The sequence below is a fragment of the Saccharothrix longispora genome, from assembly GCF_030852425.1.
Lineage (GTDB): Bacteria > Actinomycetota > Actinomycetes > Mycobacteriales > Pseudonocardiaceae > Actinosynnema > Actinosynnema longispora.
Window position 1 is genome coordinate 124,338 of the sequence record NZ_NSDM01000005.1, and the last position, 115,343, is coordinate 239,680.

At 74.2% G+C, this 115,343-nt stretch carries 105 protein-coding genes and 3 pseudogenes (1 of these 108 only partly in view); 53 read left to right on the forward strand and 55 right to left on the reverse strand.

What is annotated here, in order from left to right; translation table 11 throughout:
* A pseudogene (locus CKY47_RS13710) lies at positions 1-687 on the reverse strand (serine/threonine-protein phosphatase); the annotation flags it as partial.
* Positions 688-1,071: 384 nt separating this feature from the next.
* On the opposite strand from CKY47_RS13710, the gene CKY47_RS13715 reads away from it, so the two are divergent.
* Complete coding sequence (locus CKY47_RS13715) at positions 1,072-2,292, forward strand: glycosyltransferase (protein ID WP_306746144.1); 1,221 nt, start codon at positions 1,072-1,074, stop codon at positions 2,290-2,292.
* 11 nt (positions 2,293-2,303) lie between these two features.
* Here CKY47_RS13715 and CKY47_RS13720 read toward each other — a convergent pair whose 3' ends face one another.
* Positions 2,304-2,579 (reverse strand): DUF3040 domain-containing protein, encoded by a 276-nt coding sequence (locus CKY47_RS13720; RefSeq protein ID WP_306746145.1) that lies wholly within the window; start codon positions 2,577-2,579, stop codon positions 2,304-2,306.
* 157 nt (positions 2,580-2,736) lie between these two features.
* On the opposite strand from CKY47_RS13720, the gene CKY47_RS13725 reads away from it, so the two are divergent.
* On the forward strand, positions 2,737-3,474 hold the full coding sequence (locus tag CKY47_RS13725; RefSeq protein WP_306746146.1) for a GAF and ANTAR domain-containing protein: 738 nt from the start codon (positions 2,737-2,739) through the stop codon (positions 3,472-3,474).
* Between the two features lie 16 nt (positions 3,475-3,490).
* Here the strand turns inward: CKY47_RS13725 and CKY47_RS13730 are convergent, their stop codons facing one another.
* A complete protein-coding gene (locus CKY47_RS13730; protein WP_306746147.1) occupies positions 3,491-4,171 on the reverse strand; it encodes a GntR family transcriptional regulator in 681 nt (226 codons plus the stop codon).
* Between the two features lie 71 nt (positions 4,172-4,242).
* On the opposite strand from CKY47_RS13730, the gene CKY47_RS13735 reads away from it, so the two are divergent.
* On the forward strand, positions 4,243-4,665 hold the full coding sequence (locus CKY47_RS13735; protein ID WP_306746148.1) for a VOC family protein: 423 nt from the start codon (positions 4,243-4,245) through the stop codon (positions 4,663-4,665).
* On the forward strand, positions 4,662-5,423 hold the full coding sequence (locus CKY47_RS13740; RefSeq protein WP_306746149.1) for an SDR family NAD(P)-dependent oxidoreductase: 762 nt from the start codon (positions 4,662-4,664) through the stop codon (positions 5,421-5,423). The genes CKY47_RS13735 and CKY47_RS13740 overlap by 4 nt, the downstream gene beginning before the upstream one ends.
* 195 nt (positions 5,424-5,618) lie before the next feature.
* Here CKY47_RS13740 and CKY47_RS13745 read toward each other — a convergent pair whose 3' ends face one another.
* From CKY47_RS13745 to CKY47_RS13770, 6 genes are all read right to left on the reverse strand, one after another.
* On the reverse strand, positions 5,619-7,991 hold the full coding sequence (locus tag CKY47_RS13745) for a SpoIIE family protein phosphatase (protein WP_306746150.1): 2,373 nt from the start codon (positions 7,989-7,991) through the stop codon (positions 5,619-5,621).
* Between the two features lie 53 nt (positions 7,992-8,044).
* Positions 8,045-12,619 (reverse strand): HAMP domain-containing protein, encoded by a 4,575-nt coding sequence (locus tag CKY47_RS13750; RefSeq protein ID WP_306746151.1) that lies wholly within the window; start codon positions 12,617-12,619, stop codon positions 8,045-8,047.
* A gap of 150 nt (positions 12,620-12,769) precedes the next feature.
* Complete coding sequence (locus tag CKY47_RS13755) at positions 12,770-13,237, reverse strand: alpha/beta fold hydrolase (RefSeq protein WP_306746152.1); 468 nt, start codon at positions 13,235-13,237, stop codon at positions 12,770-12,772.
* 342 nt (positions 13,238-13,579) lie between these two features.
* Complete coding sequence (locus tag CKY47_RS13760) at positions 13,580-14,797, reverse strand: MFS transporter (RefSeq protein WP_306746153.1); 1,218 nt, start codon at positions 14,795-14,797, stop codon at positions 13,580-13,582.
* On the reverse strand, positions 14,794-16,569 hold the full coding sequence (locus CKY47_RS13765) for an ABC transporter permease subunit (RefSeq protein ID WP_306746154.1): 1,776 nt from the start codon (positions 16,567-16,569) through the stop codon (positions 14,794-14,796). Before CKY47_RS13765 ends, CKY47_RS13760 begins: the two co-directional genes overlap by 4 nt.
* A complete protein-coding gene (locus CKY47_RS13770; protein WP_306746155.1) occupies positions 16,566-18,062 on the reverse strand; it encodes an ABC transporter substrate-binding protein in 1,497 nt (498 codons plus the stop codon). Before CKY47_RS13770 ends, CKY47_RS13765 begins: the two co-directional genes overlap by 4 nt.
* A gap of 174 nt (positions 18,063-18,236) precedes the next feature.
* Between CKY47_RS13770 and CKY47_RS13775 the strand changes: the two genes are divergently transcribed.
* A complete protein-coding gene (locus CKY47_RS13775; protein WP_306746156.1) occupies positions 18,237-18,647 on the forward strand; it encodes a hypothetical protein in 411 nt (136 codons plus the stop codon).
* Positions 18,648-18,698: 51 nt separating this feature from the next.
* Here CKY47_RS13775 and CKY47_RS13780 read toward each other — a convergent pair whose 3' ends face one another.
* Together CKY47_RS13780 and CKY47_RS13785 are read right to left on the reverse strand one after the other, a co-directional pair.
* Positions 18,699-20,222, reverse strand: a complete 1,524-nt coding sequence (locus CKY47_RS13780; RefSeq protein ID WP_306746157.1) for an outer membrane protein assembly factor BamB family protein — start codon at positions 20,220-20,222, stop codon at positions 18,699-18,701.
* Positions 20,223-20,284: 62 nt separating this feature from the next.
* Positions 20,285-20,701, reverse strand: coding sequence for a PGPGW domain-containing protein (locus CKY47_RS13785; RefSeq protein ID WP_306746158.1), 417 nt, complete (start codon positions 20,699-20,701; stop codon positions 20,285-20,287).
* Positions 20,702-20,843: 142 nt separating this feature from the next.
* On the opposite strand from CKY47_RS13785, the gene CKY47_RS13790 reads away from it, so the two are divergent.
* The 5 genes from CKY47_RS13790 to CKY47_RS13810 all read left to right on the forward strand — a co-directional run bounded on the left by CKY47_RS13790 (position 20,844) and on the right by CKY47_RS13810 (position 26,391).
* Positions 20,844-21,437: a TetR/AcrR family transcriptional regulator gene (locus tag CKY47_RS13790; protein WP_306746159.1), complete on the forward strand. Its 594-nt coding sequence runs from the start codon at positions 20,844-20,846 to the stop codon at positions 21,435-21,437.
* 6 nt (positions 21,438-21,443) lie between these two features.
* Complete coding sequence (locus tag CKY47_RS13795; protein WP_306746160.1) at positions 21,444-23,618, forward strand: MMPL family transporter; 2,175 nt, start codon at positions 21,444-21,446, stop codon at positions 23,616-23,618.
* A 222-nt stretch (positions 23,619-23,840) separates the two neighbouring features.
* The gene (locus CKY47_RS13800; RefSeq protein WP_306746161.1) at positions 23,841-24,755 is read left to right on the forward strand and encodes a metal ABC transporter substrate-binding protein; all 915 of its coding nucleotides are present in this window, start codon (positions 23,841-23,843) and stop codon (positions 24,753-24,755) included.
* Positions 24,752-25,528: a metal ABC transporter ATP-binding protein gene (locus CKY47_RS13805; protein ID WP_306746162.1), complete on the forward strand. Its 777-nt coding sequence runs from the start codon at positions 24,752-24,754 to the stop codon at positions 25,526-25,528. Before CKY47_RS13800 ends, CKY47_RS13805 begins: the two co-directional genes overlap by 4 nt.
* Positions 25,525-26,391 carry a metal ABC transporter permease gene (locus tag CKY47_RS13810; protein WP_306746163.1) on the forward strand — a complete coding sequence of 289 codons (867 nt, stop codon included), beginning with the start codon at positions 25,525-25,527 and terminating at the stop codon, positions 26,389-26,391. Before CKY47_RS13805 ends, CKY47_RS13810 begins: the two co-directional genes overlap by 4 nt.
* Before the next feature lie 6 nt (positions 26,392-26,397).
* Here CKY47_RS13810 and CKY47_RS13815 read toward each other — a convergent pair whose 3' ends face one another.
* Positions 26,398-27,327 (reverse strand): alpha/beta hydrolase, encoded by a 930-nt coding sequence (locus CKY47_RS13815; protein WP_306746164.1) that lies wholly within the window; start codon positions 27,325-27,327, stop codon positions 26,398-26,400.
* A 262-nt stretch (positions 27,328-27,589) separates the two neighbouring features.
* Here CKY47_RS13815 and CKY47_RS13820 point away from each other — a divergent pair, with 262 nt between their 5' ends.
* Positions 27,590-28,000 (forward strand): MarR family winged helix-turn-helix transcriptional regulator, encoded by a 411-nt coding sequence (locus CKY47_RS13820; RefSeq protein ID WP_306746165.1) that lies wholly within the window; start codon positions 27,590-27,592, stop codon positions 27,998-28,000.
* A 67-nt stretch (positions 28,001-28,067) separates the two neighbouring features.
* Here CKY47_RS13820 and CKY47_RS13825 read toward each other — a convergent pair whose 3' ends face one another.
* On the reverse strand, positions 28,068-28,310 hold the full coding sequence (locus tag CKY47_RS13825; protein WP_306746166.1) for a hypothetical protein: 243 nt from the start codon (positions 28,308-28,310) through the stop codon (positions 28,068-28,070).
* Positions 28,311-28,842: 532 nt separating this feature from the next.
* Here CKY47_RS13825 and CKY47_RS13830 point away from each other — a divergent pair.
* The 4 genes from CKY47_RS13830 to CKY47_RS13845 are packed head-to-tail and all read left to right on the forward strand — an operon-like array spanning position 28,843 to position 36,493.
* Complete coding sequence (locus CKY47_RS13830; RefSeq protein WP_306746167.1) at positions 28,843-29,895, forward strand: multicopper oxidase domain-containing protein; 1,053 nt, start codon at positions 28,843-28,845, stop codon at positions 29,893-29,895.
* Positions 29,896-29,928: 33 nt separating this feature from the next.
* Positions 29,929-33,897 carry a ThuA domain-containing protein gene (locus tag CKY47_RS13835; protein WP_306746168.1) on the forward strand — a complete coding sequence of 1,323 codons (3,969 nt, stop codon included), beginning with the start codon at positions 29,929-29,931 and terminating at the stop codon, positions 33,895-33,897.
* 20 nt (positions 33,898-33,917) lie between these two features.
* The gene (locus CKY47_RS13840; RefSeq protein ID WP_306746169.1) at positions 33,918-35,555 is read left to right on the forward strand and encodes an OmpL47-type beta-barrel domain-containing protein; all 1,638 of its coding nucleotides are present in this window, start codon (positions 33,918-33,920) and stop codon (positions 35,553-35,555) included.
* A complete protein-coding gene (locus CKY47_RS13845; protein WP_306746170.1) occupies positions 35,519-36,493 on the forward strand; it encodes a hypothetical protein in 975 nt (324 codons plus the stop codon). The genes CKY47_RS13840 and CKY47_RS13845 overlap by 37 nt, the downstream gene beginning before the upstream one ends.
* Before the next feature lie 38 nt (positions 36,494-36,531).
* On the opposite strand, the gene CKY47_RS13850 is transcribed toward CKY47_RS13845, so the two are convergent.
* The 3 genes from CKY47_RS13850 to CKY47_RS13860 form a co-directional block, all read right to left on the reverse strand.
* Positions 36,532-37,167: a DUF6518 family protein gene (locus tag CKY47_RS13850; protein ID WP_306746171.1), complete on the reverse strand. Its 636-nt coding sequence runs from the start codon at positions 37,165-37,167 to the stop codon at positions 36,532-36,534.
* Positions 37,168-37,228: 61 nt separating this feature from the next.
* Positions 37,229-38,398, reverse strand: coding sequence for an ROK family transcriptional regulator (locus CKY47_RS13855; RefSeq protein WP_306746172.1), 1,170 nt, complete (start codon positions 38,396-38,398; stop codon positions 37,229-37,231).
* Positions 38,399-38,764: 366 nt separating this feature from the next.
* On the reverse strand, positions 38,765-38,938 hold the full coding sequence (locus CKY47_RS13860; protein WP_306746173.1) for a hypothetical protein: 174 nt from the start codon (positions 38,936-38,938) through the stop codon (positions 38,765-38,767).
* A 57-nt stretch (positions 38,939-38,995) separates the two neighbouring features.
* Here CKY47_RS13860 and CKY47_RS13865 point away from each other — a divergent pair, with 57 nt between their 5' ends.
* Positions 38,996-39,208, forward strand: coding sequence for a uracil-DNA glycosylase family protein (locus CKY47_RS13865; protein WP_306746174.1), 213 nt, complete (start codon positions 38,996-38,998; stop codon positions 39,206-39,208).
* A gap of 22 nt (positions 39,209-39,230) precedes the next feature.
* Here CKY47_RS13865 and CKY47_RS13870 read toward each other — a convergent pair whose 3' ends face one another.
* A complete protein-coding gene (locus CKY47_RS13870; RefSeq protein ID WP_306746175.1) occupies positions 39,231-41,459 on the reverse strand; it encodes a glycoside hydrolase family 3 C-terminal domain-containing protein in 2,229 nt (742 codons plus the stop codon).
* A 94-nt stretch (positions 41,460-41,553) separates the two neighbouring features.
* Here CKY47_RS13870 and CKY47_RS13875 point away from each other — a divergent pair, with 94 nt between their 5' ends.
* Entirely contained in the window at positions 41,554-42,159 is a 606-nt protein-coding gene (locus tag CKY47_RS13875; protein WP_306746176.1) for a TetR/AcrR family transcriptional regulator, read from the forward strand.
* On the opposite strand, the gene CKY47_RS13880 is transcribed toward CKY47_RS13875, so the two are convergent.
* Positions 42,156-42,833: a TetR/AcrR family transcriptional regulator gene (locus tag CKY47_RS13880; RefSeq protein WP_306746177.1), complete on the reverse strand. Its 678-nt coding sequence runs from the start codon at positions 42,831-42,833 to the stop codon at positions 42,156-42,158. The two genes, CKY47_RS13875 and CKY47_RS13880, sit on opposite strands and share 4 nt — an antisense overlap.
* Before the next feature lie 325 nt (positions 42,834-43,158).
* Here CKY47_RS13880 and CKY47_RS13885 point away from each other — a divergent pair.
* The 6 genes and pseudogenes from CKY47_RS13885 to CKY47_RS13910 all read left to right on the forward strand — a co-directional run bounded on the left by CKY47_RS13885 (position 43,159) and on the right by CKY47_RS13910 (position 49,661).
* Positions 43,159-44,618: pseudogene (locus CKY47_RS13885) on the forward strand (alpha/beta-hydrolase family protein).
* 129 nt (positions 44,619-44,747) lie between these two features.
* Positions 44,748-46,142 carry a family 43 glycosylhydrolase gene (locus CKY47_RS13890; RefSeq protein ID WP_306746178.1) on the forward strand — a complete coding sequence of 465 codons (1,395 nt, stop codon included), beginning with the start codon at positions 44,748-44,750 and terminating at the stop codon, positions 46,140-46,142.
* A 16-nt stretch (positions 46,143-46,158) separates the two neighbouring features.
* Positions 46,159-47,610: a glycoside hydrolase family 43 protein gene (locus CKY47_RS13895; protein ID WP_306746179.1), complete on the forward strand. Its 1,452-nt coding sequence runs from the start codon at positions 46,159-46,161 to the stop codon at positions 47,608-47,610.
* A gap of 100 nt (positions 47,611-47,710) precedes the next feature.
* Positions 47,711-47,872 carry a hypothetical protein gene (locus CKY47_RS13900; protein ID WP_306746180.1) on the forward strand — a complete coding sequence of 54 codons (162 nt, stop codon included), beginning with the start codon at positions 47,711-47,713 and terminating at the stop codon, positions 47,870-47,872.
* 128 nt (positions 47,873-48,000) lie between these two features.
* A complete protein-coding gene (locus CKY47_RS13905; RefSeq protein WP_306746181.1) occupies positions 48,001-49,233 on the forward strand; it encodes a cytochrome P450 in 1,233 nt (410 codons plus the stop codon).
* 182 nt (positions 49,234-49,415) lie between these two features.
* Positions 49,416-49,661 (forward strand): hypothetical protein, encoded by a 246-nt coding sequence (locus CKY47_RS13910; RefSeq protein WP_306746182.1) that lies wholly within the window; start codon positions 49,416-49,418, stop codon positions 49,659-49,661.
* Between the two features lie 12 nt (positions 49,662-49,673).
* Here the strand turns inward: CKY47_RS13910 and CKY47_RS13915 are convergent, their stop codons facing one another.
* Entirely contained in the window at positions 49,674-51,293 is a 1,620-nt protein-coding gene (locus CKY47_RS13915) for an MFS transporter (protein WP_306746184.1), read from the reverse strand.
* Between the two features lie 45 nt (positions 51,294-51,338).
* Positions 51,339-52,841: a class I adenylate-forming enzyme family protein gene (locus tag CKY47_RS13920; RefSeq protein WP_306746185.1), complete on the reverse strand. Its 1,503-nt coding sequence runs from the start codon at positions 52,839-52,841 to the stop codon at positions 51,339-51,341.
* A 229-nt stretch (positions 52,842-53,070) separates the two neighbouring features.
* On the opposite strand from CKY47_RS13920, the gene CKY47_RS13925 reads away from it, so the two are divergent.
* From CKY47_RS13925 to CKY47_RS13940, 4 genes are read left to right on the forward strand one after another with little or no spacing between them, the layout of a single operon-like run.
* Positions 53,071-54,714 carry an NAD(P)-binding domain-containing protein gene (locus CKY47_RS13925; RefSeq protein WP_306746186.1) on the forward strand — a complete coding sequence of 548 codons (1,644 nt, stop codon included), beginning with the start codon at positions 53,071-53,073 and terminating at the stop codon, positions 54,712-54,714.
* Entirely contained in the window at positions 54,711-55,787 is a 1,077-nt protein-coding gene (locus CKY47_RS13930; protein WP_306746187.1) for an alpha-hydroxy acid oxidase, read from the forward strand. Before CKY47_RS13925 ends, CKY47_RS13930 begins: the two co-directional genes overlap by 4 nt.
* Positions 55,784-57,211 carry a cytochrome P450 gene (locus tag CKY47_RS13935; protein WP_306746188.1) on the forward strand — a complete coding sequence of 476 codons (1,428 nt, stop codon included), beginning with the start codon at positions 55,784-55,786 and terminating at the stop codon, positions 57,209-57,211. The genes CKY47_RS13930 and CKY47_RS13935 overlap by 4 nt, the downstream gene beginning before the upstream one ends.
* 13 nt (positions 57,212-57,224) lie before the next feature.
* Positions 57,225-58,496, forward strand: a complete 1,272-nt coding sequence (locus CKY47_RS13940; protein ID WP_306746189.1) for a cation:proton antiporter — start codon at positions 57,225-57,227, stop codon at positions 58,494-58,496.
* 25 nt (positions 58,497-58,521) lie between these two features.
* On the opposite strand, the gene CKY47_RS13945 is transcribed toward CKY47_RS13940, so the two are convergent.
* From CKY47_RS13945 to CKY47_RS13955, 3 genes are all read right to left on the reverse strand, one after another.
* Positions 58,522-58,773, reverse strand: coding sequence for a hypothetical protein (locus CKY47_RS13945; RefSeq protein ID WP_306746190.1), 252 nt, complete (start codon positions 58,771-58,773; stop codon positions 58,522-58,524).
* An 80-nt stretch (positions 58,774-58,853) separates the two neighbouring features.
* The gene (locus tag CKY47_RS13950) at positions 58,854-60,374 is read right to left on the reverse strand and encodes an FAD-dependent oxidoreductase (RefSeq protein ID WP_306746191.1); all 1,521 of its coding nucleotides are present in this window, start codon (positions 60,372-60,374) and stop codon (positions 58,854-58,856) included.
* A gap of 6 nt (positions 60,375-60,380) precedes the next feature.
* On the reverse strand, positions 60,381-61,298 hold the full coding sequence (locus tag CKY47_RS13955; RefSeq protein WP_306746192.1) for an AurF N-oxygenase family protein: 918 nt from the start codon (positions 61,296-61,298) through the stop codon (positions 60,381-60,383).
* 92 nt (positions 61,299-61,390) lie between these two features.
* Here CKY47_RS13955 and CKY47_RS13960 point away from each other — a divergent pair, with 92 nt between their 5' ends.
* Both CKY47_RS13960 and CKY47_RS13965 read left to right on the forward strand, forming a co-directional pair.
* Positions 61,391-61,750, forward strand: coding sequence for a class I SAM-dependent methyltransferase (locus tag CKY47_RS13960; RefSeq protein WP_306746193.1), 360 nt, complete (start codon positions 61,391-61,393; stop codon positions 61,748-61,750).
* Entirely contained in the window at positions 61,751-62,059 is a 309-nt protein-coding gene (locus CKY47_RS13965) for a hypothetical protein (protein ID WP_306746194.1), read from the forward strand.
* Between the two features lie 57 nt (positions 62,060-62,116).
* Here the strand turns inward: CKY47_RS13965 and CKY47_RS13970 are convergent, their stop codons facing one another.
* From CKY47_RS13970 to CKY47_RS13995, 6 genes are all read right to left on the reverse strand, one after another.
* Complete coding sequence (locus tag CKY47_RS13970; RefSeq protein WP_306746195.1) at positions 62,117-62,641, reverse strand: GNAT family N-acetyltransferase; 525 nt, start codon at positions 62,639-62,641, stop codon at positions 62,117-62,119.
* 31 nt (positions 62,642-62,672) lie between these two features.
* Positions 62,673-63,224: a glyoxalase superfamily protein gene (locus tag CKY47_RS13975; protein WP_306746196.1), complete on the reverse strand. Its 552-nt coding sequence runs from the start codon at positions 63,222-63,224 to the stop codon at positions 62,673-62,675.
* Between the two features lie 270 nt (positions 63,225-63,494).
* Positions 63,495-63,929 carry an SMI1/KNR4 family protein gene (locus tag CKY47_RS13980; RefSeq protein ID WP_306746197.1) on the reverse strand — a complete coding sequence of 145 codons (435 nt, stop codon included), beginning with the start codon at positions 63,927-63,929 and terminating at the stop codon, positions 63,495-63,497.
* Positions 63,930-64,010: 81 nt separating this feature from the next.
* Positions 64,011-64,193 (reverse strand): hypothetical protein, encoded by a 183-nt coding sequence (locus tag CKY47_RS13985; RefSeq protein WP_306746198.1) that lies wholly within the window; start codon positions 64,191-64,193, stop codon positions 64,011-64,013.
* Positions 64,194-64,374: 181 nt separating this feature from the next.
* Positions 64,375-65,799 (reverse strand): glycosyl hydrolase, encoded by a 1,425-nt coding sequence (locus CKY47_RS13990; protein WP_306746199.1) that lies wholly within the window; start codon positions 65,797-65,799, stop codon positions 64,375-64,377.
* Positions 65,800-65,986: 187 nt separating this feature from the next.
* Positions 65,987-67,024: a LacI family DNA-binding transcriptional regulator gene (locus tag CKY47_RS13995; protein WP_306746200.1), complete on the reverse strand. Its 1,038-nt coding sequence runs from the start codon at positions 67,022-67,024 to the stop codon at positions 65,987-65,989.
* Between the two features lie 134 nt (positions 67,025-67,158).
* Here CKY47_RS13995 and CKY47_RS14000 point away from each other — a divergent pair, with 134 nt between their 5' ends.
* The 9 genes from CKY47_RS14000 to CKY47_RS14040 all read left to right on the forward strand — a co-directional run bounded on the left by CKY47_RS14000 (position 67,159) and on the right by CKY47_RS14040 (position 74,825).
* Positions 67,159-68,052 (forward strand): LysR family transcriptional regulator, encoded by an 894-nt coding sequence (locus tag CKY47_RS14000; RefSeq protein ID WP_306746201.1) that lies wholly within the window; start codon positions 67,159-67,161, stop codon positions 68,050-68,052.
* Positions 68,053-68,192: 140 nt separating this feature from the next.
* Positions 68,193-69,107, forward strand: a complete 915-nt coding sequence (gene kdgD / locus CKY47_RS14005) for a 5-dehydro-4-deoxyglucarate dehydratase (RefSeq protein ID WP_306746202.1) — start codon at positions 68,193-68,195, stop codon at positions 69,105-69,107.
* A gap of 1 nt (position 69,108) precedes the next feature.
* Positions 69,109-70,257 carry an L-talarate/galactarate dehydratase gene (locus tag CKY47_RS14010; RefSeq protein WP_306746203.1) on the forward strand — a complete coding sequence of 383 codons (1,149 nt, stop codon included), beginning with the start codon at positions 69,109-69,111 and terminating at the stop codon, positions 70,255-70,257.
* A gap of 43 nt (positions 70,258-70,300) precedes the next feature.
* Entirely contained in the window at positions 70,301-71,221 is a 921-nt protein-coding gene (locus tag CKY47_RS14015; RefSeq protein ID WP_306746204.1) for an AEC family transporter, read from the forward strand.
* A 93-nt stretch (positions 71,222-71,314) separates the two neighbouring features.
* Positions 71,315-71,767, forward strand: a complete 453-nt coding sequence (locus CKY47_RS14020; RefSeq protein ID WP_306746205.1) for a MarR family winged helix-turn-helix transcriptional regulator — start codon at positions 71,315-71,317, stop codon at positions 71,765-71,767.
* Positions 71,768-71,853: 86 nt separating this feature from the next.
* Positions 71,854-73,446: an MFS transporter gene (locus CKY47_RS14025; RefSeq protein ID WP_306746206.1), complete on the forward strand. Its 1,593-nt coding sequence runs from the start codon at positions 71,854-71,856 to the stop codon at positions 73,444-73,446.
* A 79-nt stretch (positions 73,447-73,525) separates the two neighbouring features.
* Positions 73,526-73,867 (forward strand): hypothetical protein, encoded by a 342-nt coding sequence (locus tag CKY47_RS14030; RefSeq protein WP_306746207.1) that lies wholly within the window; start codon positions 73,526-73,528, stop codon positions 73,865-73,867.
* A 142-nt stretch (positions 73,868-74,009) separates the two neighbouring features.
* Complete coding sequence (locus tag CKY47_RS14035) at positions 74,010-74,384, forward strand: STAS domain-containing protein (RefSeq protein ID WP_306746208.1); 375 nt, start codon at positions 74,010-74,012, stop codon at positions 74,382-74,384.
* A 12-nt stretch (positions 74,385-74,396) separates the two neighbouring features.
* Positions 74,397-74,825: an ATP-binding protein gene (locus CKY47_RS14040; RefSeq protein WP_306746209.1), complete on the forward strand. Its 429-nt coding sequence runs from the start codon at positions 74,397-74,399 to the stop codon at positions 74,823-74,825.
* A gap of 105 nt (positions 74,826-74,930) precedes the next feature.
* Here the strand turns inward: CKY47_RS14040 and CKY47_RS14045 are convergent, their stop codons facing one another.
* Positions 74,931-76,913 (reverse strand): family 43 glycosylhydrolase, encoded by a 1,983-nt coding sequence (locus CKY47_RS14045; RefSeq protein WP_306746210.1) that lies wholly within the window; start codon positions 76,911-76,913, stop codon positions 74,931-74,933.
* Between the two features lie 188 nt (positions 76,914-77,101).
* On the opposite strand from CKY47_RS14045, the gene CKY47_RS14050 reads away from it, so the two are divergent.
* Together CKY47_RS14050 and lexA are read left to right on the forward strand one after the other, a co-directional pair.
* Entirely contained in the window at positions 77,102-77,332 is a 231-nt protein-coding gene (locus tag CKY47_RS14050) for a hypothetical protein (RefSeq protein ID WP_306746211.1), read from the forward strand.
* A gap of 33 nt (positions 77,333-77,365) precedes the next feature.
* On the forward strand, positions 77,366-78,025 hold the full coding sequence (lexA, locus tag CKY47_RS14055) for a transcriptional repressor LexA (RefSeq protein ID WP_306746212.1): 660 nt from the start codon (positions 77,366-77,368) through the stop codon (positions 78,023-78,025).
* A 19-nt stretch (positions 78,026-78,044) separates the two neighbouring features.
* On the opposite strand, the gene CKY47_RS14060 is transcribed toward lexA, so the two are convergent.
* Both CKY47_RS14060 and CKY47_RS14065 read right to left on the reverse strand, forming a co-directional pair.
* Entirely contained in the window at positions 78,045-79,061 is a 1,017-nt protein-coding gene (locus CKY47_RS14060; protein ID WP_306746213.1) for an NAD(P)/FAD-dependent oxidoreductase, read from the reverse strand.
* 119 nt (positions 79,062-79,180) lie between these two features.
* Positions 79,181-80,032: a glycosyltransferase gene (locus tag CKY47_RS14065; RefSeq protein ID WP_306746214.1), complete on the reverse strand. Its 852-nt coding sequence runs from the start codon at positions 80,030-80,032 to the stop codon at positions 79,181-79,183.
* Positions 80,033-80,209: 177 nt separating this feature from the next.
* On the opposite strand from CKY47_RS14065, the gene wrbA reads away from it, so the two are divergent.
* Together wrbA and CKY47_RS14075 are read left to right on the forward strand one after the other, a co-directional pair.
* On the forward strand, positions 80,210-80,827 hold the full coding sequence (gene wrbA, locus CKY47_RS14070; protein WP_306746215.1) for an NAD(P)H:quinone oxidoreductase: 618 nt from the start codon (positions 80,210-80,212) through the stop codon (positions 80,825-80,827).
* 104 nt (positions 80,828-80,931) lie between these two features.
* Positions 80,932-82,953, forward strand: a complete 2,022-nt coding sequence (locus tag CKY47_RS14075) for a cellulose binding domain-containing protein (protein ID WP_306746216.1) — start codon at positions 80,932-80,934, stop codon at positions 82,951-82,953.
* 33 nt (positions 82,954-82,986) lie between these two features.
* Here the strand turns inward: CKY47_RS14075 and CKY47_RS14080 are convergent, their stop codons facing one another.
* The 6 genes from CKY47_RS14080 to CKY47_RS14105 form a co-directional block, all read right to left on the reverse strand.
* Complete coding sequence (locus CKY47_RS14080; protein WP_306746217.1) at positions 82,987-84,210, reverse strand: cytochrome P450; 1,224 nt, start codon at positions 84,208-84,210, stop codon at positions 82,987-82,989.
* Positions 84,207-85,472, reverse strand: a complete 1,266-nt coding sequence (locus CKY47_RS14085) for an NAD(P)/FAD-dependent oxidoreductase (RefSeq protein ID WP_306746219.1) — start codon at positions 85,470-85,472, stop codon at positions 84,207-84,209. Before CKY47_RS14085 ends, CKY47_RS14080 begins: the two co-directional genes overlap by 4 nt.
* A complete protein-coding gene (locus CKY47_RS14090; RefSeq protein WP_306746220.1) occupies positions 85,469-85,669 on the reverse strand; it encodes a ferredoxin in 201 nt (66 codons plus the stop codon). The genes CKY47_RS14085 and CKY47_RS14090 overlap by 4 nt, the downstream gene beginning before the upstream one ends.
* 37 nt (positions 85,670-85,706) lie before the next feature.
* Complete coding sequence (locus CKY47_RS14095; RefSeq protein ID WP_306746221.1) at positions 85,707-86,351, reverse strand: TetR/AcrR family transcriptional regulator; 645 nt, start codon at positions 86,349-86,351, stop codon at positions 85,707-85,709.
* A 113-nt stretch (positions 86,352-86,464) separates the two neighbouring features.
* Positions 86,465-87,145, reverse strand: coding sequence for a TetR/AcrR family transcriptional regulator (locus tag CKY47_RS14100; RefSeq protein WP_371320664.1), 681 nt, complete (start codon positions 87,143-87,145; stop codon positions 86,465-86,467).
* 333 nt (positions 87,146-87,478) lie between these two features.
* Positions 87,479-88,036, reverse strand: a complete 558-nt coding sequence (locus tag CKY47_RS14105; protein ID WP_306746223.1) for an NADPH-dependent FMN reductase — start codon at positions 88,034-88,036, stop codon at positions 87,479-87,481.
* Positions 88,037-88,130: 94 nt separating this feature from the next.
* Between CKY47_RS14105 and CKY47_RS14110 the strand changes: the two genes are divergently transcribed.
* The 3 genes from CKY47_RS14110 (at position 88,131) to CKY47_RS14120 (ending at position 90,461) form a co-directional block, all read left to right on the forward strand.
* The gene (locus CKY47_RS14110) at positions 88,131-88,754 is read left to right on the forward strand and encodes a TetR/AcrR family transcriptional regulator (protein WP_306746224.1); all 624 of its coding nucleotides are present in this window, start codon (positions 88,131-88,133) and stop codon (positions 88,752-88,754) included.
* Between the two features lie 124 nt (positions 88,755-88,878).
* Positions 88,879-90,108 carry a PP2C family protein-serine/threonine phosphatase gene (locus tag CKY47_RS14115; RefSeq protein WP_306746225.1) on the forward strand — a complete coding sequence of 410 codons (1,230 nt, stop codon included), beginning with the start codon at positions 88,879-88,881 and terminating at the stop codon, positions 90,106-90,108.
* Complete coding sequence (locus CKY47_RS14120) at positions 90,105-90,461, forward strand: STAS domain-containing protein (protein WP_306746226.1); 357 nt, start codon at positions 90,105-90,107, stop codon at positions 90,459-90,461. The genes CKY47_RS14115 and CKY47_RS14120 overlap by 4 nt, the downstream gene beginning before the upstream one ends.
* A gap of 38 nt (positions 90,462-90,499) precedes the next feature.
* Here CKY47_RS14120 and CKY47_RS14125 read toward each other — a convergent pair whose 3' ends face one another.
* From CKY47_RS14125 to CKY47_RS14135, 3 genes are all read right to left on the reverse strand, one after another.
* Positions 90,500-90,958 (reverse strand): hypothetical protein, encoded by a 459-nt coding sequence (locus CKY47_RS14125; protein ID WP_306746227.1) that lies wholly within the window; start codon positions 90,956-90,958, stop codon positions 90,500-90,502.
* 102 nt (positions 90,959-91,060) lie between these two features.
* Positions 91,061-92,020 carry an LLM class flavin-dependent oxidoreductase gene (locus tag CKY47_RS14130; RefSeq protein WP_306746228.1) on the reverse strand — a complete coding sequence of 320 codons (960 nt, stop codon included), beginning with the start codon at positions 92,018-92,020 and terminating at the stop codon, positions 91,061-91,063.
* 52 nt (positions 92,021-92,072) lie between these two features.
* Positions 92,073-92,681: an SGNH/GDSL hydrolase family protein gene (locus tag CKY47_RS14135; RefSeq protein WP_306746229.1), complete on the reverse strand. Its 609-nt coding sequence runs from the start codon at positions 92,679-92,681 to the stop codon at positions 92,073-92,075.
* A 300-nt stretch (positions 92,682-92,981) separates the two neighbouring features.
* Between CKY47_RS14135 and CKY47_RS14140 the strand changes: the two genes are divergently transcribed.
* The 3 genes from CKY47_RS14140 to CKY47_RS14150 are packed head-to-tail and all read left to right on the forward strand — an operon-like array spanning position 92,982 to position 95,382.
* Positions 92,982-93,797 (forward strand): alpha/beta fold hydrolase, encoded by an 816-nt coding sequence (locus CKY47_RS14140; RefSeq protein WP_306746230.1) that lies wholly within the window; start codon positions 92,982-92,984, stop codon positions 93,795-93,797.
* 20 nt (positions 93,798-93,817) lie between these two features.
* Positions 93,818-95,062, forward strand: a complete 1,245-nt coding sequence (locus CKY47_RS14145) for a PP2C family protein-serine/threonine phosphatase (protein ID WP_306746231.1) — start codon at positions 93,818-93,820, stop codon at positions 95,060-95,062.
* Positions 95,050-95,382, forward strand: a complete 333-nt coding sequence (locus CKY47_RS14150; RefSeq protein WP_306746232.1) for an STAS domain-containing protein — start codon at positions 95,050-95,052, stop codon at positions 95,380-95,382. Before CKY47_RS14145 ends, CKY47_RS14150 begins: the two co-directional genes overlap by 13 nt.
* A 92-nt stretch (positions 95,383-95,474) precedes the next feature.
* On the opposite strand, the gene argG is transcribed toward CKY47_RS14150, so the two are convergent.
* Positions 95,475-96,920 (reverse strand): argininosuccinate synthase, encoded by a 1,446-nt coding sequence (argG, locus tag CKY47_RS14155; RefSeq protein ID WP_306746233.1) that lies wholly within the window; start codon positions 96,918-96,920, stop codon positions 95,475-95,477.
* A gap of 574 nt (positions 96,921-97,494) precedes the next feature.
* Here argG and CKY47_RS36905 point away from each other — a divergent pair.
* From CKY47_RS36905 to CKY47_RS14180, 5 genes are all read left to right on the forward strand, one after another.
* Entirely contained in the window at positions 97,495-99,222 is a 1,728-nt protein-coding gene (locus tag CKY47_RS36905) for an ATP-binding protein (RefSeq protein ID WP_371320665.1), read from the forward strand.
* Between the two features lie 115 nt (positions 99,223-99,337).
* Positions 99,338-99,757, forward strand: a complete 420-nt coding sequence (locus tag CKY47_RS14165; RefSeq protein WP_306746234.1) for a roadblock/LC7 domain-containing protein — start codon at positions 99,338-99,340, stop codon at positions 99,755-99,757.
* On the forward strand, positions 99,754-100,110 hold the full coding sequence (locus tag CKY47_RS14170; RefSeq protein WP_306746235.1) for a DUF742 domain-containing protein: 357 nt from the start codon (positions 99,754-99,756) through the stop codon (positions 100,108-100,110). The genes CKY47_RS14165 and CKY47_RS14170 overlap by 4 nt, the downstream gene beginning before the upstream one ends.
* Complete coding sequence (locus CKY47_RS14175; RefSeq protein ID WP_306746236.1) at positions 100,091-100,699, forward strand: GTP-binding protein; 609 nt, start codon at positions 100,091-100,093, stop codon at positions 100,697-100,699. The genes CKY47_RS14170 and CKY47_RS14175 overlap by 20 nt, the downstream gene beginning before the upstream one ends.
* An 83-nt stretch (positions 100,700-100,782) precedes the next feature.
* The gene (locus CKY47_RS14180) at positions 100,783-101,976 is read left to right on the forward strand and encodes a cytochrome P450 (protein ID WP_306746443.1); all 1,194 of its coding nucleotides are present in this window, start codon (positions 100,783-100,785) and stop codon (positions 101,974-101,976) included.
* Between the two features lie 84 nt (positions 101,977-102,060).
* On the opposite strand, the gene CKY47_RS14185 is transcribed toward CKY47_RS14180, so the two are convergent.
* The 13 genes and pseudogenes from CKY47_RS14185 to CKY47_RS14245 all read right to left on the reverse strand — a co-directional run.
* Positions 102,061-103,278 carry a cytochrome P450 gene (locus CKY47_RS14185; RefSeq protein ID WP_306746237.1) on the reverse strand — a complete coding sequence of 406 codons (1,218 nt, stop codon included), beginning with the start codon at positions 103,276-103,278 and terminating at the stop codon, positions 102,061-102,063.
* Positions 103,279-103,447: 169 nt separating this feature from the next.
* Positions 103,448-103,957 carry a hypothetical protein gene (locus CKY47_RS14190; protein WP_306746238.1) on the reverse strand — a complete coding sequence of 170 codons (510 nt, stop codon included), beginning with the start codon at positions 103,955-103,957 and terminating at the stop codon, positions 103,448-103,450.
* Positions 103,954-104,502 carry an HD domain-containing protein gene (locus CKY47_RS14195; protein ID WP_306746239.1) on the reverse strand — a complete coding sequence of 183 codons (549 nt, stop codon included), beginning with the start codon at positions 104,500-104,502 and terminating at the stop codon, positions 103,954-103,956. The genes CKY47_RS14190 and CKY47_RS14195 overlap by 4 nt, the downstream gene beginning before the upstream one ends.
* Entirely contained in the window at positions 104,499-104,849 is a 351-nt protein-coding gene (locus tag CKY47_RS14200) for a PRC-barrel domain-containing protein (RefSeq protein ID WP_306746240.1), read from the reverse strand. Before CKY47_RS14200 ends, CKY47_RS14195 begins: the two co-directional genes overlap by 4 nt.
* A gap of 64 nt (positions 104,850-104,913) precedes the next feature.
* Entirely contained in the window at positions 104,914-107,739 is a 2,826-nt protein-coding gene (locus tag CKY47_RS14205) for a discoidin domain-containing protein (RefSeq protein ID WP_306746241.1), read from the reverse strand.
* Positions 107,736-109,160, reverse strand: a complete 1,425-nt coding sequence (locus CKY47_RS14210) for a glycoside hydrolase family 43 protein (protein WP_306746242.1) — start codon at positions 109,158-109,160, stop codon at positions 107,736-107,738. Before CKY47_RS14210 ends, CKY47_RS14205 begins: the two co-directional genes overlap by 4 nt.
* 33 nt (positions 109,161-109,193) lie before the next feature.
* Complete coding sequence (locus tag CKY47_RS14215; RefSeq protein WP_306746243.1) at positions 109,194-109,595, reverse strand: LamG domain-containing protein; 402 nt, start codon at positions 109,593-109,595, stop codon at positions 109,194-109,196.
* Between the two features lie 97 nt (positions 109,596-109,692).
* Positions 109,693-110,295, reverse strand: a complete 603-nt coding sequence (locus CKY47_RS14220) for a beta-L-arabinofuranosidase domain-containing protein (RefSeq protein WP_306746444.1) — start codon at positions 110,293-110,295, stop codon at positions 109,693-109,695.
* 100 nt (positions 110,296-110,395) lie between these two features.
* Positions 110,396-111,697: pseudogene (locus CKY47_RS14225) on the reverse strand (beta-L-arabinofuranosidase domain-containing protein); the annotation flags it as partial.
* 83 nt (positions 111,698-111,780) lie between these two features.
* Positions 111,781-112,629, reverse strand: a complete 849-nt coding sequence (locus CKY47_RS14230) for a hypothetical protein (protein WP_306746244.1) — start codon at positions 112,627-112,629, stop codon at positions 111,781-111,783.
* A gap of 35 nt (positions 112,630-112,664) precedes the next feature.
* A complete protein-coding gene (locus CKY47_RS14235; RefSeq protein WP_306746245.1) occupies positions 112,665-113,462 on the reverse strand; it encodes a carbohydrate ABC transporter permease in 798 nt (265 codons plus the stop codon).
* Positions 113,463-113,472: 10 nt separating this feature from the next.
* Positions 113,473-114,417 (reverse strand): carbohydrate ABC transporter permease, encoded by a 945-nt coding sequence (locus CKY47_RS14240; protein ID WP_306746246.1) that lies wholly within the window; start codon positions 114,415-114,417, stop codon positions 113,473-113,475.
* A gap of 5 nt (positions 114,418-114,422) precedes the next feature.
* Positions 114,423-115,343: the 3' portion of an ABC transporter substrate-binding protein gene (locus tag CKY47_RS14245; RefSeq protein WP_306746247.1), read on the reverse strand. Its footprint extends 348 nt past the window's final position; 921 of the gene's 1,269 nt are visible here — the last part of the coding sequence; its start codon lies beyond the right edge, outside the window; the stop codon is at positions 114,423-114,425.

Genomic DNA, 115,343 nt, shown 5'->3' on the forward strand with positions numbered 1-115,343 from the left:
CGCCGTGCCACCGCTCCGGTCCAGCGCGACGACGATGCGGCCGAGCAGCCGCGACACCCACCCGCACTGGGTGCGCAGGCCCGGGTCGTCCAGGTCCTCCTCGCCGCACGCGACCTCCAGCACCCCCAGCCGCGCCACGCCGTCCAGCAGCGGCACCCACAGCCGCGGCCCCGCCTCGCCGCGCGAGGGCACCGGCCGGCCGGTGCGGTAGGCCCGACCGGCGGGCGTCGTGCGCACGTCCAGCGCCGGACCGCCGTCCGCCGGCCCGCGCAGGCGGCGCTGCCCGCGGTCGACCAGGTGCACGGTGATCCCCACGCCGAGGACCCGGCCCGCCACGTCGGCGAGGGCGTCGACCCGGTCGGGGGACGCGGTCTCGGCGGCGTGGAGGAGGGAGACCAGGGCGGCCAGGGGCCTGCTGCGCGGCTCGGGGTCGCGCACCTCGCGGCTGTAGGGCACCTGGTTGACCCGGGCGAGTTCGTCGAGCCGCTCGTTGACGACGTGCGCCAGGACGTCCCGCTCGACGGCGGGCAGGTTCATCAGGCCGCTGAGGTACGCCTCGACCTCGGTGATCCCGATGTCGCCGCCCAGCGAGAAGTACCGCATCCACAGGTCTTCCAGCGGCATCTCGGCACGCCGCACCGCACGGGCGAGCGCCTGGCGCTGGTGGTCGTGCCGGTCGGAGAGCACGCGGCGCTCAGCCCCCCGCCCACGGCAGGGCTGCCCGCGCGGGAACATCCCGCGCGGGGGCCGCGGTCTCGCGGGGAGGGCCGGTCACCGCAGCGGGCACCGCGCCCGGCCTTCCCCGCTGGAACAGGTCGTGCGGCACTGCATCACCTCGCGCTCACCGGTTCGGTGGTTCCCGATGCGCGTCGATCCCAAACCTCCCAGCGTGGTGGGGTTCCGGTGGCGCTGGTGGAGTGGTGTGACTACGGTGAGAGACGTGGGTTGAGAGCACAGCCTGCTCCGAGAGGGCCTTCGGGCCTCGCAGGAGAGGTTGTGTCGACACGTGAGTCGTCCTTGTCCCCAGGAACCAGTGCAGCGCGCCCGGTCATCGCGAGGGGTGCGGACGCCGTGAGGATCGCGATGGTGTCGATCGACGCCAACCCGCTCTCCACCGCCGCAGCCGGCCCCGTCGAGGATTCGGCCGTGCGCGTCGCCGACCTGTCGGCCGCGCTGACCGCACTCGGCCACGACGTCGTGGTGCACGCGCGGCGGGACTCCGCCGACGCGCCCGAGCTGGTGCCGACCCGGTACGGCTACACGGTGTTCCAGGTGCACGCCGGGCCACCGGACGCCGCCGCCGACCTCGACGCGTTCACCCGTGCCCTGCACGCCCGCTGGTCGGTCGACCGGCCGGACGTCGTGCACGCCCACGGGTGGACCGCGGGCCTGGCCTCAGTACTGGCCGCCAGGCGCCTCGACGTGCCCGTGGTGCAGAGCTTCCACGGCCTGGGCGTCCTCCGGCAACGCCTGGGCGCGCCGGTCGAGAGCCGTCGCGTCAGCACCGAGCGCCTGGTCGCCCGCGAGGTCGCGGGGGTGCTGGCCGCGCACACCGACGAGCTGGAGGACCTGGTGCACGCGGGCGTGCCCAGGCCCCGGGTGACCGTCGTGCCCCACGGCGTGGACGTCGAGAGGTTCGCCCCGGAGGGACCGGCCGCGGGCAGGCGGCTGCCCCGGCGCGTGCTGTCGGTGGCCGACCTGCGCCCCGGCGACGGGGTCGACGACGTGATCACCGCGCTGCGCGGGATGCCGGACACCGAACTCGTCGTCGTGGGCCGCTCCATCGGCAGCCGCGCGGACCTGGCGGCACGGGTCGAGCAGGTGCGGGCGCACGCGGCCCGGTGCGGCGCGGCCGACCGCGTGCGCCTGGTCGGCCCGGTGCCCCGCGCCGCGTTCCCGGCGCTGCTGCGCTCGGCGGACGTGCTGGCCACCGTGCCGGACGAGGCGACCGGCACCGGCGTCGCGCTGGAGGCGATGACGTGCGGTGTGCCGGTCGTCGCCACCCCCGGCGGTGGCCTGGCCGACGTGGTCGTGGACGGCGTCACGGGTCTGCTCGTCCCGCACGCCGACACCAGGGCGCTCGCCCACGCCCTGCGCCCGCTGCTGGCCGACCACGCCCGCCGGGACGCCTACGGGACGGCGGGCGCGGACCGCGTCGCGTCCCGCTACGCCATGGCCCGCGTCGCGCAGGACACCGAGCGCGCCTACCTGCGGGTCACCGGCGGGGACGAGGTCGTGCCGCACCCGGAGGAGGGCGTGGACGCGCCCGCGTCCCAGCAGCTCCAGGCCTAGGACGGTCCCGCTCACCCGTCGCGCCCGCGGTCGGCGCGACGGGTGACGTGCAGGCAGGCGCCGACCATGAGCAGCAGCAGGCCCGCGAACACCAGCGGCAGCGCCAGCAGCAGCCCCAGGACCACGAACTCCACGCCCAGGCACACCAGGCCCGCGAGGAAGCACCGTCGGTGCGTCAGCGGCACCCGGACCGGGCGGCCCGCCAGCAGCGCGGCCAACCGCGGGTCGCTCCTCTCCAGGCGTCGCTCGATCCCGCGGAGCTGCCCCTGCACGTAGCGCGCGTCCACACCGACCTCCCGATGGCCTCCGGTCTCGCCTACCCGTTCCGGCGACTCCGATGCCGGGCCTCACCCGTCGGTGTCCGCCCGGAGCGGCGCCGGGGACTGGCTTGGGCGACGTGGCGAGCGGGTAGTCCCTGATTCACCCGAGTGCGGAGGCGACGACATGACCGGAGCCGAGTCGCAGGGCGACCGGCCTGCGGACCTGGTGGGAACGCGGCACGACCTGGCGGTGCGCCTGAGCGAGGTGGCCCAGGTGCTCCAGACGCAGCGCGGCTCGCAGGAGACGCTGGACGAGATCGTGCGCGCCGCGATCGACACCATCCCGGGCGCGTGGCACGCCGGGGTGATGACCGTCGTCGGCAAGCGGGAGATCAGGACGGTGTCGGGCACCGGCGACGTCGTGTTCGACGTGGACCGCATCCAGTACGAGACCGGCGAGGGACCGTGCCTGACCGCCTTGTTCCAGGAGAAGGTGGTCAGCGTGCCGGACCTCGGCGACGAGTCGCGCTGGCCGGTCTTCGGGTCCCGCGCCGAGGCGCTCGGCGTGTCCAGCATGCTGTCGTTCCAGCTGTACGTGCACGACGACGACCTGGGTGCCCTCAACCTCTACTCCCCCGACGTGCGGGGTTTCGACGAGGAGTCGTGGCACGTCGGCGTGCTGTTCGCCAGCCACGCCGCCGTGGCGCTGGCCGATGCGCGCCGGGAGGACCACCTGACCGAGGCCGTCCACACCCGCGACCTGATCGGGCAGGCCAAGGGAATCCTGATGGAGCGCCACAAGCTGAGCGCCGACCAGGCGTTCTCCGTGCTCGTGCGGGTCAGCCAGCAGGGCAACACCAAGCTGCGCGACCTGGCTCAGCACCTGGTGGAGACCGGCCGGCTGACGCCCACGCCCTCGTAGGCCGGGCCCCGCGGGGTCAGCCGCCCACTCGGGACAGGTGCGCGAGGAGGCCGCGGCGCGCGGAGTCGACGTGCTCCTCCGCGACGCGGGCGAGCGTCTCCGCGTCGCCGGCGCGCAGCAGGGCCACCAGCTCGCGGTGCTCGGCGACGACCCGTGCGCGGTAGTGCGCGTGACCGAGGGCGATCCGGCGGAGCTGGAACAGGCGCACCTGGGAGCGGACGGCGTGCCACGCCCGGGTGAGCCTGCGGTTGCCCGCGGCGGCGTAGACCGCGTCGTGGAACGCGATGTCCAGGGCGAGCAGGCGCGGGCCGTCACCGCCGTCGGCGAGTTCGTCCGCCATGGCGTCGACCAGCCGGTCGAGCGCCGCCAGTTCGTCCGCGGTCGCCCGGCGCAGCGCGGTCGTCGCGGCGAGCCGGTCGAGCGCGGCGCGCACCGTGTAGACCTCCTCGACGTCCTCGGCGGTCACCTCGACCACCGTGGTGCCGCGGTGCCACGCGCTGCGCACCAGTCCCTCGCGCTCCAGCAGGGCCAGCCCTTCCCGCACCGAACCGCGGCTGACCTCCAGCGACGCGGCCAGCTCGACCTCGCGCAGCGGCGCGCCCGGCGGGAAGTGGCCGGCGAAGATGGCGTCCCGGATGCGGTCGGCGGACTCCTCCGCGAGGCCGCGCCGGGCCGCCCTGGGCAACGGGTTGCTCATGGTGCAATGTTGACATTCGGACATCGTTCGGTCCACCGTGGGGTGCACACCCGCCTCCCAAGGAGTTGTCGATGACCACCCGTCCCGCCTTCCACCTGGCCATCCCCGTCGACGACCTCGACCGGGCACGCGCGTTCTACGGCGGCGTGCTCGGCCTCGCCGAGGGGCGCTCGGCCGACGCCTGGGTCGACTGGGACTTCCACGGGCACCAGGTCGTGACCCACGTCGTGCCCGGTGGGCGCGCGCCTCGGGCCCACAACCCGGTCGACGGCCACGACGTGCCGGTGCCGCACTTCGGCCTGCTGCTCACCGTCGACGGCTTCCACGAACTCGCCGACCGGTTGCGCGCGGCGCGCACGGAGTTCGTGATCGAGCCCTACCTGCGGTTCGCGGGCGAGCCGGGCGAGCAGTGGACGATGTTCCTGCTCGACCCGGCGGGCAACGCGCTGGAGTTCAAGGCGTTCCGGGACGAGTCGCAGGTGTTCGCCCAGTGAGGGGCGTGCTGGTCACCGGGGCGTCACGGGGCATCGGCCGGGCGACGGCCGCCGCGTTCGCCCGGCGGGGCGACCGCGTGGCCGTGCACTTCGCCCACGACCGCGCCGCCGCCGAGGAGACCCTGGCCTCGCTGCCCGGGGAGGGGCACGTGCTGGTCCCCGGCGACCTCGCCGACCCCGCCGAGGCCCAGCGGGTCGCCGAGGTCGCCGGGCGTGCGTTGGGCGGCGTCGACGTGCTGGTGAACAACGCCGGGGTGGCCCCGTCCGCGGAGACCGCGCACCCCGTCACGTCGGTGTCCTACGAGCACTGGCAGCGGGTGTGGCGGCGGACGCTGGACGTGAACCTGCTGGGTGCGGCCAACCTGACCTACTGGGTGGCCAACCACCTCGTCGGCCGCGGCGTGCCGGGCCGCATCGTCAACGTGGGCTCGCGCGGTGCGTTCCGCGGTGAACCGGACGACCCGGCGTACGGGGCGAGCAAGGCGGCGCTGCACTCGTTCGGCCAGTCCCTCGCGCTCGCCCTGGCGCCGCACGGCATCTCGGTCGCCTCGGTCGCGCCGGGCTTCATCGCCACCGACCGCCAGGCGCACAAGCTCAGCGGTGCGACGGGAGACCTGACCCGCGCGCAGAGCCCGTTCAACCGGGTGGGCACCCCCGACGAGGTGGCCGCCGCCATCCTCTACCTGGCGTCCCCCGAGGCGACCTGGGCCTCGGGCACCATCCTCGACCTGAACGGCGCCTCCCACCTCCGCACCTGACCGCGAGAGTCCACCCCCCAGGTCGCGCGAGTCGTACGTCCAGGTCGCGCGAGTCGTACGTCCAGGCCCTCTGAGTTCTACGTTCAGGACCTGTGTTCTTTACTCGCGAGTGAAGAACACACAGGTCCTGAACGTTGGACTCTCGCGACCTGGACGTACGACTCGCGCGACCTCAACGTACGACTCGCGGGTGGGTCAGGTCAGTTGGATGCCCACCACGCAGGTGTCGTCGTCGGTGTCGGCGCGGCTGTGGGCCAGCAGGTGGTCCAGGCGGTCGTCCAGGGAGGCGACCTCGGCGGCGCAGTCGGTCAGCAGGTGGTCCAGGCACTCGTCGAGGTCGGTGTCGCGCCGCTCGATCAGGCCGTCGGTGTAGAGCAGCAGGGTGTCCTCGGACCGCAGCACCAGCTCGCCCTCCTCGTACTCGGCCTCCGAGATGGCACCGAGCATGATCCCCCGCAACGTCGACAGCGCGAACGGCTGCCCGTCGCGGATCAGCACGGGTGGCGGGTGGCCGGCACGGGCCCAGCGCAGCACGCGGGTGTCCGGTTCGTACAGCGCGCACACCGCCGTCGCGAAGATGTGGTCGGTGAGGTGGTGGGCCACCAGGTTCAGCCAGCCCAGCAGCTGCGCCGGGCCCGCGCCGGTGGCCGCGAGACCGCGCAACGCGTTGCGCAGCACCACCATGCCGGTCGCGCCCTTGATGCCGTGCCCCGTGATGTCCCCCACCGACACCAGCACCTGCTTGGACGGCAGCACGACCGCGTCGTACCAGTCGCCGCCGACGAGGTGCTCCTGCTCGGCCGGGCGGTAGCGCACGGCGACGCGCAGGTCGAACGCGTCGAACGACGGCGCGGTCAGCGGCATGATCGCCCGCTGGAGCTGGAGCGCCAACCTGCTCTGCTCGGCCGCGTGCTGCTCGGTGTGCGCCAACCGGTCGCGGGTGGCCGACAGCGCCACCTCGGTCCAGTGCTGCGCCGACACGTCCTGGTACGCGCCGCGCACCGCGAGCAGCCGGTCCCCGAGGTCGTCGACCACCGGTTCGGCGATGACCCTGATGTGGCGCACGATCCCGTCGTGCCGCTGGAACCGGAACGCCGCCGAGCCGGGCCGCCGGTAGTGCAGCACGGTGCGCAGGAACCGCGTGATGGTCGCGGTGTCGTCGGGGTGGCAGTGGTCGGGCAGCGCGGACAGCGGCACCGGGTCGTCGGCCGGTTCCAGGCCGTAGAGGGCGAACAGCTGGCTGTTCCACGTGATCCGCCCGCCGACCTCCTCCTCGAACCCGCCGATCCGGCCGAGGCGCTGGGCGTGGTGCAGCAGGTCGGCCAGCCGGGTGGTCTCGTCCTCGACCCGCCACACGACGAGCACCCGGTCGCCGTGCCGCGTGATGCCGATCTCGGCGACCGCGGTGAGCGGCACCTGGTCGACGAGGGCGGTGAGCGCCATGCGCTCGGCGCGGAACGGCTCGCCGGTGGCGTGCACCCGCTCGACCTTGTCGAACAGCGCGCCCTCCCCGGCGGCCAGCGGGTACGCCTCCAGCAGCAGCATCCCGGTCACCGCGCCGCGCGGCCGGCCGGCGAGGTCCACGAACCGGGTGTTGGCGTGGTGGATGCGGAAGTCGGCCAGTTCGCCGGTCGGCGACAGGTGCGGTCGCAGCACGAACGCCGCGTCGAGCAGGGTGTCGGCGAGGTCGACCAGCTCGTCCGCGACCGGCTCGCCGTACTCGGCGGGCGGTGTGGTGTCCAGGGTGTGCGCGCACAGCTCGGCCAGCGCCTCCACCTGCCGCCGGATCTGCGGCGGCTGCGGCGGCAGGGGGCGCGGCCAGCAGATCTCCAGCACGCCGACGACCCGGCCGCCGGACTCGGCGGGGGCGGTGACCCGCGCGCCGGTCAGGTCGCGGCCGCCGATCGACGGCAGGCCGGACTCGCCCAGGTCCGCCAGCCACACCGCCGACCGCTCGTTCAGCGCGCGGCGCGCGGGCGTGGCGACGCCGGGCGGCACGTGGTGCCAGCGCCTGGCCTCGTCGGGCGCGAACCCGGCCGAGCCCCTCAGGGTCAGCGACGCGTCCATCGCGACCGACCAGACCGCGATGGCCGTCGCCCCCAGCGGCGCCAGGGCGTGCTCGAACAGCGATTCCGCCACGGCCTGCGTGTCGCCCGCCGCCAGCGCGCCGCTCTCCGCCGTGCGCAGGCGGACGGCGGCCGACCGCGCCGGTTCCCGCGCCCCGCCCACGTCCACCCGGTCGCCGAGCAGGTCGTCGGCGGCCTCGGTGAGCCGGTCGCGCGCCGCCTGGTTGACCACTTCGGCGGCGAACTCCAGCAGCTCGGTGCCGGACTGCTCCGCCAGCAGCGACAGCTGTCGCGACGCCTCGGCGGGGCCGCACCCCAGCCGCTCCAGCAGGACGCCCTTGGCCATCTCCATGAGCGCGCGCCCGTCGGCCACGGCGTGCGCCTCCCGCACCTCGCGGGACAGGCGCTCGACGGTGGCCGCCAACCTGGTCAGGCCGGCGCCGTGACCGGTGGGCGGCGTGATGACCGGTGGTCCGCCGTCGGGCAGTCGGGGTGTGTGCACGCATGGTCTCCTGTGGGCGTGGGCGGTGGTGGGCCGGAGCGCTGCTCGGGCGGCTAGCGGTCCAGCCAGCGCCGCACGCACGTGACGAGGTCGTCGGAGTCGACCGGCTTGGTGACGTAGTCGTTGGCCCCCGAGTCGAGGCTCTTCTCCCGATCGCCGGGCATCGCCTTCGCGGTGACCGCGATGATCGGCAGGTCGGTGTGCCGGGGCATGGCGCGGATGGCGGCGGTGGCGGCGTAGCCGTCCATCTCCGGCATCATCACGTCCATCAGGATGAGGTCGATCTCGGGGTGCGAGGTCAGCACCTCGATGGCCTCGCGCCCGTTCTCCGCGTGCAGCACGCCGATGCCGTGCAGTTCGAGGATGCTGCTCAGCGCGAACAGGTTGCGCGCGTCGTCGTCGGCGATGAGCACCGTGCGGCCGGTCAGCCCGCTGTCGAACGCCCGCGGTTCCGGCGCCCGCGCGTCCTCGTGGCGGACCAGCGGCAGGACGTCGCCGGGCACCTCGGCGGTCAGGTGCAGCGCGATCCGCTCCCGCAGCTCGTCCAGGCTCGACAGCAGTTCCAGCGGCCGGTCCCCCGCGCCCGACTGGAGCCTCCTCTCCTGGTCCGAGGTCAGCCGCCGGGTGTTGTGCGCGAGGACCGGCACGGTGCGCGCCCCGGCGTCGCCGTCCCGGGCCTCCAGGAACACCAGCGCCTCGTCACCGGGCATGTCCAGCTCCAGCACCACGCAGTGGCACGGTTCGGCGGCCAGCACCGCGGCGGCCTCGCGGGCGTCCACGGCGGTGATCACCTCGACCGGTCCGCGCGGGTCGTTGCGGTCGGCGAGGTCGGTGACCGCGCTCTGCGCGACCAGCGACAGCAGCCCCTGGGGCCGTTCCTCGATGACCAGCAGCCGGCGCTTGTGCGCCTGTGCGCCGCTGCCGGGCTCCACCGGGGCCGGGTCCGGCGCGGCGGGCAGCACGGCCGCTTGCCCGGTGCGCTCCAGGGCTGGCAGCTCCTGGAACTCCGGTCGGGCGACCGGCAGGTACAGGGTGAACGTGCTGCCCTTGCCCAGCTCGCTCTGCGCGGTGACCACGCCGCCCAGCAGGTAGGCGATCTCGCGGCTGATGGACAGGCCCAGGCCCGTGCCGCCGTACTTGCGCGACGTCGTGCCGTCGGCCTGCTGGAACGCGCCGAAGATCGACTCCAGCTGCTGCTCGGCGATGCCGATGCCGGTGTCGACGACGCGGAACGCCACGGCCTGGCCGTGCCGCCGCACCGACGACGGCAGTTCGGCGGCGTCGGCCGGCTGGATGTGCAGCTCGACGCCGCCCGCCTCGGTGAACTTCACCGCGTTGGACAGCAGGTTGCGCAGCACCTGCCGCAGCCGCGAGTCGTCCGTGAGCAGCTCGGCGGGCACGCCGCTCGCGGTGGTGATGCGGAACCCGAGGCTCTTCTGCGTGGTCATCGGCCGGAACGTGGCCTCGACGTAGTCCAGCAGCTGGCGCAGCGCGACCCGCTCGGGCGTGATGTCCATCTTGCCCGCCTCGACCTTGGACAGGTCGAGGATGTCGTTGATCAGCTGGAGCAGGTCCGAGCCCGCCGAGTGGATGATGCCCGCGTACTCCACCTGCTTCGGGGTGAGGTTGCGGGTGGGGTTCTGGGCGAGCAGCTGGGCCAGGATCAGCAGGCTGTTCAGCGGGGTGCGCAGCTCGTGGCTCATGTTGGCCAGGAACTCCGACTTGTACTTCGACGCCAGCGCCAGCTGCTTCGCGCGGGCCTCCAACTCGGAGCTGGCCTGTTCGATCTCCAGGTTCTTCCGCTCGATGTCGCGGTTCTGCGACACCAGCAGCGCGGCCTTCTCCTCCAGCTCCGCGTTGGACTCCTGGAGCTGCTCCTGGCGCTTCTGGAGTTCGCTCGACCGCGTCTGGAGCTCGGCGGCCAGGCGCTGGGACTCCTCCAGCAGCTCGTCCGTGCGGGCGTTGGCCACGATCGTGTTGACGTTGACGCCGATGGTCTCCATCAGCTGTTCGAGGAAGTCCCGGTGGATCGGCGTGAACCGGTGCACGGACGCCAGCTCGATCACGCCCAGCACCTGCCCCTCGACCACGATGGGCAGCACGACGAGGTCGCTCGGCTCGGTCTGCCCGAGCCCGGAGGACACCGAGACGTAGCCGGGCGGCACCCCGTCGACCGCGATGGTGCGGCGGCTGCGCGCGGCCTGGCCCACCAGCGACTGGCCGAAGCGGAACCGGGTGGGTCGGGCGTCCGGGTCGTCGTCGCCGTACGGCCTGCCGTAGGAGGCGATCAGGCGCAGCTCGGGCTGCTCCGGCGCGTCGTCGGACAGGTAGAACGCGCCGTACTGGGCGGAGACCAGCGGCGCCAGCTCGTCCATGATCAGCTCGGCGACGACCTCCAGGTCGCGGCGGCCCTGCATGAGCCCGGAGATCCCGGCCAGGTTGGTCTTGAGCCAGTCCTGGTCGCGGTTGGCCTTGGTGGACACGCGCAGCGATTCCACCATCGAGTTGATGTTGTCCTTGAGGTCGGCGACCTCCCCGGACGCGTCCACCGTGATGGAACGGGTCAGGTCGCCCGCCGCGACCGCGCTGGTGACCTCGGCGATGGCGCGCACCTGCCGGGTCAGGTTGCCGGCCAGTTCGTTGACGTTCTCCGTCAACCGCTTCCAGGTGCCGGAGACGCCCTCGACCTCGGCCTGGCCGCCGAGCTTGCCCTCGCTGCCGACCTCGCGGGCCACGCGGGTGACCTCGTCCGCGAACGACGACAGCTGCGCCACCATCGTGTTGATGGTGGTCTTGAGCTCCAGGATCTCGCCGCGGGCGTCGACGTCGATCTTCTTGGACAGGTCGCCGAGCGCGACGGCGGTGGTGACCTGGGCGATGTTGCGCACCTGGTTGGTCAGGTTGTTCGCCATCGAGTTGACGTTGTCGGTCAGGTCCTTCCACGTGCCGGCCACGTTCGGCACGCGCGCCTGGCCGCCGAGGATGCCCTCGGTGCCGACCTCGCGGGCCACGCGGGTGACCTCGTCCGCGAACGCGGAGAGCGTGTCCACCATCGTGTTGATCACGCCCGCGAGCGCGGCGACCTCGCCCTTGGCCTCGACGGTGATCTTCTGCGACAGGTCGCCGCGCGCCACCGCCGTCGCGACCTGCGCGATCGACCGCACCTGACCAGTCAGGTTCGACGCCATGACGTTGACGTTGTCGGTCAGGTCCTTCCAGGTGCCGGACACGCCGCGCACGGTGGCCTGGCCGCCGAGGTTGCCCTCCGTGCCGACCTCGCGCGACACGCGCGTCACCTCGTCGGCGAACGCCGAGAGCTGGTCGACCATCGTGTTGATGGTCTCCTTCAGCTCCAGGATCTCCCCGCGCGCGTCGACCCGGATCTTCTGCGACAGGTCGCCGCGGGCAACGGCGGTGGTGACCTGGGCGATGGAGCGCACCTGGGCGGTGAGGTTGTCGCCCATGACGTTCACCGACTCGGTGAGGTCCTTCCAGGTGCCCGAGATGCCCTTCACGTCGGCCTGACCGCCCAGCCGGCCCTCGGTGCCGACCTCGCGGGCGACGCGGGTGACCTCGTCGGCGAACGACGACAACTGGTCCACCATCGTGTTGATGGTCGACTTCAGCTCCAGGATCTCCCCGCGCGCGGCCACCGTGATCTTCTGCGACAGGTCGCCCCGCGCCACGGCGGTCGCCACCTGGGCGATCGACCGCACCTGGTCGGTGAGGTTGCCCGCCATGAAGTTCACCGAGTCGGTGAGGTCGCGCCACGTGCCGGAGACGCCCTTCACGTCCGCCTGGCCGCCGAGGATGCCCTCGGTGCCCACCTCGCGGGCCATGCGGGTGACCTCGTCCGCGAACGACGACAACTGGTCCACCATCGTGTTGATGGTGTTCTTCAGCTCCAGGATCTCCCCGCGCGCGTTGACCGTGATCTTCTGCGACAGGTCGCCCTTGGCCACGGCGGTGGTCACCTGGGCGATGTTGCGGACCTGGTCGGTGAGGTTGCCCGCCATGAAGTTCACCGAGTCGGTGAGGTCGCGCCACGTGCCGGAGACGCCCTTCACGTCCGCCTGGCCGCCCAGCCGGCCCTCGCTGCCCACCTCGCGCGCCACGCGCGTCACCTCGGCCGCGAACGACGACAGCTGGTCGACCATCGTGTTGACGGTCTCCTTCAGCTCCAGGATCTCGCCGCGCGCGTCCACGTCGATCTTCTGCGACAGGTCGCCCCGCGCCACCGCGGTCGCCACCTGCGCGATGTCGCGCACCTGGGAGGTGAGGTTGCCCGCCATGGCGTTCACCGAGTCGGTGAGGTCGGCCCACGTCCCGGACACGCCGGGCACCTCGGCCTGGCCGCCCAGCCGGCCGTCCGTGCCGACCTCGCGCGCCACGCGCGTCACCTCGGACGTGAACAGCGACAGCTGGTCGACCATGCCGTTGAAGACGGTCGCGATCTCGCCCAGCAGCCCACCGGAGTCGTCCGGCAGCCGGGTGCCGAAGTCGCCGTCGCGGACCGCGGTCAGCCCGGCCAGCAACTGGCGCAACTCGGGCTGGTCCACGGGGTTCGCGCCCTGTCTCGTCGTGCGCCGCGGAGCGGACGAGCCGCCTCCGACCGTCGTGCCGGCCATGCCACCCTCGTTCCTCGCCCAACCGGTGCAGAGATGCGACAAGCGCCCGCTCTTGGTTGAACGGGCGCTTGAATCCCGGACACCGTACACGCGACGGGCCGGGGCCGTCGCGCCGCCACGGCGATCCCGGCGAGGTCGGTGACCCGGAGGTCAGGGGCGGTGCGCGTGCCGGGCGGCCTCCTCGATGCGGGCGGCGGTCCCCGCGCCCTGCCGGTACGGGAACGTGTGCGCGCCCGGCAGGGTGGCCACCCTGCCGTCGGGCGCGGCGGACGCCGGCCGGTCCACCCACTCCGGCGGCGCGAACGCGTCGTGCTCGCCGCGCAGCAGCACGGGGCAGCGCACCCCGGTGATGGCGTCCTCCGGGCGGTCCCGCTGCCCCGAGCGCACGAACCGCGCCGGCTCGCGCGGTCCGCCGCGCAGGTAGTACGGCCACGTGACGGGGATCAGACCGGGCGGTTCGCGGCGGGAGTTGCGGACGTACGCGCGGGCCAACCCGGCGAAGCGCCGCTGCTCCGGCGGGAACGTCGGCCCCATCAGGACCAGCGAGCGCACCCGTTCGGGCCGGCGCAGCGCCACGTGGACCGCCGCCTGCGCGCCGGTCGAGTGCCCGACCAGCACGACGGCGCGTCACCGGTCGCCGCGTCGAGCCGGCGCTCCACCGCGTCGGCGACCCCGGTGACGTCGGCGCGGCACGGCCGGGGTGGTCGGTGGCCGAAGCCCGGCACGTCCAGCAGCGCGGCCCGGGTCCACTCCCCGCAGCGGGCCACGGTGTCCACCAGGTACCCAGCGCGCCCAGGCAGGGGACGACGGCCACCACCGGCCCGTCCCCGTCCCCCTTCTCCAGGCTGCGCACGCCGGCGTTCCACCGGACCCGCAACGGCTGTTCACGTCGTGGCGGCACTTCGTCGGTTCCTCCGGTCACCCGCGAGGCGTACCGCACCGGGCCGCACCTGAACCGATTCACCTCACCGGTGCCGGTGCGTGCCGCGGCACGCAGGCGGCGCTCGCCGCGGCCACCCCGGCGAGCACCAGCCAGGGCAACGGGCCGCCGGCGTCGAACACCGCGCCCAGCGGGGCCCCGGCCACCAGGACCAGCAACCCCGCGCCCGAGGACAGCGCACCCGTGAAGAGGCCGAGCCTGCCGTCGTCGACCAGGTCGGGCACCCAGGCCCGCACGGCGGGCACGATCAGCACCTGTCCCGCCGTGAGCAGCACGACGAACACCACCGACGGCAGCAGCCCGCCCAGCGCCCGCACCGGCAGCAGCACGGCCGTCGCCGCGCAGCCCGCCGCGAGCAGCGCCGAGCCGGTCAGCACCGCGCCGCGCGGCGACAGCGCGCGGGACGCCCACCGCGAGACCGGCACCTGGCCGACGACCACCAGCGCGGAGGACAGGGCGAACAACCAGCCGAGGGCGGCCTGGTCGCCGGTCGCGCGCCGCACCTCGCCGGGCAGCGCCAGGTACATCTGGTTGTAGAGCAGCAGGTACCCACCGTAGGCCGCGCACAGCGCGAGGAAGCGCCGGTGCCGCAGCACGTCCGCGAGACCGCCGGCGAACGACACCGGCGCGCCGGCGCCACCGGGTCCGGCTCCCCGGGGTGCGGGTCCCCCGGCCGGCATGAGCAGCAGGTGCCCGAGCAGGATCACCGCGAACACGGCCGCGCCGGCCAGGCAGGCCGCCCGGAACCCGGTGCCGACGAGGACCGCGCCCAGCACGGGACCGATGAGCGCCCCGGCCTGGCCCGCTGCGTGGAACACGCCCAGCAGCCGGGTGCGCGGCACGCCGGTGAGGCGTTCCCGGGCCACGGCCAGGCGGGCGACCCCGGTCTCCACGGCGGGCGAGAACAGCGCGGCGGCGAACCCGATCAGCAGCACCGAGCCGACGACCGACCACGTGCCGCCCGCGAACCCCAGCCAGGCGAACCCCGCGATCCGCAGCGCGCAGCCCGCCAGCACGACCGGTCGCGGGCCGAACCGGTCGGTCAGCGCCCCGCCGACCACGAACAGGCCCTGCTGGCTGAACGTGCGCAGGCCCAGCACCAGCCCGACCAGCCACCCGGACAGCGCCAGCTCACCGGTGAGGTGGGTCGCCAGGTACGGCAGCACCGCGTAGAAGCCGAGGTTGAAGGCGAACTGGGTGCCGACCAGCAGGGCGACCGGGCCGCGCCGCCCGGTCACGCCTTCGCCGCCGGTGCCGGTGCCGAGGTCGCCGACGCCGAGGTGGTCCGGAACGGGGTGACCCGCGACGGGGTGGTCGAGGACGCGACCGCCGGCAACGAGACGGCGAGGACGGCCAGCGACAGCAGCACCACCGCCGGTGACAGGGCCGCCCACGGCGCGCGTTCCAGGTAGGGCAGGGACTCGGCGAGCAGCAGGCCCCACTCGGGGGCGGGCGGTTGGGCACCGAGGCCGAGGAACCCCAGCGAGGCCGTCGCCAGGGCGATGCCGGGCAGGCGCAGCACGGCGTGGCGGGCCACCGGTCCGGCCACGGCGGGCAGCACGTGCCGTGTCAGCGTCCACAGCGGTGACGCGCCGAGCGCGCGCCGGGCCTCGGCGTGGGTGGCCGCGCGCGCCTCCTGGACGAGCGCCGCGGCGTGCGCGGCGAGCGGCGGCCACGACACCAGGCCGACCGCCACGGCCGCGCCCGTCGCACCGGGTCCGGCGGCGGCCGCGACGAGCAGGCCGGCGATCACCGGCGGCACCGCGTTGGCGGTCTCGGCCAGCCCCTGCGCGACACCGGGCAGGAAGCCCAGCAGGACGGCGACCGCGTACGAGCACGCGCACACCACCAGCGCGACGCCGAGCGTGGCCGGCGCGCCGTGCCCGACGCGGGCGAGCACGTCGCGGCCGAGCGCGTCCGTGCCCAGCGGGTGCGCCCAGGACGGCGGGAGGAGCCGCGCGGCGGTGTCCAGGCGCAGCGGTTCGCGGGTGAGCCCCCAGCCGACGACGACGGCGGGCAGCACCGCGCCGGCCGCCACCACGCCGGGGCGCGCCCGGGAGGCCACCGGCGGCGGGGCGGTGAGCGCCGCGTCGCGCAGCGCCGGCCCGAGCACCCGGTGACGCGCGACCGCGACCGCGAGCCCGGCCGCGAAGCCCAGCAGGACCAGGGCCAGCACGGAGCCCTGGAGCAGCGGCAGGTCCTGCGACTCGGCCGCCCCCAGCGCGGTGCGCCCCAGGCCGGGTACCGCGAACACCACCTCGACGGCCACCGCGCCGCCGGTCAGCCCGACGGCCACCAGCCCGAGCTGCGGCAGCACGGGCGGCAGCGCGCGGCGCAGCGCGGCCCGCGCGAGGACGCCCGGTGCGCACCCCCACGACCGCCACAGCACCACCCAGCGCTCCTGGAACACGGCGGGCAGCGCGTCGTCGACCAGCCGCCCCAGCACCGCGCCGGCCGGGACGCCCAGGGCCAGCGCGGGCAGCACGACGTGCCCGACCCCCTGCCACCCGTAGGGCGGCAGCCAGCCCCACCACACCGACACGACCACCAGCAGCACGGTGGCCAGCAGGAACTCGGGCACCGCGGTGAGCAGCGCCCCGACACCGCCGCCGGAGCGGACCGGGTCGCCCCGCGCGCCCCGCACCAGCGCGGGCGCGCACAGCGCGGCGGCCAGCGGCACGGCCACGAGCAGGGCCGCCGCCATGAGGGTGACCGACGCGCCCAGCCCGGACAGCACCGAGGGCAGCACGTCGCGGCCGGTCACCCACGAGCGGCCCAGGTCGCCGCGCACCGCGTCGAGCAGCCAGTCGCCGAACAGCGCCACCGGTCCCGCGTCCAGCCCCAGCTCGCGCCGCACCGCGTCCAGCGCCTCGCGCGTCGGCTCCTGCTCGGCGGACCGCGCCCGCAGCACGGACAGCGCGGGGTCGCGGCCGGCGAGCCACGGCAGCAGGCCGACGGCCGCGACGACGGTGGCGAGCCCGCCGGCGCGGGCCAGGGCGGGCGCGATCACCGCAGGTGGGTGTCGACCGTGACGAGCACGCGCTCACGCGGGTCCTTGGCCGAGCCCACGACCGACGTGGCGTCGCCCTGCACGACCCGCTCGTGCAGCATCGGGATCGCCGCGTCGGTCCGCAGCACGGCGGCCTCGGCGGCCAGGATCGCGGCGCGGCGGCCGTCGCCCGCCTCGGCCAGGGACGCGGTCCGCACCGCCTCGTCCACGGCCGGGTCGCACAGCCGCGCGATGTTGAACGACCCGTCGCAGGTGAAGTCGGACCGCAGGTAGGCGACGGGGTCGCCGGAGTCGAGGACGGTGGCGCGGGACAGCACGAACGCGTCGAACTCCCCCGCCAGGGCGTCCTCCTCGATGTGCGCGTACTCCCGCACGACCTGCTCCACGGCGAACCCGGCGTCCTCCAGCCGCTGCTGGAGGACCGAGGCGACCTCGGGCAGCTCGGCGCGGTCGGAGAACGTGGCCAGGGTGATGGTCGCGCCCCGCGGCGGGGTGGCGGCGGCGCGGCCGGTCGGCGCGGTGCGCCCCTCGGCGGCCCAGGGCAGGGCGGGTCCGAGGAGGCCGGCCGCCACGTCGGCGCGGCCCTCGTAGACGCCGCGCACCAGTTCGCCGGCGTCGATCGCCTCCCGCGCGGCGGCGCGCAGACCGGGGTCGCGGAAGGGACCGGTCCGGGTGTTCAGGTACAGGGTGTTGGTGCGCGGCATCGGCACCTCGGTGATGGTCGCCGGGTCGAGCAGGGCGGCCTGCGAGACGGGCACGGCCTCGGCGATGTGCGCCTCACCGCTGCGGATGGCGGCGGCGCGGGCGGTGCCGTCGGGGACGAACGACACGTCGATCCCGGCGGCGCGGGCCCTGCCGCCCCAGTAACCGTCGTGCCGGTCGAGGGTGGCGGTGGTCGTGCCGTTCACCGCGACCAGCCGGAACGGTCCGGTGCCCGTGCCCACCGGGTCCACCGAGCCGTCCGGCCGGTAGGCGCTCGCGGCGAGGATCGCGAGCTGCGGTGACGACAACCGCTGCGGCACCAGCGGATCGGGCTCGCCGGTCGTGACGAGGAGCCGGTCCCCCTCGGCCCGCGCGGCGAGCGCGACGCCGTCGAGGATGCGCGGCTTGGGCGAGGCGGCGACGGCCCGCGTCAGGGTGTTCACCGCGGAGTCGGCGGTCAGCGGCGTGCCGTCGTGGAAGGTCACGCCGGACCTGATGGTGAACTCCCAGGCGAGGTCGGAGGTGCGCCGCCACCCGGTGGCCAGCCCGGGACCGGCGTTGCCGTCGGCGTCGAGGGTGACCAGCGTTTCGGCGGTGGACCAGCGGGAGAGCTTGAACGCGTCGTCGCTGAACGGCGAGAGGCCCGAGCGCGGCGGTTGCAGCATCGCGAGCTTGATGCGCCCGTCGGCGTCGTCCGCGGTCGCGTTCGGGTCTTGGGCGAAGCACCCGCCGAGGACGAGCGACGACGCCACGACGAGGGCGAGGGCGGGCAGGGGCGAGCGCAGGTGCATGGCGTTCCCGGGGGTTCGGCGGTGGTGTCGAACCTAAGACAGACGATTATCATTTTCAAAGCCACTGTGGGACACCCCACGACCACCCGTCCGAGTGGTCCCACGGTCACGAAAGTGATCGGCATCACACCCTATGTGGCCTAACGTCCGTGTACGGCGGGTAATGGAGGCGCTATGACGAAAGCTCAGAAGACGGCCTCGGCGTGGGCGGCCTCCTCCCCCGGACAATTGCTCGACCACGTGCGCGGCGCGGTGGAGGCCGACGACGCGGCGGTGCGCGCCGTCTGGGCCGCGGTGGCCGCCGACCAGGTGCTGGCGGCCCGTGTGCGCGGCGCGTTCGCCCGCCTCAAGGCCGAGCACCGCGGGGACCGGGACGAGGCGGTGTGGCTGCTGCGGATCACCCGCGCCGGCCGGCAGCTCGCCGCCGCGCCGGCGGCCACGGCACCCGGGCCCCGCCGCGAGCGGCCCGCGACGCCCGTCGAGCCCGAGGTGGTCCTGTCGGTCGCGCCCGCGACCACCCGGCCGCACCGCCCGGTCGTGCCCGCGCTGCTGTTCCGCGAGCCGGAACCGCTCGTCGCCTCCTGACGCCCGCCGGCTCCCGCGCCCCGACTCCCGGGCCTCGACCGGAGGCGGCCCTCAGCCCGACAGGCCGACGACCGGCGCCGGGGTGCCACCGGACGTGCCGCGCGCCACGACGATCGCGCCCGGCGCGGGCACGAGGTGCAGGTCCTGCCGCGACCCCGAGCCGTCGAGCCGGACCGGGACCGAGGTGGGCGGGCTGCCGTCCCACGCCTGCACGACCAGCGTCACGTCCCGCCCGGTGTCGCCGCACAGCCTGAGGTAGGTGCTCGCGGTCGTCGCGTCGGCGGAGCGCAGCGGGCAGAGCGCGAGGTCCAGCGGGTGGGAGGCGCCGGCGAGGTCGAGCGCGGCGAGCGCCTCGACCTCCGCGCCCTCCTGCTGTTCGAGCAGCGGCGTGACGCCGACGTCCGCGCGCGGCCACCACGGCGCGGGCGGCCCGGCCAGCAGCGCGCCGGTCCCGGTGTCGAACAGGCCGCCGGTGACCGAACCCGGCGCGGCCGGTCCGCCGACGATCCGCAACCACACCGCCGCCCCGTCCGACGTGCTCGTGGGCAGGACGTCGATGCGCTCGCCGGCGGAGTCGTCGACGCCCACCTCGTGCCGCCACCGCTCGCCCCCGGTGACCTCGTCGAGCGCGAGGAGCCCCACCTCCCCGGGGCACTGCACGGGCGCCAGGACCGCGGTCCGACCGCGGGCGAGGAGGCTGAACGGGCTCGTGCAGCCGTCCGGCGGCGACCACCGCCACCGCTCCTCTCCGGTGCCGAGGTCGTACGCGGTGTAGGCGTCGTCGCGGATCGCCAGGGTCCGGGCGGTCACCACGACCTGCCTGGTCTGCACCAGGACCGCGGGCACCACCCGCCGGAACCGCTCCGCACCGGTGTCGGCGTCCAGCACCACCAGCAGGTTCGACCGGGTGTCCCCGGCGGGGGCGAAGGCCACCGCGACCGCCCCGCCGTCGGTCGAGGCCAGCACGTCGCGGACGTGCGCGCCGGGCCGGGCGTACACCCACTGCCGACGCCCGTCCGGGCCGTCGAGGGCGGTGACCGCGCCGTCCGCGGTGGCGACGACCACCCCGTGCCCGGCGGCGGCGACGTCGGTGACGTCCGCGGGCGGCTGCCACGACCACTGGCGGCCACCGGGCCGGGCGGGCACGGGCTCGGGCGCGAAGTCCCGTGCGTCACGGGTCTCGGCGCGCGTCGCGACCCGGTCCACGACGACGGGTGCCGCGACCGCCACCGCGAGCACCGCGACCGCCGCGAGCACGCCCACCGGGCGCGGGCGCCACGACGTGCTCCCGACCAGGCCGACCGCGACCCCCAGCGCACCGACCGCCAGCACGGCGGTGTCCGCCCCCGGCACGCCACCGGTCACGTCGAGCACCAGCCGCACCACCGCCGCGCCGGCGGCGAGCACCCCGACCACTCCCCCGGCGACCCGCACCCGGCGCGACCGGGCCAGGCCCAGCAGCACGGCGAGCACCACCCCGCCCGCGTACCCGGCGAGCGCCACGCCGTCGGCCCGCGTCGCACCGCCGGGCAGGAACGGGGCGACCACCGCGCACAGCCCGCCCACCACTGTCATCCACCGCAGCACACGACTGCGACGGCACGGCACGGCCGCGCGTTCCCCGCCGGAGGTGAACGTCAGGTGCGGGAGCCACCGCCGGCCTTCGCGCGCACCCGGCGGTAGCTCCAGACCAGCAGGCCGAGCAGCACCAGGCCGGACAGGACCAGGCTCGACCCCGTGCTCCAGCCGCTGAACGGCAGCGATTCCACCAGGCCCCACACGACGCCCGCCGCGATCAGCAGCAGGCCCGCCAGCACCGAGCCGGCGAGGCGCAGCGGTGAGGCCACGCTGTCCTCCGCGGCCTTCATCGCCCGGTCGCGCACCGGGTCCACGTAGCGCTCCAGGGCCGGGAACTCCGACGCCAGCACCACGAGGCCGGCGAGCACCAGCAGCAGACCGGGTCCGGGCAGCACCAGCAGCAGCACCCCGACGACGAGCAGCGCCCCGCCCGCCGCGACGACGCCCACCTTCTTCACCGACCGGCCTCCGCGCATCCGCCCAGTCTGCCCACCCCCGCACCGGAGCGCCCACCGACGACCGCCACACTGGTGATCGACAGCGGCAGTGACGCAGCCCACCTACCGATTCGGTCGGTAAACCGACCGAATCGGTAGGTCACTGGGTATCGTGGTTCCCATGGCACGACCGACCCGGCACCGCGCGGAGATGGAGATCCTCGACCTCGCGGCCGGCCTGTTCGCGCGGCACGGGTTCGCGCACACCTCGCTGAAGGACCTCGCCGACGCCGTCGGCCTGTCCAAGGCGGGTCTGCTGCACCACTACCCGAGCAAGGAAGCCCTCTTCGAGGCCGCGCAGGAGGCGTGCCAGGCGCAGGGCCGCCGCGTGCTCGACCAGGTGGCGGAGCTGCCGCCCGGTCCGGCGCGCGACCGGCGGGCGCTGGAGCTGCTGACCGACGTCGCCCTGGACCTGCCCGGGCTGGTGTCGCTGGCCTTCGGCGCGGTGACCTCGCCCGAGGAGCCCGTCATCGCCATCGAGGACGTCATGGTCTTCGAGGTGTTCGCCGTCGCCCCGGACGGGTCCGACGTCGAACGGGCCATCCGCGTCGTCGGAGCCCTGGCCGCCCTGGCGGTGCTCAGCGTGACCGCCAACCGCGCGGGCGAGAAGACCGCCTGGCGCCCCCACATCATCACCACCTGCCTCGACGCGCTCGGCCACCGACGCCCGGGCACCCCCTCACCCGACCCCGATCCCGCCTTGGCGAAGGACTGAATCCGCATGGCTCGTCTGTTGTACCGACTCGGCTTCGGCGCCCACCGGCGCCGACTGGCCGTCGTCCTGCTGTGGCTGCTCGTCCTGGCCGGCACGGGCGTCGGCGCCCTCACGCTGGCCGGGCCGACCTCGAACAGCTTCTCGATCCCGGGGCAGGAGTCGACCACCGCCCTGGACAAGATCAAGGAGCAGTTCGGCTCCGGCGGCGGCGCGACCGCCCGCGTGGTGCTCAAGGCGCCGGACGGGCAGCAGCTGACCACGCCGGAGAACGCGCAGCGGATCGGCGAGCTGGTGGCCGAGCTGGGAACCCTGCCGGGCGTGTCCTCGGCGAGCAACCCGCTCGACCCGCAGGCACCGTCCGTCAACCCCGCGCAGGACACCGCGTACAGCACGGTGACCTTCGACGCCAAGGCCGGCGACGTGACCGGGGAGCAGCGGACCGCGCTGCTCGACGCCGTGGCCGACGCGCGGGACGCCGGGATGACCGCCGAGGTCACCGGTGAGGCCGTGCAGGCCCCGCCGCACATCGGCGGCATCGTCGAGGTCATCGGCGTCGCGCTGGCCCTGCTGGTCCTGGCGCTGACCTACGGCTCGCTCGTCCTGGCCGGCATGAACCTGCTGACCGCCGCGGTCGGCGTGGGCATCGGCGCGCTGGGCGTCACCATCGCCACCGGCTTCATGGAGCTGTCGTCCACGACGCCCATCCTGGCCACGATGCTGGGCCTGGCGGTCGGCATCGACTACGCCCTGTTCATCATCAACCGCTACCGTCAGGAGCTGCGGCGCGGCCGGGACGTCGGCGACGCCATCGGCATCGCCGTGGGCACCGCCGGGTCGGCCGTGGTCACCGCGGGCATCACCGTGGTCATCGCCCTGGTGGGCCTGGCCGTCGCGGGCATCCCGTTCCTGACCCAGATGGGCATCGCGGCCGCCGCGACCATCGTCGTCGCCGTCCTGATCGCCGTCACCCTCGTGCCGGCCGTGCTGAGCTACCTCGGCCGCCGCGCGCTGCCCCGCAAGCAGCGCACCGCGCCCGCCACCACCGACGAGCACGAGGGCAGGGGCTTCTACCGCGGCTGGGCGGGCGGTGTGACCCACCGCCGGGTCACCGCGCTGCTGCTGTCCGTGCTCGCCCTGGGCGCGGTCGCCGTCCCGGCCGCCTCGATGCAGACGACCCTGGTGCAGACGCCGCCCGCGACGAGCACCCAGGCCCGCGCGGAGCAACTGCTGTCCGACGGGTTCGGCGAGGGCTTCAACGGCCCGCTCATCGTCCTGTTCGAGGGCGACGGCGCGGTCCAGGCCGCCACCGAGGCCGGTCAGGAGATCACCGGGGTCGACGACGTCGCCCTCGTGACGCCGCCGGCGCCGAACGCCGACGGCACCGCCGCGATGCTGACCGTCATCCCCGAGTCCGGCCCCACCAGCGAGGCCACCCTGCGGCTCGTCGACGACCTGCGCGACCGGCTCGCCGGCACCGAGGGCGTCACCACCTACGTCACCGGCGCCACCGCGGTGAGCGTCGACGTGGCCGCCACGCTCGACAGCGCGCTGCCGCTGTACCTGGCCGTGGTCGTGGGCCTGGCGCTGATCCTGCTGATCCTGGTGTTCCGCTCGCTGCTGGTGCCGCTGGTCGGCGTGCTGGGCTTCCTGCTCACCATCGGCGCGTCGCTCGGCGCGACGGTGGCGGTGTTCCAGTGGGGCTGGCTGGCCGACGCGGTCAACCTCGACACCACCGGGCCGCTGATCAGCCTCACCCCGATCATCGTGATCGGCATCCTGTTCGGACTCGCGATGGACTACCAGGTGTTCCTGGTGTCCCGGATGCACGAGGCGCACCACCGCGGCAGCGCTCCCCTGACGTCCATCACCACCGGCTTCCGCCAGGCCGCGCCCGTGGTCGTCGCCGCCGCGCTGATCATGTTCTCGGTGTTCGCGGGCTTCGTCCCGTCCGGTGAGCCGACGATCAAGTCGATCGCGTTCGCCCTGGCGATCGGCATCCTCGTGGACGCCTTCGTGGTCCGCATGGTGATCGTCCCGGCGGCGCTGGCACTGCTCGGCGGGAAGGCGTGGTGGCTGCCGAAGTGGCTGCACTGGCTGCCCGAGCTGGACGTCGAGGGCACGCAGCTCGACGACCACCCCGCGCGGGCCGACGAGCGGCCCAGGGCCGAGGTCGCCGGCTGATCCGAGCGGTCACGTCCACGCGAGGAGCCCCCACGACGGGTCGTGGGGGCTCCTCGCGTCCCGGCCCCGTGCCGCACGGCTCAACGGCCCGACCGTTCGGCCGACGCCGGCTGCGCAGCGTTCGCGGACGCACCGTCCGGTGTGGTCCGAACGAGGTAGCGGCACTGCGCTTTTAGGTGCACGGGCCCAGCGGCCGGACGCGCGCGACCGTACGGTCCGGGCATGTCGAAGCTGCTCAGCGTCATCGGCGTGGCCGCCGCCGCGGCACTGCTCGCCACCGGGTGCAGCGGAACCGGCGCCACCGCGTCGGACGACCGGCCGGTGGTGCTGACCACGTTCACGGTGCTGGCCGACATCGCCGCCAACGTCGCGGACGGGCACCTGCGGGTGGAGTCGATCACCAAGCCCGGTGCGGAGGTCCACGGCTACGAGCCGACACCGGACGACGTCAGGAAGGCCGCGCGAGCCGACCTGGTCATCGACAACGGACTGAACCTGGAGGCGTGGTTCGCGCGGTTCGTCGCCGAGGTCGACGCCCCGCACGTCGTGGTCAGCGACGGGGTCGAGCCGGTGCCGATCGCCGAGGACGCCTACGCGGGCAAGCCGAACCCGCACGCGTGGATGTCGCCGCTGAACGTCCGGACCTACGTGGACAACCTCGTCCGCGCCTTCGCCGACCTGGCCCCGGCGCACGCCGGCGACTTCCGGGCCGCGGGCGACCGCTACGGGGACGAGCTCCAGCGGGTGCACGACGACCTGGTGGCGGCGCTCGCGGTGCTGCCGGCAGGCAAGCGCGCGCTGGTGACCTGCGAGGGCGCGTTCTCCTACCTGGCGCGCGACGCCGGGCTGACCGAGCGCTACCTCTGGGCGGTCAACGCCGAGCAGCAGGCGACCCCGCAGCAGGTCGCGGGCGTCGTCGACTTCGTGCGCGCCAACGCGGTGCCCGCCGTGTTCTGCGAGTCCACCGTGTCCGACGCGGCGATGCGGCAGGTCGTCGCCGCCACCGGGGCCGCGTTCGGCGGCGTGCTCCACGTCGACTCGCTGTCCACACCGGACGGTCCGGTGCCGACCTACCTGGACCTGGTCCGCCACGACGCGCGGACCATCACCGCCGCGCTGACCGGGAGGGCCGGGTGAGCGCGGCCGAGGTCGGGGTCGCCGTCGTCGGGGTCGCCGCCGTCGAACTGGCGGACGTGACGGTCCACTACGGCGACGTGCTCGCGCTCGACGGCGTCACGCTGTCCCTCCGGCCCGGTCTGGTGTGCGGGCTGGTGGGCGTGAACGGCTCGGGCAAGTCCACGCTGTTCAAGGCGATCACCGGCCTGGTGCGGCCGGACCGCGGCGCGGTGCGCGTCCGGGGTGGTCCGCCCGGCGCGGCGCGGCGCGCGGGCGAGCTGGCCTACGTGCCGCAGAGCGAGGCGGTCGACTGGTCGTTCCCGGTGTCGGTGCGGGACGTGGTGATGACGGGGCGGCACGGTGGGCTGGGGTTCACCCGCCGCCCGCGCCGGGCCGACCACGACGCCGTGGACCGGGCGCTGGAGCGGGTCGGCCTCACCGACCTCGCCGACCGGCAGGTCGGCCGGCTGTCGGGCGGGCAGCGCAAGCGCGCGTTCGTCGCCCGCGGCATCGCGCAGCAGGCCCGCGTGCTGCTGCTGGACGAGCCGTTCTCGGGCGTGGACAAGCGGTCGGAGGCGACGATCACGCGGCTGCTGCGGGAACTGGCCGCCGACGGCGCCGCGGTGCTGGTGTCGACGCACGACCTGCGCGCGCTGCCCGACCTCGCCGACGAGGCGGTGCTGCTGATGCGCCGGGTCCTGGTGCACGGCCCGCCGCACGAGGTGCTGCGGCCGGACAACCTCGTCCGCGCGTTCGGCCTCGACGTGACCGCGCGCGACGGGGAGGCCGGGTGACCGCCTACGAACTCCTGGTGGAACCCCTCGGCTACGGGTTCATGGTGCGGGCGCTCGCGGCCATGGTGATCGCCGCCGCCGTGTGCGCGGTGCTCTCGTGCTGGCTGGTGCTCATCGGCTGGTCGCTGATGGGGGACGCGGTGTCGCACGCCGTGCTGCCCGGCGTGGTGCTGGCCTACGTGCTGGGCGCGCCGTTCGCGCTGGGCGCGGTGGTGTTCGGCTTCCTCGCCGTCGCGCTCATCGGCGTCATCCGCGACACCAGCCGGATCAAGGAGGACGCGGCGATCGGCACCGTGTTCACCACGCTGTTCGCCCTGGGGCTGGTGCTGATCTCGGTGACGCCGAGCCAGACCGACCTCAACCACATCGTGTTCGGCAACCTGCTCGGCGTGGGCCGCGCCGACCTGGGCCAGATCGCCGTGCTCGGCGCGGTCGCGCTCACCGCGCTGCTGCTCAAGCGCCGCGACTTCACCCTCTACGCCTTCGACCCGGTGCACGCCCACGCCATCGGCCTCGACCCGAGGTTGCTGGGCGCGGCCCTGCTCGGCCTGCTGGCGCTGACCTGCGTGGTGGCGCTCCAGGTCGTCGGCGTGGTGCTGGTGGTGGCGATGCTCATCATCCCCGGCGCGACCGCACACCTGCTCACCGACCGGTTCGGGTGGATGCTGGTGATCGCGCCGGCGGTGTCGGTCGGCGCGGCGGCGGTCGGGCTGTACCTGAGCTACCACCTCGACACCGCGTCCGGGGCCATGGTGGTGCTGGTGCAGGGGGCGGTGTTCCTGCCGGCGTACCTGTTCGGGCCGCACGGCGCCCTCGCGGGGCGGATCGCGGCGGGCCGGCGCCGGGCCCGGACGTGCGGCTGACCCCCGTCACCCGCGTGGCACGCCGAGCGCGGCGGCGAGCCAGTCGTCCGCGCGGGCGTGGAACCGCCGCGTCACCCCCGTGCGGCGGGCCCAGCTGTCGAACCCGTGCGGCGCGCCCGGCACCACGTCCGCGGTGACCTCGACGCCCGCGGCGCGCAGGCGCTCGGCGTAGGCCAGGTCCTCGTCGTGGAACAGGTCGACGGAGCCGACCCCGATCCACGTGGGCGGCAGGCCGGCCAGGTCCGCGGCGCGGGCGGCGACGGAGAACGCCGGGGCGGTGGGCGCGCCGGGTTCACCGCCGAGGTAGGCGCGCCAGCCGGTGGCGTTGCGGCGGTTGTCCCACACGCGGTGCTTCACCGCGTCGAGGTCGCGGCGCGCGGCGGTGCGGTCGTCGAGCATGGGCGAGTCGAGCCACTGCGCGGCCGGTGCCGGACCGCCCTCGGCGTGCAGCCGCTGGACGAGGCACGCGGCCAGGCCACCGCCCGCGCTGGCGCCGCCCAGGGCGACCCGCGCGGGGTCGACTCCCAGCTCCGCCGCGTTGCGGTGCAACCACGTCCAGCCCGCGAGGCAGTCGTCGAGGGGCGTCGGGAACGGGTGCTCGGGCGCGAGGCGGTAGTCGACGGAGACCACGGTGATGCCGAGCGTGCGCGCGAGGGCGACGCAGCGGGCGTCGTCCATCCTCGGGTTGCCCAGCACGTACCCGCCGCCGTGGACCCAGTAGAGCGCGGCGGGCACGGCGTCGGCGACCGGCCGGTAGAGCCGCAGCGGCACGGGCGCGTCGGCGACGTCGCGGACCCGCACGCCGTCGGCGCGCGCGGCGGGGATGCGCGCGCTCGCGGCGCGGACCAGGCGCAGCACCAGCCGGTTGCCGATGGGCAGCGGCGGCAGGCGGCGGACGGGGCCGCGCAACTCGGGGTCGATCAGCTCGATGTCCACGGGTTCGGTTCCTCCACGGGCTCGGGTGGGTGGTGGGCACAGGATCACAGCCGGTGGGCGTCGCGCCCGTCACGCCGCACCTCGGTCGCGGACGTCGCGGCCCCCCGGCCCCTCGGGCGTGCCGGTGACGACGGCGGTGCCGCGCGTGAACGGGTTCACGCGACACTCCTGTAGTTCGAGTCTCGAAGTTCTCAGCGGGACGGTAACAGCTTCGAGCATCGAAGCAAATCCGTTCGAGGTTCGAAGCTGTTACCGTGGCCGCATGGACGAGCTGGAGGCCGTCGTGCGGGCCAACCACGAGGTCTTCATGCTCACCGGCGACCGGATCGCCGCCGCCCTCGCCGACCACGGCCTCACCCACGCCACCGCGCAGGCGCTGTGCGCGATCGACCCGGACGAGGAGCCGCCGTCGATGAAGGCGATGGCCGGGCGGCTGCACTGCAACGCGCCGAACCTGTCGTTCGTCACCAACCAGCTCGTCGGCCGGGGCCTCGTCACACGCGTCGCCGACCCGCGGGACCGGCGCTCGCGGGTGCTGGTCCTGACCGACGAGGGGCGACGCGTGCGCGCCGACGTCATGCGCGCGACCCTGCGGCAGACCCCGCTGGCCGGCCTGGACGAGGCGGACCTGAGGACCCTGGCGGCGATCCTGGACCGGGCGCTGCGCGGCTGAACCGCCGGTCACCGGCCCGCGCGCCGGGCGCGGGCGGCACGGGCCGCATCGGCGAGCGACCTCGACGTCACGGGCAGGAGCCGGCGACCCACCGGTCGATGGCGCTGCGCGAGCTGCCGGTGCCGTTCCTCGGGCTCAGCGACCCGCACGCCGAGGCGCCGACCAGGACGCCGGCCGTCGAGCCGACGGCGAGGGCAGCCGACCGGCGGGCATCCGGGCCCCGGACCCGGCTGCCGCGACTGGGCGCGGACCCGCTGACCACGACCACCGCCGACGGCCGCGAACCCGTGTTCTCGCTGGTGCTCGGCAACTCCGCGTCCGTCCGTGCCGCGCGACACCGAGGACGCGGTCGCGGACCGGTCGGTCGCAGCCGGGCGCCGAGGCCCAGCGGCGGGGTGTCGTCACCGAGGCGGACCCGGAACTCGACCCGGAGTGCCCGTGGACGGAGTCCTGCCGACCTGAGCCCGTTCCGCGGACGGCCGCGAACCCCTCGGGCGAATCGGTCTCGTCGGACGCGAGCAGCCGAAGCCGTCCTCGTGGAGGCCCGGTCCCCACTCGTCGCGCGCCTCCAGCCAGGCCGCGTGCAGGCCCGCGGTGGGCTTGATCAACTCGTGCACACGGTGACGGTACCGGTCGGGAATGACACAGGCTTGTCCGGTGACTCCCCCGTTCGGCCCTTCACTTTCGTAAGGACCGTTCATAAGTTGAATGAGTCTGATGCAAAAGTCCGGGGACGATGACCGAAAGTCCGTCCGTCGACTCGGGTCACCGACGATCTTTCGACTCTTCCGACTGCCAGCGGCCCGAGGGGCCGGTTCTCGTCGCGCGCCGAACGGAGCAGGATGGACAACGACGCCCAGACCGGCTGGCCGACCAGGTCGCTCTCCCGCCGCACCGTGCTGACGACGAGCGCGGTGGGCCTGGCCGTCCCCGCCGTCGTGGCCCCCGGCGCGGCGCCCCGTCGAGAGGCCGCGGCGCAGGACGGGACCGTCAAGCGGGTCACCGTCTACGCCGAGGCGCTGCCCGGCAACCTCTACGGCTACGGCCTGGCTCCGGGCGAGGCCACCGTCCCGGGCCCCACCTTCGAGGTCTACGAGGGCGACACCTTGGAGATCACGCTGGTCAACAACACCGACCGGCGGATGTCGATCCACCCGCACGGCGTGGACTACAGCACCGACTCCGACGGCGCGCCGCTGAACAACTCGTTCAACAACCCGGGCGAGACGCGCGTCTACACGTGGCGCACGCGCGGGATGACCGGCGCCGGCGGCGGCAGCAGGCGGTTCATGCCGGGCAGCGCGGGCTACTGGCACTACCACGACCACGCCATGGGCACCGACCACGGTTCGCTGGGCGTCGCGCGCGGCCTGTACGGGGCGCTGGTCGTGCGCCGGCGCGGCGACCTGCTGCCCGACAGGCAGTTCGTCGCCGTGTTCAACGAGATGTCGATCAACAACCAGGTCGCGCCGCACACGCCGATCTTCGAGGCGCGCCTCGGCCAGCGCGTCGAGTGGATCGCCATCGGCCACGGCAACCAGTTCCACACCTTCCACCTGCACGCGCACCGCTGGGCCGACAACCGCACGGGCATGCTCGAAGGCCCGGCGGACCCCAGCCAGGTCGTCGACAACAAGGACCTCAACCCCGGCAGCTCGTTCGGGTTCCAGGTCATCGCCGGGGACGGGGTCGGTCCGGGCGCGTGGATGTACCACTGCCACGTGCAGTCCCACTCCGAGACGGGGATGTCGGGCATCTTCCTCGTGCGCAACGCCGACGGCTCCATGCCGCCCGGCGCGCAGGACGCCGTCGACCGCTTCCGGGGCCACGCCCACGGCACGGCGGGCGCGGCCGGACGGGCGCCGGACCGGGCACAGCCGCACGAACACCACTGACCGCACGGCCTGCCAACGGTGAAGGAGTCGGCAATGGGCAGAGGGTTTTCTCCGGGCAGGCGGCGCGGGGGCGCGGGGGCGCTGGCGGCGGCGACCGCCGCGGCGGCGCTGGTGGGCGGGCTGCTCGCCCCGGTCCCCGCGACCGCGCAGGCGCCGCGGCCGTCGCGGGCGCCGGTCGTCACCGCCACGGGCGCGTCGGTGCTGGTCTTCCACGGACCGGCCGACGGGCAGGAGGACCCGGTCGCGCGCGCCGCGGCGGTGTTCCGGGAGATCGGCGAGGCCAACGGGATCACCGTGGAGACGTCGTCCGACCCGGCGGTGTTCACCGCGGACGAACTGGCCGGGCACCGGGGCGTGGTGTTCCTGTCCGCCGCGGGCGTCGCCCTCGACCGTGAGCAGGAGTCCGCGCTCCAGGCGTACGTGAAGAACGGCGGCGGGTTCCTCGGCGTCGGCGACGCCGCCAAGGCGCAGGCCGACTCGACCTGGTTCACCGGGCTCATCGGCACCCGCCCGGCGGGCGGGGACAACACGCCGGAGACCGTGGCCGCGGTGACGGCCAGCGGCGAGAACCCGCCCAACGAGACCAAGGAGAAGCTGACCGACGGGGACGACCGCACCAAGTGGTTGACCCGCGCCACGACGGGCTGGGTCGCCTACCGCCTCAACGCCGCGGCGGCCGTGAACCGGTACTCGCTCACCTCCGCCAACGACTCCGCCGGGCGCGACCCGCGCGACTGGACCCTCCAGGGCTCGGCCGACGGAACGACGTGGACCGACCTCGACCGGCGGACCGGCCAGTCGTTCGACGACCGCCTGCTCACCCGGACGTTCACCGTCGCCGAGCCCCGGTCGTTCCCGCACTACCGGCTCTCCATCACGGCGAACGGCGGCGAGCCGCTGATCCAGCTCGCCGACCTGGAACTGCTGTCCGGCGACCCCACTCCCCCGCCCACGCCGGCGGTGCAGGAGGCCCGGGTCAACGTCCTGGACCGGCTGCACCCGGCGACGGAGGACCTGCCGCTCAACGTCACCCTGTCCGACCGCTGGTACAACTGGGCCCCCAACCCGGTCGGCCTGGTGCACACCGTCGCCCAGGTCGAGGAGTGGGGCTACCGGGTCGGTCCGGGCGCCAACGGCGCGTTCCACCCGGTGTCCTGGTGCCGCGACTACGACGGCGGCCGGTCCTTCTACACCGGCATGGGTCACACCGCGGGCAGCTACGACGCGCAGGCGTTCCGCACGCACCTCACCGGCGCCCTGAAATGGACCACCGGGGTGGTGCGCGGCGACTGCCAGGCCACGATCGCCGCCAACTACGAGGTCGAACGGCTGACCTCCGCCAACCAGCAGGGGCGGCTCGACCAGATCGGCGAGCCGCACGGCCTGACCATCGCACCGGACGGCACGGTCTTCTACGTCGGCAAGGCGGCCTGCCCCACCGGGCCGGTCGCCGACTGGGCCAAGCCGGAGGTCGGCCTGGGCTGCGGCACGATCCACCGGTTCACGCCCGGCGACGAGAAGGTCGAGCTGCTGGCCACGCTGCCCGTGATGGGCAACCGGGGCAGCGGGTCCGAGCTGGTCAAGAACGAGGAGGGCCTGCTCGGCATCGTGCCCGACCCCGCGTTCACGCGGAACGGGTGGCTCTACGTCTACTGGATGCCGCACGACACGGTGGACCGGGAGAAGCGCACCGGCAAGCGCACCATCTCGCGGCTGACCTACGACGAGGCCGCGGGGAGCATCGACCTGGCCTCCCGCAAGGACCTGCTCCAGTGGACCGTCCAGCAGCACAGCTGCTGCCACGCGGGCGGCGGCATGGCGTTCGACGCGGCGGGCAACCTCTACGTCGGCTCCGGTGACAGCAACTCCTCCGAGGGCTCGCAGGGCTACTCGGGCAACAACTGGACGGCGGAGTACCGGGGACTGTCCTTCCAGGACGCCCGCCGCACGGCCGGCAACACCGACGACCTCAACGGCAAGATCATCCGCATCCACCCCGAGCCCGACGGCACCTACACGATCCCCGAGGGCAACCTGTTCCCGCCGGGCACCGACAGGACCCGCCCCGAGATCTACGTGATGGGCGTGCGCAACATCTCGCGGCTCCAGGTCGACCCCGTCACGCAGTGGCTGACCGCCGCGTGGGTCGGTCCGGACGCCACGAACCCGAGCCCCGACCTGGGACCGGCCAAGTACGAGACCGCGACCATCATCACCGAGGCGGGCAACCACGGCTGGCCGTACTGCATGGGCGACAAGCAGCCCTACCGCGACCGCAGCGACACCGACGCCAAGGTGCTGACCGGCTGGTACGACTGCGACGCCCCGAAGAACACCTCGCCGCGCAACACCGGCCTGGTCGACCTGCCGCCGGTGAAGGCCAACATGCTCTGGTACTCGCCGGGCGGGGGCGGACCGGTGTTCCCGCTGCGCCCGGACGGCGTGCCGACGTACAAGCCGTCCGACGCCACGTACACACAGCCGTACCTGCGCGGCGGCGGCCAGGCCGTGATGACCGGTCCGATCTACCGCCGCGAGTTGGTCGACACCGACAGCGGCGCCGCGTGGCCGGAGCACTGGGACGGCAAGTGGTTCATCGGCGACCAGAGCAACTCGGCCAACCGGGTCGCGGTGACCGTGGACCCGGACGGGGTGCCGACCGCCGCGCCGCCCGTGTTCGTCGAGACGCTTCGGGCGATCATCCCCGGCGGCAACGGCGACCACCGGCTCCAGAGCTGGATGGACGCGAAGTTCGGCCCGGACGGCGCGCTGTACCTGCTCGACTACGGCGGCGGGTTCTTCACCCTGCACGCCAACCAGAAGCTCATCAGGATCTCCTACCGGGGCGGGGCGCCGACCCCCGCGCCGTCCGCGACCTCGGTGGCGGTGCAGGGCAAGCCGCTCACCGTCGCGTTCACCGGCTCGAAGTCCGGCGGCGTCTCGCACCGCTGGGACTTCGGCGACGGGACGTCCTCCACCGAGGCCGACCCGCGGCACACCTACGCCAGGCCCGGCTCGTACGACGCGGAGCTGACCGTGTCCTACGCCGACGGCGAGCGGCACGTGCTGCCGCTGAAGGTGGACGTCGGGTGCGCCGCGGCCGACGAGCGGGACGCGGTGTGGCTCGGCGGCGTCGACTCGGGCGTGCCCAACGAGCAGGTCGGCGGCGGCTGCACGATCAACGACCTGATCGACGACGAGAGCCCGTGGGCCGACCACGGCGCGTTCGTCCGGCACGTCACGGCGGTGGCCGACCGGTTGCAGCGCGACGGCGTGCTCAGCGGGCGCGAGAACAGCGCCCTGGTGCGCGCGGCGGCGGCGTCCGACGTCGGCACGCCCGCCAACACCGGGTACGAGCCGATCTTCGACGGCACCGCGCGGTCGCTGCGCGGGTGGACGCAGGCCCCGTCCGGGTCGTTCTCCGTCCAGCCGGACGGCGTGCTGCGGTCCTCCGGCGGGCTGGGCATGCTGTGGTACCACGCGAAGCAGTTCGGGGACTTCTCGCTGAAGCTCCAGTTCCGCGACTCGTCACCGGGGGGCACGCGGGGCAACGGCGGCGTGTTCACCAGGTTCCCGGATCCGCGCACGCCGCTGGAGCAGCGCCCGCCGGGCAGCTGCGGCACCACGGGCAGCGCCCGCACGTCCCCGGCGTGGGTGGCGATCTTCTGCGGTCACGAGATCCAGATCTACGACGGCGAGACCGGTGAGCCGCAGAAGACGGGATCGGTCTACAACTTCGACCCGGTCGGGCTGCCGGGCGCGGGCGCGACCCCGAAGGGCGTGTGGAGCGACTACGAGATCACGGTGGTCGGGCAGCACTACACGATCACCCGCGACGGCGTGGTGGTCAACGAGTTCGACAACGCGCCGGGCAGGCAGTCCTCCCGGGCCGGCGACCCGCCGACCGACCTGCGGCAGTTCGCCGCCGGGTTCCTCGGCCTCCAGAACCACGGCGCGAACGACGTGATCGACATCCGCCACGTCCGGGTGCGGTCGCTGTGACCGGCCGGAAGGGGTTCCCCGTGCTCCGACGCTCGATCGCCGCGCTGGTGGGCGGGTTGCTGGTGGCGTCCGCGCCGCCGGCGTCCGCCGCCCCGCCGCCGACCGCCCCGAGAGCGGTCGCCCCGACGTCGGTGGCCGCGACGTCGGTGGCCGCGGCCCAGGTGCTGACCTGGACGGCGGACAACGACATCACCCGCTACCGGACCGCACCCGCCGCGGCGGTGGCGGGCGCGGCGACCCTCGTGTTCGAGAACAGCGAGGCGACCGGCAACACGACCGGCATGCCGCACACGCTGACGTTCGACACGGAGACGCCCGGCTACAACCACGACGTCGCGGTGGACGTCCTGGCCAACCCGTTCGACAGCGCCAACGGCCGCCACCAGGTCGACGTCGTGCTCACGCCGGGCAAGTACCGCTACCACTGCACCATCCCGGGGCACAGCACGATGGTCGGCGAGCTGGTGGTGACCGCGGGCGGCGGTGGCGAGGACACCACGCCACCGGCGGTGTCGGCGGAGGTCGCCGGTGACCGGAACGCCGACGGCGACTACCTGGGCGAGGCGACCGTCACCGTGTCGGCCTCGGACGCGCAGTCGGGCGTCGCCTCGATCGAGTACCAGGTCGACGACACGGGGTTCGAGACCTACACCGGGCCGGTGCGGGTCACGGCGGTGGGCGACCACTCGGTGCAGTACCGGGCGACGGACGGGGCGGGCAACGCGTCCGCCGTCGGGTCGACGGCGTTCCGCGTGGTCGAACGCCCGGCGGAGGACAGGACACCGCCGACGGTGGCGGCCGAGGTGACGGGCGAGCGGAACACGAGCGGCCAGTACCTCGGCGAGGCCACCGTCACCATCACCGCCACCGACGCGGGGTCCGGCGTCCGGACGACGGAGTACACCCTCGACGGCGGCCCCTGGACTTCCTACACCGCACCCGTCGAGGTCACCGCGCCCGGCGCGCACATGATCCACCACCGCGCCACCGACAACGCCGGCAACACCTCACCGGAGGGCATGAGCGGCTTCACCGTCGTGGCGGCCCCGGTCGAGGACACCACACCGCCGACGACCACGGGAACGGTGACCGGTGAGCGGGACGCGGACGGGAACTACCTGGGCGCCGCGACCGTCACCATCACCGCCTCCGACGACGGCTCCGGCGTGGCGGTCGTCGAGCACGCGGTGGACGGCGGCGCGTGGACCCGCCACACCGCTCCGGTGGCCGTGCGGGCGCGGGGCGCGCACACCGTCCGGTACCGGGCCACCGACGGGGCGGGCAACACCGCACCGGAGAAGTCGCTGTCGTTCACCGTCGTGGCACCGGGCCAGGACGCGTGCCCCGACTCCGACACGCGGGCGACGGTGGTCATCGGCGACGACGACACCGGGGTCGCGAACACCGACACCGGGAACGGCTGCACCGTCAGCGACCTGGTCGACCAGCACGGCGACCACGCCGACCGCGGCGCGTTCGTCCGGCACGTGGAGCGCGTCACCGGAGACCTGGTGGCCCGCGGCCTGCTGACCCGGCGGGAGCAGGGCGTCCTCGTGCGCGCGGCCTCGCGATCCGACATCGGCACCCAGACCCCCGTCCGCACCCAGCAGGGAGAACGACCATGGCCAGACGGACCGCACCCGTCCTCGCGACCCTGAGCATCGTCGCCGCCTCCGCGGTGTTCCCCCCGACCGCCCACGCCGGGCTGGTCACGCACTGCGTCGGCAGCGGCGGGGCCGTCACGGTGCCCAACGACCTGTTCGTGCCCGCCGGCGAGTCGTGCTCGCTGACCGGCACCACGGTCACCGGCGACGTGCAGGTGGCGGCGGGCGCCAACCTGGTGGTGGAGGGCGGCACCGTCAACGGCGCGGTCCGGGTCGCCGCCGACGGCTACCTCGACCTCACCGACACCCGCGTCGACGGGCAGGTCGTGCTCGCGCCCGGCGGCTTCGGCGTGTTCCTGGAGAACAGCGACACCGGCCGGGTCCTCGTGGAGCCGAAGGGCCCGGCGGCGGCCGAGGGGTTCCTGTACGTGGAGGGCGGTTCGGCGATCGACGGCGACGTGACGGTCGGCGCGGGCGAGGTCAGCCTGGTGGACAGCGAGGTCACCGGCGACGTCGGCACCAACGGCGCGTACTTCACCGACCTGCACGGCACGTTCGTGGACGGCACGCTGTCCGTGCTGAACAACGCCACCGGCAGCGTCGTCTGCGGCGGCGCCGTGCAGGGCAAGGCGACGTTCGCGGGCAGCCTCGGCGGCATCCAGCTCGGCCCGAACGGCGCGCTGGACACCTGCGCCTCGGGCGGCTACTTCGCGCGGGACGTCGTCATCTCCACCACCACCGGCCGCACCACGCTGGACGACAACGTGGTCAACGGGAAGCTCCAGCTGTCGGCCAACGCCCCGGTGGCCGAGGTGGCGGCGAACAACCGGGTGCGCGGCGGCATCACCGGGGACCACACCGCGCCGACGGCGGCGGCCCACGCTTCCGCCGTCGCGGCCGACGGCACCCGGGGCACGGCCGGGCGGCGTGCCGGCGACCGCGCGGCCTCGGCCCGGGCCGAGGCCGCGGCGCACGGTCCCGCCCGCCTGTGAGCACCGCCCCGGACCCGTGCCCGCCACGGGTCCGGGGTTCAGGCGGACAGCCCGCCCAGCACCGGGAGGACGACCGCGAACGCCGTGAGGGCGAGCGCGCAGGCCGCCGCGAGCGCCCACGCCCGCTCGCGGTGCGTGCGGCCCAGCAGCGGCACGAGGACGGCCACCGCCCCGAACGCCCAGGCGTTCGCCGCGTACCCCAGGTTCCACGCGTAGTGGGCGGCCTCCATGCCGAACACGCCCGCCAGGGCCGCCAACCCGACCACGCGGGCGCGCACCCGCCCGCCCCGCCGCCACGACGCGCCGGCCCACCCGAACAGCGGCCCGGCCACGAACGCCATCACCAGCCACACCAGCGGCCAGAACGGGTCGCCCATGCCGTCGCGGCCGACCTCGGCGAACCCGTAGTAGCCGATCACCAGCCCGCACTCCACGGCGAGGCCGCCGACCACCGCCGCGGTGACCGACCAGCGCGCGACCAGCAGCGCGCCGACGACGAAGGCCGCGAGGCTCCACACCGCGCCCGAGTTGGCGACCTGGTTCCAGCTGCCGGGCAGCCACCCCTGCGCCAGGTTGGTGAGCACCCCGATCCCCAGTCCGGCGGCCAGCGGCGCCACCGTCATCCCCGGCCACGACACCGCGCCCGCCGCACCGCTCCGCACACGTGTGGTCACACGCCCACCTCCCGACTATGAACCGAGTGTATACATGCGGTTCATAGTCGGGTGGGGCGCCTCAGGCCAGGCGGCGGTCCAGCACCTCGGCCGACAGCACGTGCTCGACGACCATCACCGCCGCGCCCAGGACGCCCGCCTCGGTGCCCGCCTTGGACGTGACGATGCGCAGGTCCTGGGTGGCCAGCGGCAGGGAGCGGCGGTAGACCGACTCGCGCACGCCCGCGAGCAGCATCTCCCCCGACTGGGCGACCAGCCCGCCCACCACGATCAGCGACGGGTTGAACATGCTGACGCACGCGGCCAGCACCTCGCCCACCTCGCGGCCCGCCTGGCGCACCACGCGCCCCGCCTCGGCGTTGCCCTCCCGGACCAGCCGCGCCACGTCCGCCGCGGTCCGCGCCTCCACACCGCGCGAGCGCAGGGTCGAGGCCAGCGCCGGACCTCCCGCCACGGCCTCCAGGCAGCCCGTGTTGCCGCACCGGCACAGCACGTCGTCCGCGCCGGGCGCGTGCACGTGCCCGAGGTCGCCCGCCGCGCCGGCCGCGCCGCGGTGCAGCACGCCGTTGCTGATGAAACCCGCGCCGATGCCGGTCGCCATCTTGACCACGATCACGTGCCGGGCGTCCGGGAAGCACCGCGTGTGCTCACCCAGCGCCATCAGGTTGACCTCGTTGTCGACCAGGACCGGCACGCCGAGTTCCGCGCCGACGGCCGCCGGGACGTCGAACCCGTCCCAGCCGGGCATGATCGGCGGGTTGTTCGGCTTGCCGGTGGAGTGCTCCACCGGGCCGGGCAGTCCGATGCCGACGCCGGCCAGCGTCGCCGGGTCGAGGTCCGGGAGCATCCCGCGCCACGTCTTGACCAGCAGCGGCAGCACGGCGGTCGGACCGTCCGCGATGTCCAGCGGCACCTCCTCGACGGCGGACAGGCGGCCGTCGAGGTCCGTCACCGCCACCCTCGCGCGGGTCGCGCCGACGTCGGCGGCCAGCACCGACCGGGCGCCGGCGTTGAACGCGAACAGGTCGGCCGGCCGGCCGCCGGTGGACTGCCCGTTGGCGCCCTCGGTGACCAGCCCCGCTCCCAGGAGGGCGTCGAGGCGGGTGCGGACGGCGGACCTCGCCAGCCCGGTCTCGGCGGCGATGTCCGCCCGGGTGCGCGGCCGGCCGTCCCTGAGCAGCCGCAGGATCGCGGCGGGGGAAGCGGTGGCGGAACCCGGTGCCCTGTCCATCGCCCCAGTGTCGCAGAGCGGAAAAGCTCCTGGTCAGGTTCGTGCCGTGGCGCACCGGGGATCATCCGAACGGACCGCCGGCGGCCCGTTCGCACGACGGCGCGGGCCGTGGTGGACTACCGGTCGTGGACGCACCGGACGACCCCGCCGCCGTGCTCGCCGACATCGGTGAGCGTATCGCGGCGTGCGCCCGCTGCCCCCGGTTGGTCTCCTGGCGGCGGGAGGTGGCCGGGCACCCGCCGCCCCGGTTCGCGGGCGGGCGGTACCGGGCGCGCCCGGTACCGGGGTTCGGCGACCCGGCCGCGCGGGTCTGCGTGCTGGGCCTGGCGACCGCCGCGCACGGCGGCAACCGCACCGGGCGGGCGTTCACCGGGAACCCACCGGGGACTCGGTGGTCCGCGCCCTGCACCGGGCCGGGTTGGCCGACCGGCCCACGTCCGAGCACGCCGCCGACGGGCTGCGGCTGGACGGCGCGTGGACGGGGTCGGCGGTGCGGTGCGCGCCGCCGGGCAACCGGCCGACGCCGCTCGAACTCGACACGGGCCTGGGCTTCCTGTCCGAGGAGGTACGGGCGCCGACCCGGTTGCGGGTGCTGCTGTGCTGGGCGGCTTCGCCTGGGACGCGGCCACGCGGTGGGCCGGCGTGCGGCCGCGCCCCCGCTTCGACCACGGCGTCGAGCACCGCCTCGACGCCGGTCCCACCCTGCTCGGCTGCTACCACCCGAGCAGGCAGAACACCAACACCGGCGTGCTCACCGAGGCGATGCCCGACGCGGTGGTGGCCCGCGCGGTGGAGCCGGCGCGCCCGTAGCGGGCAGCGGGCGCGCCGCGGCTCACGACTCGACCCGCGCGACCAGCTCCGCGACCACCCCGGCGTCGAACGGGCTGCCCGGGAACGCGCCGAGCCTGCTCAGCGGCAGGCTGCCGAGGAACGCGGAGACCTGCGGGTCGGCGAGCACCCCCAGCCCGCCACCGCTCTCGGCGAACGCCTGCTCCAGCACCTCGGCGCCCCTCGGGTCGGCCCGCCACTCGCCGAGCGTCGAGTCGGCGGTGAGCGGCACCCTGGTGTCGTCGCCCCCGACCACGACCGCCACGGCCGTGCGCAGGTCGCGCGACGACGCGCCGACCTCGAACACGTGCTCGCCGCCCTCGACGACCCACCGCCCCAGGCGCGGGTCCCAGTGCTCCAGGTCGGCGCGCGGCACGCGCACCACGACCTCCGCGGTCCGCCCGGCCGGGATCTCGACGCAGGCGAAGCCCTTCAGCTCGCGCGGCACGCGGCGCACCGCCGACCCCAGGACGCTCCCGTACACCTGGACGACCTCGCGACCGTCCCGGTCGCCGTCGTTCGTGACCGGCACCCGCACCTCCACGCCGCCGTCGACCTCGGACGCCGTCGCCGCGCCGTAGGAGAAGGTGGTGTAGGACAGGCCGAACCCGAACGGGTAGGCGACCTCCTGGCCGCGCGCGTCGAACCCCCGGTGGCCGACGTGCAGGCCCTCGCCGTAGCGGACGTGCCCGGCCTCGCCCGGGAAGTCCAGGTGGGAGGGGTGGTCGGCGAGCGCGAGCGGGATGGTCTCGGCGAGCCGCCCCGACGGGTTGACCACGCCGAACAGCACGTCGGCGACCGCGCCGCCGCCTGCCTGGCCGAGCAGCCAGGCCTCCACCAGGGCGGGCACGGCGCGGTCCCAGGGAGCGGTGCGCACGACGGCGCCGTTGGACAGCACGACCACGGTCCTCGGGTTGGCGGCGACGACCCGTTCGACGAGGGCCACCCGGGCGGGCGGCAGGTCGAGCGAGTCGCGGTCGCGCCCCTCGGTCTCCTCCGCGGTGCCGATGAACACCACGGCCACGTCGGCGGCCCGCGCGGTCTCGACCGCCTCGGCGGCGAGCGACCCGTCGTCGTCACCGTCGAGCGCGTAGCCGGCGGCGAAGACGACCGGCGCGGTGGTCAGCGCGGTGATCTCCGCCAGCGCGTCGTCCAACCGGGTGGGGGTGACCCGGGAGCTGCCACCGCCCTGGTAGCGCGGGGTCCGGGCGTGCTCGCCGATGACCGCGACCGACGCGCCCTCGCGGGGCAGCGGCAGCAGGCCGCCCTCGTTCCTGAGCAGCACGACGGCGCGGCTCGCCGCCTCCCGGGCCAGGGCGTGGTGCGCGTCGACGTCGTAGGTCGCGCCCGGGTCGGCCCCGGCGACCGCCCGGTCGACGAGGGCGAGCACGCGGGCGGCGGCGGTGTCGAGCGCGGCGGTGTCGAGCGCGGCGGGGTCGAGCGCGCCGTCCTCCACGGCTCGCACGAGGGCTTCGTCGCCCGCGGTGTCGGGGCCGGGCATGGTCAGGTCGAGCCCGGCCCGCACGGCGGCGACGCGGTCGACCACCGCGCCCCAGTCGGACACGACCAGGCCGTCGAAGCCCCACTCGTCGCGCAGCACCTCGGTGAGCAGCCACCGGTGCTCGGACGCGTGGACGCCGTTGACCTTGTTGTACGCGCACATCACGGTCCACGGCCGCGCCTCGCGCACGACCCGCCGGAACGCCCGCAGGTACACCTCGCGCAGCGTCCGCTCGTCGACGTCGGCGCTCACCCGCATGCGGTCGGTCTCCTGGCTGTTGACCGCGAAGTGCTTGAGCGACGCGCCGACGCCCCGGCCCTGGAGGCCGCGCACCCACTCCACCGCGAGGACGCCGGTGAGCAGCGGGTCCTCGGCGTAGTACTCGAAGTTGCGCCCGCCGAGCGGCGTGCGCTTGAGGTTGACGCCGGGACCGAGCAGGACCGACACGCCCATCGCGCGCGCCTCCTCGCCGAGCGCCGCGCCGACCCGGTGGACCAGCTCGGGGTCCCAGGTCGAGCCGAGCGCGACGGCCGGCGGGAAACAGGTGGCCGGCTCGCTGTCGAGCAGGCCGGCGTCGTCGCCCGCGCGCTGCAGGCGGACGCCGTGCGGCCCGTCGGTGAGGGTGATCGCGGGGACGCCCGCGACGGCGGCGGTGTGCCAGAAGTCGCCGCCGCCGGTCAGCGCGGCCTTCTCCGCCGCGGACAGGTGGGACAGCCGGTCGTCGGTGCTCACGGTGCTCCCTCCACGTTACCTAGCACCTACTAGGTACCAGGTCCGACGCTACCCTGGCCCCGACCGGACGGCCCGGCGGGACGAGGAGGCGCACGTGGCGGGTGGTGAGCCGCCCCGGCGCGACAGGTCGCGCCTGCCCGCGGCCCGGCGGCGGCGGCAGATCGTCGAGGTGACCACCCGGCTGATCGCCGAGCGCGGCTTCCGGGGCCTGTCGATGCAGGACGTCGCCGACGGCTGCGGGCTCACCGTCCCCGGCCTGCTGCACCACGTCGGGTCGAAGAACGGGCTGCTGGTCGCGGTCCTGGAGCACCGCGACGCCGAGGACGCCCGCACGCTCGCCGCCGAACTCGGCCACCCCGACGACCTCACCGGGGTGGACCTGCGGCGGATGTGCTCGGCGCTGGTGCGGCGCAACGCGTCGCAACCGGAGATCGTGCGGCTGTTCGCCGTGCTCGAGGCGGAGTCGCTGGCGCCGAGCCACCCCGCGCACGACTACTTCGCGGCCCGGCAGGACCGGATCGTGGCCGTCTTCACCGACCTGGCCAAGGACGTCACCGACACCCCGGGGTCCCTGGCCAGGCAGATCACCGCGATGATGGACGGCCTCCAGATCCAGTGGCTGCGCTCCCCCGGGACGACCGACCTGGTCCGGGAGTGGGAGGCCGCGGCCCGGGCGCTGTTCGCGGGACCGCCCGCCTAGCGCGGGTGGCGAGGCGCGAGCAGGAGGCCGGTGACGGCGTCGGTGAGCGCACCGCCCACGAGCGCCCAGTCGGCGGGCGTACCGGAGTCGGCGGCGGCGCGCTCCTGCTCCGCGCAGGTGTGGATGACCGCGAGGCGCATCGTCCGGCCGCGCAGCGCCGCCTCGCGCGGCGGCAGGTCGGGGGCGTGCTCCCACACGGCGGCCAGGCCCTCCTGGTAGCGCGGTCCCAGCACCAGCTCCGAGCGCGGACCGGCCGAGTACGCCGGGTCGGTCGAGGTCTGGGCGGTGAACCGGGCGAACCAGCTGGGGTTGCCCAGCGCGGCCAGGTGCTCGGTGTAGGGCAGCACGAGGCTGGCCACGTGGTCGCGCGGACGGGTGGAGCCGCGCGCGGCCTCGACCATCTCGCGCGTGCGCCGGGCGATCGGCTCGGCGTGCGCGCGGGCGATGGCGTCCAGCAGGTCGGCGCGGGTGCCGATGTGGTAGGTCAGCGCCGAGTTGTTGGCCTGCCCGGCGGCCTCGACGATCTGGCGGTTGGAGACCTGCGCGAGCCCGAACTCGGCGAAGAGGCGCTCGGCGGTGCGCAGGAGCAGCGCGCGGGTGGCCTCCGCCTGCTCCCGCCGGGAGGTCGGCCGCAGGCGGTCGCCCGGCACCCGGGACGGTGTGTCGGTGTCCATCGGCCCATCATCGCGCGGCACCCGCCCGGCAGCGCGTCGTGACCGGACATCCACCCCAAGTGACGAAAATCGGCAGCGGACCGGTGAGCGCGGACGAGGGCCGACCGGGCGACCGGGAGGTGGGCGGTCGCCGACGACCGGCCCTACGATGCGGCCGGGCGCTCGGCACACGGGCCCCTCGGCGCACGGGGAGGTCGTCATCGCGGCACCCGCCGAAGCGCCGCACGCGCCGCGTCCGCACCCGGTCCGCCGTGCGCTCGTCCACTACCGCCGCACGTTCGGCAGCGTCGGCCTGGTGTTCGCGCTGGTGTTCTTCGCCTGGTCGATGACGCCCTCGCTGCTGCCCCGCCCGCGGTACCTCCAGGGCGTGGCCACCGGCCTCTGCACGGCGACGGGCTACCTGCTCGGCTCGGCCGCGGCGCGGCTGACCCGCCGGCTCGGGTTCCGCCCCGGGTGGTCGGTCGCGGCGCGGCGGCGCGGGGACGCCGCGCTCACCGCCACCGCCGCGGTCCGGGTGCCGGCGGCACTGGTCCTGGGCGCGCACTGGCAGGACCAGGTGCGCGAACTGGTCGGCGTGCGGCCCGACCAGCGGTCCTACTACGGCCTGGTGCCGGTGGTCGCGCTGGTGGTCGCGCTGGGCCTGCGGGAGACCGGCCGGGCGCTGCGGGCCGCGTCACGGCGGGTGGCCGCCTTCGCCGCCCGGTTCGTGCCGGGCCGGGTCGCCCGCCTGGCCTCCGCCGCGGTGGTGGCGGTGGCCGCCGTCCTGTTCGTCGACGGTGCCCTGGTCAACGGTTTCCTGATGGTGGTCGACCGGATCGCCGCCACCGCCGACCGGGGTGACGCACCCGGCGTCGTGCGCCCGACCGCGCCGGAGCGCTCGGGGTCGCCGCACTCGCCGGTGGGCTGGGAGACGCTGGGCCGGGAGGGTCGCGCCTTCGTGGCGGGCGGACCCACCGCCGCCGAGCTGAGCGCGTTCACCGGGCGCCCGGCCCCGACGCCCATCCGCGTCTACGGCGGCCTGTCCTCGGCCGGCTCCCTCGGCGGGGTCGCCGCGCTCGTCGTCGCCGAACTGGAGCGCACCGGGGCGTTCGACCGGGCCGTCCTCGCCGTCGCCACCACCACCGGCACCGGCTGGGTCGACCCGTCGGCCGCCGAGTCGCTGGAGCACGTCGCCGGCGGCGACACCGCGATCGCCGCCCTCCAGTACTCCTAGCTGCCCAGTTGGGCGGCGTTCGTCGCGGACCGGGACAGCCCGCGGGCGGCGGGCGCGGCGCTGTTCGAACGGGTGTACGCCGCGTGGGAGCGCCGACCGGCCGACCGGAGGCCCGCGCTCGTCGTGTTCGGCGAGAGCCTGGGCGCGTTCGGCGGGCAGGCGGCGTTCAGCGGCGTGCAGGACATGACCGCGCGCACGTCCGGTTCGCCGACTCCCCCGACGACCTGGACGGGCCCGGCGACGGTCGCGTGGTCTACCTCCAGCACGCCACCGACCCCGTCGTCTGGCGGTCGCCGCAACTGCTCACGCGCCGACCGGACTGGTTGGCCGAACCGCGCGCGCCCGACGTGAGCCCGCAGATGACCTGGTTGCCCGCCATCACCTTCTGGCAGCTCACGACGGACCTGGTGTTCGCCACCGACCTGCCGCCGGGGCGGGGGCACCACTACGGGCCGGCGGAGTCGGCCGAGGCGTGGGCCCACATCCTCGCGCCGCCCGACTGGACCGACGACGACGCGACGCGGTACCGGGACGCGGTCCAGGGCGTTATCGCTAACACCGGTCCCCGTTGACAAGGCCGACCGTGACGCGTTACCAATGTGAGCCACCCCACTCGCCGCCGACGGGTGCTCGACGAGTCTGGTTGTTAACGCTAACAATACGTGCCCCGCCGCCCCGACCACCGCAGATCGGAGCAGACCATGGCCCGACGAGCACGTGCCTGCGCGGTGTCGCTCCTCGTCCTCGCCGCCTCGCTCACCCTGCCGGGGACCGCCCACGCCGTCACCCTGCCCACCGGCGCGCGGTCGCTGGAGTCGGTCAACCTGCCCGGGCGGTACGTCCGGCACGCCGACTACCTGGGCCGGCTCGACGCCGTGACGGCCGCCGCTTCCGCGCAGGTCAAGCTGGACGCGACGGTCACCGTCACGTCCGGGCTCGCCTCGCCGTCGTGCCACTCCTTCCAGGCCGCCAACGGGATGTTCCTGCGCCACCGGGACTGGCGCCTGCGCCTGGAGGCGAACACGGGCACCGCGCGGTTCCGCGAGGACGCGACGTTCTGCGCCGTCGCCGGGTCGGCGACCGGTTCGGTGTCGCTGACCCCGCTCGGCCACCCGACCCGGCGGCTGCGGCACCGCGACCACGAGCTGTGGGTGGACCCGGTCCAGGACACCGCGCAGTTCCGCGCCGACAGCTCGTTCCGGCTCACCGCGCCGTGGACGCCGAAGTCCACCAGGGGGCCGGTGATCCCGGGCCTGTACGCCGACCCGCACATCGCGCACTTCGGCGGCCGCTACTACCTCTACCCGACGACGGACGGCTACGCGGGCTGGGCCGCGCCGTACTACAAGGCGTTCTCCTCCGCCGACCTGGTGGACTGGACCGACCACGGCGTCGTGCTCGACCTCCGCCCGGACGTGTCGTGGGCGGACGACTCCGCGTGGGCACCGGCCGTGGTGGCGAAGAACGGCCGGTACTACCTGTACTTCAGCGGCGGCGCGGCGTCCGGCGACACCGGGAAGCACCTGGGCGTGGCGGTGTCCGACTCCCCCACCGGCCCGTTCCGCGACGCCCTGGGCAGGCCGCTGGTCCGCGCCGGGGCGTACGCCGGGCAGGCCATCGACCCGATGGTGTTCACCGACGACGACGGGCGGTCCTACCTGTACTGGGGCAACGGGGCCGCGCACGTCGTGCCGCTGAACGCGGACATGGTGTCGTTCGACCCGGCGGCGGTGCGCACGATCACCCCGAGCGGCTACCGCGAGGCGACGTTCGTGCTCGAGCGCGCCGGCACCTACTACTTCATGTGGTCGGAGAACGACACCCGCGACGAGGACTACCGCGTCGCCTACGCGACCGGCCCGTCGCCGCTCGGGCCGTGGACCAAGCGCGGCGTCGTGCTCGGCAAGCGCCTGGAGGTCGGCGTCAAGGGTCCCGGCCACCACTCGGTGGTGCGCGCACCGGGCACCGACACCTGGTACGCGGCCTACCACCGGTTCGCCGTGCCCGCCGGCGACGGCACCAACCGCGAGGTGGCGATCGACCGCGTGGCGTTCAACGCCGACGGCACCATCGCCCCGATCGTGCCCACCCCGTGATCAAGGGAGATCACCCGTGTCACGAGCACTGACGAGGTTCGGCGCGCTGGTCGCCGCCGTGGCCCTGCTGTTCACGTCCTGGTCGGTGACGACCGCCGAACGCGCGTCGGCGGCGGAGCCGTTCACCGGCTACCTGATGGCCCACTTCACCGGCGAGCACGCGAACGGCGAGCAGCTGTACCTGGCGCACAGCCGTGACGGGCTGCGCTGGACCGACCTGAACAACGGCGCGCCCGTGCTGCTGTCCACCGTGGGCACGCGCGGTGTGCGGGACCCCGCCCTGGTCCGCTCCCCCGCGGGCGACCGGTACTGGATCATCGCGACGGACCTGCGCATCGCGAGCGGCACGTCGTGGTCGGACGCGGCGAACAACGGCAGCAAATCGTTGGTGGTCTGGGAGTCCACCGACCTGGTGAACTGGTCCGCGCCGCGCCTGCTGAACGTCGCGGGCGGCATCCCCGGCGCGGGCAACGCGTGGGCCCCGGAGGCGATCCACGACCCGACGTCCGGCGACTACGTCGTCTACTGGGCGACCAACGCGACGGTCGACGGCGTGAAGAAGCACCGGATCTACTACGCGCGCACGCGGGACTTCCGCACGGTCGGCCCACCGGTGCTCTACATCGACCGGGGCGCGGGCCAGGGCATCATCGACACCCAGATCGTCGAGTCCCCCGGCGGCGTGGGCGGGTACCGCTACTTCCGCGCCTCCGCCGACGGCCACATCACCGTGGAGGGCAGCAACTCGGTCCTGGGCTCGTGGACCACCATCGGCAACCTGTCGCACATGGGCATCTCCAACGGGGCCACCGGGGGCAACGTGGTGGAGGGTCCGATGTGGATGAAGTTCAACGGCCGGTCCGAGTGGGCGCTGTGGCTGGACCAGTACGCGACCGGCCGCGGGTACATGCCGATCACGTCGGCGAACCTGGGCAGCACGCGGAACTTCGCCACCCGCACCGACTACTCGCTGGGCGGCACGCGCAAGCGCCACGGGTCGATCCTCAACCTGACCGCCGCCGAGGAGGGCCGCGTCCTGGCCAGGTGGGGCGCCACCACGCCCGTCAACCGCATCCAGTCCTACACCCACCAGGACCGGTACGTGCGCCACTCGAACTTCGACGTGCGCATCGACCCGAACGTGAGCCCGGTGCAGGACTCGCAGTTCCGCGTGGTGCCGGGCCTCGCCGGGTCGGGGACCGTGTCGTTCCAGTCGGTCAACCACCCGGGCCACTACCTGCGGCACTACGGGTTCGACTTCGTGCTGGCCGCCGACGACGGCACGGCGACGTTCCGCGGTGACGCGACGTTCCGGCAGGTGGCCGGGCTGGCTTCGGCGTCGTGGGCGTCGTTCCAGTCCTACAACCACCCGGACCGGTACATCAGGCACTACTCGTACCAGCTGCGGCTCGACCCGATCACGGACGCGGTGGGGCGGGCGGACGCGACGTTCCGGGTGACGAGCTGATCCCCGGGCGGAAGTCGACCCGTTCGTGCCGTGGTGCTCCGGGTAGCCGCCCGGCACGGACGACGAGCGCGGGAACGCACCGGGACAGGACTACGACGACGTGAGCCGCGCCCCGCTGGACGAGCAGGCCTCGGGCCCGCTGGACGACGAGGGCGACGGCATCCCGGGGCGCAGCGACAGCGGGTCGGCGCACCCCGAGGCGAACCCGACCGGCAGCGTCGGTCTCGCCGACTACTCGAACGTCGACCCCGACAACGGCTGACGACGGCGGAAACCGGGCGTGACCCCTGCCCCGGGGTCGCGCCCGGCTCGCCGGCTGCGCATGTGGCGCGTGACCCGATCGTCGGGTGCTCCCGTTTGGCCGGCCGCCGATCGGGCACCCGGCAGTCCATGTCACGGCGAACCGCACCACTGCTGGACGAGACGGCGATCGTGGCGGCGCAGGGCTACACCTGGCTGCCCGGGCTGCGCAGGGCCGCGCCGAACGGCGTGGCCCGCACGCGGGTGCTCGGGCAGCGGGCGGTGGGCCTGTGCGGCGAGGACGCGACGCGGTTCTTCTACGACGAGGACCACGTCCGGCGGCAGACCGCGATCCCCGGCCCGGTGCAGAGCACGCTGTTCGGCCACGACGCCGTGCACACCCTCGACGGCGACGCCCACCGCCGGCGCAAGTCGTTGTTCCTGTCGGTGCTCACCCCCCACGCCGTCGCCGACCTCACGCGGTCGGTGGCGGACGCGTGGGACGCGGAGGTCGCGGCCTGGGGTTCCGGGCGGCACGAGGTGCTGTTCGACGCGGCGAGCCGGGTGCTCACCAGGGGCGTGTGCCGGTGGGCGGGTGTGCCGCTGGAGGACCGGGAGGTGGCCCCGCTCGCCCGCGACCTCACCTCGATGGTCGACGGGTTCGCCACGCTCGGCCCCCGCCACTGGCGGGCGCGGCGGGCGCGCGGCAGGCGGGAGGCGTGGCTGGCCGGGGTGGTCGAGGAGGCGCGGGCCGGCTCCGTGCCGGTTCCGCCGGGGTCGGCCCTGGAGCAGGTGGCGCGGCACCGCGACGAGCACGGCGAACCGCTCGAACCGCGCCTGGCCGCCGTGGAGCTGCTCAACGTGGTGCGCCCGACCGTCGCCGTGTGCTGGTTCGTCTCCTTCGCCGCGCACGCCCTGCACCGGTGGCCCGCGCACCGGCAGCCCCTGGCCTCCGGCGACACCGGGGCCGCCCGCGCCTCCACGCACGAGATCCGCCGCTTCTACCCCTTCGCGCCCTTCCTGGGCGGCCGGGCGGTGCGGGACCTGATGTGGCGCGGCGAGCCCATCCCGAAGGGCGCGCTGGTGCTGCTGGACGTCTACGGCCGGAACCACGACCCCGCCACGTGGGACGACCCGTACGCGTTCCGCCCGGAGCGGTTCGCGGACCGGCCGATCGGGGCGTTCGACCTGATCCCGCAGGGCGGGGGCGACCCGGCCACCGGTCACCGCTGCCCCGGCGAGGGCGCCACCGTCGGCCTGCTCGAAACCCTCGTGATGCGCCTGGCCGCGACCGACTACCGGGTGCCCGACCAGGACCTCGCCATCTCGCTGCGGCGGGTGCCCGCCAAGGTGCGCAGCGGGTTCGTCGTCGATCCTGTTTGATCCGTCGTCACTCCCGTTCGATTCGTCGCCGGTCCCGTTCGAGTGGTCCGATCACGGTTGTCCACGGCCCACGGAGCTGATCGACGATCGGGGAGGTACGTCCGATGAGCCGTGAACTGCCGTTCGACCCACCGGGACGGTTCCCCCGACGAGCCGGCCCGGATCGCCGAGGCCGTCGCCAAGTGCCCCGAGCTGTGGGAGGACGACCTGGAGCGCACCACCGAGCAGCGCACCTGCACCGACGTGTTCGCCGACGAGCACCTGGGCTTCTGGGCGAGGACCCCACCGGCGCCGGGCACGCGTACTCGCCGCTGTCGCACACCGGCCAGTACGCCGAGCACGAGGACGGCCTGCTGCACCGCACCCCCACGTCCTCCGAGGAGGAGCCCGTCCCGCACGGCGGACAGGGCGTGGCCGGCGACGCGTGAGCGCGGGCCCGATCAGGCGGCCGGCGGTGTGCCGCCGGGTCCGTCTTCGTGGGGTCCGTCCACGTGGGACCGCGCCCACAGCAGGTGGCGCACCCTCGGCGGCCCGGCGGCCAGCTCCCGGGCCGCCGCCTCCACGGCGACGTCGACGGCGGTGCCGCGTTCGAGGTGCTGGCGCAGGTGCTCGTGCCACGTGTCGACGGTGAACGCCTCCAGGTGCAGCCCGGGGTCCTCCGAGTCGCGGAACAGGCCCCACAGGGTCGCCCCGGTCCTCCGGCGGGACCGGCCGACCTTGCGCATCGCCTCGGTGAACGCCGCGACCCGATCCGCCGGGACCCGCCACTCCACGGTCACCAGCACGGGTCCGGCGGCGGTGTCGGCGATCTCCGGTGGCGCGTCCCACAGGCTCGCGGGCGAGGTGTCCACCTCCCGGTCGGTCAGCGGCAGCAGGCGGGCCGCGACGAGCACCACCAGCACCATCGCCGCGGCCGGGACGACCATCGCGGCGCCCACGCCCAGCACGCCGCCGAGCGCGCCCCACACCACCGCGCCGAACGCCTGCCCGCCCATCAGCACGAGCTGGTAGTAGGCCAGCGCGCGTGCCCTCGTCCAGGCCGGGAGCAACACCTGCGCGGTCGCGTTGAGCGTGGACAGCACGGCGATCCACGCCGCTCCCGCCACCAGCATCGCCGGGATGGCCACCGCGACCGCGGTGGTGAGCCCGGCGACCGCCGTCGACACCCCGTACGCGCAGGTCGCCACGGTGATCAGCGTGTTCTTCCCGATCCGGCGCAGCAGCCGGGGCACCACGAACGCGCCGCCGATCGCCCCGGCCCCGACACCGCCGAGCAGCACGCCGTACCCACCCGCGCCGAGGCCCAGCGGGCCGCGCGCGACGGCGGGCAGCAGTGCCCACAGCCCGCTGCCGAACACGACGAACAGCACGCACCGCACCAGGACGCGGGAGAACAGCGGCGAGCTGCGGACGTACCGCGCGCCGGTGCGCACGGCGGTGACGACGTGCTCGGCGCCCAGCGGGCGGTGGTCGGACGGCCGCCGCCACCGCCACAGCACCACCAGCACGCCGAGGAAGGACGCGGTGTTGAACGCGAACGCCGCCGCCGGTCCGGCCGCCGCGATCAGGAAGCCGCCCAGCGCCGGTCCGATCGCGCGGCCCACGTTCATGTTCACGCCGTTGAGGAGCGCCGCCTGCGGGATCTCGGCGCGCGGCACCAGCTCCGGCTGGATCGCCTGGAACGACGGCATGGACAGGGCCTGACCGGTGCCCATCAGCGCGATGAGCGCCAGCAGCGTCACCGGCGTGGCCGCACCGCTCGCGGCCAGCGCCGCCAGCGCCGCAGCGCCGGCCAGCATCATCGCCTGGCCGGACATCAGCACGCGGCGCCGGTCGAGGATGTCGCCGATCGCGCCCGACGGCACGACGAGCAGGAACACCGGCAGCGTGGTGGCCGCCTGGACCAGCGCGACCTGGAAGGTGCTGCCGCCGAGGTCGCCCATCAGCCACTGCGCGCCCACGGTCTGCGCCCACGTGCCGGTGTTGGAGGCGAACTGGGCCAGCCACAGCGCGCGGTACGCGGTGCGGCGCAGCGGTGCCCACGCGGACGGAGCGGTCATGCGGTGGCTCCGGTCACCACCGGCAGGTACCTCCCGGTCGCGCCGTCAAACCCCCCTCACCGCTTCGGGCCGGAGCGCCAGCAGCGCCCGCTTGTCCGGTTTGCCGCTGGGCGCGATCGGCACCTCCGCGACGGTCGTCACGGTCGCGGGCACGGCGTCGGGGCCCAGTTCGACGGCGACCAGGGCGCGCAGCGCGGCGCCGTCGGGCGAGGCGCCCGCGCGGGGGACGACGAACGCGTGCGCCGCTTCACCGGTGCGCTCGTCGGGCGCGCCGACGACGTACGCCTGGTCGACGTCCGGGTGCGACACGAGGACCTTCTCGATCGGGCCCACGTAGTGCAGGACCGCGTTGACGATCACCACGTCGCGGGCCCGCCCGGTCAGGTGCAGGAAGCCGTCCCCGTCGAGCCGGCCGAGGTCGCGGGTGCGGACCCAGCCGTCGCGCACGACCTCGGCGGTGCGGTCCGGGTCGCGCCAGTACCCGAGGAAGGCGTTGGCGGTGCGCACCACGACCTCCCCGGTGGCGCCCGGCGGCACGTCGGCGCCGTCCTCGTCGACGACCCGCACCTCCACCCCGGCCCACGGCCGGCCCACGGACGCGAGGGCGCCGGGGTGCCGCCGCACGTCCTCGGCGGTCAGCAGCGACACCATGCCCAGCTCGGTCTGGCCGTAGCCGTGGTGCACCACGTCGCCCAGCAGCTCGACCGCCTGGGCGAACCGGTGCGGCGCCAGCGGCGACCCGGCCACCAGCAGCACGCGCAGGGTGGTCAGGTCGTCGGGGCTCGCGGTGTCGAGGAGGCGGTGCAGCCTCGGGACGGTGAGCAGGCACGCGGTGGCGCGCAGCCGCCCGAAGTCGCGCGGCAGGTCGGGCGGCCCCTCGGGGACCACCGCCGTGCCGCCGGTGAGCAGGCACAGCGCCAGGTGCTCGAACACGACGGCGCTGGCGAGGGTGCCGAACAGCAGGAACCGGCCGTAGCCCGCGGCCAGCGCCCGCGTGCGGTCGGTCCACCGCGCCGGTTGCCACGACCAGTGCCCGGTCAGCGCGGCGTAGGTGAAGGCGGCGCCCTTGGGCACGCCGGTGCTGCCGCTGGTGGAGACCACCAGGGCCACGTCGTCCGGCCGGCCCGCGGGCACGGGGTCGTCGCCGTCGGCGGGCAGGTCGTGCTCCAGCACCACGACGCGCGCCGCCCCGGCCGCGCCGCGCAGGGCCGGGTCGTCGGTCCCGGCGTCGACCACCAGCACGTCCACGTCGCCCAGCACGTGCGGCAGGTGCGCGGGGGGCACGGCGGGCCGCACCCCGACGACGCGGCAGCCCAGCACGTGCGCGGCGACCTGGGCGGCGAGCCCTTCCGCGGTCACGCCGGTGGCGAGGGCCACGCCCCGGCCGGGTCCGGCGCCGGCGTCGCGCAGGGCGGCGGCGGTCCGCCGGACGAGGTCGAGCAGTTCGCCGCGGGTGGTGGTGCGCGGGCCGCGCTCGACCGCGGGGGCGGCCGGGTCGCGGGCCAGTTCGTCGAGCAGCGCCTGGGGGAAAACGGACTCTTCCGACATGGGGCCTCCGAATCTCCGGACGACTCACTACCACCCGGCCGGGCGATTCGGCGGAATCGACAGCGTCTCGACATCCAGTGCGACCGTTCGGAGCACGATTACTGTTCCTCCATGAGAATTCGGACTACCCCAAAAGTAGGTGACCCAGATCACATTGAGCATTTCCCAAGACGTTGTTTAAGTCTCAACCAGCCGCCGAAAATGCCCGTCGGACGAGAGGAGCATTCCGGTGCCCAGCACGGAGGAGTTCGAGTACCTGGTGATCGGCGCGGGTCCGGCGGGGTTGCAGGCCGGGTATTTCCTCGCCCGCGCCGGGCGCAGCTACCTGGTGGTGGAATCGGGTGCGGCGCCCGGGACGTTCTTCACCCGCTTCCCCCGGCACCGCACGCTGATCTCCAGCAACAAGGTGCACACCGGGTGGGACGACCCGGAACTGCGGCTGCGCATGGACTGGAACTCCCTGCTGTCCGAGGAGCGGGCGCCGCTGTTCACCGCGCGCACCCCGCGCTACTTCCCGCCCGCCGACGAGATGGTGGGCTACCTGGCCGACTTCGCGGCCGCCCACGACATCGCCGCCCGGTACGACACCCGGCTCGTCGAAATCACCCGACCCGACCTCTTCGAGGCCCGTGACCAGCACGGGAACACCTTCCGGGCGAAGCGGCTCATCGTCGCCACCGGCGTCTCGCTGCCCAACGTGCCCGACTTCGAGGGCGCGGAGCTGGCCGAGCGCTACGACACGGTCACCACCGACCCCGCCGACTTCACCGACCAGCGGGTGCTCATCGTCGGCCGGGGCAACTCCGCGTTCGAGACCGCCGACAACCTGATCGAGACCGCCGCGGTCATCCACGTGGCCGGCGCGGGCTCGCTGCGCCTGGCGTGGCGCACCCACTTCGTCGGCCACCTGCGCGCGGTGAACAACAACTTCCTCGACACGTATCAGCTCAAAACGCAGAACGCGGTCCTCGACGGTCGGGTGAAGCGGATTCGACGGGATGTCGACGGCTACCACGTGCAGGTCGTGTTCGAACGCGTGGACGAGGTCGTCAAGGAAATCCGCTACGACCGGGTCATCCTGGCCACCGGATTCCGGTTCGACGCGTCGATCTTCGCCCCCGAGTGCCGTCCGCGACTCACCATCGACGATCGTTTCCCGGCCCAGACCGAGACCTGGGAGTCGGTGGACGTGCCCGATCTGCACTTCGCCGGGACGATCACCCAGGTCCGCGACTTCAAGAAGTCGACCAGCGGTTTCATCCACGGTTTCCGCTACGGCGTGCGCGCCCTGCACCGCATCCTGGAGCAGCGCCACCACGGCGTCGACTGGCCCACCACCGACCTCGGCGACCAGGTCGGCGCGGCCGTGGACGAGGTGGTCCGCCGGGTCAACACCAGCTCGGCGCTGTGGCAGCAGTTCGCCTTCCTCGGCGACGTGCTGCTGGCCGGGCCGGACGGGCGGCTGCGCTACGCGGAGGAACTGCCCGTGGACCACGCGCGGGTCGCCGTGCCGCGCGGGGACTTCGGCGAGGTCGCCGCGCACGCCGTGATCACCCTGGAGTACGGCGAGGACCACGACGCGGTCGATCCGTTCGACGTCACCGCCGGCCGCAAGTCCCAGGACGACGTGCAAGGGCTCGACGGCCGCTACCTGCACCCGGTGGTGCGGGTCCACCGGGGCGGCGAGATCGTCGGCGAGCACCACATGACCGAGAACCTGGAGAACGAGTGGGACGGCGAGGCCGTGCACCGCGCCCCGCTGCGCGCCTTCCTGGAGTCCCACTTCGGCTCGCCCGTCGCGGACCCGCCCGTCGCGGACTCCCCCGGCGCGGACTCCCCCGGCGTGGACTCCCCCGGCGTGGTCCGGGCGTGACCGGGGTGCTCGCCGCCGCGCGCGACCGGGCGCGCGACGTGCTCGACCCGGCGTTCCACGACTACGTCGCGGGCGGCGCCGGGCGGGAGCGGGTGGTGGCAGACAACGAGCGCGCCTTCGACCGGCTCGCGCTGCTGCCGAGGGTGCTGCGCGGCAGCGCCGTCCGCGACACCGCCGTCGACCTGCCCGGCGCGCCCGGCGCGGCGCCGGTGCTGGTCGCGCCGACCGCGTTCCACCGCCTCGCCCACCCGGACGGCGAGCTGGCCACCGCGCGGGCCGCCGCACGCACGGGCGTCGTGCTGGTCACCGGGATGGCGGCCACCACGGCGGTCGCCGAGGTGGCCGCCGCCGCCCGCGCCGCGGACCCCGGCGCCGCCGTGTGGTTCCAGCTCTACCTCCAGCCCGAGCCCGAGGTCACCGAGTGCCTGGTGCGCCGCGCCGAGCGCGCCGGGTGCACCGCCCTGGTGGTCACCGTCGACTCGCCGGTGTTCGGGCGGCGCGAACGGGACCTGCGCAACGGCTTCACGGACCTGCCGCCCGGCTACGCCGCGGAGAACATGCGCGACCTGCCCGGCGGACCGCCGGGCCGCACCCGGGACATCGCCATGTCGCCCGCGCTGTCCTGGGACGACCTGGCCCGGCTGCGGGAGGCGACGGCGCTGCCGGTCCTGCTCAAGGGCGTGCTGCACCCCGCCGACGCGCGCCTGGCCGTGGAGCGCGGCGCGGACGGGGTCGTGGTGTCCAACCACGGCGGGCGGCAGTGCGACGCCGTGCCCGCCGCCGTGGACGCCCTGCCCGCCGTGGTGGCGGCGGTCGACGGGCGGGTGCCCGTGCTGCTCGACGGCGGGGTGCGGCGCGGCACCGACGTGGCCGTGTCGCTGGCGCTGGGCGCGACCGCGGTGGGCGTCGGCCGGCCCGTGGTGTGGGGCCTCGCGGCCGGTGGCGAGGCGGGCGTGCGGCAGGTGCTGGAGGAACTGCTGGACGAGTACGACCACGCGCTCGCGCTGTGCGGGGCGCGCGGCAACGCCGACCTGGCCCCGGACCTGGTGGTGCGCCGCGGCGGTGCGCGGTGAGGGCGCTCCCCCTGCTGGCCGCCGCGGCCGCGGTGCTCAGCGCGCCCCGGTGGCTGCCTCGGCGCGTCGTGGCGCTGCGCGTCAAGGTCTTCGAGCTGGTCAACGGCGACCACGTGGTGGTGCTGCCGAACGACCGGCACGGGCCCGAGGTGTTCGAGCGCGTCTACGCCGACCCGGCCGCCAACGGCCGCAGCCGCGGCGCGGGCCTGTCCGACCTGTTCTGGTACTGGCTCTCCCCCGGCCCCGAGGTGCACCAGGAGCACCTGGAGGACGGCCCGCGCTACGACGACGTCGCGCGCACCACCCGCCGGATCGTCGCGGGCGCGTCCGGGCCGCTGGCCGAGGCCGCCGCGCGCGCCACGTCCGCCGCGCTGGACGCCCTGCCCGACGACCGGGTGAGCCTGGTGCGGCTGCGCGACCTGGTGATGCCGGTGTGGGCGACGTACTTCCACGAGCTGGTGTTCCGCGAACCGTGCCCGCCGCACGCCCGCGACCTGATCGTGGGCCACGCCCACGACGTCGTCACCTCGCTCAAGTGCACCGGCCTGCGCCACCCGCGCCGCCGGGCCCGCCTCACCCGCTACCTGGCGGCCCGGGTCGAGGCGGGCGACGTGCCGCACGACCTGCCCGCGTCGCTGGGCACGGCCGAGCGGGTCCACTACCTCCAGGGCACGTTCTTCAACACCGCCGTGGTGCAGATGTCCGAGGCGACGGCCCACCTGCTGCTCGCGATCGCCCGGCACCCCGACGTGCAGCGGCGACTGGTGGACGACCCCGACGACGACCGCTACCTCGACCACGTGCTGGACGAGGTGCTGCGGATGTACCCGCTGTTCGGCATCGCCCACCGCGTCACCACCGGCGAGGTGCGGCTGGACGAGGAGACGTCCCTGCCCGCCGGGGCGGTGGTGTGCTTCAGCTACCCGGACTACCACGCCACCGGCTACGACCGGCCCGACGAGTTCGACCCCGACCGCTGGGAGGCGCTGTCCGCCCGGGACGCCCACCACATCCCGTTCGGGGTGGCGGCCAACCGCCCGTGCCCGGCGTGGCGGTTGGCGCCGCTGGCGCTGCGCGCCTGCGCCCGCGAGGTGCTGCGCCGCTTCCACCTGGAGACCACCGCCTCGCACACCAGGTCCATCCCGCACCGGGCGCCGTGCCTGCTCGTGCCGCGGGGGGCCGCGCCGGGGCCGGGCGTGCTGCCGGCGCTGCGGCTGTTCGTGCGGCTGCGCGACGCGTGGGAGGACGTGGCGCGAAGCCTGGCGCAGCTCGTGCTGGGCACCGCGATGGTGCTCGACGCCCGCCGCCTGCGCCTGGCGGGCCGCTACTTCGACCGCGCCGACGCCCCCGCCGCTGCCCCCGCCACCGACGCCCCCGCCGCTCCCGACACCGACCACGTCGGGCGCTGCCCGCTGGTCCCCTGATCCTGGAGGCGCGTTGACCCCCACCGAACTTGCCCCCGCGTTCTTCCTCGCGGTCGTGGTCGTCCTGTTCACCTGCCGCCTCGTCGGCCGGCTGCTGCGCGCCGCGGGCCAACCGCCCGTGGTCGGCGAGATGGTCGCCGGCGTCGTGCTCGGCCCCTCGGTCCTGGGCGCGCTGCTGCCAGACGTCGAGGCCGGGCTGTTCCCCACCGAGCTGCGCCCGGTCCTCTACGTCGTGGGGCAGATCGGCCTCGTGGCGTTCATGTTCCGCGCGGGCTGGGAGTTCCGCCTCGACCGGGTGCGCGGCGTGGCCCGGCCCGCCGGGCTGATCTCGCTGGCGGGCATCGTGGTGCCGCTGCTGCTGGGCGGCGCGCTGACGTGGTTCGCCGACGGCCGCGCCGACGTGTTCCCCGACGACGTGCCGCTGGCGGTGTCCGCGCTGTTCGTCGGGGTGGCCCTGGCCATCACCGCGTTCCCGATGCTGGCGCGCATCATCACCGAGCGCGGCCTCCAGGAGACCCGCTTCGGCGCCCTCTCGCTGGGCGCGGGCGCGGTGGACGACGCGGTCGCCTGGGTGCTGCTGGCCGGGGTGCTCGGCATGGCCACCGGCGACGCCGGTCCGGTGGCCATCGCGTTGGGCGGTTCGGTGCTGCTGCTCGGCGCGCTGGTGCTGGTGCTGCGGTCGCGGGGGCACGCCGTGCGGCTGGCCGAGCGGCTCACCCCGGAGAACCTGCTGCTGGTCGTGGTGGCGGTGCTGTTCGTCGCCGCCTGGTACACCGACACGATCGGCCTGTACGCCGTGTTCGGCGCGTTCAGCCTCGGCGTCGTGTTCCCGCGCTCGGAGCGGCTGGACCGCGCGGTGGGCGCGCTGACGCCGGTCGGCGCGCTGTTCCTGCCCCTGTTCTTCACCTACTCGGGGCTGAACACCGACTTCGCGCTGCTGGGCAGCGGGTCGCTGCTGCTGTTCACCGCGGCGTGCGTCGCCGTGGCGATCCTGGGGAAGTTCGGCGCCTGCTGGCTGGCCGCGCGGGCGGCGGGCGAACCGCGGTCGGTGGCGCTGCGGGTGGGGGCGCTGATGAACGCCCGCGGCCTCATGCAGCTCATCGCGCTCAACGTGGGGCTCGCGGCGGGCATCGTCACCCCGGCGCTGTTCAGCGCCCTGGTCGTGGTGGCCCTGGTGACGACCACCATGGCGACACCGGTGCTCTCGCTGTTCGACCGCCTGGACCGGCGGCGCGACCGCGGGGACCTGACCGAACGGGCGACCGCCACACCCGAGTCGGTCTGACCGGGGTCGGCGTGCGGGCGGCGGTTCAGGCGACCGGGCGGTGCTCGGCGTCCTGCCAGTCCGACCGCGCGTCGACCGGCGGCAGGAACCCGACGAACCGGGACCTGCGGGCCAACCGCCCGTAGGCGTCGCCGATCGCCTGCCGCACCACGTCGTGGTCGACGCGTTCGCCGAAGCGCCGGGCCACCTCCTCGGCCGCCTTGTCCAACTGGGCCTCGACGCCGGTGTTCACCTCTCGGGGGGCGCTCGCACCGTGCCCCGGCAGCTCGCTCGTCACGGGTTCCTCCATCGCGAAGACGGCTCGGTTCCTGCCCCACGGGTACCCGTGGGGCAGGACGTCGCAACCCCCGTGGCCGGTCAGCCCTTCCGGCGGAGCCGGGAGGCGAGCACGGTGAGCAGCGGCGGGCGCCTGGTCCGCACCGGCAGCCGGCCGGCGGCGACGTCGGCCAGCAGCGTGCCCACCGTCTCGGCGGCGTCGGCCCGGTTCGCGCCGATGCCGCCGGACGGGCCGCGCTTGGCCCACCCCACGACGTAGGCCCCGGTCCGCCCCGCGACGCGCCCACCGGTGTGCGGGACCGTGCCGGTGACCTCGTCGAACGGCAGGCCCGGCAGCGGGGTGCCGCGGTAGCCGACCGCCCGCACCACCCGGCCGGCGGCGATCTCCACGTCGCCGTCGGGACCGGTGACGCGCAGCCCCCGCACCTCCGCGTCGCCGACGACCTCCAGCGGCGCGGAGTGGAAGCGGAGCACGATGCGCCGCGTGCCCCGAGGGGGCGGTGCGGACCAGTCGACTGCCTCCCGCGCGACGCCCCGGAGCAGCCCGGCCTTCCCGGTTGGCGCGGCGGCGTCGATCGCGGCGGCCGTGCGCGGGTCGTGCGCGTCGACCACCACGTCCAGGTCGTCGCGCCCGAGCAGCGCCAGCAGCTCCGGCCTGGTGTACGCGGCGACGTCCGGGCCGCGCCGGGCGAGCAGCACGACCTCGCGCACCTTCCCCGACCTCAGCCGGGCCAGCGCCCCCGGCGCGATGGCCGTGCCCTCCAGGGTGGCGGGGTCGGCGGTGAGGATGCGCGCCACGTCGAGCGCGACGTTGCCGGTGCCCACCAGGACCACCCGCTCGGCCGACGGGTCCACCGCGTCCGCCGGCACGTCGGGGTGCCCGTTGTACCAGGCCACCACGGTCGTCGCGGCGAGGCTGCCGGGCAGCTCCTCGCCGGGGATGCCGAGCGGGCGGGCCGCGGCGGCGCCCACGGCGTAGACCACGGCGTCGTGCCGCGCCGCCAGCTCGTCGGCGGTGACGTCCCGCCCCACCTCGACGCCCAGCCGCAGCCGGAGCCGGGGGTGGGTGTGGAAACGCGCGAACACGTCGCCGATCTTCTTCGTCGACGGGTGGTCGGGCGCGACGCCGTACCGCACGAGGCCGCCCGCGACGGGCAGCCGGTCGATCAGGGTGACCCGGGCGTTGGTGTGCAGCAACAGGTCCTCGACGGCGTACATGCCGGCGGGGCCGGTGCCGACCACCGCCACGTCCAGCGGCTCCAGGTCGCCGGGAATGGTGCGGTCGAACACCGGCGGCGCCCACCGGTGGAAGTTCGGCGAGGGGTCCGCCGCCTCCGCGATCACGTCCCGGTCGGCGTAGTGCTCGGCGTTGATCCGGGCGTAGGGCTCCATCGCCGCGCTCAGCGCGTCCACCGGGAAGATCGCGTCGACCGGGCACGCGTCCGCGCACGCGCCGCAGTCGATGCACGCGCGCGGGTCGACGTAGAGCATCTCGGTGGTGCCGAAGTCCGGCTCGTCCGGTGTGGGGTGGATGCAGTTGACCGGGCAGACGGCGACGCAGGACGCGTCGTTGCAGCAGGTCTGGGTGATCGCGTAGGCCATGGGGCGTCAGATGAGGTTCGCGCGCTTGTAGAACACCAGGGACGCCTTGGTGAGCAGCCCGCACGAGTCGAGGAACTCCATCAACCCGGCGCAGCTGGACCGCAGCATCGACTTGTGGTGCTCGTTGGCCCTGGCCTCGCGGATCGCGCGGGCGGGGTCGAGCCCGGCGTTGGCGTAGACCGCGTCGTTGACCATGCTGGTGACGATGGCGTACGACGCGCCGGCCACGACGACGGCGTTGACCTGCTTGCGCAGCCACCCGGCGCCCTTGAGCCGCTCGCGGGTCTCGTCGCGGGCGAACTTCATGTGCCGCGACTCCTCGACCACGTGGATGTTGTTGATGGTGCGCACGAAGGGCGCCACCCGCTCGTCGCGCATCCAGTCGCGCTGCATGACGTCCAGCACCTCTTCCGCCACCAGGATGGCGGCGTAGGCGGCCTCGCCGAAGGCGACGGTCTTGAAGGCCCGCCCCAGTTCGACCACCAACCGGCGCGGCCGGTACGCGGGCGCCCGCAGCTTCGCCGCGCCGCGCGCGAACATGATCGAGTGCCGGCACTCGTCGGCGATCTCCGTCAGCGCCCACTGGAACGCGGGGTCCGTCGGGTCCTTGGCGTAGAAGTCCCGCAGCACCATCTGCTGGAGGATCATCTCGAACCAGATCCCGGTGCTCGCCACGGACGCCGCCTCCTGGCGGGTCAGCTCGCGCTGCTGCCCGGGGGTCATCTCGTCCCAGTAGGACGTGCCGTACAGGGTGCTCCACTCCGGGCTCGTGCCGTGGTGGTCGGTGTCGAGCGGCGTCTCCCAGTCGACCTCCTGGACGGGGTCGTAGGACAGCTGCTCCGACGAGTCCAACAACCTGCGCGCGACGGCCTGGCGGTCGGACCGGTCCGCGCTCGCGCGGTCGTGGGTGTCGACGCTGGTCATGTGGGGCTCCCTGAGGACGATGGCCTGCGGTCCGTTCCTGTTACCCAAGATTACTGTTACTTATGGTTACACACAAGTGCGCCCGGTCGGAAATGCGGGCGCACCGGACGCCCACCTGCTCGACCTGGGCCGCGGGGAGGGACGCGTGGCTGCCGCGCGCCCTCCAGGCGCACGACGCCGCGACCGCCGTGGACGTCGGCATCTCCGACGCCGGGTTCGACCGCACGCACGCCGAGGCGCTCCGCTGCGGCGTCGCCGACCGGCTGGAACCCGTGCGCCACGACGTGACGACCTACCGCCCGACCCGCCGCGCCGACGTGGTGCTCGGCGTCGGCGCGGCCTACGCGTTCGGTGCCCTGCTCCCCGCCCTCGCCGCCGCCCGGGAGCACCTCGCGGCCGACGGCGTCCTCGTGCTCGGCGACTGCTTCCGGGAGCGCGAACCGTCACCGTAGGTGCGCGCGGAGGTCGAGGCCGGGCCGCAGGGGTCCACCGACCTGGCCTCGACCGTCGCGTCCGTCGTGGCCGACGGCTGGACGCCGGTGCACGGGCACGTGGGCACGCTCGCCGAGTGGGACGAGTACGAGTGGAGTTGGACCGGCTCGCTCGCGCGGTGGGCGCTCGACCACCCCGACCACCCGGACCACCGGCAGGCGCTGGAGGCGTCGGCCGCGCACCGGACGGCCCGGCTCGGCGGCTACCGGGGCGTGCTCGGCTTCGTCGTGCTGGTGCTGCGGCCGACACCCCGGGGTGTCGGGGGTTGACGGACGGCACCGGCCGGCGGCCCGCCCCGGGACCGGGTCGGACCCGTGCGCCCGGGGTTACCCGCCGGGGCGTTCGAGCACCGAGTACACCAGGGCGCCGACCGCGTGGTGCGGCACGAACCCGAGCTTCCCCAGCAGCCGCCCCGACGCCGTGTTGGCCCGGTCGTGACGGGCGACGAGGCGGTCGGCGAGCCCGCGGGCGAACAGCGCGTCGACGACCGCTCCGGCGGCCTCGGTCCCGTACCCGCGCCCCCAGGCGGCCGGGGCGACCCAGTACCCGATCTCCACCGCGGGCACGCCGATGCCCGACTCCCCGACCGACCGCTCGTTCACCGAGACCAGCCCGACGGACGCGCCCGGCGCGTCGAGCACCGCCAGCCAGCCGAACCCCGATCGCCGCCAGTGCTCCAGCGCGGCCTCGTGCTTGGCCGCCACGGTCGCGTCGTCCCACGGCGTGCCGTCGCCGACGTACCGCACGACCTCGGGCAGCGCGGCGAGCGCGCGCAGCCCCTCCAGGTGCTCCGGCGCCCACCGGCGCAGTTCGAGCCGCTCGGTGCGCGCCCACGGGCTGTTCGCGATCACGGGACCATTGACGCACGTCCGGCGTGCCGCGTCAGCCCCTGCCGGCGATCACCATCACCGACGCCCCGGGTCCGGCGGGCTCGTGGAAGGTGATCCGGTTGCCGAAGGGGTCGGGCACGGTCATGTCCCGGCCCCACGGCTGCGGTTCGACGCCGGGGCGCAGCGGGTAGCGGGTGGCGTGCAGCTCGGCGTGCAGGCGGGTCAGGTCGGAGACCGCGACGCGCACCGCCGAGCCGGGGGTGGCGTCGCCGTGGTGCTCGCTCAGGTGCAGCACGCAACCGCCGCGCGAGACCTGCCGGTACAGCGGCAGGCCGCCCTCGAAGCGGTGCTCCCAGTCGACCCGGAAACCGAGGTAGTCGCAGTAGAACGCGTGCGCCTGGTCACCGGGGAAGGTGCGCAGGACGGGTACCAGCAGCGGACCGGCGGGTGCGGACAGTGCCGCGTGGCGGGTGTTCCAGTCGCGGTGGCCGAGCTGGTGCGCGACCAGTTCCAGCGCCCGGGAGTGGGTGATGGCGGTGCCCGAGGCCGCGAGCCCGGCTCGCAACCGGCGCGCCATCGCCTTGGCGTCGTCGACGGTGGTCATGGTCCGGCTTCCTCCAGCGGCGGTCGCCGGCGGGTCCCCGCGTTGCCGCGGCCTGCCACTGGTCACTGGACCGGGGTCGGCTGCCTGTCCCACCGGGCGTTCACCAGTGCGCGGAGGGCGGGCCGCCCGGAGCCCACCCCCACGATACCCGCGTGTCGTACGTCCAGGCCGCGCGAGTCGTACGTCCAGGCCGCGCGAGTCGTGCGTTCGCGCCGCGCGAGTCGTGCGTTCGCACCAGGCGGGTCCACGAGCGGCATCCCGGAGCGGCTTTCAGCCAGGGGTCAAGCCGTCCAGGAACTCCACCCAGCTCTCCCCGACCGGCGTCACGTTGTCCTCGGCGGGCGGCAGGCCGTCATCCGCTTGCCCCTCGTGGTCCCAGAACCACACCGAGCCGCGATCGCCCGGTCGCAGCGAGATGCCGAAGAGGTTGCCCGCACCGTCGTCGGCAACCGGCAACAACCACGGCGGCACCCGATCCCGGTAGGTGTCCAGGCTCTCCCACGTGCCCACGCAGCGGGACGTCCCGCCCAAGCTGAAGATCGAGTCGACTCCGCGGTCGTTCTCGTCGAGTTGACCACCGTCCTGCTCCAACAGGTAGTCGCGGTACCGGTCGGGCAGGGCGTGACCGATCCGCTCCTCCAGCCGTGCGATCAGTTCGGGGTCGACCGGCGGTTCGCGGTGGAGGTACCCGACCGGCACGCTCATCCTCTTCCTCCCAGGGGCCGCACTCCGGAACGCCACCCGCACCACGTCATCCTGCACCAGTCGACCGGGTGGGTCGGGGCTTCAGCGGTCGGGGGGCCGGTGCCGGCGCTTGTCGACCGCGCGCATGACGACTCCCCCGAGGAGCAGGACCACTCCTCCTGCCAGGACCGCCGGGAGCGCACCGGGGGCCTCGTCCCGGAAGGCGACCGAGAGGACCAGCGTGGTCAGCCAGAACGCTCCCGACAGCAGACGCGTAACGGCCATCGGCCATCCTTCCCGGGTTCGCATCGTCCACGTCCCGCCGGTGCCGGGCGGGAGGAGGACACTCGTTCGTCCCGGTGACCACGTGCACCTGGTCGTCGATCCGGGCCGGCTCCACGGCAGCGCCCCTCGTCCACCTGCCGGTGTGCGGCGAGCCGGTCGGCGCGGCCCGCCGCACACCGGCTCAGGCCGGGGTGCTCCACCTCTGCCAGGCGTTGGCGTTGCAGTCCCAGACGTGCAGGCGGGTGCCGGCGGCGGTGTTCCCGCCGGGCACGTCGAGGCACCGGCCGGACTGCTGGTTGCGCAGCTGTCCACTCTGGACCTGCCACCGCTGCGCGCCCGAACCGTTGCAGTCCCACAGCTGCACGGGCGTGCCGTTGGCCGTGCCCTGCCCCGTCACGTCCAGGCACTTGCCCAGCGCGCGGAACGTGCCGTCGCCGCCCGCCGTCCACGTCTGCGCCGCCGTGCCGTTGCAGTCCCACAGCTGCACGGGTGTGCCGTTGGCCGTGCCGGCGCCGGCGACGTCCACGCACTTGCCGCCCGAGCCGGTGATCGGGCCGCCGCGCGCCGTGCCGCCGGGAATGGTGAACTCGCCCTGGTTGAGCACGCGGGGGTGGAAGTAGCCGGCCTGGATCTCGGCGTTGGAGTTGTTGCCGCGCAACTGCTCGGACCAGACCATGAAGTAGGACCAGCGGGTCTGGCCGTCCAGCAGGGACGCGTTCGGCACCTTGCCCATCTCGGCGATCGCGATGGGCTTGCCGCCCGCGATGGCCTGCACCTGCTGGTAGTCGGCCTGGCTGGGGTACGGCTTGTACCAGACGTCGAGCGACACCACGTCCACGTACTGCGCGCCCGGGTAGTAGGCCGCCCAGTCGCCGGCGGGGTTGTCCTGGACGTTCCACACCCAGATCAGGTTGTCCAGGCCCTTGCCGGCCAGGTGGTCCCGCGTGATCCGGAACAGCTTCGCGCCGCCGTCCGGGCCGGGCCGGTTGCCCCACCAGTTCCACGACTCGTTCATCTCGTGCAGCGGGCGGAACAGCACCGGGACGCCCGCGGCCTTGAGCTGCTGGAGGTAGGGCACGACCTCGTCCAGGCGGCGCTTCCACGCGGCGTTGAGCGCGGTGCCGTCGGTGACGACCTCGGCGAACTGCCGGTCGCTGATCCGCGTCTTCACGCCGCCGTCGAACTGGCAGCCGCTGCCACCGGTGGGCGTGCACACGTGCCAGGTCAGGGCGACCAGGGAGCCGTTGGCCCACTCGGTCTTGGCCTGGTCCACGACGCGCTGCCGGTTGGCGACGTCCTCGGGGCGGAACATCAGGTCGCCGCCCCACAGGCCGGGGTACTGACCGGTGATGTCCTTGACCTGCTGCGTGTACTGGCCCGGCAGGTTCGCGGGTTCCTTGTTGTGCTGCCCGGAGATGGTGTTGCGGCCGGTGATGGACGCCAGGTGGTCGATCACGGCCTGCCTGGTCGAGGCGGGGAACGCGGAACCCTGCGGCGTGATCGCCACCGCGAGGCCGAACGCGGTCAGCAGGGCGAGCAGCGCGGCCGGGACGCGCCGGGGGACGGGGTGCACGGTGTTCTCCTCTTGTCGGACGTGCCGGGGCATGACCGGACGATCCGGAGCAGGGTTGAGGTTGAACGCTCCACCTGGCCCGCGCGCACCGTTCGACAGGGATTTCCCCTGTGCACACCGGACAAGACAGGTCTGGACAAGACAAAAGTAGGTGTCTCGCATCACACTGTCAAGACCATCTACTAAAACGCACTAGTGCCGGTCACAGCCGAAACCCCGCTCATCGGCGGGGCGGCGCCGTGGAACCGCGGGGGACGAGGCTCGGCACGTGCGCGCGGTGTGCCGGGGGCGTCACCCCTGCCATCACGTCGAACAGCGTCCCGGCCGCCTGCGCGCCGAACGAGAACACGTCGTGCCGCATCGCCGACAGCGTCGGGCGCGTGAGCTGGCACAGCTGGGAGTCGTCCCACGCCAGCAGGGACAGGTCACCGGGCACGGACAGGCCGAACTCCGCCGCCACTCCCAGCGCCGCGACGGCCATCACGTCGTTGTCGAACACGATCGCCGTGGGCCGTTCGCTCTCCAGCAGCAGGTTCCGACACGCCCGGCTGCCCTGGTCGGCGGAGAAGTCGGCCACGACGGTGCGCGCCTCCAGGCCCAGCCGGCGGGAGACCTCGGTGAACGCGTCCGTGCGGATGGCGCTGTGCCCCAGCTCGACCGGCCCGCTGACCCGCGCGACGCGCCGGTGCCCCAGCGCGGCCAGGTAGCGCACGGCCTCCTCGACGGCGGCGGCGTCGTCCGTCCACACCGAGGTGAACGGCCCGGCCAGGCTCGGGTGCCCCACCACCACCGCGGGCAGCCCGATCGAGGCCAGCGCGTCGATGCGCGGGTCGTCCACGCGCAGGTCGACCAGGACGCAGCCGTTGACCCGCCCGCCCTGCCACCACTCGCGGTGGACCTCGACCTCGCCGTCGCCCTCCACCAGCCGCAGCAGCAGCGAGCACGACCGGCGGACGAGCACGCTCTCGATGCCGGAGATGAACTCCATGTAGAACGGCTCCAGCCCGAGCATCCGCGCCGGGCGCGCGATGACCAGCCCCACCGTGTGCACGGCGCGACCGGCCAGGGACGACGCGGCAAGGTTGGGCCGCCACCCCAGCTCCCGCGCGGCCTCCAGGATGCGCTCGCGCGTGGACGCCGACACGCCGGGCTTGTCGTGCAGCGCGATCGTCACCGCCGAGGGCGACACACCGGCCCGCGCGGCGACGTCCTTGATGGTCGCCCTGCGCGCCCCGCCCACCGCGTCGACCCGTTCCACGTGCGGCAACCTACCAGCGCGCACCTGCCGACTGTACCGTTCCAGCACGGGTGGTTCCGCCGACGCGGGTGGCGAGCGCGGAGTGCCGTCATGCGCATCCGATCAGAACGGGCGCGGATTGATACCTTCCGGGCATGGCGTTCACGCTGGAGCAGCTGCGCGGGTTCGTCGCGGTGGCCGATGAGCTGCACTTCGGTCGGGCCGCCGCGCGCCTGAAGATGACCCAGCCGCCGTTGAGCAGGCAGATCCAGAAACTGGAACGCGCGGTCGGCGCGCAGCTGCTGGTCCGGGACAACCGCAGGGTGACCCTCACCGCCGCCGGCCGGGTCTTCCTGGCGCAGGCGCGGCGGCTGCTGGTGCTGGCCGACGCCGCCCCCGAGCAGGCGCGCCGGGTGTCGTCGGGCTCCAGCGGCCTGATCCGCGTCGGGTTCACCGCCGCCTCGGCCTACGGCGTGCTGGGCACCCTGCTCAACCGGCTGTCCGCCGAGCTGCCGGACCTCGACGTCGACCTCGTCGAGATGGTGACCCGCGAGCAGGTCGCCGGCCTGCTCGACGAGGAGGTCGACCTGGGACTGGCGCGCCCGCCGTTCGACCACGCCACGTTCGGCTCGCGCCTGCTGCACCGGGAGGCGCTGCTCATCGCCGCGCCCACCGGACACCGGCTGCTCGGTGCGGGGCCGTTGGTCACGGCCGCCGACGTGGCGTCCGAGCCGGTGGTCATGCACTCGCCCACGAAGGCGCGCTACTTCCACGACCTCGTGGTGGGGGCGGTGCCGATCGCGCGCGGGAACACCGTGCACGCGGTGAGCCAGGTGCTCACGATGCTGTGGCTGGTGGCGGCGGGCCGGGGTGTCGCGTTCGTGCCGGAGTCCGCGGCGCGGCTGTCCATCGAGGGCGTGGGGTTCGTGCGTCTGGCCACCGCCGTGCCCGAGCCGGTGGAGTTGCACCTGCTGTGGCTGCGCGCGTCGGCCAACCCGGCGCTGTGGCGGGTGCTGGGAGCGCTGGAGGACCACGCGCCGCTGCCGTGACGTCCGGTCGGCTGATACCGTCAAGGTATTGAGCAATGCGGAACAACACTTGGACAGGCATCGTGGCGCGTTCGTACGGTGACGACGACCCCACCGCCCGCGGCACCGCGCGGCGGCCCGCCGGACCGAGGACCGACACCGTGACGCTGATGCCCCCCGACGTTCTCGCCGACCGGCTCGAGTCCGGTCTGCTGTCCTTCCCGGTCACCCACTTCGACGACGCGCTGGAGTTCGACGAGGCCCGGTACCGCGAGCACCTGGCCTGGCAGGCCGGGTTCGACGTGGCCGGCCTGTTCGCCGCGGGCGGCACCGGCGAGGTCTTCTCGCTCACCCCGGCCGAAGTCGACCGCGTGGTCCGGGTCGCCGTGGACGAGGTGGCCGGCGCGGTGCCGGTCGTCGCACCCGCCACCGGCGGGACCGCGTCGTCCGCGGCCCAGGCCAGGGCCGCCCAGGAGGCGGGCGCCTCCGGCGTGCTGCTGTTCCCGCCGTACCTCACCGAGGCCGGCCCGCGCGGCCTGGTCGAGCACATCACCGCCGTGTGCCGGGCCACCGACCTGGGCGTGGTCGTCTACAGCCGGGCCAACGCCGTGCTGTCGGACGCCGTCGTGGCCGAGGCGGCCGACCGCAACCCCAACCTGATCGGCCTCAAGGACGGCGTCGGCGACATCGAGCGGTTGACCCGCACGTACGCCCGGGTCGGCGACCGGTTGATCTACATCGGCGGGCTGCCCACCGCCGAGACCTTCGCGCTGCCGCTGCTCCAGCTCGGCATGAGCACGTACTCGTCGGCGCTGTTCAACTTCCTGCCCGAGTTCGCCCTGGAGTTCTACGCCGCGGTCCGCGCCCAGGACCGCGCCGCCGTCTACCGGATGCTCGACGACTTCGTCATCCCCTACCTCGACATCCGCGACCGCGACCGCGGCTACGCGGTGTCCATCGTCAAGGCCGGGCTGACCGCAGCGGGCCGCGACGGCGGTCGGGTGCGCCCGCCGCTGAGCGACCTCACGGCGGACGAGCTGGCCGAGCTGACCGCGCTCGTCGGCGAGGTCTCCTGACGTGGCAGGCCGCTCCCCCGCCGTGCTCGACCGGATCGCCTCGGTGACCCTGTCCTCGGTGACCCTCCCGCTGCCCACCGGCATCAGCGACGCCAAGGTCCTCACCGGGCGGCAGCGACCGATGACCGAGGTGGCCTTCCTGTTCGCCGAGATCCGCACCGAGGCGGGGCTGGAGGGCGTCGGGTTCGGCTACGCCAAGCGCGCCGGCGGCCCGGCCCAGTTCGCGCACGCCCGCGAGGTCGCCCCCGACCTGATCGGCGAGGACCCCAGCGACATCGGGCGGTTGTGGACCAAGCTGGTGTGGGCGGGCGCGTCGGTGGGCCGCAGCGGCGCGGCCACCCAGGCGCTGGCCGCGATCGACGTGGCGCTGTGGGACCTCAAGGCCAAGCGCGCGGGCCTGCCGCTGGCCAAGCTGCTCGGCGCGCACCGCGACTCGGTGCGCTGCTACGACACCTCCGGCGGGTTCCTGCACGAGTCGGTGGAGCGGCTCAAGGACAACGCCACCCGCGCGCTGGAGTCCGGCGTCGGGGGCATCAAGGTGAAGGTGGGCCTGCCGGACCGGGCCGAGGACCTGCGCCGGGTGGCCGCCGTGCGCGAGCACGTCGGCGACGCCGTGCCGCTCATGGTCGACGCCAACCAGCAGTGGGACCGGCCCACCGCCATGCGCGTGGGCCGTGCGCTGGAGGAGTTCGACCTGGTCTGGATCGAGGAGCCGCTCGACGCCTACGACGCCGAGGGCCACGCCCGGCTGGCCGGGGCGCTGGACACCGCCATCGCCGGCGGCGAGATGCTGACCAGCGTCGCCGAGCACCACGAGCTGATCAGGCAGGGCGCGGTGGACGTCCTCCAGCCCGACGCGCCGAGGATCGGCGGCATCACCCAGTTCCTCAAGCTCGCCGCGCTCGCCGAGCACCGCAACCTCCCGATCGCGCCGCACTTCGCGATGGAGATCCACGTGCACCTGGCCGCCGCCTACCCCCTGGAGCCGTGGGTGGAGCACTTCGACTGGCTGCACCCGCTGTTCGACGAGCGCCTGGCGATCGGCGGCGGGCGGATGCACCTGTCGGACCGCCCCGGTCTGGGCATCACGATGAGCGACCAGGCCCGCGCCTGGACCGTCGACCGCGTCGTCGTCGACGAGTCCCGCTGACCGTCCCCGGTGGAGGAGACCCGATGACGGCGCGGGCGGTGGCGTGAACGCCGTGCTGGGCGGTTTCAGCGCGTTGATCGCGGTCATCGCGGTCGGGTGGGTGACCGCCCGCACGGGCGTCCTGGGCGACGGTGCGGCCGTGGTGCTGTCCCGGCTGTCGTTCTACGTCGCGACGCCCGCGCTGCTGCTGCTCACCCTCGCCGACGCCGACCCGTCGGCGCTGTTCTCGCCCACGCTGGTGGCGACGGCGGGCAGCGCGGTGCTGTGCGCGCTGCTCTTCGTGGCCGTCGGCCGGTGGCGGTGGCGGATGCCGGCGGCGGAGCTGGCGATCGGCGCGCTGGCCACGTCCTACGTCAACGCGGGCAACCTGGGCGTGGCCATCGCGGTGTACGTGCTCGGCGACGCGTCGATCGTGGCCCCGGTGCTGCTGTTCCAGGTGCTGGTGCTGGCGCCGGTCGGGTTGGCGGTGCTCGCCTCGTCGCACGGCCGGGTGTCGCCGCTGCGGCTGCTCGGCCAACCGCTGCGCACGCCGGTCGTCATCGGTTGCGCCCTCGGGCTCGTGCTCGCCGAGACCGGGTGGCAGCCGCCCGCCCTCGTGCTGCGGCCGGTGGAGCTGCTGGCCGGCCTCGCGGTCCCGGCGGCCCTGCTGGCGTACGGCACGAGCCTGCACGGCGCGCCCCGGCCGGCCGCGGGCGAGGCGGCCGGGCAGGTGTGGCTGGCCGTCGCGCTCAAGGCGGTGGTGCAGCCCGCGGCGGCGTACGCGCTGGGGCGCTGGGTGCTCCGGCTGGACGACGCGGCGCTGCTGGCGGTCACCGTGACGTCCGCCCTGCCCACGGCGCAGAACGTGTTCGTCTACGCCACGACCTACGACCGCGGCGTCGTGCCGGCCCGGGACGCCGTCCTGGTCAGCACCGTGCTGTCGGTCCCCGTCCTCGCCGGGGTCGCGCTCGTGCTGGGCTCCTGAGGGGCGCCCGCGCCCGAGGCGCGCCCACGGGGTGCGGCACGTCACCAAATCAGTATGGAGCTGTACCTATGACTTCATAGGTACATTCGTCGGGTGACCGAGCGACCCACCCCCGACACCTCGTCGACCACGCGGTTCGCCGTGCTCCTCAGCGACCTGCACCGCGTGGTCGACCGGCGCATGGCGCGGGACTTCCCGCACCCCAAGCCACCGGAGAACCAGCTGGCGCTGCTGCGGCTCGTCGGCGGGCGGGAGGGGATCACGGTCCGCGAGGCGGCCGACGTCCTGCTGATGCAGCCCACCAACGTGAGCACGCTGGTCTCCCAGCTCGTGGAGGCCGGGCTGCTGACACGGGCGCAGGACGACCAGGACCGCCGGGTCGCGCACCTGCACGTCACCGACGAGGCGCGCGCCCGGATCGAGGGGGCCGACGCCGCCATGGGCGACGTCCTCGCCGAGGGGCTGCGGCGCGTGGACCCCGCGCAGGCCGACGCCGTCCTGCGCGCCCTGCCCGCACTGGCCGCGCTGCTGGACGCCCTCGGCTGACCCGCCCCGACCGGTCGTCCCGGCCCGTCGCCGGTCACCTCCACCGTGGACACCTCCACGCGAACACACCTCGAAGGGGAACACCCGTGCACGACACACCCGTCCTGGCCGGCGCTCGACCGGAGGCGGCACGAGAACGGCGCAGCCCGCGCACCAACCCCTGGTGGACGCTGGTCGCCGTCGCGTTCGGCCTGTTCATGGTCGGCCTCGACGGCAGCGTGGTGGCGATCGCCAACCCCTACATCGGCCAGGACCTGAACGCGTCGCTGTCCGAGCTCCAGTGGGTGACGAACTCCTACCTGCTCGCGCTGGCCGCCGCGCTGATCCTGGGCGGCAAGCTCGGCGACCGGTTCGGCCGCCGCACGTTCTTCCTGGCCGGCCTGGTCCTGTTCACCCTCGCCTCGGTGGCCATCGCGGTGGTCGGCTCCACCGCGGGCGTCATCGCCTTCCGGGCGCTCCAGGGGCTCGGCGGCGCGCTGATGATGCCGAACACGCTGGGCCTGCTGCGGGCGGTCTTCCCGCCCCGCCGGTTCGGTGCGGCGGTCGGCATCTGGGCCGCCGTCTCGTCGGTGTCCACCGCGGCCGGCCCGATCGTCGGCGGCCTGCTGGTGGAGCACGTGAGCTGGGAGTCGGTCTTCCTGGTCAACGCCCCGATCGGCCTGCTCGGCCTCGTCGTGGGCCTGCTCGTGCTGCCGGAGAGCAAGGACGGCACGGGGCACCACCGGTTCGACCTCCCCGGCGTGGCGCTGCTCGCGCTCGGCATGATCGCGATCGTCTACCCCGTCGTGCAGAGCGAGTCCTGGGGCTGGGGTTCACCCAGGACCCTCGGCCTGCTGGCGCTCGGCGTGGCGCTGCTGGCCGTGTTCGTCGTGGTCGAGAACCGGACCGCGCACCCGCTGCTGCCGATGCGCCTGTTCCGCAACCCGTCGTTGAGCGTGGCCGCGGCGGTCACCGCGGTGAACTTCTTCGTGCTGCTGGGCTCGATCTTCTTCCTCATGCTGTACCTCCAGAACGTGCGGGGGTACGGCGCCGTCGAGGCCGGCGTGCTCACCCTGCCGCTGAGCCTGGCGTCGATGGTCGCCAGCCCGCTCGGCGCGGCGCTGACCGACCGGTACGGCCCCCGCCTGACGCTCACCCTGGGCATGGTGCTCCAGGCCGGCGCGTCGTTCGGCCTGCTCGGCCTCGGCGTGGACTCCGGTTACGCGACGATGTGGCCGTGCTTCCTCGCCCTCGGCCTCGGCGTGGGCATGGTGATGGCCGCGTCCTCGGAGGCGATCGTGGGCAACGCCCCGGTGCGCGACGGCGGCGTCGCCGGCGGCCTCCAGGCGACCGCGCTCCAGGTCGGCGGCGCGCTGGGAACGGCGGTGCTGGTGTCGGTGCTGGGCAGCCGGGTCGGATCGGTCCTGCGCGACTCCTTCCTGTCCGCCGGGGTGCCCGCCCCGCTGGCCGACGGCCTGACCGGCGCGCACGACGCGGTCGCGATGGGCGTGACCCCCGTGCTGCCGGGCGTGGGCGCCGACGTGCAGGCCGCCGTCCACCAGGGCGCGGCGCAGGCGTTCGTCTCCGGCATGCACACCGCCGTTCTGGTCACCGGCGGCCTGTGCCTGGTCGGCGCGGTGCTCTCCGCGACGATCGTGCGACGCGGGCGGAACAGCGGCGGCGTGCCCGCGGTGCACTGAACCACCGGCGGCGGTGTCCACAGTGGCCGCGTAGTCCTACTCATGCGCCGCCCGCCGCCGGTTCGCGAGACTGGGCCACGTGGACGGCGCGGGTGACGTGGACGGCGTGGCGGAGCGGTATCGGCGGTCACGGCGCAGACCGGGCGCGGCCTTCGCGGGGTTCCTGGTCTCCGCCGCGTTGCTGACCTGCGTGGTCGTCGCCTTCGGCACGTCGCGCGTCCACGGCTGGCGCGGCGGCGAGTACGCCTGCGCGTTCCTCGGCGTCACGCTCGGCTCGCTGGTGCTGGGCGCCGGGCTCGCGTTCGCGCGACCGCCGTGGCGGTCGGTCGGCACCGGCCTGCTGCTCGGCGGGCTGCTGGGCGTCCTGGCCGCCGTCGCGGGCGTCGTGCTGGTGCTGGTCGCGCTGAGCCGGTGGGCGTAGCCGTCCTGACGTGGGACGACCGGGCGTGCGCCCGTGGTCGTGCGGGCTTCCCCGCGGCCGACGGGACCGCCGGCGCACCGTGCGATGGGCCCGCGACCACGCTGTCTGGTGCGCGGCGGGGCGGCCCTGCATGATGTGCGGTGTGAGCGAGGCGAACACCCGGTTCTCGGCGGGCGACGGTGGTACCGACGGTGGCGTGGTCGTGCTGCGCCTGACCGGCGAGATCGACATGTCCAACAGCGACGAGCTGCGCGACCGCGCGGTCGAGGCGCTCGACACGGCGTCCGGGGCGCTCGTCCTCGACCTGTCCGGGGTGACGTTCTTCGCCTCGTCGGGGCTGGCGGCGCTCGCCCAGCTGCGCCGGCACGGCGCGGAGTCGGGCCGGCGGGTGCACGTGGTCGCGAGCCGCAACGTGCGCCGCACGCTGGAGCTGACCTCGATGTCGACGCTGCTCCCCCTGCACGACGGGGTCGAGGACGCGGTCCGGGCGGCATCGCGCGACGAGGAGTCGGCGTGACCGGCGCGGCGGGTGCGCGGTGCGTCGGGCGGCCCGCAGGTGGGTGAGCCGCACGGCCTGCCGTTGTCGGACTCGCTGGTGATCGGCCTGGACGGGGTCGCGCCGGCCCTGTCGGACGTCCGGCGGAAGACCGCCGCCTTCGTCGACGGGCTGGACGAGGACAAGGTGGGCGACCTGCTGCTCATCGTCACCGAGCTGGTGAGCAACGCCTACGACCACGGCCTCCGCGCGCTGGAGGTGCGGTTGACCGGCGACGCGGACACGGTCCGGATCGAGGTCGACGACGAGTCGCCGGACCGGCCCGTGCTCGGGCAGTCGCGGCTGGGCGCGACCCGGGGCAACGGCCTGCGCATGGTCCAGACGCTGTGCGTGGACTGGGGCGTGACGTGGCGGGACAAGGGCAAGACGGTGTGGGCCGTGATGGCCCGCCAGGACGGCTGACCGCGTCCGGGGCGCGGGTACGGGGAGCCTCGGTGGTCGGCACCCTCGCGGGGCCCGCGAGGGTGCCGACCACCGAGGCGGTCCGTCAGGCGCTTCCGGCTCCGGTCAGCCGTAAGCGCGCAGTTCGTAGATGCGGGCGGCCTGCTCCGCGGTCTGCGTGGGCACCGCGACGTCGAGCCGGACGTGGCGGCCGGACACCCCGGTGACGGGGTGCACCGTGGTGGCGGCGGTGTTGTCGACGACGTCGACCACCGGGGTCCACCGGACGCCGTCGTCGGACACGGAGATCCCGAACGCCCTGGTGTTGTAGGCGGCCTGCTCGCCGCCCGCCTGGGCGTGGTCCACCTCGAACCGGCCGATGGTCCGCACCGCGCCGAGGTCGACCTGGAGCCGCGCCCCGGCCACCGAGGAGCAGAACTTGTCCGCGTTGCCGCCGCCGACGCTGCCGTTGACCGCCTTCTCCGGTCCCTCCGACGGGCCGCACGACGGCGTGCCCGTGGCGGGCCTGCCGAGCGCGAGGCCGGTCGTGAGGTGGTCGACTGCGACGTTGTCGAAGGTGGCGGCGGCGTTGAACACCCGCACGCCGTTCGCGCCGCCGCGGTGGGTGGCGTCGGTGACGCTGATCCGAGGGGTGGCCAGGTCGTCCACGTACACCCGGATCGACGCGCCGGCCGCCGTCACGCGCAGGCGGTGGGTCTTGCCGAGCGCCACGGGGACTGCGGCGGAGCCCAGCTGGGTCCACGTGCCGTCGGCCCTGCCGAGGACGACCCGGCCCGCCGCGCTGATCCCCGCGTAGTAGCCGCGGTAGGCGTCGGCACCCTCGGTCGCGCCGGTCACCCGGAACGCGAGGCCCGCGTCGCCGCCACCCGAGGTGATCGTGACGTCGGTGTCCTGGGTGAAGTCGGCGAAGTTCGTGTCCAGCAACGCCTTGCCACCCGGCGAGCTGCCCGCCCGGTACCGCCCGCCGGTCGCCGACCACGTCCCGCCGCGGGTCTTCCAGCCGAGCGCGTTGCCGTCGGCGAAGTCGTCGCGCACCTTCATCGCGATCCGGCGGATGGTGCCGTCGGCGTTGAAGTGCATGCGGTCGTAGGCGAGCTGGCGGTGGTTCCCGTCGGTCTCGCTCAGCGGCCTGCGGTGGTAGACGACGTACCAGGTCTCCGTGCCGGGGATGTTGAGCACCGAGTTGTGCCCCGAACCGCGGGCGACCGCCGGGTCCTGCGCGAGGACCTTGTCGAGCTTGGCGAACGGCCCGGTCGGCGAGTCGGCGATGGCGTAGGACACCGAGTAGTCCGGGCCGGTCCAGCCGCCCTCGGACCACATCAGGTAGTACCGGCCGCCGCGCTTGAACATCTGCGCGCCCTCGACGTAGCCGGAGGGGGTGATCTCCTTGAACGTGCTGCCGTCGGCGAACGTGCCGAGGCTCGTCATGTCGCGGTTGAGCTTCACCACGTTCGCGTGGCCCCAGCCGCCGTAGTACATGTACGCCTGACCGTCGTCGTCGATGAAGACGTCCTGGTCGATGGGTTGGGCGCCGTTGTGGAACGCGGCGACCAGCGGTTCGCCGATGGCGTCCCGGTAGGGGCCCTCGGGGCGGTCGGCGACGGCCACGCCGATGCCGCCGACCTCCGAGTCGTCCTGGATGTCGTTGGCGGCGAAGTACAGGAAGTACTTCCCGTCGCGCTCGATCGGCGCGGGGGCCCACACCGCGAACTCCGCCCACGGGACGTCCGCCGTGGTCAGCACGTTCGGGTGCTTGGTCCAGCGGACGAGGTCGGTCGAGGAGAAGGCGTCGAGGTGGGTCTGCTCGGCGTAGCGCGCGGAGGTGGTGGGGAAGACCCAGTACCGGCCGCCGTAGATCGCGACGTCCGGGTCGGCGTACCACCCGTCGACGAACGGGTTGCCGGATTCGGCGGTGCTCTGGTCGGGGACGGCTCCCGCGAAGGGCGCCCCGGCTGAGGAGGCGAGGGCGGCAGAGGGTGGTGTGGAGGCGGAAGCGGTGGGTGGCAGGACCGCCGGGGCCGCGCACACGAGCAGGGCGATGAGGGCCGTGGCGGCGAGTCCGGCGGGCGGCGTCAGGGAAGCGGTCATCGTTGGCAGCTCCAGCAGGGCGAACAGGCTCCAACAGAAACGAACATCTCCACCTTGAGAGTGCACGTCATGGCACAGTCCCGCAAGAGCCGATCATCGCCGGTCGCGAGGTCGGGGCGATACCGGGATTCCCGGTACCGCAAGGGTTTCGGCGACGGTGGACCGACCCGGCCGCTACGGTGATCACCGTGTCCCGGTTCACCCTGCCGCCCGTCCTCGCGGTCCAGCACACCGCGGTCCGCGACGGGGCCGCCCCCGCGTGCTGCGCCTGGACGACGGCGAACTGCTGGTGCCCGAGCGCCCGCGGGCTCGGCCAGGCCGAACTCCCGGACCACCACCCAGACCGCGGCTGGTGGCTCCGGCTCGACGACGACGTGACCGCCGTGCCGGACCTGGTCCGACCCGGTCACCCTCGGTGACAGCCGGGCCGGACCACGCCTATGATCACGCGGGTGACCGCCTACGGCTTCGACGAGTTCGACCACCTGGACACCTCGGCCCTGCCCGAGCGCCAGCAGCGCATCCTGGCCGTGATCCGGGACTGGGCGGTCAGGCACGGCCACTCGCCGAGCACGCGCGAGATCGGTGACGCGGTCGGCCTGCGCTCGTCGTCGTCGGTGTCGAAGCACCTGGCCGCGTTGGAGGACAAGGGTTTCCTGCGCCGGGGCGCGAGCATGTCCCGGCCGATCGACGTGCGCGCGTTCCTGCGCGAACCGGCCGGCCGGGAGCCCGCCGGCGACTCGGTGCCGGTGCCCGTGGTCGGCGACATCGCCGCCGGCGCGCCCATCATGGCCGAGGAGCACGTGGACGACGTCCTGAACCTGCCCCGTGAGCTGACCGGGCGCGGCACCGTGTTCGGCCTGCGCGTGCGCGGCGACTCGATGGTCGACGCGGCCATCTGCGACGGCGACATCGTCGTGGTGCGCCGCCAGCAGGAGGCCCACTCGGGCCAGATCGTGGCCGCGATGATCGACGGCGAGGCCACCGTGAAGGTCTACCGCCGCCGCAACGGCCACGTGCTGCTGGAGCCCCGCAACCCGGCCTACGACGTCATCGACGGCGACGAGGCCGTGGTGCTGGGCACCGTGGTGTCGGTGCTCCGCAGCGTCTGACCCGCCACGGCCGGCGCGGTCACAGGCCGTGGCGGCGGTTGCCGGCGACCAGTTCGGCCACCCGCGACTCGGCCGCGGCGGAGAACGGGGCGCGGTACGCGTCGACCGCCAGCCGGGTGTCCTCGAGCACCAGGTCCGCGTTGATGTGGGCGCCCGCCGCCGCGCCCGCCGCCGCCGACGCGCCGACCTGTGCCGACAGGTCCGCCACGTTGCCCGCCGCCCACACGCCGGGCACCTCGGTGCGACCGGTCGCGTCCACCGCGACGTGCTCGCCCATCCCGGACGGGTGCGGCACCGGCCGCAGGCCGAGCGCGTCCAGGAAACCGGTGCGGGCGACCATCCTGGTGGCCACGGCGACGGTGTCGCGGGCGACGACCGAGCCGTCCGCGAGCCGCATGCCGGCGATCCGGTCGTCGACGACCTCCAGGGCCGCCACCTCGCCGCCCACCACGCGGATGCCGCGCGCCGCCAGCTGTTCCGCCTGCTCGTCGGTGGGTGCGGGCGCGGTGTGCGCGAAGAGGACGACGTCGTCGCTCCACTGGCGGAACAGCAGCGCCTGGTGCACCGACATCGGCCCGGTTGCCAGCACCCCGATGGCCCGGTCCCGGACCTCCCACCCGTGGCAGTACGGGCAGTGCACGACGTCGCGCCCCCACCGCTCGCGCAGGCCGGCCACGTCCGGCAGCTCGTCGACCAGTCCCGAGGCCACCAGCACCCGGCGGGCGCGGACCGCGCGGCCGGCCACCTCCACCGCGAACCCGGCGCCCTCCCGGACCACCGCGCCCACCTCGCCCGCCACGACGTGCCCGCCGTAGGAGCGCACCTCCGCCCGGCCGCGCTCCAGCAGCTCGACCGGCGACACGCCCTCGCGGGCGAACAACCCGTGCACCCCGTCGGCGGGGGCGTTGCGCGGCGCTCCCGAGTCGACCACCAGCACCGACCTCCGGGCACGGGCGAGCATCAACGCCCCGTTCAGCCCCGCGGCGCCGCCGCCGACCACCACCACGTCGTACCTGTCGCGCACCTGCTCGGTCATCAGGACCACCTCCTGGGACCACCATGCGCGCCGTGCGACCGGATCGGCAAACCTTGTTGCCGATCCGGCAACAAGGTCGGTTCCGGCCGGGTCGGCACGCCGACCACCGGAGGGGTGGCTCAGGCGAACTCCGGCAACCGGCGGGCGACCTCGGCCGGCGACGGCATGCGGGCGATCTCCTCGGTGAGGCCGCGCGCCGCGTCGCGGTGGGCGCGGTGTGCCAACAATGTGAGGACGAGGTCGGCGACGGCCTCCGCGTCCTGCTCCCCCGGCAGCAGCCGCAGACCGGCGCCGGAGGCGGAGGCGGCGAGCGCGTCGGCGTTGACGAACTGGTCGGCCCCCTGCGGCAGGAGCAGCTGCGGAACGCCGACGGCGAGCGCGCCCAGGGTCGCGAGGCCCGCGACGGCGGCGGTGAGCAGCTCCGGAGTGCCGAACGCGGTGCCGAGCGTCAGGTGGACCAGCGCGCGGGAGCCGCGGCGGGCGGGCAGCGCGCCCGGTTCTGCGTGCGCGACGGGCCGCAGCGCGACGGGCCGCAGCGCGACGCGCCGGGCGGTCGCGAGGAAGTCCTCGTCCTGCAACGACGGCGGGCAGATGTCGAGGTGCGGCAGACCCGGGACGGCCTCGGCGGGCGGGGCGAGGCCGATGCCCTCGGGGAACATGCGGCCGAACCCGTGCCACAGGCCCGGCACCCCGACGCGGCGCGCGGCGACGGCCGCACCCGGCACGCCCCATCCGTGCACGACGAGGTCGGGCCGCAACCGGGCCAGTTCCGGCTCCAGGTCCTCGGCGTAGACCTCGTGGAACGAGTCCGCCGGGCGGAAGGGCCGCAGCCCGTCGGCGGCCAGCGCCTCGTGCACCGCGTCGCCCGCGGTCCAGTGCACCTCGTGCCCGGCGTCGCGGGCGGCGACGGCGAGCGGGATCATCGGGTAGGTGTGGCCGACGGAGGACAGGCCGGCGAACAGCACGCGCATGGCCCCGGAACCCAGTCGTCGGGTCCGACGCGCCCGGCACCTGCCGCACGGGGCGGACCAGCCGCCGCGCACCGGATGGCCACCCCGCCGACCCACGATCGGGCGGTCGCGGGTGATCTCCGGCCCTCAGCGGGTATGCCCCGGTGGAGTCACGTCGACCGGACACCTGGAGAGCCCATGTCAGACCTGAGGACCGCCGTCGTCTACTACTCCGCCACCGGCAGCGTCCACGCGATGGCCCAGGCCGCGGCGCGCGCCGCCGAGGAGGCGGGGTCCGAGGTGCGGTTGCGGAAGGTGCGGGAGCTCGCGCCGGAGGAGGCCATCGCGAGCAACGAGGGCTGGGCCACGCACGCGCGGCAGACCCAGGACCTGCCGGAGGCGTCGCTGGACGACCTGGAGTGGGCCGACCTGCTGATCTTCGGCGCGCCGACCCGGTTCGGCATGCCGGCGGCGCAGCTCAAGCAGTTCATCGACACCACGGGGCCGCTGTGGGGCGCGGGCAAGCTGGTGGACAAGGTGGCGACGTCGTTCACCTCGGCGGCCACCGCGCACGGCGGCCAGGAGACCACGATCACCGCGCTCAACAACACCTTCTACCACTGGGGTTGCGTCATCGTGCCGCCCGGCTACGCCGACCCGATCCAGTTCCAGGCCGGCAACCCCTACGGCTCCAGCCACGTCTCGGACAACGGCCAGACGCCGCCCGGGCAGGTCGAGCTGGACGCGGTGTCCTTCCAGGCACGTCGCGCGGTGCGCCTCGCCCGCGCCCTCAAGGCGGGTCTCGCCTCGGCGTGACGGGTCGGGAGCCGTGGCCGACCGAAGGTGGTGATTGACAGACCCGACGGCGCGCGGTCAGCCTGGGAGCGCTCCCGGACACCGTCGTCGCAGAGGACACCGCCATGAGACCGCGCGCCACCCTGCTCGTGCTCACCCTGGTCGCCTCCGCCGTCGTCATGCCCGCCCTCGCCGCACCGGCCGTGCTGGCGCAGGACGAACCCGGCGTCCGCGTGGCGGTGAACGCGCGCGCCGGGCTGGAGGCAGTGGACGACGCCGCGATCGGGGTGAACCACGCGATCTGGGACGCCCAGCTCGGCACGCCCGAGGTGTCCGACCTGCTCAAGGGGGCCGGGGTGGGCGCGATGCGCTACCCCGGCGGTTCGTACTCGGACATCTACCACTGGCGCGACCACACCGCGCCCGGCGGGTACGTCGCGCCGAACACCGACTTCGACACGTTCATGGCGGGTGTGCGGCGGGCCGGGGCGCAGGCCGTGGTGACGGCCAACTACGGCACCGGCACGCCGCAGGAGGCGGCCGAGTGGGTGCGCTACGCCAACGTCACCAAGGGCTACGGCGTGAAGTACTGGGAGATCGGCAACGAGCTGTACGGCAACGGGCACTACGGCTCGCAGTGGGAGGCCGACGACCACCCGGACAAGAGCCCGGCCCAGTACGCGGCGCTGGTCGTGGAGTACGCGCGGGCGATGAAGGCGGTCGACCCGACGATCCGGGTGGGCGCGGTCCTCACCACGCCGGGCGACTGGCCGGACGGCATCGTGGCGGCCGGCGACGCGGGCACGTGGAACCAGGTCGTGCTGTCGACCGCCGGGCCGGAGGTCGACTTCGCCGTGCTGCACTGGTACCCCGTCGGCGCGACCGGGGCCGAGGTGCTGGCCAAGACGGACCGCGTGCCGGAGATGCTGCGCATGGCCCGGGAGCAGATCGCCCGCCACGCGGGCAAGGAGCTGGGCATCGCGCTGACCGAGGTGAACACCTCCTACGGGCGCAACACCCAACCCGGCGCGCTGTTCGCCGCGGACGCCTACGCGACCCTGCTGGCCAACGGCGTGTTCACGGTGGACTGGTGGAACGTCCACAACGGCATCGGGACGGTGTCCACCATCGGCGGGCAGACCGACTTCGACGACTTCGGCCTGCTCTCCAGCGGCACCTGCACCGCCGACGGCTCGGTGTGCCAACCGGCGCTGAACACGCCGTTCGCGCCGTACCACGGCCTGGCGATGGCGTCCCGGTTCGCCCGCCCCGGCGACCGGTTCGTCGCGGCCGGCGCCTCCGACCCGCTGGTGCGGGCGCACGCCGCCCGCCGCCCCGACGGCGGCCTGGCCGTGCTGCTGGTCAACCAGGACCCCGCGCGGTCCAAGCCGGTCACCCTGGACTACGCCGGGTACGCGCCCGCCGAGCAGGCGCAGGTGCTGTCCTTCGCCACCGGTGACACCGGCATCACCACGTCGACCGGCGCGGCGCGGTCGGTGGTGCTCCCGCCGTACTCGCTCACCACGATCGTGCTGCGGCCGGCCACGCCGGTCACCGGTCCGGCGGCCCCGGAACGCCCCGCGGTCGACGCCGTCACCGACCGCACGGCCACCCTGACGTGGGCCCGTCCCGCGCCGGGCGTCAAGTACGAGGTGCACCGGCGGCTGGGCACCACGACCGAGCAGTGGGGGGAGACGACCGGCACCTCGTTCACCGCGCGCAACCTCACCCCCGGCACCCGGTACGCGGTCAACCTGATCGCCCGCGACGGCGCCGGCCGGGTGTCCTGGGCCTCGCCGCCGCTGACCTTCACCACCGCCGCGCCCGCCGCCGGGCCGTGCTCGGTCAGGCTGACGAACACGACCGACTGGGGCAACGGCTTCGTCGGCAGCGTCGACGTCACCAACACCGGCGAGGACCCGCTGGACGGGTGGACGCTCGCGTTCGACTGGCCGACGCCGTGGCAGCAGGTGGCCAACGGGTGGAACGCGACGTGGACGCAGACCGGCGCCGCCGTGCGCGTCGGCTCGGACCAGGTGCTCGCCCCCGGGGCCACGGTGAACACCGGGTTCGTGGGCGCGTACCAGGGCCCGAACCCGCTGCCCCTGGTGTTCACGCTCAACGGCAACCCCTGCACGACCGGCTGACGCGCCCGCGCCGCGCGCGGCGCGGGCGGACCGTCACCAGGTCACGGGCAGCTCGTGGACGCCGTAGACGAAGCCGTCGTGCTTGAACGGGACGTCCTCGAAGTCGACGGCCAACCGCAGCCCCGGCACGCGCCGGTACAGCGTGCGGTAGACGACCTCCAGCTCCAGGCGGGCGAGCGGCTGCCCGAGGCACTGGTGCACGCCGAACCCGAACGCCAGGTGGTGGCGGGCCTGCCGGGTGAGGTCGAGCCGGTCGGGGTCCGGGAACGCCTCGGGATCGCGGTTGGCGATCTCGTTGGGCAGCACGAAGCCCTCGCCCGCCGTGACCGGGCAGCCCGCGACCTCCATGTCCTCCGTCGCGACCCGGCGGCGCCCGCCGTGCGTGATGGTGAGGTAGCGCAGCAGCTCCTCGACCGCGCGGGTGGCGACGGCGGGGTCGTCGGAGTCGCGCAGCAGCGCCAGCTGGTCGGGGTGGCGCAGCAGCAGCAACGTGCTCAGCGCGATCATGTTCGCGGTGGTCTCGTGGCCCGCGATGAGCAGCAGCACGGCCATCTGCGTGGCCTCGGGCACGGTCAGGTCACCTGACCTGATCTTCCCGCCGAGGCGGGACAGCAGGTCGTCGCCCGGGCTCTCCAGCTTGGCGACGACGAGCGCGCCGAGGTACCGGCCCAGCTCGCCCATGGCGGTGGCCCGCTGCTCCGGGGCGGAGTCGCGGTTGATGATCGTCCGGCTGTTGCGCTGGAAGAAGTCGTGGTCGTCGTAGGGCACGTCGAGCAGCTCGCAGATCACCAGCGACGGCACCGGCAGCGCGAACGCCTCCACCAGGTCGGCCGGCTTCGGCCCGGCGAGCAGCGCGTCGACCGCGCGGTCGACGATCCCCTGCACCATCGGCCGCATGGCCTCGACCTTCTTCACCGCGAACGCCGCGCCGACCATGCGCCGCAACCGGGCGTGCTCGGGGTCGTCCATGCCGATGAAGCTCAGCGTCCCGCCGGGACCCGGCGCCTGGCGCGGGTAGTCGGGGTGGGTCATGTCCGCGCTCACGCGCGGGTCGCCGAGCACCGCGCGCTGGTCGGCGAAGCGGGTGACCAACCACGGCGTGCTGCCGTCCCACAGCCGCACGCGGGTCATCGGCGCCCGCTCCCGCATCGCCCGCAGCTCGGGCGGCGGGTCGAAGGGGCGGCCCTCGGCCCGGGGCATGGGGTAGTCCGCAACCTCGGCCGGGCTGCCGCCCGCGGGGTCGGTGGTGCTCGTCATCGCTGTCCCTCCGAGAGGTCTGTCCGGGAACGGGGCGCGCGCCGGAAGCCGGCCTCCTCGACCTCGCCGGGCTCCACGTGCGAACCGGCGAGGTCGAGCAGCTGCCCCAGCAGCCGCTGCCGCAGTGCGCGGGCCTGCTTGGGCATGTTCCAGCCGAGGACGCCGACGGCCTCGCCGTCGCGCTCGTAGAGCGCGACGAACCGGCGGACGGCCACGTCGCCGTCCACGACGGACACCGACGCGCCGGGGGCGAGCACGCCGTGGACCTGCACCCTGGCGTCGAACTGGTCGGTCCAGAAGTAGGGCACGGGCGCGTAGGGCCGCCCCGCGCCCAGGATGTCGTCGGCCACCGCCACGGCCTGCTCGGTGGCGTTCGTGCGGTTCTCCAGCCGGAGCAGGCCGCCCAGCCCCTCGTGGTGCCAACGGGCCACGTCGCCCACGGCGTAGACCCCGTCGGCGGCACGGCACCGCGCGTCGCACACCACGCCGTCGTCCAGCCTCAGGCCGCTGCCGGTCAGCCACCCGGTGTTCGGGATCGCGCCCAGCGCGACCACGACCACGTCGGCGGGCAGCACCTCGCCGGTGTCCAGGCGCACGCCGGTGACCCGCCCGTCCCGGCCCGCCAGGCCGGCCACCGCCGCGCCGAGCCGCAGGCGCACGCCGCGCTCGCGGTGCACGTCGGCGAGGACACCCGACACCAGCGGGCCGAGCTGGGCCGCCAGCGGGGCCCGCTGCGGGCCGGCCAGGGTGACGTCCAGGCCCAGGCCGCACGCGGTGGCCGCGACCTCCGCGCCGAGCACGCCGTCACCGACGACCACCAGCCGCCCGCCGCCCAGCAGCGCGGCCCGCAGCGCCACGGCGTCGTCCAGGGTGCGCAGCACGTGCACCCCGGCCAGTCCCGCCTGGTCCGGCAGCACGCGCGGTCGCACGCCGGTGGCCAGGACCACGACGTCGGCCCGCAGCACGGTCCCGGACGCCGTCCGGACGGTGCGCGCCACCGGGTCCAGCGACACGGCCGGGTCGCCGAGGACGAACGTCGCGCCCAGCCCGTCGAGCAGTTCGGGGGTCCGCAGCCGCGCCCGCTCGGGCTGCCACGTGCCGGCCAGCACCTGCTTGGACAGCGGCGGCCGGTCGTAGGGCGGGTGCGGTTCGTCGCCCAGCAGGGTCAGCCCACCGGTGTGCCCCTTGCGCCGCAACGCCTCCGCCGTCGCGAGACCGGCGGCGGAGGCCCCGACGACCAGGACGTCGGGTGCTGCGGTCACGCGCCCTCACCCAGCGCGATGGCCGCCGCCGGGCACACGCCCGCGGCCTCGCGCACCGCCGCGTGCAGGTGCTCGGCGGGCTCGGCGTCGAGCAGCACCACGACGCCGTCCTCGTCGCGCTGGTCGAACACGTCCGGCGCGGCCAGGACGCACGAGCCCGCGCCGCAGCACCTGTCCTCGTCCACGGTGACCTTCATGTGCTGTGCTCCTTCGTTGTTCTCGTGCACGCGGTTCTCACGCGCCGGTCGGGGTGACGGGCGCGAGCAGGAGGCCGACGATCGCGTCGATCAGGCTGGTGGCCGCGGCGTCCCAGCTGGGTTTCGACGTGGGCGCGCCCGCGGCCAGCGCCGCCTCCCGCTCGGCCAGGGTGTGCGAGATGAGGTTGCGGGCCATCGCGCCGCGCTCCAGGTGCACGGGCAGCGGCACGGCGGGCAGGCAGCGGTTGAGCCCGTCGACGATGCGCCGCATCGGCTCGGTGGCCAGCGCCTCGTCGACGGTGGTCCGCCGCAGGCCGGGGTCGGTCATGACCTGCGCGCTGAACCGGGCGAACCAGGTGGGGTTGCCCAGCTCGGCCAGGTGCGCGGTGTACGGGCGCACCAGGCAGGCCACCCAGTCGCGCGGCTCGCGGCTGTGCTCCACCTCGGCCAGCATCCGCGCGCGCGTGCGCTCCATCGGCTCGGTGTGCCGGCGGACGATGGCGCGCACGAGGTCGGCCTTGGTGCCGAAGTGGTAGCCGACGGCGAAGTTGTTGCCCTGCCCCGCCTCTTCGCCGACCTGCCGGTTGGACACCGCGAAGACGCCGCGCTCGGCGAACAGCCGCTCGGCGGTCGCCAGGATCAGCTCCCGGGTCTCGACCGCCCGGTTGCCCGTGGTCACCACCGCACCCCATCACCGCAGCCATTGAGTCAATCAGCTGACTTAACCACGGCGGTCCGGTCCGGCGCAACGCGCTGTGACGGATCGACTGCGGACAGGCGGACAGGCCGAAGTCGTCAGCCCGTCGCCGACGGCGTCGCGGAGGACGCCGTCGAGGGCGCCGTCCACAGCCCGGTGATCGCGTCGACCAGCCCGGTCGCGGCCTCGTCCCAGGTGCGCCTCGGCGTGTCGGAGCCCTCGGCGAGGGCGCGTTCCCGCTCGGCGCAGACTTGCACGACCAGGTGGCGGACCATGTGGGCGCGATCGGCCCGCACCGCGTCGGGCACGTCGGGCAGGCACGCGTGCAACCGGTCCAGCACCTGCCGCAGCGACGGGTCCGCGAGCGACTCCTCGGCCATGATCCCCCGGAACGCGGGGTCGGCCGTCACCTGCGCGCCGAACCGGGCGAACCACGTCGGGTCGCCCAGCGAGGCGAGGTGCGCGGTCACCGGCCGCACCAGGCAGTCCACCCAGGCGCGCAGGTCGGTCGGGTCGGCGACCTCCTCGACCATCGCCCGGCGCAGCGCCTCGATCGGCGCGGTGTGCCGGCGCACGACGGCGCGCACGAGGTCGGCCTTGGTGCCGAAGTGGTAGCCGACGGCGGCGTTGTTGCCCTGCCCGGCGGCGGCGCTGATCTGCCGGTTCGACACCGCGTACAGGCCCTGCTCGGCGAACAGCCGCTCCGCCGCGGTCAGGATCTGCTGCCGCGTCGCCCCGACCTGCTCGGCGCGCGGCCTCCTGCCCGCCTCCGTCACCACGCGCACCACCGTACAGGCCGGGAGGGCGCCCCGACGGGCGTCAGCGGGCCGGGAGCGCAGCAGGCCCCGGTCGAACGCGTCCGGCTGCTCGACGTCCGTCGCGTGACCGGCCCGGTCGACGACGGCCTCCGATCCGCACCGGGGCGAGGGAGGCCGCCGCGGCGGCGCGGGAGGCACTCGTGGTGGCCGTGCCGGCCCGCGCGGCGCAGGCCCGGATCGTGTTGCCGCTCATCGAACCGCCGACGAACGCGGCCCGCTCAGGTCCGGTCCTTCGAGGACGGTGCGCACGTCGCGGGCGCGTCCCCGCGACCCGGGGACGCGCCCGCGCGGGGCTCAGGCCGCGACGCCGACGCGGCCGGACAGACCGGCCAGGACCTCGACCAGGCGGGCGGTCACCTCGGCGTCGTCCACCGGGTGGGTTTCGGCGAAGCGGGTCACCGAGGCGGGGATGGACAGCGTCAGGTCGTCGGCCACGGCGGCGCCGGCGATGCGGACCGCCTTGCGCGCCTCGTCCTGCGCCCACACGCCGCCGTACTGGCCGAACGCGGTGCCGACGACGGCCACCGGCTTGCCGGACAGGGCACCCGCGCCGAAGGGCCGGGACAGCCAGTCGATGGCGTTCTTCAGCACGGCCGGGATCGTGCCGTTGTACTCCGGGGAGAACAGCAGCAGCGCGTCGGCGTCGCCCACGGCGCGGCGCAGCTCCGCCGCCGCCTGCGGCACGTCGCCCTCGACGTCGATGTCCTCGTTGTAGAAGGGCACGGAGGCCAGTCCCTCGTGCAGCGCCACCTCGACGCCCTCGGGGGCGAGCCGGACGGCGGCCTCGGCGAGCTGGCGGTTGTGCGACGCGGCGCGGAGGCTGCCGACGAGAGCGAGGATGCGAACGGTCATCGGGGTGCTCCCCAGGTGAGTGCGGGTGGTGCGCGGTCCGGTACCCCACGATAAACGGACCACGGTCCGTTTCTCTTCCGGCTAGGCTTCGACCGTGAGCGAGCCCACAGCACCGCGCGGGCGGGTGCTCCCGCTGACCCCCGTGCACGCGGCACCGAGGCTGCGCGCCGACGCCGTGCGCAACCGGGCCCGCCTGCTGGAGGCCGCGACCCGCCTGGCCGCCGAGCACGGCGCGGCCAACCTGACCATGGAGGCCGTGGCCGCCGCGGCGTCGGTCGGCAAGGGCACCGTGTCCCGCCGCTTCGGCGACCGCAACGGCCTCCTGCTGGCCCTGCTGGACCACCAGGAACAACGCCTCCAGGAGGCGTTCATCACCGGACCCCCGCCGCTCGGCCCGGGCGCGGACCCGGTGCGGCGCCTGCTCGCCTTCGGGCCCGCCGTGATGCGTCACGAGCACGCCCACCGCGACCTCTACCTGGCCGCCGACCCGGGTCCGGACCGCCGCTTCACCGCCCCGGCCCGGCGCGTCCGCATCGCCCACCTGACCACGCTGCTCCGCCAGGCCACCGGCGACGCCGACGTGGACGTGCTCGCCCACACCCTGCTGGCGTCCCTCGACACCGCCCTGGTCCACCACCTGACGACCCGGCTGGGCATGCCACTGGCCCGGGTCGGGGCGGGCTGGGCCGACCTGGTGACCCGGCTCACCGCCCGCTGACGGAAGGCGACGGAAGTGCGCCGGCACGTCGGGTCTGCCAGGGTTGGACGATGCCCACCGTGAACGCCACCGGCCACTGCCGGACGCCGGACGCGCTCCCCTCCCGCGCCGGCGCGCCGAGGTGATGACGGGGATCGGGCGCCGGGCCGAGGCCGGGGCGGACCACGACCGCGCCGGGTCCGCGGCGCTGTCCCCGGACCTGGCCGAGGACCTGTACGAGAACGCGCCGTGCGGGAACCTGGTGACCCTGCCGGACGGGCGGATCGCCAAGGTCAACGCGACGCTGCTGCGCTGGCTGGGCCGCACCCGCGAGGAGCTGGTCGGGCTGCGGTTCGCCGACCTGCTGTCGGTCGGCGGCCGGATCTACCACGAGACGCACCTCGCGCCGCTGCTGAGCATGCACGGTGAGGTCAACGGAGTCGCGCTGGAACTGCTGACCGCCGACGGCGACCGGTTGCCGGTGCTGCTCACCGCGACGGTCCGGGAGGGCGGCGACGGGCAGGAGCCGCTGACCCGGATGACCGTGTTCGACGCCCGCGAGCGCCGCGCCTACGAACGGGAGCTGCTGCGCGCGGGCAAGGCGGCCGACGAGGCCCGCGACCGGGCGCAGCGCCTGGCCACCACCCTCCAGCGCACGCTGCTGCCGCCGGTGCTCACCGCGCCGCGCGGCGCGGAGGTCGCCGCGCACTACCACCACGCGAGCCCGGACGAGGTCGGCGGCGACTTCTACGACCTGTTCCCGCTGTCCGACGACCGGTGGGGGCTGTTCCTGGGCGACGTGTGCGGCAAGGGCGCCGAGGCGGCGGCGGTCACCTCGCTGACCCGGTACACGCTGCGCGCGGCGGCGGTGTACGACCCCGACCCGGCCGCCGTGCTCGACAACCTCAACACCGTGCTCAACCAGGAGTTCCAAGGCGGCCAGCCGCGCTTCTGCACGGTGGTCTTCGGCGTGCTCACGCCCGAGGCCGACGGGTACGCCGCGACGCTCGCCAGCGGCGGCCACCCGCCCGCGCTGCTGCTGCGCGCCGACGGGGCCGCCGACTACCTGCGCACCCCGGAAGGTCAGCTGATCGGCATCCTGCCGCACGCCAACATCGTCACCACGACCGCGCACCTCGGTCCCGGCGACACCCTGCTGCTCTACACCGACGGCCTCACCGAGGCGCGCACCGGCACGGCCCACGACCGGTACGAGGAGACGGCGCTGCTGGAGTTCGCCACGGCCCTGGCCCCCGCCTCGGCGCCCGACGTGATCGCGGCGGTGACCCGGCTGCTGGACGACTTCGGCGAGGGCCTGGATGACGACGCGGCCGTGCTGGCCGTCGGCGTGCCCCGTCCGGCGGGAGCCCGGTGAGCGGCCTGCGCGTCACCACCCGGCAGCTGGAGGACTTCCACGTGGTCGCCCTCGACGGCGAACTGGACCTCGGCACCACCGCCCGCCTGCGCGACGCCGTCGGCGGCCTGGTCCTGCGCGCAGGCGACCACGTCGTGGTCGACCTGACCGCCGTGACCTTCTGCGACTCCACCGGGGTGTCCGCCCTGATCGCCGCCCGCAGGCACGCCGACGCCGCGGGCTGCCCGCTGGTCCTGGCCGGCACGCCCCCGCACATCACCAGGTTGCTGCGCGTCGTCGGCCTGCTGCCCGTGTTCCCCGCGCACTCCACCGTCGAGGAGGCCACCCGGGCACCGATCCCGCCGGTCCCGTGACGGCTCGCCCGGTCCGGGCGAGCACGACGGCCGCTCCCCTACGGGCGGTGGCGGGTGGCGATCCTGACCACCTCGCCGCGCGCGTTGAAGAACAGCTTGGGCGCGAAGGCGTCCCGGGTGGTCTCGAACTCGCCGCGGCTCACGGGCTCGGCGCCCAGGCCGTCCGCGGTGACCTCGGGCGCGCCGGGGCCGGGGGTGAAGAAGGTGGCGTCCTCGGCGAGCCGGGCGGTCTCCGGTTTCGCGCCCGCCACCGGGACCACCCTCGGGCCCGTCCGCGACGAGGTGTCCAGGGTCGCCTCGACCCAGGTGACGGTCGTGCCGTCGACGACCAGGTCGGCGGCCACCTCCACCGGGATCTGCCGGATGAGGGAAGCGGGTCCCGCGGACGTGGTCGTCCCCCGCGCGCCCACGTCGGCGCCGTCCGCCGCGCAGGAGGCCGACAGCAGCGGTGCGGTCGACACGAGGGCGACGAGGGTCATGCGCGCGGTGTTCCGCACGACGACGACTCCTTCCGGGGCGGTGGGGTGATCACAGCTGTGGACGCGCGGACCCCGCCGCCGGTTCCCCGGACCGATTCCCCCGGACCGGTCGCGCCACCGCTACAGGACGGCCGCCAGGCGCTCCAGGCCGTCGGCCGGGTCGGCGTCCGCCAGGATGAGCACGACGCTGTCCACCCCCGCGTCGAACAGCTCGGCCAGCCGCGCCCGCGCGTCGTCGGCGGTGCCGACCACCGACAGCTGCCGCACCCACTCCTCCGGCAGGCGGCGCGCGAACTCGTCCCGGTCGCCGCACTCCCGGCGCAGCGCCGCGAACTCCTCCGCGAACGGCAGCGGCGCGAGGTGCGGCGCCCAGTCGGGTTCGCCGATCCAGGCCAGGCCGGGGCGGACGGCCTCGACGGCGGTGGCGCGGTCCGGGTGGACGGAGGTGGCGTTGTAGGCCACGAGGCGGTGCGGCCGCCGCGCGTCGACCTGGGCCAGCGCGGCGCGCGCGTACTCCGGCGTCACCGGTTCCGCCAGCACCGTGCCGTCGGCCACGCGACCGGACACGGCCAGCGACCGCGGCCCGCGCACCCCGGCGAGGACGAGTGGCGGCACGTCCGGCACGCACGCCGGCTCCAGCCGGACCGACGGGTCGAGCGAGACGTACCGGCCGCGTTCGGCGGCCTCGCCGCGCACCAGCGCGGTCACCGCGCGGACGTGCTCCTCCAGCAGGGTCAGCGGACTGGCCGGCCACTGCCCCACCGACCGCATCCACGCGGGCATCCCGTGCCCGACGCCGATGTCGACCCGCCCGGGGAACAGCTGCGCGAGCGTCGCGGCCTCCATGGCGGCGAACGCCGCGTTGCGGGCGCCGGCGGGCAGCAGCCCGATGCCCACCCGGATGCGGGGCGTCACGGCCAGCACGGCCGCGGCCTGGGCGACCCCGCCGCGGAACCCCAGGTCCTCCACCACCCACAGCTCGTCGAACCCGAGTTCGTCGGCGCGGCGCGCGAACGGCAGCACCGCGGCGGGCGCGAGGTCGCGCGGCAGCATCACCCCGACCGATCCGGAACGACCCACGACAGCCCCTCTCGGTGGTCCTGCCTTGATCGTATCCGAGCGCCGGGGCGGGTCAGGCGGCCCGCTGGTCGGCCGCCGCCAGGACGAACGGGGCGAGGGCGTCCGCGATCAGCGCGTACCCGGCGGGCGAGGGGTGGAAGCGGTCCGCCGAGAACAGGCGGGGATCGGCGGCGAAGCGGCCGTGCAGGTGGGACCCGATGTCGGCCACCACCCCGCCGGCGCGCACCACCGCGTCGGCCTGGGCCCGGGCGTAGAGCCCGCTGGCCTGGGACACGAACGACCGGTAGACGGGCGGCACGTGCGAGACGACGCCGAGGTCGGGCGCGGTGGTCACCACGACCCGCCCGCCCGCGCGGCGCAGGTCGGCGACGGCGTCGTGCAGCAGCGCGGCGCCCTGCGCGGGCGGGGTGAACGAGGTCAGGTCGTTCGCGCCGATCACGATCAGCGCCAGGTCGACGCCGGTCGGCGCGGTGGCGCGGACCTGGGCGGCCAGGCCGGTCGACCGCGCGCCGGACACCGCGTGCACGCCGAGGTCCACCCGGTGCCCGGCCTCGCGCAGCACCTCGGCCAGCAGGTGCCCGGGGGTCTGCTCGACCCGCGCGCACCCGACACCGGCGGCGAGCGAGTCGCCGAGGACGCGGAAGCGGAGTTGTTCGCTCATCACCCCCTACAACGCGCGGGCGTGCCCGCGTGCTCCCGCGTGAGGCCGATCTCATACCTCCGCGGTGGGCGCGGTGACCAGGGCGTCGAGCAGGAGTTCGCCGGCCTCCTCCCAGTCGTGGCCGGGCGCGCCGGCGGCGTCCAGCAGCGTGGCGCGCAGGCGGTCCATCGGCTCGTCCCCTCGCCACCGGCCGGGGACCTGCTCGACCCGTCGACGACACCGCCACCGCGCGAACGGTTCGTGACACGCGGTGACGGCGGTCATGCCGACTTCCCCCGGCGGTGGTGGGATAATGCCACGATGGACGTGCGGAGCAGGAACAACGTGACCGTCTCCGGTCGTGCGGACGGCCGACCGCTGGTGTTCTCGCACGGTTTCGGCTGCGACCAGAACATGTGGCGACTGGTGGCGCCCGCGTTCGAGGCGGAGCACCGGGTGGTGCTGTTCGACCACGTCGGCGCCGGGAACTCCGACCTGTCGGCGTGGCGGCCGGAGCGCTACTCGTCGTTGCGCGGCTACGCCTCCGACGTCCTGGAACTGCTGGACGAACTGGACCTGCGCGACGCGGTGTTCGTCGGGCACTCGGTGAGCGCGATGATCGGCGTCCTGGCCGCGAACGAGGACCCGTCGCGCTTCGGCGCCCTGGTCCTGGTGGGGCCGTCGCCGCGCTACGTGGACGACGGCGACTACGTCGGCGGGTTCACCGCCGAGGACATCGAGGAGCTGCTGGACTCCCTGGACAGCAACTACCTGGGCTGGTCGGCCGCGATGGCGCCGGCCATCATGGGCAACCCGGAGCGCCCGGAGCTGGGCCGGGAGCTGACCGAGAGCTTCTGCCGCACCGACCCGGAGATCGCCCGGCACTTCGCGCGCGTGACGTTCCTGTCGGACAACCGCGACGACCTGGCCGGGGTGAGCGTGCCGACCCTGGTCCTCCAGTGCCGCGAGGACGTCATCGCCCACCGGCGCGTCGGCGAGTTCGTGCACCGCGCCGTGCCCGGCAGCGAGTTCGTCGTGCTCGACGCGACCGGGCACTGCCCGAACCTGAGCGCGCCGGGGGAGACCACCGCCGCCATCCGGGACTTCCTGGACCGTTCCGGGAGCGCGCGACCGTGATGTGCGCGGCCGGGGCACGGGTGGGCGAGCCCGAGGAGCCCGGGGACGACGGCGACCGGTGGTCCGACGAGCGGGTGGTGTTCTCCTCGCTGCTGGAGGACAGCGCCGAGGACCTGTACGACAACGCGCCGTGCGGCTACCTGTCCACGCTGCTGGACGGCGAGATCGCCAAGGTCAACGACACGCTGCTGGGGTGGCTCGGCTACCGCCGGGAGGACCTGGTCGGCGTGCGGCGCTTCACCGACCTGCTGACCGCGGGCGGCAAGCTGTACCACGAGACGCACTACGCGCCGATGCTGCGCATGCACGGTGAGGCCCGCGAGCTGGCACTGGACCTGGTGGCGGCGGACGGCCGCCGGCTGCCCGTGCTGGTCACCGCCACCGTGAAGACCACCGAGGACGGCCAGCCGCAACTGGTGCGCCTCACCGTGTTCGACGCCCGCGAGCGCCGCGCGTACGAGCGGGAGCTGCTGGAGGCCAAGCGGAAGGCCGAGCGGGAGCGCGAACGCCTGGAGCGCCTCACCGGCACCCTCCAGCGGACCCTGCTGCCCGACGCGCTGCCCGGGATCGACGGCCTCGACGTCGCGGCGCACTACCAGGCCGCGTCCGTCGACCAGGTGGGCGGCGACTTCTACGACCTGTTCCCGCTGGGCGGGGACCGGTGGGGGTTCTTCCTCGGCGACGTGTGCGGCAAGGGGCCCGAGGCGGCCGTGCTGACCTCGCTCACCCGCTACGCCCTGCGGGCCGCCGCCACCGTGCACGACACCGACCCGGTCGCGGTGCTGACCACGCTCAACGCGGTCCTGCTCCAGCACCGCCGACCCGGCGCGCCGCGGTTCTGCACCGTCCTGTTCGGACTGCTGGAACCGGACGGCGACGGTTTCGCCGTCACCCTCGCGGGCGGCGGGCACCCGCCGGCACTGCTGCTGCGCGCCACCGGCGGGGTGGAGGCGCTGCACACCACCGGCGGGCAGCTCGTCGGCGCGCTGGCCAACGCCCGGTTCGCCACCACCTCGGCGCGGTTGGAGCCCGGTGACGTGTTCGTCCTCTACTCCGACGGACTCACCGAGGCCCGCCGCGCCGACGGCACGATGTTGGAGGAGGAGGGCCTGGCCGAGGCGGCCGCCGGGTTCACCGGCCTGCGCGCGCCCGCCGTGGTCGAGTCCCTGGTGGACCTGCTGGAGAAGTGGTCCGAGATGCCGTCGGACGACACCGCCGTCCTCGCGATCGGGGTGGTCCCCGCGGAGGCGCCGTGTTCGACGTGATCCTGAGCAGCGACGGCGGCACCCACACGCTCGCCCTCGTCGGCGAGCTCGACCACCAGACCGCCCCGCGGGTGCACGAGGCGCTGGACCGGCTGCACCCGGCGCCGGGCGACCGGGTCGTGCTCTCCCTGGACCGACTGGCGTTCTGCGACTCCAGCGGTCTGAGCGCCTTCATCGCCGCCTACGAGCGGGTCACCGCCGCGGGCGCCGCGCTCGCCCTCACCGCCCCGTCCGCGATCCTGACCAGGATGCTGCGCACCACGGGCCTGGACGGCGTGTTGTCCTGGCGGGACGACGACCGGGACCGGCGGGCCAGGTAGCGCCGAGGCCCGACCGGGTCGCCCGACCCGGTGGACGACGACGGCGCGTGCGCCGCCACGGGGGCCGCGCACGCGCCGGGGACGCCGGTCGGTCAGTCGGTGCCGGACTCCATGGCCGCGTGGTCGAGCAGCTCGTCGTCGGCCACCGTGCCGCGGGAGGCGATGACCTCGGCCCCGCCCTCGGGCATCGCGCCGATGAGCTTGGTCGGGGTGACCCGCGCGGTGTCGATCAGCGTCGACTGCCTGCTGCCCACCAGGCCGAGCCCGGCGTACTGCTCCAGCTTGGCGCGCGAGTCGGCGATGTCGAGGTTGCGCATCGTCAGCTGGCCGATGCGGTCGACCGGGCCGAACGCGGAGTCCTCGGTGCGCTCCATGGACAGCTTGTCCGGGTGGTAGCTGAACGCCGGCCCGGTGGTGTCCATGATGGAGTAGTCGTCACCGCGCCGCAGGCGCAGGGTCACCTCGCCGGTGACCGCCATGCCGACCCAGCGCTGGAGCGACTCGCGCACCATCAGGGCCTGCGGGTCCAGCCAGCGGCCCTCGTACATCAGGCGACCGAGCCTGCGGCCCTCGGTGTGGTACGCGGCCAGCGTGTCCTCGTTGTGGATCGCGTTGACCAGCCGCTCGTAGGCCGCGTGGAGCAGCGCCATGCCCGGCGCCTCGTAGATGCCCCGGCTCTTGGCCTCGATGACGCGGTTCTCGATCTGGTCGGACATGCCCATGCCGTGCCGGCCGCCGATCGCGTTGGCCTCCAGCACCAGGTCGACGGCGGAGCCGAACTCCTTGCCGTTGATCGTCACCGGCCGGCCCTGCTCGAAGCCGATCGACACGTCCTCGGGCGCGATCCCGACGGCCGGGTCCCAGTGCCGCACGCCCATGATCGGCTCGACCAGCTCGATGCCCGCGTCGAGGTGCTCCAGCGCCTTGGCCTCGTGCGTCGCGCCCCAGATGTTGGCGTCGGTGGAGTACGCCTTCTCCGTGCTGGCCCGGTACGGCAGGTCGCGCGCCAGCAGCCACTCCGACATCTCCGTGCGACCGCCCAGCTCGCGCACGAAGTCGGCGTCCAGCCACGGCTTGTAGATCCGCAGCGACGGGTTGGCCAGCAGGCCGTAGCGGTAGAACCGCTCGATGTCGTTGCCCTTGTAGGTGGAGCCGTCGCCCCAGATCTGCACGTCGTCGTCGAGCATGGCGCGCACCAGCATGGTGCCCGTCACGGCCCGGCCGAGCGGGGTGGTGTTGAAGTAGGTGCGACCGCCCGAGCGGATGTGGAAGGCACCGCAGGCGAGTGCCGCCAGCCCTTCCTCCACCAGCGCCGCGCGGCAGTCGACCAGGCGGGCCAGCTCCGCGCCGTACGCCTCGGCGCGCCCCGGCACCGAGTCGATGTCCGGCTCGTCGTACTGGCCGATGTCGGCGGTGTACGTGCACGGCACCGCCCCCTTCTCACGCATCCACGCGACCGCCACCGAAGTGTCGAGACCACCGGAGAAGGCGATGCCGACGCGTTCGCCGGCGGGGAGGGAAGTGAGCACCTTGGACACGCTGGATAGTATGCACCACGCTGCATGGTCATTCATAACCGGGGTCCCGCAAGCCCTCGCGCATGGCTCGCCCCCCGGCTGCGCGGTGACCGCCCCGGCGACTCGACGAACGCGGGACGGCGGATCGGCCGACCGATCGCAGACCGCACCGATGCGGTCTCGCACACCCGCGACCGCCACCCGGTTCCCCGAATGCGAAATCCTCCCATCAGCGAAAACGTCACACCTCTTACCACGAACAGAGCAATGGCGATACGGAGAGCAAGAACAGTATGTTCCTCACATTCGCTCCCGACGCCTTCACATACCCTCGGACATGCGCTTTTCCCTGCCCGCTACGCTGATCGGCGTACGCACGGGTGAACGTTCCCGCCCAGTCTTGACAGTGCGGACGGCGGTCGGCAGGCTGACCCCGCCGCGCCGCCCGGGGAGTCGACGATCGGCCGATCGGCCGCCGGCCGGGTCGGCGGCGACCGAAAGCCGGAGCGCTTTTTTCCCCTCACCGGGAATGGTGTAGAACACGGTCGCGAAAGCGCGCACGCATGTCCCCCGATCGCCCGCGAGGACCTGATTGATGTCAGCACACACCCCGTCCAGCGGTCCCCCGGCGAACCCCCCGGCGCGACCGGCCGTCCTCGCCGCGGTGACCGCCCTGGTCGTCGCAGGCGGCCTGGTCGCGTGGGCGGTGCTCGTCGCGCCGGAGCAGTCGCGGCTCCTCATCGGCGGGTGCGCCGGCGCCGCCGCGCTCGCGCTGGTCGTCGCGGTGACCGCGGCGGTGCACCAGCGGACCGCCGCGCGCCACTTCCGCGACCGCGCCGCCCTGGTGGCCGCCGAGGCCGCGGACCTGGCCGACCGGCTCGCGCCCGCGCTCGTCGAGCGGCTGCGCGCCGGGTCCGCCCCGGCGACCGCGCTCACCGAGGTCGAGAAGCCCGTCAACCCCCACCACGAGCGCGTGCTGCGCACCCTCGCCGAGGAGGTCGGCCGGGGAGAGCGCGCCCGGTCCGCCGCGATGGCCGCCTGCGGCAACGCAGCGGGCCGGATGCAGGCCCTGGCCACCAGCATGCTCGCGGACCTGCGCGAGATGGAGGAGCGGCACGGCGAGGAGGTGCTCGGCGACCTGCTCAGGCTCGACCACAGCACCGCCCAGGCCGGTCGCCTCGCGGACAGCATCGCCGTGCTCACCGGGGCGCGCTCCGGCCGCCGCTGGACCAAGCCGATCGTCATGGAGTCGATCCTGCGCGGCGCCGTCGGCCGGGTCAGCGCCTACCAGCGCGTGCGCACCCACTCGGCCAGCTCGTCGGCCGTCGTCGGCTACGCCGCGGAGGGCGTGATGCACGCCCTCGCCGAACTGGTCGACAACGCGTGCAACTTCTCCCCGCCCTCCGAGCAGGTCCACGTCTACGTGGAGGAGGCGCAGGCGGGCGTCGTCGTCACCATCGAGGACGGCGGCCTGGTCATGGGCGACCTGGCGCTGCGCCGCGCCGAGCGGCTGGTGTCCGGCGACTCGCTCGACCTCACCGGTCTGTCCGGCACCCGCCTCGGCCTCGCCGTCGTGGGCAGGCTCGCGCGCAAGCACGGCCTGGTCGTGTCGTTCCGCCCGTCGTCGCGCGGCGGCACCGGCGTCGTCGTGATGATCCCGCGCACGCTCATCACCGAGCCCCGCCAGAGCGGCGGCGGCAGGCGGCGCTCCACCGACTCGCGGGGGTACGGCGGGAACGGCCTGCCGGCCTTCGAGCCCGCGCTGTCGACGATCGAGACGCTGGACCTGCCCATCCAGCACGTGCCCGCCCAGAACCCGCCGGCACAGCGCCCGGCCCCGATCCAGCCCGCCCCGATCCAGCCCGCCCCGATCCAGCCCGCCGCGGTCGAGCCCGTCCCGGCGCAGCCCACCCACGCACCGCAGGAGCACACCGCGCAGCCCGCCGACACCTCCGACGACGTGCCCGAGCAGGACTCCCCCGCCGAGGACGTCGTGCTGCCCCGCCGCCACCGCGGCAGCACGCTCGGCGCCACGTTCCCCGGCCCGCCCCGCCGTCCGGTCGACCCCGCGCCGCCGCGCGCGGACGCGGGCAGCAGGTTCAGCGCGTTCCGCAGCGCGACCCGCCCCGAGAGCCGCCCGACGCACACCGGCCCGCAGAACAGCGCACCGCAGAACAACGCCCCCGGCCCGGACGAGCGCGAGCCGGACGCCCACGTCGAGCCCGGCCACGACCCGGCCGTCGAGGGCTTCGGCGAGCCGGGCGCACGCCCCCGCCCCGAGGTCGAACCGCTGCGCGGCGAGGCGCCCCACTGGCCGTCCTGAGTCGACCACCGGCACCCCCGCACCACCAGGCACCCCGAACCACCCCGACAGGATTGGAGGCAGGGGCCACGCACCCTGGCAGCGCAGGCCCAGGACCGCGGCCCCGACAGCCCGGATGAACACCACCGACCGCGACCTCGACTGGTTGCTGGAGAACCTCCTCGACAGGACCCCCGGCTCCCGGCACGCCCTGGTGCTGTCCAAGGACGGCCTCAAGCTGTGCCGCACCCGCGGCCTCTCGGTGGACCAGGCCGACCAGCTCGCCGCCATCGCCTCGGGCATGCAGAGCCTCGCCTACGGCGCGTCCGTCGAGTTCGGCGACGGCACGGGCGGTGTGCGCCAATCGATGACCGAGTTCCACGGTGGCCTGCTCTTCATCGTCGAGGCCGGGCAGGGCGCGCACCTGGCCGTCGTCGCCGTCGACGACGCCGACGCGGGAGTCATCGGCCACAACATGAACGAACTGGTCGAGCAGATCGGCGACTACCTCTCGACACCGCCGCGCCAGTCCCCGTACAGCTCACGACCGGCATGAGCCCGCGCCTCGACGACGAGGACCCGGACCGCCTCTACACCATCACCGGCGGCCGCAGCCGGGTCGACGCCGGGTCGGTCGACCTGGTGACCCTGATCGTCAGCGAGAGCGAGCCGTCGCCGGGCATGCAGTCGGAGCACGTCCGCATCCTGCGGATCTGCCGCCGTCCCACCGCCGTCGTGGAGCTGTCGTCGGACCTGAAGCTGCCGGTCAGCGTCGTGAAGATCCTGCTGTGCGACCTGCTGGACGCCGGCGTGGTGACCGCCCGCCACCCGATGACCCGCCGCACGCCGGACGAACTCCCCTCCCCGGAATTGCTGAAGCAGGTGCTCATTGGACTCCAGAACCTCTGACACCGCGGCGCGCGAACCGCTGCGGGCCACCGCCCACCACGGCCTCAAGATCGTCGTGGTCGGCGGTTTCGGCGTGGGCAAGACCACCATGGTGCGCTCGGTCAGCGAGATCAGGCCGCTGTCCACCGAGGAGACCATGACCAGCGCCGGGATCGGCGTGGACGACAACGACGCCGTGCGGTCCAAGAGCACCACCACGGTCGCGTTCGACTTCGGCCGCATCACGCTGAACGACGAACTGGTGCTCTACCTGTTCGGCGCGCCCGGCCAGGAGCGGTTCTGGTTCGTGTGGGACCAGCTGTTCGCCGGGACGCTCGGGGCGGTCGTCCTGGTGGACACGCGGCGCGTGGCGGACTCCTGGTACGCCATCGACCGCCTGGAGCACCACGGCACACCGTTCATCGTGGCGCGCAACGACTTCGGCGGTCCCCACCACTCGCTCGACCAGCTCCGCGACGCCCTCGACCTGCCGTCCCACGTTCCCCTGGTCGACTGCGACGCACGCCGGCGCGACTCCAGCAAGGCCGTGCTGGTCGCGCTGGTCAACCACCTCTTCGCCTTGTCCTCCGCCAGGGAGACCACGCCGTGACCCACCCGACCGACCTCACCGCGCCGACGCCGCCGCACGGCAGCGCCCCGCCGCCGGGGTGCCCCGCGCACGCCAAGCCCGTCGTGGCGCTGGAGGGGCCGCTGTTCCGGCAGCGGCCCGCCGAGCTGTACCGGCAGCTCCGGCGCGAGCACGGCCCCGTCGCGCCGGTGGTGCTGGAGGGCGGCATCCCCGCCTGGTACGTCATCGGCTACCGCGAGCTGCACCACGTGCTGACCAACGACCACCTGTTCGCGCGCGACTCGCGCCGCTGGAACCAGTGGGACCGCATCCCGCCGGACTGGTCGCTCATGCCCTACGTGGGCTACCAGCCGTCGGTGATGTTCGCCGAGGGCGCCGAGCACCGCCGCCGGTCCGGGGCGATCAGCGACGCGCTCGGCGAGATCGACCAGTTCGAGCTGCGGCAGCGCTGCGAGGAGGTGGCCGACGGGCTCATCGACCAGTTCGTGGTGTCCGGGCAGGCCGACCTGATGGCGCAGTTCGCGCACCCGATGCCAGGGCTGGTGGTGGCGAAGCTGTTCGGGCTGCCCGACAGCGACATCCCGAGGCTGGTGCGCGACCTCCAGACCTCCCTGGACGGCGGTGACGACGCGATCCCCGCCTACGTGCGGTTGGCGGGCGCGATGCAGGAGTTGGTGCGGCGCAAGGCGATCGTGCCCGGCCCGGACGTGCCGTCGCGGATGCTGGCCCACCCGGCGGGGCTCAACGAGGACGAGCTGACCAAGGACCTGCTGGTCATCATGGCCGCCGCGCAGCAGCCGACGTCCAACTGGATCGGCAACACGCTGCGGTTGATGCTGACCGACGACCGGTTCGCCGTGACGCTGTCCGGTGGTCGGCGCAGCGCCGGGCAGGCGCTCAACGAGGTGCTGTGGGAGGACACGCCCACGCAGAACTTCGTGGGCCGCTGGGCCACCCAGGCGACCCAGCTGGGCGGGCAGCGCATCCGGCCGGGCGACCTGGTGATCATGGGCCTGGCGGCGGCCAACACGGACCCGCAGGTGCGGCCGGACCAGCACTCGGGGTCGTCGGGCAACCACGCGCAGATGTCGTTCAGCCACGGTGAGCACCGCTGCCCGTTCCCCGCGCCCGAGATCGCCGAGGTGATCGCGAAGGCGGCGGTGGAGGTGCTGCTGGACCGCCTGCCGGACGTGGTGCTGTCCGTGGGCGTCGACGAGCTGGTGTGGCGGCAGTCGGTGTGGATGCGCGGCCTGGAATCGCTGCCGGTGGAGTTCACCCCGGCCTACCTGTCCCGCTGAACCGCCCGGTGGTCGGGCGCCGTCCTGGTCGACGGCGCCCGACCACCGGGGTTCCAGGCCGGCGGGGGTTCCAGGCCGGCGGGTTCAGGCCACCGGCGTGAAGACGACCGGCAGCTCGGCCGGGCCGCGGGTGAACACGCCGTGCTCGGCGGCCCGGTAGCCGTCCGCGAGCCGCACGTCGGGCATGGCGTCGAGCAGCATGTCCACCCCGACCTCGACCTCGGTCTTCGCCAGCAACGCGCCGACGCAGAAGTGCCGGCCCAGCGCGAACGCGAGGTGGTTCGCCGCCGCGGAGAACGCGTTCGACGTGTTCAGGTCGTCGCGGAAGATGTCGAACTCGTCCGGGTGCGAGTACCGGGCGGGGTCGCGGTTGGCCGCGCCGATCAGGCACGTCACCGTGGCGCCCGCGGGCACCACGCCGCCGCCCAGCTCCACGTCCTCCGCGGGTTGGCGCATGATCATGTGCACCGGCGGGGTGTAGCGCAGCGTCTCGGCGAACGCCCTCGGGATCAACGACCGGTCCGCGCGCACGGCGGCGAGCTGGTCGGGGTGCTCCAGCAGGTTGCGGAAGATCGCCGCGATGGCCTTGTCCGTGGTCTCCCCGCCCGCCGCGAGCAGCAGCGAGCAGAAGGCCTTGACGTCCTCGTCCGACATGCGGGTGCCGTCGATCTCGGCCTCGCACAGCGAGGACAGCAGGTCGTCGCCGGGGTCCTCCCTGCGCCGCTGGATGATCGGGATCATGTGGGCGGCGAACTCCTCGCGGGTGCGCCGGCCGGCCTCGGCCACCTGCTCGTCGCCGCCGAGGTTGCCGAGGAACGCGATGGTGGCGGTGTACCAGCGGTGGAACTTCGCGTGGTCCGCCTTGTCCAGGCCCAGCATGTCCACGATGACGTTGATCGGGAAGTGCGTGGCGAACTGCCCCACCAGGTCGGCGTGGCCGTCGTGGCGGAACCCGTCGATCAGCTCGCGCGCGTTGTGCTCGATGACCGGCCGGAACTTCTCCTCCAGCACGCTGCCCCGGAACGCGGGGGCGACCAGCGCGCGGCGCACGGCGTGCTCCCGACCGCTCATCTGGAGGATCGTCCGCCCGTGCACGGGCGCGATCTGCCAGTCGTAGTTGTCGGTGGTGAACACCGGGTTGCGGAAGGCCCGCTCGACGTCCTCGTAGCGCGACACGATCCAGCTCCGCGTGGCCTCGTGGTGCAGGAGCGGCGCCCGCTCGCGCAGCACGCGGTAGGCGGCGTAGGGATCGGCGGCGAACTCCGCGGACAGGATGTCGGGTAATTCCCGTGCCGTGGTCATGACTCTCTCCGGGGGCAGGGTGCGGTGTCCGACCGAGGCTAATGATCATCTTGTGGCTGGTCCAGCCGCCACCCGTGGGACGCCAGACGAGTCCATAATGGACCGAAGAGCACCCGGAAAGCGGTTGCTTTACCACGAGGACGCGACTAAGGGCGGCCGGCGGAGAGGTTCAGGCGGGCAGGTGGTCCGCGACGAGGTCCAGGACGGCGGCGCCCTTGCGCTCGTCGAGGAAGCGCAGCCCCATGAAGTTGTCGCCGGTGGTGAACCCGGGCAGCGCCCAGACCGCCTCGTAGGGGATTCCCGCGGGCCGGAAGGAGCGCAGGCTGTAGACGTTGACCCACAGGCACCTGCCGGGGGCCGGGTTCCACAGGCTCCGGGCGAACACCGGGTTGCGGAACGCGTGCCCCACCTCGCCCACCGCGAGCACGAGCTTGCGGCCGGTCAGCAGGACCACGTCACCGGCCTCGACCGTGCGCATCCGCCGGTCGTGCCGGTCGGTGGCGCCCCAGAACCGCGCGGCGCCGCCCGGGTGGACGCGGCCCAACCGGGTCAGGTCGTCCGGGTCGAGCAGCGCTCCCCGCCCGGCGTCGTCGAACGGCACCGGCCGGTCCAGGGTGAGCGACCAGCACCGCCGGGCCTCGGGCGTGCCGTACGACGGCTGGACGAAGACCTGCGTCACGACCTGGTCCCCACCCTGCGCCCGACCCGGTCCGCGGTGACGAGCAGCAGCGGTCCGCGCAGGTGGTGGACCCGGGCGTTGGGCGAGTCGGGCCCGTGCCGCTCCAGCATGTCGGCCAGCCGCCGGGGGACGGTGACGCGGCGCCCCCGGCTGTCCGTGGTCTGGTCGGCGTGGGTCAGGGCGTCGGAGACCGCGCTGCCCTCCCTCGGGTAGCGGTCGAGCCGGTCGCCGAGGCCGAGGTGGGCGGCCACCAGCCGCGCGCCGGAGTGGCGGGCGACCAGGGCGCACACCCGCGGTGGCCACCCCAGCCGCTCCAGGTGGCGGGCGCCGTCGAGCGGGTGGAAGCCGGTGTCCGCGACCTCCGGGGTGTACCCGATGTCGTGCAGCCACGCCGCCGCCACCAGCACCTCCCGGTCGTCCGCCGGCACGGTGACGGCCAGCTCGTCGGCCCTCGCCGCGACCGCGGCGGTGTGCCGCCACCGGTCCGCCATCCCGCCGACCAGGCTCCGCGCCAGGTCCCGGGCGAGGTACCGCGCCGGGGTCACCGGCGGGCGAGGAGGCGTTCGCCCGCGCTGTCGTAGGGCAGCTGGTAGTGCGCGAACACCTTCGGTTCGTCCTGGGCGAGCAGCTCGCCGTCCGTGTCGATCGACGGCGCGTCCTTGACCAGGTCCTTCGGGTAGCGGACGCGCAGCTCCTTCGGCCGCACGGTGACCCCGACCGCCGGGACGAAGACCAGGCGGTGACGCCCGATGAAACCCACCGAGACGGTCAGGAAGCTGGGCTGGTCGGTCCTGGTGTCGACGTACACGGCCTCCAGGTCGCCGATGGTCCTGCCATCGGGGTCGATGACGTCCATGCCGACCCAGTCACGGAGGTTCTCAGCGGGGAACATGCCGTCGGGGTACCCCGTCCCGGCCGGTCCAAGCAGGACCGGCCGGGACGACCCCGATCGTGGCTCACGAACCGCGCTGGTACGCCTTGACCTCGGTCAACGCCGTCTTGAACCCGGGCGCGTGGGTGAGCTGCACGCGCCACCGCTGGGCGGTGACCGGGGTGAACCGGACGTTGTTGTAGTTGGCCCTCGGCGTGCTCGGCGTCCTGCTCCCGACCGCCGCGGTCGCCCACCCGCCGCCCGTCCAGTACTGGACGGCGTACGAGGCGGGCGCCCGGTAGCGGTTGCCCGCGCGGTCGTCGCGGAAGTGCAGCCGCAGTTCGTCGACGGCACGTGGTCGGCCCAGGTCCAGCTCGTACCAGTCGGTCGCGTTCGGCGAACCCGACGTGCCCCACAGCGGCTCGTTGGTGGGCAGCCCGTCGACGGCCGCGCCGGTGGAGGTGCCGGGCGCGGTGTGGGACGCGGTGACGGCCGCGCCCTGCGCCAGGTTCGGCGTGGTCGAGGTCAGGTCCACCCCCGCCTTGGCGAACACGTCGACCATCCGGGCGCTGCCCTGCACGACGTCCTGCGGCGCGCGCAGGCCCGCGAACGGCGTGCTGAACAGCACCGATCCCGAACCGGACGGGAACGTGACCGCGCCGGACGCCGGGTCGTACAGCACGCGGGTGAGGCGGTCGACGGTGAACGCGCGCGTGCCGTTCAGGTAGACCGAGTAGCCCTGGGGCACGCCCGGGTAGCGGGTGACGCCGTCGGCGGGGTCGTCCCACACGACGGCGAGGTCGAGCCCCCGGTAGCGCAGGTTCTCCACCGCGAAGTGCGACCAGCCGATGTCGATGGGCGACAGCTCGACGCGGGTGTCGGTGCGCGGGCGCAGGCCGGCCACGTCCTCGACCACGGTCCAGTTGCTGCTGCCGAGGATGTTGTGGTGGATCCACGAGCGGTAGTCGATGGTGCGGTTGGAGCCGTTCCAGTTGGCCCAGAACTCGTTCGCGTCGGGCCACTGGGTGTTGCCACCGATGTACTGCGCCCAGGTGTTCCAGTAGAGCAGCTTCTTGTAGTCCTCGGCGGTCATCCACTGGTTCGGGTAGTTGCGCAGCACCGAGGAGTACAGCCGGAACTGCACGGTGGAGTTGATGGTGGAGAAGTTGTTGGAGCCGGGGTGCCCGGCCGCCGCCGCGGCGGCCTTGTCCCGCTGGTTGGCGGTGTAGAACGGGAACACCGGGTACTCGGCGGGGTCGGCGAACAACCGCAGCGCCTGCTTGTACTGGTCGGTGGAGGGCATCATGCCCACCGAGTACGGGTAGTAGTTGTTGATCTCCTTCCAGGGCACGTGGGTGTCGGTGGCCACGTGCTTGTGCTCCAGCAGCTGCCGCGACGGGTTCCACAGGGTGTCGACCACGCCGTTGCGGACGCGGTCGGCCAGCGCCTGCATCTCGGCCGCCTTCGCGGTGTCGCCGACCAGCGCGTACGCCTGCTGGGCGGCCATCGCGCCGCTCCACACGTACGCGGTCTCGGCCCGGTCGAGGTTGCCGGCCCGCCAGTCGAACGACACCGCGTCGGCGTCGTTGCCGGTCATCGCGCCCCAGTCGTACTCGATGACGCCGTTGCCGTTGGTGTCGTAGGTGGCGAGCTGGCCCTTGGCGTCGCCCTCGGCGTAGCGGGCCAGGTTGCCGGCGATGGCGCGCTGCCCACCGTGCACCTGGTAGCTGCGCCAGGCGGCCTCGGAGATGTACTGGGTGTAGGAGTTCGACCAGTTCTCCGGGTCGCCGGGGTTGTCCATGAACCGGCCGCCCCGGGAGGACTGCCCGGCCGACAGCCACGGCCCGTAGGAGTACACGGGGTCGCGCAGGTACTTCAGGTCGTCGATGTGCATGGGCTGGGTGAGCGCGATGGCGTTGTTGTAGCCCGTGACGCCCTCGATGGACACCGGGAACTGGAAGTCCTGGCCGGGGATGTCCACGTCGAGGTGGTTGAAGCGCATCAGCCACCAGCGGTAGTAGACGTTCTTCTTGATCGCCGGGTCGGGCACGTCGACGTACGGGATGTTGTCCGCCCACCAGCGGTTGTAGTCGCGCACGTGGGTCGCGAACGCGACGGCGGGCGTGCGGGTGCGGTAGCTGTCGTACTCGGTGCGCGACTGCGGGATCTCGTCGGTGACGAAGCCCATCACGACCTTGGTGGTGGTCGACTGGCCCGCGCCGAGCGTGACCGACCGGTCGAGGCCGCCGTTGGCGGGGGTGAACCCGTCACCGGCCAGCCGGGGCCGGATCGTGGTGAGGTTGTTCTTCACCTGCCGCCGGCCGGTCAGCTCCGAGCCGGTGGCGGTCGTGGCGTACGGCGAGGTGACGCGCAGCGCCAGCGTGGTCGATGCCGAGCCGGTGTTGGTGACGGTCAGGTTGGTGACGGCGACGTTGTTGTGCGTGATGAACTTCGCGACGTCCACGCGCACCCCGGCGCGGGTGTAGACGCCCTTCCAGTGGCTCGGGGCCTGCCACCGGCTCGACACCTGCTCGGTGAGCGAGCCGGAGCCGACCGTGATGGCGTAGGCGTTCTGGCTGCTGATGTCGTCCCAGTACGCGGCGTTGCCGCCGAACCCGACCACGCCGGGGTTGTGGGTGTACATGAACAGGCCCCGGCCCCGGGTCATCAACCACGGGCCGGCCGGGTCGTTGCCGGGGCGGGCGAGCAGGCGGTCCACCCAGAAGTCGGTGCCGCCGCTCTCCGCGTCGTGGATGGCGCGCATGGTGCCGTTGGTGCTGAACCCGACCGGCGGCGCGGGGATCGCGGGGCCGGAGAACGCCGGGTAGCCGATGGTCTGCGCGGCGGAGGCGTGCTGCGCCGGCACGAGGAGGGCGCCGAGCACCACGACGGCCGCCAACCGCCTGGTCACGCCTGGAAGGCTTGCCATTCCAACACTCCCGTCGAGAAGTCGGGCTTCGAGGTGATCGACAACCGCAGCCGGGTGGTGCTCACGGCGGTGAACGTGGTGCTGTTGGAGGTGTTCCCCGCGACGCCGCAGGCCGACTGGCCGGGCACGGGCGCGTAGGCGCTGCCGGTCCAGTACTGCACCTGGCACGAGGCGGGCAGGTCGATGCCCTGGTCGTCGTCGAACCAGTAGGTGGACACGCGGTTCACCGACTTCGCGGTGGGCCAGGTGTACTCGACCCACTGCGTGCCGCGCTCGGGCCAGTTGCCGTAGGCGAGGTTCGAGCGGTCCGCCGAGTTCGCGGGCGTGCCGCCGTTGTTGAGCGCGGCCGGTGACTCCCACGGCGAGACGTACGAGGTGGACGCGGTCGCCGACGGGGCGAGGTTCGTGCCGGGGCCGGGCGGTGCGCCGGGGTTGGGCGGTGGCCCGGTGGTGGTCTGGGTGACGCGTCGGATCGTGCCGTCGGCGTTGAAGTCCAACAGGTCCACGGCCGCGGAACGGCGGAAGTTGCCGCCGCCGGGCGCGTTGGCGTTGTGGTAGACGATGTACCACTGGCCGTTGAACTGCACGACGCCCGCGTGGTTCGTGGTGGACGACACCCGGCCGAGCACGACCCCGCGGTGCGTCCACGGGCCGAGCGGGCTGGTGGCGGTGGCGTAGCGCTGGCAGGCGTAGGCGGAGTCGGTCACGCAGCCGTTGGTGTCGTTCGCGGCGTACAGCATGTAGTAGAGGCCGTTGCGCTTGAACATCCAGGGCGCTTCCCAGAAGTCGGTCAGCCCGCTGGGCGTGACCACGGCCCCGTCCAGCTCGATCATGTCGGGCTTGAGCTTCGCGGCGCGGGCGCCCCAGTAGCCGCCCCAGTAGAGGTACGCCTGGCCGTCGTCGTCGGTGAACACGGTCGGGTCGATGTTGAGCCCGGACGAGTTGGGCGTGCTGTCGCTGATCAGCGGCCCGCCCTTGGCGTCGCGGAACGGGCCGAGCGGGCTGTCGCCGACCGCGACGCCGATGTCCATCCAGCCCGCGCCGTTGCCGTTGACCGAGGTGTACCAGTAGTACTTGCCGCCGCGCGGCTCGACCTCGCTCGCCCACGCGTCCGCGCCGGCCCACGGGAAGGTGGCGATGTTCGCGCGCGCCCCGTGGTCGGTCCAGGTGGCGGCGTCGGTGCTGGACAGCACGCGCCACTCGCGCATCCGGAAGTTGGTGTCGCCGGGCGGCGCCTCGTCGCGCCCGGCGTAGACGTACAGGGTGTTCCCGACGACCAGCGGGGCAGGGTCGGCGGTGTAGTAGGAGGTGACGATGGGGTTCGCGGCGAGCGCGGGCGGGGCCAGGGCGGTGACGAGCGCCAGGGCGGCGCCCAGCCCGAACACCCGGTTGCGGGTACGCATGTGCGTGCTCCTCGGAGGAGGCAGGTGGTGTGGTCAGCGGCCGGTCGCGTGCAGGTCCGCGACCTCGGCGGCGCCCAGGGCCCGCCCGTGGAGGCGGAACCCGTCGACCGCGCCGTCCAGGTACGGGTCGTTCGCGTACTGGGAGCGGCCGATCCGGTTCTGCGCGGTGCTGCCCAGCGACGCGGGCAGCAGGGTCAGCGCGGTGTTGCGGGCGACCTCGGAGCCGTCGACGTAGAGCACGCCGAGGTCGCCGGCCTGGGTGACGGCGACGTGCGTCCACGCGCCGGTGGGCAGCGGGTTCGCCGCGTCGATGCGCGGGATCGCGCCGGAGCCGCCGGTGGTGACGGCGTACCGGACGCCGCCGGCGGAGCTGCGCGCGGGGTGAGGAACAGGTAGCCGCCGGTGCCGTTGCCGAGGTCGAACACCCGCGCCCACGTGGTGAGCGCGTCCAGCCGCACCCAGGTGGCGACGCTGAACGCCGTAGCGCCGGCGAGCAGCCCCGCCGGGAGGACGACGTGCCCGCTCGTGCCGTTCAGCTCGACCGCCGAGCCGGTGCGGCCGGTGGTCCAGGTCGCGCCCACGAGCGCGGCGGTGCGCCCTCCCCCGGTGGCGTCGGCGGCCGTCGTGCCGCTGCCCTCGTCGAACGGGTAGTGCGCGATGAACGCGGGCGCGGGCGTGCCGGCGACGTCCCAGTACACGGTGTACCGCTGACGGTGCGTCTGGTGGAACGGGCCAGCGTGACCTGCCCCGTGCTCGCGGTCGCCGTGTAGCGCATCGGCGTGGTGGTGGCGCGGATCGTGTCGGGCCGCAGCGTCGGCAGGGTGCCGGGATCGGTGGTGCCGTACCAGCCGGCGAGCACGATCGGCCCGTGCTTGACCGCCTGCACCGCCGGGTCGTCCGGGGCGCTCTCGCGGGTCAGGGCCATGGGCAGGCTCAGCTCGACCACGTCCCCGGACGCCCAGGTGCGGTCGAGGCGGGCGTAGCCGCCCGGTGTCGCGGCGACGGGCGTGCCGTTGAGCCGCAGTCGCGCCCCCGTCGCCCAGGACGGCACGCGCAGGCGCAGGTCGATCGGGCCCGCCCCGGTGACGGTCGGCTTCGTGGAGGGCGTCTCGGGCCACCCGGTGTCCTGCCGCACGGTGAGGCCGCGCCCCCGGCCAGGTCAGCGTGGACGGGATGAACAGGTTCACCCACGGGGTGTTGCCGCCGTGGAAGTAGGTGCTGTCGCCGTGCTTGGTGTTGGTCTCCATCCCGGTGCCGTGGCAGCAGGTGAAGTTCTGGTAGTCGTTGCTGTAGGTGCGCTGCCCGCCGGCGCGCAGCGGCACGTAGTAGCTGTGGTGGCCGTGCGCCGAGTCGGGGTCCTGCGCGCCGAGCAGGTGGTTGTGGAGCGCCTTCTCGTGGCAGTCGAACAGCTCCGGCCGGCCGGGGTCCGTGCGGAACAGCTGCCGGGTCAGCTTGAGCATGTTGTAGGTGTTGCAGCACTCGCACGTGTGGTCCGACAGCTCCGAGGCGATCCGGTTCGGGGCCTTGAAGTACTCGCCGTTGGAGTTGCCGCCGATCGCGTAGGTGTGCGCGCCGACGACGGTGTCCCAGAAGAACGTGGCGATGTCGCGGTACCGGGTCTCGCCGGTGGCGTGGTACTCGCGGATCGCGCCGAGCGCCTTGGGGATCTGCGTGTTCGCGTGGTGGCCGTCCAGCGCGTCGCGGCCCCGGGCGAGCGGGTCGAACACCTCGGCGTGGTCGAAGTGGCGGGCGGCCGCGAGGTGCGCGGGGTCGCCGGTGAGCTGGTACAGGTTGGCCGGCACCTCGTTCATGCCGCCGAACTCGGTGTCGAGCATGTCCTGCCGCTGGGCCTGGGTCAGCCGGCCGTTGCGCCACGCCACCCAGCCCGCCATGCGGGTGAGCACGGTGAGCGCCTGCACGTTGCCGGTGAGCAGGTGCGCGTCCAGCAGCCCGGCCAGGATCTTGTGCAGCGTGCAGTAGGGGGCCCAGACCTGTTGGCGGGCCTCGACGCGGTCGATGAAGCTCTCCGGGGACGCCGAGAGGTAGCCGGTGTCGTACCCGGCGGCGGTGGCGCGGTCCTGGCAGGTGGCCAGCTGCGCGACCAGGTGGTCGGACTTCGCCTTGAACGCGGTGTCGCCGGTGCTCGCGTACGCCTGGGCCAGCGCGGTGAGCACGTGCCCGGTGGTGTGGCCGCGCAGCTCGGTCGTCGGCGACTCCCAGCCGCCGCACGGGGTGGCGCCCGACGGCAGGCCGACGTTGAGGCGGAAGGTGTGCAGCAGCCGGTCGGCGTCGAGGAACCTGAGGTAGGCGTGGGTGCGGTTGGTGTTGGCCTGGAACGGTCCGGCGTGCAGGGCGACCGCGCCGAGCGGGAACGGGTCGGCGGACGTGCCGACGTCGGGACGCGCGGCGGCGGCCGGTCCGGTGGGACCCGGGGCGGCGAGACCCGGGACGGCGCCGGTCGCGGTGGCGCCGGCCGTCGCGGCGAGCACGGCGCCGGCGCGCAGGACGGCACGCCGGGAGGGGGTCGGCGGGGACATGGGCGTCACCTCTCGTGACGGGTGGGGCGGGGTGGGACCGGCGCCCCCGCCGGAGGCAGGGGAGCGGGGGCGCCGGCTCGGGATCAGTAGCCGTAGCGGTTCTTCAGGTGCCGCCACCAGTCGCGGAACATCCAGGCGTCGAAATCGGTGATCCGCGGGGAGCTGCCGGCCTTCATGATGAAGCCGCCGACACCACTGGGGGTCCAGTCGTAGAAGTCGTCCAGGCCGAACGTGTGGCCGATCTCGTGCAGCAGGATCGTCATGTCACCCGTGTTCAGGTTGTTGACGAAGTACTCGCTGCCCATGCGCTGGCCCCAGTCGCCACCCGCGCCGCCGCCCATGCCGGCGGTCAGCCACAGCGACTGGTCGTAGTGCCGCGGCACGCCGCCCGGGCAGTTGCGGTACTGCCCGTCGCGGACGAAGAACCGGCCGCACGGCTCGGCGCACTGCGGCGCGTTCTCCCGGATGTCGTTGACGTAGACGTCCACGGAGTTGTCGGACCACTGGAGCGTGGCGCGGTCGCGCACCGCCCAGCCGACCACCTTGATCGGCACGGTGGCGTACGGCCAGTTGTTGTGGCCGACCACGAGGTCGACCCACTTCCTGTACTGCTCGGCCAGCTTGGCGTGGATGCGGTCGCGCAGGGACGCGGACACGGGGGCCGAGGAGTCCCAGCGGACGCAGAAGTTCAGGTAGCCGCCGTTGGCGAACACCTGGTCCCAGCCGTAGTTGCGGAACCCGTACAGGTTGCCGTAGGTGCTCTCCTGGTGGCTCCACACCTGGTTGAGGGGGGTGACCAGGGTGGACGGCGGGCTCCACGTGGCGGGGTTCGCGGCGGTGGCGACCCCCGCCGAGGCCGGTTGCACGACCCCGCCGACGGCCACCACGCCGAGCAGGACGGCCAGGACGGTTCTCTTCCAGGATCGCGGCACTGCGATCCTCCTTCCGGGTTGTCGGTGGCGGCGGATCAGCCTTTGAGCGCTCCCGAGGTGAAGCCGCGCACGTAGCTGCGCTGGAGGAACGCGAACAGCACCAGGCAGGGCACGGCCATGAACACCACGCCCGCCTCCAGCGCCGCGTAGTCGATCGACCCGTGGCTCGCGGTGCGCATGTTCACCACGGCGAGGGTGGTGGTGAACTTGTCGGTGGAGTTGAGCAGGATCAGCGGCGCGAAGAACTCGCTCCACGAGGTCAGGAACGCGAACAGCGCCACGGTGACCAGCCCCGGCCTCACGGCGGGCAGCATGATCCGCACCAGCGTCCCGAACGACGTGCAGCCGTCCACCCGGGCCGACTCCTCCAGCTCCACCGGGACGGCGGCGAACGAGTTGCGCATCATGAACACCGAGAACGGCAGCTGGAACGTGACGAGCACGAGGCTGAGCCCGACCAGCGAGTCCTCCAGGCCCAGCCACCCCAGCAGCACGTACAGCGCGATCAGGATGGTCGCGTACGGCACCATCAGGATGGCCAGGGTGAGCAGGAACAGCACGTCCCGGCCGGGGAAGCGGAACCGGCCGAACGCGTAGCCGCCGAAGGTGGCCACGAGCAGCGTGCCGCCGACGGTCAGCGCGCTGACCACGACGCTGTTGAGCACGTGCCGGAGCGACACGCCGTCGGTCGGGGAGAACAGCCGGTCGTAGTTCTCCAGGCCGAACCCGGTGTCCGTGCGCACCGACGCGAACGCGGCCCACACCAGCGGGAACAGGAACAGGATCGCCAGCGCCGAGCCGGTCAGCCAGAAGGGGACGCGGTTCTCCTTCACGATTCCCCCTTCACGAGGATCGGCGGCGCAGGACGCCGAGCTGGACGGCGTTGAACAGGACGAGCACCACGAGCAGCACCACCGAGATCCCCGCGGCGGACCCGAGGTCCAGGCGCACGAACGCCTCCCGGTAGACCACCATGACCACGGACGTCGTGCTGTTGTCCGGGCCGCCCCGCGTCAGGATCCAGAACTGGTCGAACGCGAGCAGCGACCCGGTCGTGATCATGGTCAGCACCAGGGCGATCGTCGGGCGCATCAGCGGCAGCGTGATCCGGCGGAACGCCTGCCAGCGGGTCGCGCCGTCCACCTTGGCCGCCTCGTGGACGTCCGTCGGGATCGCCTGGAGGCCGGTCAGCAGGATCAGCATGGCGAACCCGGCGAACCGCCACAGCACCAGCAGCACCGCCGAGGCCAGTGCCGAGTCGGGGCTGCCGCCGGTCCACGACACGTACCCGTCGACCAGGCCGAGCCACGCCAGCAGGTCGGTCACCGGCCCGATCTCGTCGCTGAGCAGCCCCAGGAACAGCAGTGACGCGCTGGCGAAGCCGACCGCCATGGGCAGGTAGAACGCGGTGCGGAAGAACCCCACGCCGGGCCTGCGGTGCTGCACCAGCAGCGCCAGGCCCAGCGCCACCGCGAACAGCAGCACGGTCGTGATCACCGTGTACTTCGCGGTGAACCAGGCCGCGGTGCGCAGCAGCTCGTCGTCGGCGATGCCGGTGTAGTTGTCCGGCGCGTTGAGCCGGGGCTTGCCGAGCAGCGGCCAGCGGTGCAGCGACATCCACGCGACCAGGCCGAGCGGCACCAGGAAGAACAGGCCGACCACCAGCGCCGTCGGTGCGGCGTAGGCGGCGCCGACGAGGGCGCGCGCGCGGTCGGCGCGGCGGCGCGGCGCGGCCGGGGCGGGGGGTGGTCGCCGGGTCTCCTCGCGGCGCGGCAGGGTCGCGGTCATCGTCCTCAGCCCTGCCGGAGGGACCTGGTGATGGCCTCGTCGCCGTCGGCGAGCGCCGAGGCCGCGTCGCCGAACAACGCGCCGCGCACGGTCCGCAGCCACGGGCTCTGCGGGTCGTTGAACGAGGCGTTGAAGTTGCGGGCGTAGGGCGTCCGGCCCTTGGCGACCAGGCTGTTCGCGGTGACCAGGCGCGGGTCGGCCTTCGCGTGCTCGTTCTCGGCGAGGTCCGTGCGGGTCGGCACGCCCTTGCCCCTGGCGACCACGCCGACCTGGGCCTCGTCGGAGGTCGTCCAGGCCAGGAACTCCCAGGCCGCGTCCTCGTGCCCGGTGGTCGCGCCGATGCCCATCGCGTCGCCGCCGACGAACGTGGACTCGCCGCCGTCGAGGCCGCTGATCGGCGCGACCCCGACGTCGACCCCCTTCGCCGCGATGGCGTCGAGCCACACGGACGGGCCCGGCGCGATGCCGACGTTGCCGCTCTGCAACGCGCCGAGCCAGGTGGGGCCGGCTTCGTCCTTGGACGCGGGCGCGGCCACCCCCTCCTCGTACAGGGAGCGGTACAGGGCGAACACGTCGGCCATCTCCGGCGAGTCGACGGTGGCCTCCTGCCCGTCCGCGTCCAGGACGTCGCCACCGCCCGCCCACACCGAGGGCCACATCGTGAACTCGACGCAGCCGCCGCAGTTGCCGCCGAAGTACGTGCCGTGCACGTCACCGCCGAGCGCGTCGACCTTCCGCGCGTGCTCGGCGTACTCGCGCAGCGTGCGCGGCGGCCGCTCCGGGTCGAGGCCCGCCTTCCGGTACAGGTCCTTGTCGTAGAGCAGCACGGACAGGTCGATCGTGTGCGGCAGCGCGAAGTTGCGCCCCTCCCACGTGCCTGCCCGCACGTGGGAGGGCGCCACCCGGTCCTTCACGTCGAGCGCGGC

Excerpts from the sequence above, each read along its gene's own strand:
- CKY47_RS14115 (WP_306746225.1), top strand. The coding sequence starts at position 88,879 with ATGACGGGGATCGGGCGCCGGGCCGAGGCCGGGGCGGACCACGACCGC.
- CKY47_RS13775 (WP_306746156.1), top strand. The coding sequence starts at position 18,237 with ATGACGAAAGCTCAGAAGACGGCCTCGGCGTGGGCGGCCTCCTCCCCC.
- CKY47_RS13735 (WP_306746148.1), top strand. The coding sequence starts at position 4,243 with ATGACCACCCGTCCCGCCTTCCACCTGGCCATCCCCGTCGACGACCTC.
- CKY47_RS13800 (WP_306746161.1), top strand. The coding sequence starts at position 23,841 with ATGTCGAAGCTGCTCAGCGTCATCGGCGTGGCCGCCGCCGCGGCACTG.
- CKY47_RS13830 (WP_306746167.1), top strand. The coding sequence starts at position 28,843 with ATGGACAACGACGCCCAGACCGGCTGGCCGACCAGGTCGCTCTCCCGC.
- CKY47_RS14170 (WP_306746235.1), top strand. The coding sequence starts at position 99,754 with ATGAGCCCGCGCCTCGACGACGAGGACCCGGACCGCCTCTACACCATC.
- CKY47_RS13960 (WP_306746193.1), top strand. The coding sequence starts at position 61,391 with ATGCGGGCGCACCGGACGCCCACCTGCTCGACCTGGGCCGCGGGGAGG.
- CKY47_RS13990 (WP_306746199.1), bottom strand. The coding sequence starts at position 65,799 with ATGCCCCGGCACGTCCGACAAGAGGAGAACACCGTGCACCCCGTCCCC.
- CKY47_RS13955 (WP_306746192.1), bottom strand. The coding sequence starts at position 61,298 with ATGACCAGCGTCGACACCCACGACCGCGCGAGCGCGGACCGGTCCGAC.
- CKY47_RS14135 (WP_306746229.1), bottom strand. The coding sequence starts at position 92,681 with ATGAGCGAACAACTCCGCTTCCGCGTCCTCGGCGACTCGCTCGCCGCC.
- CKY47_RS36905 (WP_371320665.1), top strand. The coding sequence starts at position 97,495 with ATGTCAGCACACACCCCGTCCAGCGGTCCCCCGGCGAACCCCCCGGCG.
- CKY47_RS14210 (WP_306746242.1), bottom strand. The coding sequence starts at position 109,160 with ATGCGTACCCGCAACCGGGTGTTCGGGCTGGGCGCCGCCCTGGCGCTC.
- CKY47_RS14000 (WP_306746201.1), top strand. The coding sequence starts at position 67,159 with ATGGCGTTCACGCTGGAGCAGCTGCGCGGGTTCGTCGCGGTGGCCGAT.
- CKY47_RS13880 (WP_306746177.1), bottom strand. The coding sequence starts at position 42,833 with ATGGACACCGACACACCGTCCCGGGTGCCGGGCGACCGCCTGCGGCCG.
- CKY47_RS13770 (WP_306746155.1), bottom strand. The coding sequence starts at position 18,062 with ATGCACCTGCGCTCGCCCCTGCCCGCCCTCGCCCTCGTCGTGGCGTCG.
- CKY47_RS13820 (WP_306746165.1), top strand. The coding sequence starts at position 27,590 with ATGGACGAGCTGGAGGCCGTCGTGCGGGCCAACCACGAGGTCTTCATG.
- CKY47_RS13730 (WP_306746147.1), bottom strand. The coding sequence starts at position 4,171 with ATGAGCAACCCGTTGCCCAGGGCGGCCCGGCGCGGCCTCGCGGAGGAG.
- CKY47_RS13985 (WP_306746198.1), bottom strand. The coding sequence starts at position 64,193 with ATGGCCGTTACGCGTCTGCTGTCGGGAGCGTTCTGGCTGACCACGCTG.
- CKY47_RS14080 (WP_306746217.1), bottom strand. The coding sequence starts at position 84,210 with ATGACGAGCACCACCGACCCCGCGGGCGGCAGCCCGGCCGAGGTTGCG.
- CKY47_RS13785 (WP_306746158.1), bottom strand. The coding sequence starts at position 20,701 with ATGCGCGGAGGCCGGTCGGTGAAGAAGGTGGGCGTCGTCGCGGCGGGC.
- CKY47_RS13920 (WP_306746185.1), bottom strand. The coding sequence starts at position 52,841 with ATGTCGGAAGAGTCCGTTTTCCCCCAGGCGCTGCTCGACGAACTGGCC.
- CKY47_RS14240 (WP_306746246.1), bottom strand. The coding sequence starts at position 114,417 with ATGACCGCGACCCTGCCGCGCCGCGAGGAGACCCGGCGACCACCCCCC.
- CKY47_RS13795 (WP_306746160.1), top strand. The coding sequence starts at position 21,444 with ATGGCTCGTCTGTTGTACCGACTCGGCTTCGGCGCCCACCGGCGCCGA.
- CKY47_RS13915 (WP_306746184.1), bottom strand. The coding sequence starts at position 51,293 with ATGACCGCTCCGTCCGCGTGGGCACCGCTGCGCCGCACCGCGTACCGC.
- CKY47_RS14065 (WP_306746214.1), bottom strand. The coding sequence starts at position 80,032 with ATGCGCGTGCTGTTCGCCGGCCTGTCCTCCGTCGGCCACACCTACCCG.
- wrbA (WP_306746215.1), top strand. The coding sequence starts at position 80,210 with ATGTCAGACCTGAGGACCGCCGTCGTCTACTACTCCGCCACCGGCAGC.
- CKY47_RS14185 (WP_306746237.1), bottom strand. The coding sequence starts at position 103,278 with ATGACCACGGCACGGGAATTACCCGACATCCTGTCCGCGGAGTTCGCC.
- CKY47_RS13780 (WP_306746157.1), bottom strand. The coding sequence starts at position 20,222 with ATGACAGTGGTGGGCGGGCTGTGCGCGGTGGTCGCCCCGTTCCTGCCC.
- CKY47_RS14200 (WP_306746240.1), bottom strand. The coding sequence starts at position 104,849 with ATGTTCCCCGCTGAGAACCTCCGTGACTGGGTCGGCATGGACGTCATC.
- CKY47_RS13890 (WP_306746178.1), top strand. The coding sequence starts at position 44,748 with ATGGCCCGACGAGCACGTGCCTGCGCGGTGTCGCTCCTCGTCCTCGCC.
- CKY47_RS13835 (WP_306746168.1), top strand. The coding sequence starts at position 29,929 with ATGGGCAGAGGGTTTTCTCCGGGCAGGCGGCGCGGGGGCGCGGGGGCG.
- CKY47_RS14090 (WP_306746220.1), bottom strand. The coding sequence starts at position 85,669 with ATGAAGGTCACCGTGGACGAGGACAGGTGCTGCGGCGCGGGCTCGTGC.
- CKY47_RS14165 (WP_306746234.1), top strand. The coding sequence starts at position 99,338 with ATGAACACCACCGACCGCGACCTCGACTGGTTGCTGGAGAACCTCCTC.
- CKY47_RS13975 (WP_306746196.1), bottom strand. The coding sequence starts at position 63,224 with ATGACCACCGTCGACGACGCCAAGGCGATGGCGCGCCGGTTGCGAGCC.
- CKY47_RS14045 (WP_306746210.1), bottom strand. The coding sequence starts at position 76,913 with ATGACCGCTTCCCTGACGCCGCCCGCCGGACTCGCCGCCACGGCCCTC.
- CKY47_RS14140 (WP_306746230.1), top strand. The coding sequence starts at position 92,982 with ATGGACGTGCGGAGCAGGAACAACGTGACCGTCTCCGGTCGTGCGGAC.
- CKY47_RS13845 (WP_306746170.1), top strand. The coding sequence starts at position 35,519 with ATGGCCAGACGGACCGCACCCGTCCTCGCGACCCTGAGCATCGTCGCC.
- CKY47_RS13905 (WP_306746181.1), top strand. The coding sequence starts at position 48,001 with ATGTCACGGCGAACCGCACCACTGCTGGACGAGACGGCGATCGTGGCG.
- CKY47_RS13950 (WP_306746191.1), bottom strand. The coding sequence starts at position 60,374 with ATGGCCTACGCGATCACCCAGACCTGCTGCAACGACGCGTCCTGCGTC.
- CKY47_RS14105 (WP_306746223.1), bottom strand. The coding sequence starts at position 88,036 with ATGACCGTTCGCATCCTCGCTCTCGTCGGCAGCCTCCGCGCCGCGTCG.
- CKY47_RS14075 (WP_306746216.1), top strand. The coding sequence starts at position 80,932 with ATGAGACCGCGCGCCACCCTGCTCGTGCTCACCCTGGTCGCCTCCGCC.
- CKY47_RS14060 (WP_306746213.1), bottom strand. The coding sequence starts at position 79,061 with ATGACCGAGCAGGTGCGCGACAGGTACGACGTGGTGGTGGTCGGCGGC.
- CKY47_RS13980 (WP_306746197.1), bottom strand. The coding sequence starts at position 63,929 with ATGAGCGTGCCGGTCGGGTACCTCCACCGCGAACCGCCGGTCGACCCC.
- CKY47_RS13855 (WP_306746172.1), bottom strand. The coding sequence starts at position 38,398 with ATGGACAGGGCACCGGGTTCCGCCACCGCTTCCCCCGCCGCGATCCTG.
- CKY47_RS13790 (WP_306746159.1), top strand. The coding sequence starts at position 20,844 with ATGGCACGACCGACCCGGCACCGCGCGGAGATGGAGATCCTCGACCTC.
- CKY47_RS13725 (WP_306746146.1), top strand. The coding sequence starts at position 2,737 with ATGACCGGAGCCGAGTCGCAGGGCGACCGGCCTGCGGACCTGGTGGGA.
- CKY47_RS13750 (WP_306746151.1), bottom strand. The coding sequence starts at position 12,619 with ATGGCCGGCACGACGGTCGGAGGCGGCTCGTCCGCTCCGCGGCGCACG.